A 115,343-nucleotide genomic window follows, 5' to 3' on the forward strand; every position below is an offset into this window, starting at 1 on the left:
GGATTCTCCCAAAACAGTTGATGCCATCCAGAAGCTAGCTGATCTCGTTAACAAAGACAAGGTTGCATCCGCTTTCAATTACACTTGGAATTCTGGAATTGGTTCTGCGGTAGACGCTTTGAGTGGTGGTTATGCCATGGCAATCAGCGGCTCTTGGGATCTAGCTAATATCAAAGGTAATGAAGATATCGGCGTTGGCGTTCTGCCTAAGATGGAAAAGGCAGTAACGATGAACTGTGGTGCTCCGCTTGTTGTGTACAATACATCGAAGCACATTGAGGAAGCCAAGAAATTCTATGCTTACATGGTCAACCCTGAGAACAGCCTGGAGCTGCTGAAGAGTGGTGCGTGGTTGCCGAACCAGGCAGATTGGTATACCGATCCTACCTTGGTTGAAAAGTGGACCTCCGATCTTCCTGAAAGCGCAAAAGAAACTATCCTTAGTTATTCCACAACGAAAGACTCTATCGCACAATGGCCTGCATATTACGTTCCTGCCTACCTCAAGATGAATACTGAATATGAGAAATCTATTGATCAGGCGTTGGCAGGTAAGAAAAGTGTTAAAGAAGTCTATGACGCGATCATGCCAGCGATCAAGCAGTTGTTCGAGAGCGGCAAGGTTTCCTAATTAGAGCTTATATTTGAAAAGAGGGCTATTGCTTATGAACCCAGAGAGCAAAACCGAAACGGCTGCGGTCTATGTTAAAAAGCATGCCAGAGGTGTCACCAAAGAGGCGGTGGCTGGATATTTGTTTGCAGCACCGGCCATTATTGGATTTTTGGTATTGACGCTTTATCCGATGTTGGCCAGTTTGTTTTACAGCTTTCATAAAATAACGATTATGAGCGGAAGCCAAGTTATGGAGTGGATTGGACTGGATAATTTCCGGTACATATTCACCAATACCAGCTCCGAATTCAAAAAATCCATAACGGTAACCTTGATTTATGCCTTCATTAACGTGGCGCTTGTAATCACCTTTTGTCTGATTGTTGCACTCTTATTGAACCGTAAATTTATCGGCAGAAACTTGATGCGGGCTATATTCTTTCTGCCGTCTGTAGTTCCGATGCTGGCGACAACAATTGTGTGGCAGATGCTTCTACAGAACCAAGCCAAGGGTGGATTGCTTAACTGGATTTTATTGCAGATAGGAATAGCCCCTGTTGATTTCCTGACAGATCCCATCCGTATTTTTGAGACATTGTTTATCATGAGCTTGTGGACCTGTGGTGGGACGATTGTTGTGTTCATCGCTACGCTGCAGGATGTTCCGGGAGAATTGCTGGAAGCTATCGAGATGGACGGGGGAAATGCTTGGCACAAGTTCCTCAAAGTAACCTATCCGACGATCAAGCCTGTCCTCTTTTTCCAATTGATTATGTGCATGATGACCTCTATCCAGATTTATACGCAAAGTGTGGTGTTGTCCAGAAATGGTGCACCCGATCGGATGACTTATTTTATCAACGTTATGATCTATGACCATTCATTTGTTCAGGTAGGGATGCGCGGTTTGGCGTCTGCTGAGGCATGGGTCGTCTTCCTAATCACTATGGCCATTACTGGTGTGCTGTTCTACTTCCAGGGCGCATTTAAAAGGGACGATTCGATGGGCAAAAGAAAGAAGGCGAGATAATGGCGGCTACCGCAATTATGAATTATACAAGTATCCAGAAAAAAAAGAAAAGAGCTAAAGCCATCAATACCGGGCTGATTCTGCTCTCCTGTATACTCGCAGTGGTGTTTGCTTTTCCGCTTTATTGGCTGCTGCGAGGTGCCTTCGTGAGCCATACAGAAATACTGGCGCGGCCGCCTGTGTTTTTCCCCGAGTCACTAAATGTCGATAATTTTCGGCTTGGATTGGAACGTATTCAGTTCCTGCGGCAGCTCTGGAATTCAGTTTCGATTGTAGTTCCTTATGTGATCGGGACGGTGCTGACGACAAGCTTTGCGGGGTATGCCTTTGCTAAGCTGAACTTTCCGCTGCGCGGGATGTGGTTCGTGCTGGTCATCAGTACGATGATGCTGCCTAGTGCCGTAACCCTGCTGCCACAATATTCTCTGTACACTTCTTTGGGACTGGCTGGCAAACCTGCTCTTATTATTCCGGCCTTTTTCTGTGCAGGCGGCAACGCGTATTTTGTCTTTTTGCTCCGGCAATTTTTCATGACGATTCCGCTAGAACTCAGTGAAGCTGCCAAGATTGACGGTGCGGGTTACTTCCGTATCTACTCCCGCATCATGCTGCCGCTTATACGTCCCGCAATGATTGTTGTGGCGTTGTTCAGCTTTATCAACTGTTGGAATGAATTTTTCTACACCATGATTTATTTAAAGACTGAAGCAGATTATACGCTGCCTATGGGCTTGTATATTGTGAACGGGATGCGCATTCCGAACTATGAACAGGTCATGGCACTGGCGCTCGTCGTTACAGCTCCTTGTCTAGTATTTTTCTTGATCGGCAACAAATATTTTGTTGAGGGCATTACATTAACAGGAATCAAGGGATAAAAAGGAGGAATTCATCCAAATGACAAGTCATAAATGGCCCAGAAGAGCTTCTGTAGCGGCATTATGCGCGGCTGTGGTATTAAATGCAGGGATTGTTCCCGTATCGGCTAACTACACGACTGATTTCTATCATGAAGGTGTAGGCACCGATTACGGGCAGGCGAAGTGGAAGGATAATTCTATTGTTAAGGAAGGCGTTAATTTCAGCGATGTCACCGTCGGAGAAATGATGCAAGCGATTGAAGCTTTTGATTTTGAGGCTTTTGCAAAAGATAATTCCGATTTGCCTTGGCTTGACGCCTTGCTAGTTAACGAAGGTGTCATTCCGGATGATGTCAACGACGAAGTTAGCGCCAATACATTGTTCAGCCGGGGAAGCGCTTTGTACATGAAGACTCAGGATAATACCAAGCTGGGTTTTGTGGGAACAGTGCATTACGCGGATACTTTGAACAAGGACACGATGTATAACATCACCCTTTCTACAGGAGACTTGGCGGAACAGAAAAATGTGCGGAAGAACTACCCGAGTCATGAGAATCAGACCTACACAAGCGGAGGCCTGGAGATTAACCAGCGGAAATTTATTTCCAGCTATAACAGTGCTGTAACGCTGCTTCAATTGAAGAATCCTACAGCCAGCGATATAACGTTGACGATAAAGGTTAAATCACCTTTTGTCTCAGCGGCTGAGGGTGATGAGCTGGTGGGTTACAGAGTGGCTGCTCCGCTAATGATAGGCAAAGCTGGGCAAAAGGTAGTTGAAGCAATGTCCTACGTGGATGTTCACCTGAGCGGAAACGGCATGAGTCCTTCCGGAAATGAACTGGTTAAAGAGATTACAGTGCCCGCCGGTGGCTCCGTTGACCAAAAGGTAGTCATGGGTTGGCTCGCGGATGAAATACCAGGCTCAAAGCTGCATTATGAGAGCTTTAAGGCTGCTGACAGCAATGATACAGCCTTCTCCGCACAGGTGCGGGAGTACAACGAGTGGTGGGCAGAGAACATTCCATATATCGATGTTCCCGATGAGAATGTGAAGAAGGTACTTTATTATCGTTGGTGGTGTAACCGCTTTAATTTGCTGGATGCCAACATTCCGGGCAATGACTGGCAGTTCCCGATGAACATGGAGGGCGTTCTTGGCTACAACAACGGGATTACGGTCAGTGTACCTTGGGCGATGCAGGATCTGAAATGGCTGCGTGATCCTTCCTACTTGTATGGAACCTGGCTGGCTCAAGGGGAATATTCCGAGAATAAGAACTATAAAAATAATCCCGGACGTCCTAACATCTGGACTTGGGATATGATGCAGAACACGTCGCAAGTAGGCTGGGATGCTTACAAGATTTACGGTGGTGGTCAGGAAATATTGAAGAAGTTCGCTGATTTTTCCGCCACTGATGTTACCGGCACACTTGAACATTTTAAAGGCACTAATCCAAATCTTGTTTATTATAACCATGGTCCGATTACAGGTAATGACGGAGATACCGTATCCATGCACTGGAATGGCAGTGGTAACTATGCTAGGCTGGATGGTTCTTCTACTACCTACGCCAATGCAGTGGCAACAGCGAAGATGTACGAGCAGCTTGGGGATACTGCGGGTGCAGCTAAAATGAACACTGTGGCGCAGAATATTAAGAATTCAATTCTGAATGAGATGTGGTACGACAAGGCTGACTTTGATGGTGACGGTGTGGCAGATACGAATGGTACAGGCAGCTTTTTGCACAAAAAAGTTGTGGGTGGTACCGATGTATTCAACCCTTGGCGGGATAATAACATGTTTGTCTTTAACTTTGGTGTAGTACCAACTGAAGGTGAAGAAGGATATGAGGCGAAATATTTATCCCAGTTGTCTGATTACGCAGATCCGAATTATTATCCGATCTTTCCTTTCTTTACAGCGGATCAGAACAGCATTATGAAGCGGGTGGAAGATTTCAAGAATGGCAAGACGGATGCCTTCGGTACAGACCAGTTCGCATGGTGTAACTTCGGCAACTATATTAATACCGTTCGTGCCTCTCTGCGCTATTATCCTATAGATAACATCAATAGTGACGTTTACAAAACACTGTTTGATTGGGGCGCTTGGTTGCATACAGTGGAGCCGGGCAATACGGACCACCTGGACTCTAATGAATTTTTCTGGCTGGAGGATTACTTCTTCGGCACGCCATGGACAAAAGACAATCCTCCTAACCCTAGTGGAGATATGGTACGGGCATGGATTCACCACGATACGCTTGGCATGATGAATTACACTGTGGTTGAAGATATGGCGGGTATTCAGCCACGGACAGATGACAAGATCGAGCTATGGCCGATTAATGTTGATTATGACTATTTTGCTGTAGATAACGTGCGTTATCATGATGCTAACTTATCTATCGTATGGCAGGATCCTGCTAAATACAGCGACAATCCTCATTATCAAGGTATTCCAGCAGGTTATTCGCTCTTCATTAATGATGAACTCGTAATGACAACTAACGAAATGTCCCATCTGATTTATGATACAGCTACTGGTAAGGTGGAAAAACCTTCAGGTGATGTAACTGGGGCTGTTGGCGATAACTCGAAGACACAGGTGTTATATGAAAAAGGCAGTGCTACGACACTTGCTGCGGCAGATCAAACATCCCTAGCTAGCAATGAGAAGACTGTCGATATGTTTAATAAAGCAGGCGTAGATATTGTTAATGACGGTACGAATCTGGCTGTTGCTTCAGGCACTACTGTTGAATCGACTTATATCAAGAGCGGTTCGAACATCCGCAACCTGGCGGACAATTCGACAATCGCATCGATTAATCATACGTCAAACACAGCTTTATTCGGAGGTTCGCCGAATTCCGTCGATACGGTTACGTTCAAATTTGATGGAGTCCAGGCTGTGGACAATGTAAAAGTCTATTTCTATAATGACCGGCTTCTGAACGGTTATGGTACACCACAGACATTCGGTGTCGAATATCAGGATGCTGATGGAAGCTGGAAACCAGTGGAGGGGCAATTCCGCTATCCGGAGTATATTGCTTCCAACTATAACAATGTAGAGTTCCAAAAGGTTAACACTGCAGCGATTCGCATTCATGTGACGCATTCGCTGGAACTTGCGACCGCCATAAAGGAGATTCAGATCTACAACAATAATCTGGAGGTTAAGGCGGCTGCCAATCAGGCACCAAAGGTTTATCTAGAAACACCATTGAAGGTTGAGCAAAATGTGCCTCTGACGATTATGCCACAAATCGTTGATGATGGATTGCCAAGTGGCAAGCTGACTTATACCTGGGAGAAGATTTCAGGTGAAGGAGAAGTAGAGGAGACAGGGCTTGATAAGGCCATGCTGCAAGCAACCTTTAAGGCGACTGGTGAATATGAATACCGCCTGACTGTCAGCGATGGGGAACTTGAAACTGTCGTGAAGGTTCCAGTCACCGTATTTGTAGCTACTGCAGAACTGACAGAGATGATCGCTAAGTTTGCGGATCGGGATTCCGGCAGACTTGTCCGGAACAAGGATGATTTTACTGCGGCAACATGGCAAGAGCTGCAAGCTACACTGACTGCTGCCAAGGCATTGCTGGCTCAGGGAGAATATACACTGGAAGAGATCAAAGTGGCAACGGATCAAATGCGGATGGCGGTGGAGAACCTTAGATACAGAAATGCTGCCCTTTTGGCTAACCCTAGTGCCTCTTACACTTCGGCATGGGAGTCTGTATATGGCATTAATGATGGTTATATCCCTTATACTTCAGCAAGTATTTACAATAGCGAAGCAGAAACTCAGTATGGGAACTGGGGCGGTCCCGGTGAAAGCCACTGGCTACAACTGACCTGGAAAGAGCCCGTGACTTTGTCAGGCAGCTCCGTGTACTTCTATGATGATGAAGGCGGTGTACAGGTACCGGGAGATTACAGCTTCGAATATTGGGATAAGGATGCCGGAAAATACTTACCGGTAACGGGCCTGAGCGAGAAAGGCAAAGCAAGAAATGCATTTAACGAGGTAACCTTTGACGAGGTGAAGACGGATAAACTCCGTTTGATTCTTAATAAGCAGTCCACTAGTATTTGGACAGGCGTTAAGGAATGGCGGGCAATTTCGTCTAAGCCAGAAGGAGAAGTTCCTGCTCCCGGCGACCATGGTGCGATTGTAAGCATTGAACAGATTGCGGTGAGTACGACAGTTAACGTCGTGCCTACTCTTCCAGCTAAGGTTACGGTAACTTACGCCGATAAAACGACAGGCTTGGCAAGTGTGGTATGGGAGGAAATTCCCCTTAACAAACTCACCATTGCTACAGACTTCACTATATTTGGTAAAGTGGCGGGCACCGATATTGCTGCCAGTTGCCGCATCAGTGTGAGGTACGATAAATCTAAACTTAAAGCAGCCATTGATACAGCGGAAGATCCTTCGGTAAATGAAGAGAATTATACCGGAACGCCTGAGCAATGGGATGCACTACGCATTGCACTAGAGGCTGCTAAAGCCACTTATGCAAATGACGGTGCTACCGATGGTGATATTAATGTGGCATATTCCAATTTGAAAAATGCCTTTGAAGCCTTACAGCCTGTCGAAGCTCATGATGCAACGATCAGCGGAATCACAATTCCGGGCGGATCTATTGATCAGGTAGCCAAAGAAATTATTTTACCGGATACGACTACACTTGATGAGCTGAAGGAAGGACTTACTGTGCCGGTAGGGGTTACCTTCGCTGTGTATGAACCCGATAGCATTACTATTGCGGGAGAAATTCAAACGGGTTACAAGGTCATTGTGACGGCACTGGATAAAACAACGACCAGAACGTATACCTTAACATTAGTTTCTGTAAATCCACCTCTCATAACGGCAGCCTTGGAGGAGAAGCTTAGAGCAATAGAGGCTCTGGATAAGAGCCTTTATGTAGAGGAGAGCTGGAATACTCTTGAGAAAGAGGTAGCACGTGCAGTGATGTTGCTGGAGAGTGGAACTGCTACTCAGGCAGACATTGATGAGGCATTAAGTCAGCTTACTGCGGCGGTTGCGGGCCTGAAGTTGCTTTCAGAAGCTACGCCAACACCTACGCCAACACCTACGCCAACACCTGCACCGACAACGACACCAACGCCAACGGCAACGCCGAAACCAACAGAGGCACCGGGTACTTATGTGCCGGTAGCCACGGCAAAACCTTCGCCTAGCGCGTCTGCGACAGCTGCCCCTGCTGTAAGCAATGGTAAAATCATTGTCCAGATGGTTATCGGAGCAGATGGAAAAGCATTGGCTGAACTGGCTGCCACAGATGTTGAAAAGGCAGCAAAGGATGCAAAGGATGGTATTCTGTCCATTGTCGTGAATCCTACCGGAAACGCGAAACAAATTGTAGTTGAGCTGCCACTGCAGTCACTGGCAGCAGCGGGGAATGTTAAATCCCTCAAGATTGATACAGGAACAGCAAGCATAATGCTGCCGGAAAATTTCCTTAAGACTTACAAAGATGCTAAGAACAGCAAACTTAAGCTTATTGTGGGCACTGGAGATATATCCGGATTGCCACTTTCGGTAAGCAGTCAGTTGAATGCAGGTACAATTAAAGACATCAGTCTTAGCGTAGATGGTGTGATTATTCCAGGCGATGTACTGAAGACATCGGGGATCAAGCTGGCACTTCCTTATACGCTGAAGTCTGGTGAGAAAGCACATAAAGTAGTGGTTTATTACTTGAACAGTAATCAGCAACTAGAGATCGTTAAGAACGGAAGATTTAATACAGGAACACAGATGCTTGAGTTAAATTTGCAACAGCTTGGCAGTTATGTAGTGGTTCACTCGAATGTTTCATTCAAAGATACCGCTACAGCTAATTGGGCGGTAAACAGTATTGAAGCACTCGCAGCACGAGGCGCAATCCAAGGGATGGATGCTGAACACTTTAATCCAAGTGGAAATGTGACCCGTGCAGAATTCATCAAAATATTGATGAACGCTTTTGATTTACTAGATGAGACGGCTGTAAGCACATTTACAGACGTTAAGGATGGGGCATGGTATGCCAGTCCGATTGCGAGCGCTCAAAAGCTCGGTATTGTTAAAGGCAAAGCGGATGGCAACTTTGGTGCAAGCGAGGAGATTACTCGTCAGGAAATGGCGGTCATGATTTATCGTTTGGCTCAGACGATTAATATCCCATTGACCGACGGAACAAAGGCTTCTGGTGAAGCATTCTCTGATGTGAACCAGTTGTCTGCGGATGCAGCCAAAGCTGTAGAAGCGATGCGTATTAGTGGAATTATTAACGGTATGACATCCAACCAATTTGGACCAAACGGCAAGGCTACAAGAGCGCAAGCAGCGACCGTGATCTTCCGCCTGTTTGAGCAGCTTCAATAATCGTGCAGCAATACAAGATATAAAAAAGACGCAGGTGTCCCGTAGTCATGATCATGACTGCTGGGCACCTGTGTTTTTTTGCTGCCAACCCCAAACGCCTAATCTCATGCTCGTATCCACCACGCTCTTAAAACAAACTTTGCTTCATGGTATGTAATTTGCACGCAAGAGATCGCTAACGGACCCAGTAGCCCCTAAACGTTGCATTTATCGACTTTTGGTGTGCTATCGGACCCAATAGTCGCTATTGGCATGAAAATCGCCCGATTAGAGCCACTTTTGATGAGATAGCTGCACTGGAGTCCGAAAATGTGCCCAAAAGGCGGTAATTGAGCCAATAACGCCTCCTGAGTCCGTAAGCGTCTGAGGATGCACTCGGTGTTATCGTACCTAGATCTGTAAGTACTTGAGAGTGTATTCGTGTTATCGTGCTAGGTGCGTAAGCCCAAAGGATGAGTGTGACTCGGCGGCAACGGACCCAGTAGTCCCTAAACGTTGCATTTATCGACTTTTGGCGTGCTATCGGACTCCATAGTCGCTATTGGCATAAAAATCGCCCGAACAGAGCCACTTTGAATGAAATAGCTGCACTGGAGTCCGAAACTGTGCCCAAAAGGCGGTAATTGAGCAAATAACGCCCTCTGAGTCCATAAGTGTCTGAGGATGTATGCGGTGTTGCGTGCCTGAGCCGAAAGTGTCTGAGGATGTATGCAGTGAGTCGCTATTGGCATGACCCCAAGGGCTGATTTAGTGACTTACCTGCGGAACCCAGCCTATGGAGCAGTCTCATTTTCTTTCTTGTTGATCCCTTTTCAGTATAATTTTGGCGGATAGGATTTGGAGAGACGGGGGATAATTTCTAGGAAACCTAATTCTGACAGGAGTGACTACTGTGGAGGAACGGCCAGCAGGTGGGAACAGCAATACGTCTCAAAAAAACACAAAATCTGAGCAGACTCTGAGTACGTCACTGGATGAAATGATGACTTTGTTTAGAGACATATTCAAGAACGATGGAACGCTTAGAATCAGAGTGTTTAGCAACATGTTTAGTGATAGTCTTCGCTTTGGATTAGTCTATGTTGACGGAATGGTTGACAAACATATGATCCAAGAGGGGATTATCAAGCCCGTCATGGCATTTGATTTTACCGAAAAGGATTGTGGCAATAAAGCCGAGCTGATGGAGAACATCCGGACGCAGGTCATTAGTATTAGCGATGTGGTTGCCTCTGAGAATTTTGATGAAATGATCTATGCGATTATAGCTGGCAAGACCTTACTGTTGATGGACGGTTATGCCGGTGTTCTGAACATTGGTGCACAGGGTTGGGAGACAAAAGCTCTTGCGGAACCGGTGACCGAAAAAAGTGTCAAAGGTCCAAGGGAGGGATTTACGGAATCACTGTTAGTAAATCTCACTCTTATTCGGCGCAGGGTACAAGATTCCGAGTTGAAATTTGTTTTTAGTTCACTGGGAACACGGTCCAAAACACCGATATGTATCTGTTACATGGAGGGGTTAGCATCACCGGCTATTCTCAAAGAATTACAGAATCGAATGGAACAGATTGACATAGATCTTATTCTAGATACGGCATCTCTGGCGGAATTAATTAGAGACGAGCCCTATTCGCCCTTTGAAATGACAGGAAGTACAGAGCGCCCGGATGCTGTAGTCAGTAACATGATGGAGGGCAGAGTTGCCGTGCTCATTGAAGGCAGCCCGTTTGCAATGACTGTCCCCTATGTATTTGTAGAGAATTTTCAAGCCAGCTCGGATTATTACATTAACTTTTATTTTGGTTCCTTCAATCGAATGTTGAGAGTTTTTGGAGCTTTTTTGTCGATCAGTATACCTGCTCTTTACGTAGCTTTAGTTACCTATAGCCAGGAAATGATCCCAACCATGTTGTTGCTCAGTATTTCTACAGCAAGAGTAGCAGTCCCTTTTCCTACAATAGTAGAAGCGTTATTCATGTTAACTATATTTGAAATATTAAGAGAGGCGGGTGAGCGGATACCTACCTATATAGGACAGGCTATCAGTATCGTAGGCGCTCTCGTGTTAGGACAAGCAGCAGTGGAGGCTAGAATAGTTAGTGCTCCAATGATTATTGTAGTCGGTTTAACAGGAATCATGACGCTACTTAACCCTAGGTTGACCGGTCCTTTAATTATCGTAAGAACATTGCTGCTGGGTGCGAGTTTTTTTCTAGGGATATACGGTTATTTTCTTGGAATGCTTGGTTTAGTAGTTCATTTGATGAGTCTGCGTAGTTTTGGGGTTCCATACATGCTTGGAGTAGGCTCAATCCGTCCTCAGGACATTAAAGATACAGCGATCAGGGCGCCGTGGTGGCATATGTATCTGCGTCCGGCGTTAATTGGGGCACGAAATATGAGGAGAAAAGGTTCCAATAAAATAAGGAGAAGACCATGAGCAAGCTGAAAAGGATACTTCTGATTGTTACATCCATGATGCTTCTGATCTGCAATACAGGCTGCTGGAACTACTTTGAAATTGACGATATGTCGATTGTTGCCGGGGTCGCGATTGATAAGGGGAAAAAAGACGGTCAGTTATTGGTGACAACAGAGATTGTAGATACGAAGGAAGGAATGAAATCAAGTCAGGCTGGCTTCAAAATGATCACGCTCGCGGGCGAGACCATGTTTGATATTGTGAGGGGAATGATCTCGATCACTGGAAAAAAGTTATTTTGGAGCCATTCTAAGGCGATTATCCTTAGTGAGGAGATTGCAAGGGAGGGAGTCACCAAAGTAATAGATTGGTACAACAGGGATACGGAAACCCGATCGGATGTGTATATTTTTGTCGCTAAAGAGAAGTCGGCTCAAGAAATCATAAGTCTCAGCAGTTCGACTGAGAGTATTATGTCCTATGCACTTGCACAGCAGATGAGGACTGAGAAAAATGTAAGTACAGCGCCGGTTGTGGAAATTTGGGACTTCATAGATAAGCTCGAGGCTTCTGGTGAATATGCCATCGCTCCATTAATTTATGTTCATGAACAAAATAAGACGAAGAATGCACGAGTTAGCGGAACAGCTATTTTCAGGATGGATAAAATGATCGGTATGATCAGTGGCGAAGAAACGAAATACATGTTGTTTGCCAACAATCAAATCGAGGGAGGTGTGTTAATCGTAAAGGATGAAAGTGGAGAACCTGCCTTTTCCCTCGAAATTTTATCCAATCGTACAAAAATAAAACCTGTATGGATAAACGGTAAGCTCCAAATAAAGCTTAATACACTGACACACGCAGGACTGGACGAGGTTAAATCTTCGGGGGAATTCAATAATCTGGACAGCAAGAAGACTATAGAAAGGTGGGCTGAAAAAGAACTGGAGGAGCAGATTCTCTCCGTTATTCATAAGGTTCAGAAGGATTACCATGCAGATATTTTTGGATTTGGAGAGCTTCTTCATGAGAAAATGCCACGGACCTGGGAGAAAATCGAGAAAAACTGGGGGAAGGAATTTTCCAACGTAGAGATAGTAGTGAATTCCAAGGTGATTATCGAGAGCAGTGCACAAACGTCAAGGTCTATCAAGATTCATCAAAAATAGGTGATAAAATTGGTTGTTGTGGTCATATTTATCTATGCGGTAATTGTTTTGAGTGATCTTTATGGTCTATGGAAACAGGGGATGAAGCGGGATTTTTATGTTTCTTCCGCACTATGTCTGGTATCATTCTGTATTGCTTTTGCATTGGCAATGAGATGGTCACTCCCTAGTCCTTCACCATACCTAGAACACTGGATTAAGATGCTATTTTAGGTGACAAGCCTAAAGGGAGAATAGAGTATGAACAAAGAGATCGTATCAACAGGGCATGCTATTAGTATTGCTGTCTTGTTTATTATGGGGACTTCAATATTTATGGGTGTGCCGGGAGAATCCGGTAACAGTAACTGGATCGCCGTATTATTAGCCATGGTACTGGTGGTCCCACTGCTGCTGATATATGCCAGACTACACATCTTATTACCAGGCAAGGATCTATTTGATATGTTGATTACCGTGTTTGGAGGCGTCTTGGGTCGAATCATTTCTTGTCTCTATATTTGGTATACCTTTCATCTAGGGACACTAATTCTTAGGGTTTTTGGAGAATTCAGTAGATCCGTTACTTTAACCGAAACACCAATGATAGCACCTATGGCATGTCTTGGACTGTTGTGTATATGGATAGTTAAGGCTGGGATTGAAGTGCTGGGGAGAAGTTCTAAGCTTCTATTACTGTTCGCAATATTTGTTAATCTAGTCATTGTCACCTTAGCTTTTTCCAAAATGGAATATCATCACCTACTTCCGCTGTTGGATAAAGGCTGGAAGCCATTATTTAACGATACGCTGGGCACATTTTCTTTTCCATTTGCAGAGGTTGTAGTCTTTCTGGGGGTATTCGGTAATTTATCGAAGAAGAGCTCAGCGAAGAAGGTATTATTTGGTGGCGTAGCGATTGCTGGGGCAATTATTATTATGGCTACACTACGGAACCTATTGATGCTGGGTCCTGAGGTCTTGTCTAGTTTATATTTTCCGGCTTATGTGTCTGCAGGGCGTATTAATGTAGGAGATTTTTTGACCCGAATTGAAGCGTCATCGGCAGTGGCTTTTGTAATCACAACATTTATAAAAGGAAGTTTATGCCTTTACGTATCTTGCATTGGAGTAGCTAAAGTATTCAAGCTCAAGAGTTACCGCTCCGTTGTGCTTCAGATGGGACTACTCATGATCTATTTTGCGGATTTTGTGTACAAGGATATTATGGAAATGTACTATTTCTCTTACCATATTTATAAAATATACGCCTTTCCTTTCCAGGTGATTATTCCGTTGATATTATGGATTTGCGCTGAAATTGTTGTGAGCCGAGGTAAAAATAAACAGATAGCGCCGCAGTCGCAGCAATAGCTCTAAATAGGAGGATACAGGTGTCTCGTGAGCCATAAAAGGTGGCTGTTGGGATGCTTGTGTCCTTTTTGTTACGAGTAATTAGGTGAAATCCCACATTCGGAATCTTAGCGGAGCGCATAGTTGTTATTGATTAGCGTCCTCTGAGTCCGTAAGTTTCAGGAGAGGGCGATGATGCTATAATGATAGATACATAGAATAGAGGTTACTTTTTTTGAGAACAGGGGAGCTGATCCATCATTGAATACATATATTCTTATATATGATAGCTTTGTGCAGTTTGAGGTTACATTGGCAGCTTATTTTATGAAAACAAAGGGTGAGGTTTATACCTTAGGTTTGGAAGATAAGGCGTTAATCTCCTGCGAGGGTTTTTCTGTTAATCCATCCGTATTGGTTGAAAATGTGGACGTTAGCACCATAGATTTATTGATTATCCCTGGTGGGGAAACAGATAATTTAATAGGGCAGGAGGCTCTATTAGATTTAATCAGAAGCCTGAATCGAGCAGGCAAAGTCATCGCGGGCATTTGCGGTGGGGTATCCATTCTTAAGGCAGCCGGAGTACTGGATGGTAAGGTTTATGTGGACAATGAATCCGGCGTATCTAACGTCGTTGTCGATGGAACAATCATTACCGCTAAGCCGAATGGATATGTAGATTTTGCGCTTGAAATTGGGCGAGTAATGAGTATCTATAAAGATGAGGCAGATTTGCAAGAAACGATAGATTTCTTTAAACATTTTAAATCCGTTTAAGGAGTAGAAGAGGGGAAACATGTATGAACGTTAGCAATATCATTATGTCCTCTTATTGGGGTAGAGAGGTTAAACATAAATATATCACCCAAGGGTCCAAAGCGCTGGCTGTTATTTTTCCGGGTAAAAATTATTCAGCTGATCGCTCTCTGCTGGATTATGCGGCTAAAGCTGCCCGGGAGCATAATTGTGATGTTCTGCTTTTAGAATATGGTTACCAGAGTGCTAGGGTGGATTTCAAGCGTGAAGAAATGAGTATTATCATTGAGGAATGTAAAGCCGTGATTGCTTCTCTGCCGGATTATAAGAGGTTTCTTTTTATAAGTAAAAGCATGGGAGCTGTTATTGCAGGTAGAATAGCTGAAGAGCTAGAAATACAGAAGAAGACGTCTCATCTATATATCACCCCGTTGCCTGAGGCGGTGCCGCTGATTCAGCGGAGTCGGGGGACTGTAATTTATGGTGGCAGTGACCCCTTATTTGGTGAAGAGCATTCGGGTGAAATTAGTGGGCTGAATCATTTGAAGGTGTATAGAATCGATGATGCCAATCATTCGCTGGAGGTAGGCAGTGTCAACGAGTCACTAGCAATACTGCTGGTCATCATTAATTTCTATCATGAATTTTTCCGGGATGCTTTAAATTAATAACTTTAGGAGATGATGAGTGTGATTTTGGAAGCTGCGATGCTGCAAGTGAAGCCTGGTTTGACTACTGAATTTGAGCAAAGCTTCAAGGAGGCATCAAGCTTAATCTCCTCGATAGAAGGTTATATGGGCCATGAATTACAACATTGCTTGGAGGATGATCATAAGTATCTGTTGCTGGTGAAGTGGAGAACGCTTGAAGACCACACTGTTGGATTTAGAGAATCCAGCCAATATCAGGAATGGAAAGCACTCCTTCACCATTACTACGACCCATTTCCGGTAGTTGAGCATTTTACCCGCATTAATCTGGACTAAATGGAGGATACCGAATGAAGGCCAAGCTTGTTGGGGAAGGCAGAACAGCGGAGATCTGGCAGCATGATGATCAGAGGATTCTTAAATTGTACCGGGAGGATATAGCAGAGCAACACGTCAGCCGGGAATATAAAATCAGCCGGTTTGTACATGCGCGGGGTGTTCGGACCCCCCAGCCTTTTGAGCTTATTTCTGAACAGAATCGACAAGGTATCGTTTTTCAACAAATTCAGGGTCCCTCTTTACTAAAGGTGATGGGTGAGAAGCCTTGGAAAGTTACCCAATATGCCAGGCTGATGGCGGGGCTTCATTGTGATTTACATAAGCTTGAAACTACAGAGGAAATCGGCCAGCAAAAGGATATGCTGAAAAGTCAGATCATGGTTGCCCCTATGCTGAGCGAAGAGGAAAAATCCGTCATTTTGAAGTATCTGGAGAAGCTGCCGGAAGGCACTCGTTTATGTCATGGGGATTTTCATCCCGACAATGTGCTTATGGATGAACAGCTCTGGGTGATCGACTGGATGACGGGTGTAGTGGGAGAACCTGCTGGAGATGCTGCGCGTTCCGTAGTGATGTTCAGTTTGGGAGCTATGCCTCCGGGAGCTTCGGCCTTCTCCAAATTAATGTTAGGTTTTATAAGAAAAAGATTAACTAAGGGATACATTCAAGAGTATCTCAGATTATCAGGACACACTTATGAGGACGTAGACCGCTGGATTTTGCCGATCGCTGCCGCACGTCTGGTGGAGGGGCTTTCGCCTCCAGAGAAGGAGCTGCTGGTAAAAGAAGTTCGTAAACGTCTACACACCTTAGCCGCAGAGGTAAGCTGATCATGGCACAAAAACGGAGGCGTATTCTATGACTACCTATATAGCGCTGCTGCGTGGAATTAACGTCGGCGGGAACAAAATTATTAAAATGTTGGACCTGAAGGCGATGTTTCAGTCTCTTGGATTTGCAAATGTACGAACGTATATTCAGAGTGGAAATGTCGTTTTTGAGAGTGATGAAGGTTCGGTAAGCCTGCTTAGAGGAGTCATTGAACGTCAGATTCATGAGGTTTTTGGATTCGAGGTCTCTGTTATTATCCGTACTTTAGCAGAAATGGAGAATGTGATCGCTAACGATCCCTTTCAGCTGTCCGAGCCAGAGGAATTCAAAAGATGGTATGTTACTTTTTTACCAGCCGAGCCTTCAGGGGAAGCATTGGATAAACTGTGCACTTATGAGAATGGACCGGATAAAGTGCGTTTTGTCGGCAGAGAGATGTATATATTATATGAGGTCAGTGTGAGCCAATCATCGCTTTTTAAAGTCCCTTTTGACAAAATACTCGGGATGCCCATTACCGCACGCAACTGGAACACGGTGAATAAGCTTGTTGCCATAGGCAAGATGGAATAACATAGTTTGGATTGAACAGGGTACCGAAAGGCTCCACATTGTGGGGTCTTTTTTGCGTGCCGGCAGCCTCATTTATTCAGCAAACATTCAGCTTGCACTCATTGAGAGTTAAGGTATGGATGAAATAATACACCTACGGAAAGCTTGGGCCGGAGTTACAGAACTGCCGGCATATAGAATGATCAAGGGATAGGAGTGAAATGGAGATGAGTTTTGCTAGAAAAATAAGCTCGGATCTTATACTGTGGCTCATTTTAATACTCGCTGCTTTTTTGTACGGTTATGGAGTTTGGAATGACCACTATGTGAATACATACTACACCACTGCCGTGGGAAGTATGCTGCAAAACTTTCATAATTTCTTCTTCGCTTCACTCGACTCTGCAGGTTCAGTCACGGTGGATAAACCACCAGTCACCTTTTGGATTCAGACTCTTAGCGCACTCATTTTCGGGCTGCATGGCTGGAGTGTGATTTTACCTCAGGCGCTTGGGGGCGTGGGCTCCGTGTTGCTCGTATACCTTCTGGTAAAACCTACCTTTGGTAAAGCAGCTGCACGTTTAGCAGCGCTGGCCATGGCAACAACTCCAGTAGCGGCGGCTGTTAGCCGGACGAATAACATTGATGCTCTGTTAGTATTCACGTTACTGTTGGCGGTTTGGTTTTTATTTAAAGGAACGAAGAGTAATAAGCTGGGCAGTCTCCTTGCCGCATTCGCTTTAATCGGTGTTGGGTTTAATGAGAAGATGTTGCAGGCTTATATGGTATTGCCGGCTTTTTATCTCTTTTATGTCTTGGCTGCGAAAGTGAACTGGAAGCGAAAAACTGGAGTATTAGCGGCCTCGACAGCTATATTACTCGTGGTCTCGTTATCCTGGGCAGTGATAGTGGATTCGATTCCCGCTAGTAAACGACCTTATATCGGCAGCAGCGGTACTAACTCCGTGCTCAATCTTGCCTTTGGTTATAATGGTGTCGCCCGATTGACGGGTGATCGGGGGACAGGTGGTGTCGGAGGTGGAATGCCTTCAATGAATGGTGGTGAGATGCCGAACATGAATGGCGAGATGCCAGCTATGAACGGTGAAAGACCCGCTATGAACGGGGCAGATGCTGAAAATGGTACGGATAGCGGACGTGGATCATTTTCGGGTCGGCAAGGTATGAATTCAACCTCAGACAGTCAAAATGGCGCCGATGATGGAGGTTCTCCAGGGCAACCACCCGGCGGTGGAACAGATAATCAAAACCGGCAATTTGGTGGTGAAGGTGGGGGTCAAGGACAACGCGGCGGCATGAATGGCGGCGGAGGTGGAATGTTCAATACTGGAACCGCAGGTCCACTGCGCCTGTTCCAATCAGAGCTGTCAGGTCAGGCAAGCTGGATGCTGCCTTTTGTATTGTTTGGTTGTATTGGATTATTCGCTAATCTGCGGAGAAGGAACTTTACGCAAGGGCATAAAGAAGCTCTATTCTGGTTAGCATGGCTGGTGCCGGTGATGGGATTCTTCAGTATTGCGGGATTCTTCCATCAATATTATCTGGTGATGATGGCTCCGCCGATAGCCGCGCTGGTCGGTGCAGGCTGGTCAAAGCTCTGGAGTCTGTATCGTGAGCACTCTGGTTGGCTGTCATGGCTATTGCCAGTTGCGACGCTGGTTACAGCAGTTTTTCAATGGTACATTATTCATCCTTATGACGATACGATTGGCAGGGGCTGGTCGATTGGCATTCTGGCTGCCGGTATAGTTGTTTCTTTGGTGCTGGTCGTTCTTAAAGGCAAGCAGAAGCCATTTGTTTTCTCGGCAAGTATTGTTGCTGTACTAGTATTGTTAATTGGCCCGCTCTACTGGGCAGCTACCCCAATTACTTATGGCCTGAACAGTCAAACCCCTGAAGCAGGACCAGGCAGCAGTGAGGGCAGAGGAGGAATGGGCGGCAATTCTAGCAACTTTGGACGTAATAGCGCCACAAGTGCGAATGAGAGTCTGTTGTCCTATCTGGAGGAAAATAATACTGGGGAGCCTTATCTGTTTGCCGTATTGGATTATGGCACAGCAGCTCCTTATATCGTCGATAAGGGGGCATCGGTTGTTATTCTGAACGGGTTTTCCAATTCGGACACAGTATATACCACAGATACCCTAGAGGCGTTAGTAAAGAGTGGAAAGGTGAAATACTTCCTGCTGAGCAGCGGCGGTATGGGGGGGGGACGTGGAGGGAACTCTACGCTATCTACCTGGATTACCGACAATGGTACAGAGGTTCCAGCAGCGGATTGGGCAGGAAACGATGCTGGTAACAGCGGAACGTTATACAAAGTTACAGTTAACTAGTTCAGTGTTTTAGAGTACGAAGCGTGCTAATACATTTGCAGGCACGCTTCAGCATTCAAATTAAAGGAGGAGCTGCTCATGAGTATCAACGTGCGCTATTCCATTATTATACCGATGTTTAATGAAGAGGCAGTCATTCAGGAAACGTATCGCCGTATTAAAAAAGTGATGGCAATGACGGAGGAAGTGTATGAGCTGATCTTCGTGAATGACGGCAGCACCGACAACTGTGCCCAGATGATCGAGGAATATAGCTATTGGGATGAGAGTGTGAAGCTGATCGATTTGTCACGTAACTTTGGACATCAGATCGCTATTACTGCCGGAATGGACTATGCCCTTGGGGATGCAGTTGTCATTATTGATGCTGATTTGCAAGACCCGCCTGAGCTGATCTTGGACATGATTGCGGAATGGAAGAAGGGGTATGAAGTTGTATATGCTAAACGGGTGAAGCGTAATGGTGAATCCTTATTCAAAAAGTGGACGGCCAGCCTCTTTTATAGAATTCTGCGTTATTCAACCGATATTTCTATCCCTGTGGATACGGGTGATTTTCGGCTCATAGATCGTAGGGTCTGCGAAGAGCTCAAACGTCTACCGGAGAAAAACCGTTTCGTGCGCGGACTGGTCAGCTGGGTTGGTTTCCGTCAGAAGGCGATTGAATATGAACGGGATGAACGTCTGGCGGGGGAAACTAAATATCCACTAAAACGTATGATCAAGCTCTCTTTGGACGGAATCACCTCCTTTTCCTATAAGCCGCTGAAGCTGGCAGGATATTTGGGCGCACTGCTGTCGGCTTCTGGTTTTCTGTACCTTATGTATGTTTTGTACCTGGTGATTTTTACAGACTCAGTTGTTAAGGGCTGGGCTTCGATGATTGGAATTACGCTGACCTTCAACGGATTTGTACTCATTATGCTAGGAATACTAGGTGAATATGTCGGCCGGATTTATGACGAAACTAAGGGACGTCCGCTTTATATTGTCCAAGAGTTCTATGAAGGTAAGGGGCAGCAAAAGAACATTCGTGAGCACCCTGTGACCCATCTCCGTAAATAAACTGCAAGGGAGGGATTCATGATGAAGATTAGAAAAGCTGTCATTCCCGCCGCGGGCTTAGGCACTCGTTTCCTGCCTGCCACTAAGGCTCAGCCAAAAGAAATGCTGCCCATTGTGGATAAACCAGCGATTCAATATATCGTAGAAGAAGCCGTCCGCTCTGGTATTGAAAGTATTATCATCGTGACCGGCCGCAATAAGAAGTCGATTGAAGATCATTTTGATAAATCGGTGGAGCTGGAGCAGACGCTTTTGGAAAAAGGGAAAGAGGATCTACTTCGTGAAGTCCAGCTAATCAGTGAGCTAGCGAGCATCCATTACATTAGGCAAAAAGAGCCGCTGGGACTAGGCCATGCCATCCTTTGTGCGGAACAATTTATCGGTGATGAACCTTTTGCTGTTTTGCTTGGTGACGATATTATGGTTTCGGAGGACCCGGCGCTGCTGCAGATGATGAGATTGTATGAGCAAGAGGAGCAGACTATCGTCGGTGTGCAGCAGGTGCCACGGCAGGAGGTTAACAAATATGGGATTATAGCCTCCAGCGGCTCACTAAATGGAGTTCATGAAGTAAAAGGACTGGTAGAGAAGCCCTCGCCTGAAACAGCTCCTTCAGAATACGCCATTATGGGGCGATACATTTTGAAGCCTACGATATTCTCAGTACTGGCTAACCTCGAACGTGGAGCGGGCGGGGAATATCAACTGACGGATGCTTTGCACGAGGTATGCCGGCAAGAAGGATTGCTGGCGCTGGATTTAATCGGCAAACGTTATGATATTGGTGATAAATTTGGTTACATTAAAGCCACGCTGGAGGTAGGTTTGATGCGGGAGGATTTGCTCCCATTATTGGTTCCGTATTTGCAGGAGCTGGCTGCTAGTCTTAAGGGAAGAGAAAAAGAAGTGGATTCCTTGCATTGGAGTATACACAGTTGAGGGAGAGGAACTGTTTCAAACGATCATAACATCGGCTTCGGTGGTGGGATGAGGTTTTGAAGCAGTTTTTTTGCGTGTGGTGTTCAAAGGGCGGTGAGGGACGAGCAAATAAGTGTACTTTATACAATTAAAAGTATGGGGGACAGCTGCAAATCGATTTAGTTGTACTTGATACATCTATATCTTTACATTTTAGCTAGAATGCTCAGTTAGCCTGTTTTTAGTTGCATAAAATACACTTAAAACAGCCGTGTGGGTGTTATTGTATGAAATAGCTGCATCAAGTGCAGTTATTTTTAAATTTCGTAACTTGCTTCTCCTGGGTGACGAAAAAATCCGAAAGACCGATTCCTAAGAATCATCCTCCGGATTTATGTTTTGAGTATAGATTAAGCTTTCAGCACATCATGATCAACGTAACGCGCACCATTTAACTCGCTAATTACATTAATAGCTACCTTCGCACCATCGCCTGCGGTAATAATGGCATGTACACTTACTCCAGCAACAGTACCAGCTGCCCAAATGCCTGCGATATTCGTTTTGCCTTCAGCATCAACGGCTACTACAGTTTTGATTCTTGGCTCTGTACCATCCTTAGTCTCTACGCCAGCTTTGGCAGCTAGATCTGTAAGGGCGCCTGTGGCAAGAATGACATGTTTTGCTTCATAGATAATTCCATCTTCAGTTTCAATGACAAAACCATTGCCGCTGGAGGTGAGGTTGATAGCCTGTTCGGAAACCAGCTCAGCGCCAAATTTAACAGCTTGCTTATGCCCGGTTTCGACCAGCTCAGGACCACCTACTTCGGAAATTCCATAAAAGTTCTCAAACCAACCTCTGCGGGTCATGCCCTTATCGTTGTCGATCAGCAGCGTTTTTTTGCCCGCCTTGGCGGCGAACAGGGCTGCGCTTGCACCGGCAGGACCGGCGCCAATTACGGCGATTTCGTACATGTATTTACCTCCTAAAAGTTTTGTGGAGCGATGCTCCTTAGAATGGACTACATAGCAAAACTGGCAACGAAAGCATACGCTTGGTTTTGTGAAGCAAAACTCACTTCGAAAGCATACGCTTAAGTTTGTGGAGCGATGCTCCAGTTCCTCTTAATTATAACGGTTGTTACTCTTCCTTGGCTAATCCTTCCTCGCAAGGCAGGCTAACCGTAAACGTTGTCCCCTCGCCAACGGTGCTATTTACACTAATCTTGCCGTGATGTGCCTCGACAATAGATTTTGTGATGGAGAGACCCAACCCTGATCCGCCGTATTTACGTGTGCGAGAGGAGTCACTGCGGTAGAATCGATCAAAGATATGTGGGATGTGCTCTCCGGGAATTCCGTAGCCATTATCCCGCACGCTTAATAGAGCTTGATTTCCTTCCGCTTGCAAAGAGAGATGAATGCTCCCTGTCGTGGCATTGGTATGCTGAACTGCATTGTGGAACAGATTCAGAATCACCTGCTTGAGCTTATAGGGATCATATTTACCACGGATGCCATAGGAAATATCAAATGTAACTTTCCGTTGATCTGCGAGCAAAAGCAGATGCGGCTTCATTTCGTGAATCACCTCGCTGAGAATCAGATCAGTCATCTGCAGTTGTGGAGCTCCGTCCATCCGAGCGAGCAGTAGCAGATCCTCGACCAGCTTATTGATTCGTTTCGATTCACCATGCATGCTCCGCAACGAGTTATATAACTGTTCTTTATTATCGGCGGCGCCCCGCAGTAAGACCTCAAGAAAACCGTGAATTGAGGTAAGCGGAGTTCTAAGCTCGTGGGAAGCATCGGCAGCGAACCTGCGCATCTGCTCCTTGGCCTCCCGTTCATTATGAAAGGATATTTCGAGACGTTCGAGCATACCATTGAATGAATGAGCAAGCTTGTCGATCTCGGCCTGTCCTTGGTCAACTGGAAACCGAATGTCCAAATTACCGGCATTAATGATCTCAGCCGATTCTCCCATATTAGATAGAGGAACTAACGTCTTTCGCAGGGCCGGTAAGTATAGGAATAATCCAGTCAATAAAGCAATCACTGACAAACCTGCGTAGATCAGCAGCTGCTGCATTATCACATCCGTCAATGGCCCCGTGCTCACACTCATTTGCAGCAGCAATCTAGTATTTCCAGGCCTATAAAGATTCATGAATATGGCTAGATGTTCAGTGCCGTCTTCAGCTTGGATGAGCTTGTAATTTCCTGTCGCCCTATCCGTGGTGTGAATCAGCAGCGCATCGTATTGCTCATTGGTCAGCCTGGGTGCTGCTATATCTGAGAGGGTTAATTGCTGTAAATCCCTGAAGGTGCCATCCGAGCTGTACATGGCGAGAGTTGTATGGGCATCAAGCAGAAGCGGGCGCCGGTTCTCGCCAGTTCGCAGCCCACTTGGCATTTTATTCATGTCTTCTCTTTCCAACGGGAAATTGCTGTTAAACTCGTTGTTCGTGTCATTTATGCCTGTGCTATCCTCGTCATAGGAATTAAAAAAGTTAAAAAACATCTCACGGGGGACAGAACGTATTTGCGCTTCCATAGACTCGGCTCTATTGCTGTATATAAAATCTCGCATAAGGATATATTGTAAGACTCCAATTAGCAGCAGCAATCCTGATAGAATAAGCAGCGATGTGGCAAGCAGCTGTTTACGCAGGGAACGTGGTGCAGGCAGTCTGCGAAGCCATCTGAAGATGGGAGTGCTCATAGATCGACCCGGTAGCCTGCGCCCCGCAGGGTACGGATAATACGGTGCTCCTTATCTCCGAGCTTCTCACGAAGCGAACGGATATAGACCTCAACAATATTTTCCTCACCGCCAAAATCATAGCCCCACACTTTATCAAGAATCATAGGCTTGCTGAGTACAAGGCCGTGATTGATAACGAGATACTGTAATAACTCGTATTCCGTAGGGGAGAGTTCAAGTACTTCCTCCCTGAAGCGAATTTCCTTTCGCCGACTGTCAATTCGGAAAGGACCGCAGCGGACCTCACCTAGCAGCCCCGGAAACTGATTCCGCAGCCGCGCTTGGATCCGCGCTAGTAATTCATCAAAGCTGAAGGGCTTGACCATATAGTCGTCAGCACCAATAGATAGTCCTTTTACGCGATCATCCACTTCGTCTTTTGCAGTAAGCATGATGACAGCTACCTCTGTCTCTTCTGAGCGCAGATAGTGACATACCTCGAATCCATCCATACCCGGCATCATAACATCCAGGATAGCTACATGGGGCTTGAATTCAGCTGCAATCGAAATGGCGCTTAGCCCGTCCGACGCGGTTCGTACTTCAAAACCTTCGTTAAGGAGACCCAGCTCCAGGAACTGTAATATATGAGGCTCATCATCTACGAGCAGAAGTCGAACTCCTTGTACTGCTTTCATCATAGGTTCCTCCAAATCGGTGATAGATAGCTTCATTATGCCATATCCGGTTGAATGTTTGCTGAAGACCGAATGATTCTTTTTCTAGAATAAATGAGTGAATTTCTTTCACATGGCTTTAAATTGGTTAATCTAGTTATAAGGAATATTAACGTGTTTAATGACAAACAGGGTTAAAAATTCCGGATTTTCGGAATTGCGATAAAGGGTTTTGACGAAGAATATAGAACACTTTACAATAAGGATAATCTCCTGATTCAGGCTCCTGATTTTGGAGAATGCTCTCCCTATTTTAGGTTAGATCATCCGAACGTGTAAAATTTCCTTCCTCGTTTTTTCAACTTTGTCATCTTCCTATCAAGGCTCATTTCTTTCTGGTGTATTTCTTTTCTAATTCACTTCTTTTTGGAATTCTGTTCATTCATCCTAGGTTTGCTGAACTTTATATTACCCATAAGTCAAGGGAGGCTTTTCCATGAAGAAAAAAGAAATGGTAGCCATGCTATTGGCTGGAGGCCAAGGCAAAAGATTGAAAGGTTTAACCAAATCGCTTGCCAAGCCCGCTGTCTATTTTGGGGGCACTTATCGGATCATCGACTTTCCTTTAAGTAACTGCTCCAACTCGGGTATTGATACTGTCGGTGTATTGACACAGTATGAGCCACTTATACTACATTCTTACATCGGAGTAGGCAGTGATTGGGATTTGAACCGTAAGAATGGTGGAGTATTCGTATTGCCACCGCATGAACGTGAGAATGGAAGCAGCTGGTATCGGGGAACAGCCGATGCGATTTATCGAAATCTTAAATTTGTAGATCAGTTCGACCCTGAGCATGTTCTTATTCTATCCGGTGATCACATTTATAAAATGGATTATCATGCTATGCTGCAATACCACAAGGAGAGAAATGCAGATTGCACAATTTCTGTGATTGACGTTCCGCTGGAGGAAGCAAGTCGATTTGGAATCTTAAATACGGAGGACGATCTGAAAATTTACGAATTTGAAGAGAAGCCTGCACAGCCAAAAAGCACGCTAGCTTCTATGGGTGTGTACATCTTTAAATGGGAAATTCTCCGCAAGCATTTACTGGAGGACGGAGAGAATATAGGGTCATCTCACGATTTTGGTAAGGATATCATCCCTTTGATGCTGGAAGACGGGAACTCTTTATTTGCGTACCCTTTTGAAGGGTATTGGAGAGACGTTGGTACGGTAGCAAGCCTGTGGGAAGCGAATATGGATTTACTGAGCGATAATCCACCGCTTAATCTAAATGATCCCAGCTGGCGCATATTTACACGTAATCCGAATCAACCTGCTCAATATGTCGCACCTGGGGCGAAAGTGTCAGGATGCATTATTAATGAAGGCTGCATTGTGCATGGTGAAGTGAAGCACTCGGTTCTTTTTTATGGCGTAGAGGTAGGTGAAGGCAGTGTGATTACGGACTCCGTAATTATGCCTAAGGTTAAGATTGGTAAGAACGTACGCATTCATAAAGCGATTATTAGTGAGAATACGGTAATCGACGATTATATGGAAATAGGCATCGAGCGGGAGAACGAGAACGAAATTCTGCTGATCGACAATAAAAGCAAGAAACGTAAATCAGCTGTGGCCAAAACCATATAATCAAGCTAAAACGCCTTCGGCGTCCTTCTAGGGACGGTAAGCGTTTATGCGAGATTTATAAGGATAAAGTATATAGTGAAACTTATACTTTCTTATAAATTATAAGAGGACGGTGGATTCCGATGAAGCAACTCATGGGTGTAATTAATCTGGATCATGAACTCGATAAACTAAATGAACTCACTTATTTCCGCTGTGGTGCAGCCGTACCTTTTGCCAGTCGTTATCGGTTGATAGATTTCGTGCTTTCCAATATGATGCGTGCGGATCTAGAGAGCGTGGGCCTGTTTGTTCGCCGTAAATATCGTTCTTTAATGGACCATTTGGGTGACGGGAAATCTTGGGATATGAATCGCAAGCATGGGGGACTATTTATTTTGCCTCCGGACTGGAATGATCCCACCGATACTTCTCTTGGCGACCTTCAGCATTATCATAATAATCTGGATCTTTTTAAACGGGGATCTGCTAAATATATTGTGTTTTCCGGCAGCCAGCATATTAATACTATCGATCTCCAGGACTTGTACAGCTACCATTTGGAGAAGGGTGCCGATGTTACAGTAGTATACAAAAAAATAGAGCAATTGCAGCCAGAGCATGAGTTATGCCAGCGTATTGAAGTGGACGAAGAGAATAATGTGACCAATATCCATCATGAGAAGGATCATCCCAATTTATATCTCGATATCTTCATTATGGAGAAAAAACTGTTCCTGGAGCAGGTGGAACATTGCATTGCACATGGGGAGAGCTACTTTTTCCGTGATGTCATTCAGAAAAACCGCCATAAATTCAAAATCGCTGCTTATGAGTATCATGGCTATCATGCCGTAATTAATTCATTGGAAAGCTATTATAAGAATAGTCTGGAGCTGCTTCAGCAGGAGAATTACTTTAGTCTGTTCAAAGAAAGTCCAGTACAGACGAAGATTAAATATGAGGCTCCTACCCGATATTTAGAGAGCGCAAATGTCAGCAATTCACTGGTGGCTAACGGCTGCATTATAGCGGGAACGGTGGAGAACAGCGTGATCTTTCGTGGGGTTCAGGTACGTAAAGGAGCGAAGATCATCAACTCTGTAATTATGCAGAAGTGCATTATAGAGGAAGATGCTGTTATTGAGAATGTGATCATGGATAAGGACGTACATTTAAGTAAGAATCGAATTCTCGTCGGGGATAGTAAACGTCCATTTGTCATCGCCAAGAGCAGCAAAATATAAACCAACTGGATTAGATGAAACGAAACAGTATAACCTATCTGATCTACAGGCATAGTCTAATGCATCCCTAAAAAAAGCTTTTGTCAGGAGGAACCTGCTGTTGTTTAACGATAAAGAAACTTTCAAACAGGTGTTTCGCGAGACGCTCATCAGTAAATTGGGCAAACCTTTGGAGGAAGCCTCGAATGCTGATGTCTATAAAATATTAGGCAACATGATTCGCGAGAATGCCGGGAAAAATTGGGCGGATACCAATCAAAAGTACAAGACGGATAAGGATAAGCAGGTATACTATTTTTCTATGGAGTTTCTGATCGGAAGACTTCTGGGGAACAATCTGCTGAATATGGGCGTGCTGGAGGTCGTGCGTGAGGGATTGGCCGATCTTGGTTTCTCGCTGCAGGATATTGAGGAGGTAGAAGCCGACGCTGGGCTTGGCAATGGAGGACTTGGACGTCTAGCTGCTTGTTTCTTGGATTCACTGGCCTCCCTGCAATATGCGGGGCATGGTTGCGGCATACGTTATAAATACGGCCTGTTCGAGCAGAAAATCGTTGACGGGTATCAGGTGGAACTGCCCGATTACTGGCTGCAAAATGATAATGTATGGGAAGTGCGTCGTGAAGACAAGCAGGTAGAAGTAAGGTTCTGGGGCGTGATTGAGACTCGGGAGGAGAACGGGCGGCTTATCTTTGAGCATAGTCAATATGAGGCCGTTCGTGCAGTTCCGTATGATGTGCCTATCATTGGTGCAGATCGGCGGCATGTGAATACACTGCGCAACTGGAGCGCGGAGTCCATCACCCAGCCTACCAGAACCTTTGGCTCTTTTGCCGGATCAGACTATCATAAATTCCTGGAATATAAGCGTTCCGTAGAATCCATCTCGGAGTTCCTGTATCCGGATGACTCTCAATACGAAGGCAAGCTGTTGCGGTTGAAGCAGCAATACTTCCTCTGCAGCGCTGGCCTGCAAAGTATTCTGCGAACCTTTGGAAAGCTTGGACTCCCTATACAATCGCTGCCCGACAAGGTTGCGCTTCATATCAATGATACACATCCGACGCTTGTAATTCCTGAATTGCTGCGGATTCTGATGGATGTACATGGATTAGGATGGGATGAGGCGTGGAGTATTACAACTCGTATGGTGTCCTATACAAATCATACGATCTTGAGCGAAGCCCTGGAGAAATGGCCTATTCAAATGGTCAGGGACTTGCTTCCACGTATTTTTCTTATCATTGAAGAGATTAATGCCCGCTTCTGCGGCGAGCTGATGAGTCGTTATCCCGGCGATCAGGACCGGATTTCACAGATGGCAATTATTCATGACGATCAGGTTCGCATGGCTCATCTGGCGATTGTGGCGAGCCATAGTGTCAATGGGGTAGCAGCGCTGCATACAGAAATATTGATGAAACGCGAAATGCGGCTCTTTAATGAAATGTACCCGCACCGCTTCAATAATAAGACGAATGGGATTACTCACCGGCGTTGGCTGATGCATGCCAATCCGGATCTGGCTAACCTTATCAATCAATCGATAGGAACCCGCTGGATGAGCCATCCGCAAGAGATGATTGGTTTGATTAAATATTGTGAGGATGCTTCCTTTCAGGAACAAGTAGCCAGCATTAAACGGCGGAATAAGCTCAAGTTGGCTGAATACATTTACAGCAAGCATTCAGTACATGTAGACCCCGACTCTATCTTTGATGTTCAGGTGAAGCGCCTGCATGCTTATAAGCGGCAGCTGCTAAATATTTTGCATATTCTGCATATGTACAACCAAATCAAAGATAATCCTTCGATGGATATGGTACCGCGCACGTTTATATTCGGAGCAAAGGCGGCACCAAGCTATCATTTGGCGAAGCGAATTATCAAGCTGATCAATACTGTGGCGGAGGCTGTCAACAAGGATCCGGATGTTAAAGGCAAGATCCGTATCTTTTTCCTTGAGAATTATTCGGTATCCTTGGCCGAGAAGATCATTCCTGCTGCGGATATTAGTGAACAGATTTCTACAGCGAGTAAAGAGGCTTCCGGTACGGGGAATATGAAGTTTATGATGAACGGTGCATTAACCGTAGGTACGATGGACGGTGCTAACGTGGAAATGCATGAGATGGTAGGGGACAACAATATGTTCCTGTTCGGTCTTCGTGCTGAGCAGGTAATGGATTATTATCAGCATGGCGGCTATCACGCACGTGATATCTACAATGGGGATAGCCGTGTGAAGGAAGTATTGGATCAGTTGGTTAATCCGGGACCTATATGCTGTCATGGTGCGGAGTTTGAGACCATTTTCCATTCTCTTTTGGATAATAACGATGAATTCTTTGTGCTTAAGGATTTCGCAAGTTATGTCGAGACTCATGTCGAGATTGACCGGGCATACCGCAACCGTCAGGAGTGGCTGAAAAAGTCTATTATAAATATTGGTCATTCCGGTAAATTCTCAAGTGATAACACGATTAGCCGCTACGCCGCGGAGATTTGGAATATCAGTCCGGTACGGCTATAGGCTCAACAAGAATAGGCTGTCTTATAAGTAGGAGATTCCTACAAATGAGACAGCCTATTTCTTATGCTCTATAGGGCAGAGCTGCTTTAGATAACTTCCGATACCAGGGCTGCGAACCGCTCCAGGAACCGGCGTTCCTCATCATCAAAACGATCTTTCAGCGGACTGTCGATATCGAGTACGCCAAGCAAACGATCATCCTTGATCAGCGGGACAACAATTTCGCTGTTTGAAGCGGCGTCACAGGCGATATGTCCCGGGAATGCATGCACATCTCCAACTACTAACGTGCGTCGTTCCGCAGCAGCCGTTCCGCAGACTCCACGAGACAACGGGATGCGGATGCAGGCAGGAAGACCTTGGAAAGGCCCGAGCACAAGCTCCTTGCCATCAAATAAATAAAAACCGGCCCAATTCGTATCCGGCATAGCGTGTTTAAGCAGTGCCGAAGCATTGGCCAGGTTGGCCGTAGCACTTGGTTCGTCCTTTACTAATGCTTCTAGTTGGATTAGAACCGCTTCAAACTGCTCGTTGCGTGTTCCATCGTAAGGCATAGCTTGAAACATGAAGCATCACCTTCCTGTACTTTAAATTCAAATATGAACTCATAACTGTAATTATCAACATAGTACAGCTAGACATAATACGTCAAGCGACAATACCAATCTGTAACAATATGGAATGTTCCTTGAAGTCCATGAAATGCGGAACAGCCACAATAATGTTTCCGGGGATCGGTCAGAGGGTAATGCTAGTATAAATACCGAAGGCTATATAGCCGGAAGAGGTGGAATATGCGCGCTGATGTACAGAACTTGTTCATAGGAATTCATATGCTTTATTGTGCACGGGATAAAGATGTGACGATCTCAGAGATGCTGCTCGGACTTGAAGATCTGGGGTATCGTGTAGGAGAACGCGAAGTGAAACAGGAATTGGAAAAGCTGACACTGGACAACTTTCTGACTGCCCATACCGAAGGGTACAGTATTACGGGGACTGGAATTGAAGAGTTCAAGGATATTCGAGCCAAACTTCAGGTGTTATGCAGTGAAGTTATTCATGAAGCGGAATGAAATCATTGTAGTTAAGTTTAATAAAAAGACGTCTGCATTTAGGGAGTGTTTGCTCCCTGCTGCAGACGTCTTTTTACGTTAACGCGTAGAATTTGTTCTTTTCAATGTTAAAGAATTTAGAACTTTTATCTTAAGGATATACTCTTGAATGATGTATAATTGATAAGTTGAAGGGGGGCAGAGACTTGTATATCTGCAATGGAGTGATACCCACACTGGTCGGCAGTAGAGTGAAGCTGTGTGCTATGACTACTGAACATGCTTCAGCATTGTATCAGATCTGGTCTCATCCAGAGGTCACCCGCTGGCTGGGGGCTCCAGCATTATCCTCTATCGAAGAGACTAAGCAACTGATTGCATTTTTATCACAGATGGCTCAGGAAGAGGACAGCTTACGCTGGAGTATTGTAGGACCCGGAGGTGAAGTTATAGGGAGCTGCGGGTATAACTATTGGCAGTTACAGGGAGCTTACCGCGGGGAAATTGGCTGCGATCTGGCGCCTGCCTTTTGGGGGCTTGGATATATGAAAGAAGCGCTTGGTTTAGTGCTCAACTTCGGCTTCAATAGGATGGGGCTGAATCGGATAGAAGCGCTGTGTCATCCTGATAATAATCGTGCGGAGAGGCTGGTTCAAACGCTCGGATTTCAGAAGGAAGGTATACTGCGTCAATATCGTCAGACCCCTTCCGGCTTTCAGGATGTGACTCTGCATGCGCTTCTGCGTGGGGAATGGCAATGATTTGATTACATAAAGAGAGGGTTTGGAACATTGAAGTCAACAGGGGATTTAGAACGTAAATTAATACTGATAGGGGTGCTGCTAGCTACCTTTTTGGCTGCGATTGAAGGAACGGTAACAGGACCAGCGGGTCCAGCTATCGTAGGTGAATTTCAGGGAATGCAGTGGCTTAGCTGGATATTCACTTCTTATTTGCTGGCAATGGCTATTACTACTCCTATTTTCGGCAAAATCAGTGACCTCTTTGGACGCAAGCCGGTGTTCATGTGGGGGGCAGCTGTTTTTTTATTAGGCTCATTATTATGCGGTATTTCGCAAAGTATGGAGCAGCTGATCCTGTTCCGGGCAATACAGGGGATTGGCGCGGGTGCGCTCATTCCAATGACCTTTACCATTATCGGGGATATTTACAGTATTGAAGAGAGAGCGAAGACACAAGGATTACTTAGCTCTGTATGGGGGATTTCCTCTTTGGTAGGCCCTCTTCTTGGAGGATATGTTGTAGATTACCTAAGCTGGCGCTGGGTATTTGTCTTTAATCTGCCATTTGGTTTACTAGCAATGGTATTTATTGCCCGTTATTTGAAGGAAGAAAAGGTACGCCGGAAAGCACAAATTGATGTGGCAGGGGTGCTGCTGTTCGCTGCTGGTATGGGCGCATTACTCTTCGGTCTCTCCACAGGAGGACAGAATCTGGAGTGGACATCCCCACTGCTAATTGCAACTCTAAGTGTGGCTGTTATCCTGCTAGTCTTATTTTTCTTTGTGGAGCGTCGTGCTCCTGAACCTATGTTGCCGCTGGGTCTATTCTCGAACCGCAATATCGCAGTATCTACAGGCGCTAACCTGCTGGTAAGCACATTAATTATTGGGCTTTCTACGTATGTGCCATTATGGGTGCAGGGTGTATCCGGAAAAAGCGCCGCCATCTCAGGTTTGCTACTGGCGCCGATGTCGGTAGGCTGGATGTTTGGTTCGATCGCCGGAGGGCGGATGATTCTAAAAGCGGGTTCGCGTCGAACCGCAATGCTTGGATTGATTATGATCGCTGCCGGGGCTATTGGTCTGGCTTTCTTAACAGGGGAGTCTTCACAGCTGCTGCTCTTATGCTTGATGCTGGTCTGTGGAGTTGGCTTTGGGTATTCTTCTACAGTCTTTACGATTATCGCGCAGTCCTCTGTTGCGTATGAGCAACGGGGAGCATCTACAGCGCTTAATGCGTTCACGCGTTCTTTAGGACAGACTGTTGGGGTGGCTATTTTTGGTTCCTGGCTGAACTTGAATATTGATAAGCTGTTAAGAAAACAACCAGATTCGAACATCTCAGGAGATGATATTAATAAGCTGCTTGGATCACATGCAGGAACCAACCTGTCTGGGGAAGTATCAAACAGTCTGCGTGATGCCCTTGAAGGTGGTCTTCATTCATTATTTATCGTAATGGCAGTTTTCGCTGTTTTGTCGCTGATAATTTCCTGGGGTTTGCGCAAGGGTGTGCCTTCAGTAGAGGATGCTTCATCGTCCTTGAAAAAGGCATAACTTATTAGGTAGATAGCGTGTTAAAGTGGTTGAACCATACGAATTAACTCCCTGGAGTGGAGTACGGAGTGACGCATGGAATGACCGACGGTGTGGCATATGGAATGACGCATGGAGTGACGTACGGAAAGACACATGGAATGACACACGGAAAGACGCATGGAATCACGCACGGAAAGACGCATGGACTAACGGAGAGTAGCACATGGAATGACGTATGGAGTGACACATGGAATGACACATGGAATAACGGATGGGTGGCACGCCAGATTGATGCAACCTCTAGAGTAGAGCGTCGATGGAAGCAGTGGAAGCAATCGTTAGGCAAATTTAGTTGTATTTTGTACAACTATAATCCTGCCGTTAACTCTTCAATGGATATAGCTGTATTTAGTACATCTATTTTCTTGATTTACTCGCCTAGGGGTACTTTTTCTGGTTTTTAATTGTACAGAATACACTTAAAGTTAGAATAATCCGATTTGCATACGAAATAGCTGTATAGAATGCAGTTATTCCTTTAGTTACTGCTCAGGTTCCCATCAAGATCGGGCGGCGAAAATATAGCGGGTTATATCAAAAGTGGATTTTACTGAGAGTTATAGTTACGGTTAGCTAGAAGGGACGTCCAATCGGAAGCGTGCACGCCAAGTCCAATCGGAGGTGTGCTACGCCAAATCCAGTCGGAAGTGTGCTCGCTAGTCCTGCCGAATAAGGATGACTATGATCCGAGGTTTGCCAAAAGCGGATCTCAAGGTCCGTCTTCGGCATCGACTTACTGCCCTAACTGATCAGTTCTCAACTAATGTTCGGCTAACGGAGGCTGTAAAAAGGCACTCAAATTTTGCTCAGAGGGGTCATAAGGACTTATATCATCTGCTCAAGTAAGCTGCCGCAGAACAAAGAAAACCAATGGGCGATTCTCAAATAAATCGGAGAATCGCCTATTGGTTTTCTTTTTACTATTAACAGAAATCAATAACAGCTTGTCTAAAACACATAAATAAGCGACTCTTACTTACGAGGAAGAGGGGATAGCTTCTCAGCTTGTAGACCCATCTTTTTGAGCAGAACAATCATTTGTTCCTTCTCATCATCATTCAGACCGCTGAAAGCAAGATGCAGGCGTTCTGAATATTTCGGATACATCTCATTCATGAGACGTTCACCTTCCGTAGTCAGCTCCGCAAAAATCACACGGCGGTCGCTCGGACAAGGCTTACGCTGCAAATAGCCGCGTTCCTCAAGCTTATCGATTACGTAAGTAACGTTGCCGCTTTGCAGCAGCAGCTTGGCGCCAATTTGTTGAATGGGTTGTGGTCCCTTATAGTACAACACTTCCATAACGGCAAAGGCAGTCGGATTAAAACCTTCAATTTTGCTGCCGGTAACAGCATGTTCATTAATGCTCTTAAAAGACTTGGCAAATACCCGGTACAAATGTAGTGTTAATTGCGTATCACGTTCGTAAGATTGTATCATGCTTCTCCACCCTCTATCGTTAATCATGTGTGAACTCATCGCACAGTTTGCAATCAATAGTCATTAGTGCACGGGTTACCTGTGCAACGAACCTTGAGATAACCTTAGAATACGTGAAAGAGCGAATGAAGAACATGTGATTTGTCACAATGAGCACACTTTTAATTATTAAAAATCAAACAATTTTTTAAATACGATAAAAACGAAGGTTTTTTTGATTTCAGTCTTTGAAAGGATAAGAATTTCAGCCTTAGGTTCAAGCGCTATTTACGCCTCCAGACGGATGATTGATGTTCTCCAATATTTTACTATTACTTCATCGAGAAATAGTAACGGGGAGTGAAGTAAGATGGAGGAACGGCTGGCTCATGATTCAAAAGAAGGAAAGCTAAAGGCGAATAAGCCCTTTATGCTGCTTATTGCCGCACAGCTTGTATCGAATGTGGGAGACTGGTTGCATATCCTAGCGCTACTGACAATGGTAGGTTTTAAATGGAATGCGACACCGTGGGAAATTACGGCTATATCTTTATGTATGGCTGTGCCGTTGCTCTTAGGAGGACCGTTCGCAGGTTATTTAAGTGATCGTTTTAACCGCAAGGCGCTGATGATTGGTTCGGATCTAGCTCGTGCCGGAATCGTTGTTTGTTTGGTATTTGCAGGTTCTCTCTGGCAGGTATATGTCCTGCTGGTGGCTAAAGGGATCATGGATGTACTCTTTTCACCAGCCAAAAGCGGAAAGCTCAAGGAGCTTGTCCCTGCGGCCCAGATGGATAAAGCCATGGCGCTTAGCTCATCTATTGAACAAATAACCAAAATTGTAGGTCCTGCTCTAGGTGGACTGCTGGTTGCCGCATTTGGTATTGCCGCTTGTTATGTGATTGACTCGGCTACCTTCATTTTATCGGCGGTCATCTTAATAGGACTGCCGCGTGCGGCTGCACTGAAGAAAGATGCAGCAGAGGATAGCACAGGGGAGAATGGTGCTCAGAAGTCTTTTCGCCAAGAAATGTCGGCGGGTCTGCAGGTGATCGCGGGAATGCCTGTAGTACTTTGCGGGATTGCTATGCTGGTGCTAGTGCTGCTAATGCTGCAAATTGGTGATTCGCAGATTGTAACGTTATTCCGGGAAATTCCGGGTGTGAACGGTGATCTGCTGGGTTGGTGTGTGGCAGCCAGTGGTCTTGGCACCTTACTGTCAGCCCTGCTTGTAAGCCGTATAGGCAGTGGTAAACATACGCTCGTCTTTATGGGATTGGGAGCTGTAATTATGGGGGTTGTTTTCTCAAGTGCAGGAATTGTAACTGCCCACGGTCAGGCTGGATTATGGATGAACATCGCTTTATTTGGTTCTTTTATGTTTGCTGGTGTGGGAGCAGGCCTTGCATTCATTCCCTTCAATTCTATGCTGCAACAGCGGACCCCTGCGGAATACACGGGCCGTGTATTTGGAACTATAGGCAGTCTAACAAGTGCGGCTGTTATCTTGGGACCTGTGGCCGGTGGGGCTTTAGTTACAGCGTCAGGACCTGTCCCGGCTTTCATTCTCTCTGGTTTGCTTACAGCCCTGCTCGGAGTGTTACTGTTAATGCTGCGTGGTAAAATCGAGCGTAGAGATGAAGCGGCAATTAAACGTGAAGAAGAAATTTCAGCAACAAATAACCTAGAGCTTCTCGGACAGACCTCTCTTTAATGGGAGGTTTCTTTTTTAAATAGGAGAGTAGTTCTCTGAGCTGTGAAAAAATCAGTTTGCTTCCTTGGAAAAAGTATATATAGTACGATTAGAGAAGCTATCTTTCTGGATTGGAATTTCGATAATAATATTCATTAGAAATATTTAGGAGTTGGCGAATATGGAGAATGTAGAAATAACAGGGGATACCGAGAGCGACGAAGAGATTGTACTCGATGTTGAGATCGATGAAGCAGGCTATGAAGCAGGTGCCCCGTGCATATTCGATATTTCATTTCAGGTGCGGCGTGGACAGCTGCTCGGACTGATCGGACCAAACGGTGCGGGAAAAAGTACTACAATCAAAACACTGCTCGGTTTGCTTAAGAATACCAAAGCTAAGGTCTCCTTTAATGGAGTTAATAAATCCTATGCTTATGTACCGGAGCAGCCGGTGTTTTATGAGGACTTGACCTTATGGGAGCACTTAGATTTGGCTGCTGCTGCTTATGGACTAAAATATGAGCAGTTTCAAGAAACGGCGGAGAGGTTACTGAAGCAGTTCGGCATGAATCATGTCCGTGATGATCTTCCAGCTGGTTTCTCTAAGGGTATGAAACAGAAAATGATGCTGATGCTTGGCTTTTTGGTACAGCCGGATGTTTATATTGTGGACGAGCCTTTTATCGGCTTGGATCCTCGGGCCACTAAAGATTTCCTGCGACTGCTGGAAGCGGAGCGGCAGCGCGGAGCTGGTGTATTAATGTCTACGCATGTATTGGATACTGCTGAGAAAATTTGCGATGATTTTGTGCTGATCTCGGGTGGCAGGGTTGCCGCTGCTGGAACGCTCGAAGATATACGTGATTATGCTGGGTTGCCGGAGGCGTCGTTGTTTGATTGCTTCGACGAACTGACATGAGTAAGCAGAAGCAGCGAGGGTTTGCTTTTCCTACCTCCAAAAAGCTATTCTGGCGGCGATTATTTTCTCATTGGCGTGAGCAATCTGCTATTATTCGTACGGCTGCCGATTGGACTGTGCTGTTATATATACTGATTCCCGGGGGATTTCTGGGAGGACGGTTATATTACGGGTTCTGGAACGAGGCATTGCCAGCTTGGAGTGCAGATTTGCCGTTTATGCTGATTCCTTCATTATTTGTGCTCCTGCTCTGTAGAGGGGGACTGGTGCTATTATTGCAGGAAGGCGATCTATTATTTCTAAGACAACGGCAGCGATGGATAAATACGATCATGTTCCGCGGGTTGCTGTACAGCCTGATCGTAACATCGTTGAAGTTCTGTGCAGCTTTTGTGCTGTTATTACCTTTTCTGGTTCGGGGGTATGGAATGCTGTCATCCGAGGTATGGGCGCTGTTCGCTCTGACTCTGGCATGTAGCTGGTGCATTAAATTACTGGGGCATATTGTAAAAGTACAAAAGCAAGGCTGGCGGCGCTGGCTGTGGCTGATTCTGGCCATCTCCGTTCCTTGTGGGATTTATTTCCGTGCAGCTACGTTTTGGAACAACAGTCCAGTTTTTATGCTGCTGATTGCAGCACTCTTTGCAGTCGTAGCGGTAATCGCTCTTCAGCGGCGTATAGTGATGCGTGGGACGTTCATGAACGATGTGCGTGAAGATTATAAGCAGCGGATGAAAATAGCGGCCCTATTACTCCGCGGCGTACTGGATAAGCCACGTCCGACCCGCCATAAGCCGTGGATTTTCCGGAAATCACAGCCTTTGCTAAAATCAAAAACTGCCGAGAGCCGTTTCTCTGCGGCAGCGATTAAGGCCCTTGTACGGAATCCTGCCCATTTAAAGCTCTACTTATCGTTTACTGCTGTGTCCCTTCTAGCGATATTTATCATTCCATCAGGGTTCAAATGGCTGGGCTTTATAGTTTTAGTTTCTCTCATGACCAATTGGCTGTTGTCGTTCTGGTCGTTATTCGTGGGAGATGATTACATCGGAATTCTGCCGTTTACAAAGGAACAAAAAGCCGAAGCGGGGCTGCGTGCGGTCCCTATCTTACTGCTTCCTTTTTCAATCATTTGTTCTGCGCTGATCTGTATTTCCTTATATGGATGGTTTGGGATTATCCTGTTCATCCCGCTAGGTTATATCGTTGCACTGTTTAGCTCTAGAATATTTGGAACATTTCGCTTAGCGAAATAAAGATATAAATAGAACGGAAGAGTGCCCCATAAGCCGTGAAAAGGCTGCTGGAGCACTCTTCTTTTGTTGTCTTGATTCGATCTATTGTGCGCACGTACGTACGAGGTACCTAGCTAGCCTATGGGACACAGCTGCCCCTAAACATACTATTTTTCCACTTTTGGGATGCTAACGGACTCCATAGTTGCTATTGCCATGAAAAACACCCTATATGAGCCTCGTTATAATGAATAGCGTCGTTGGAGTCCGAAACACTGCCCATAAGGTGATAAATTCGCCAATAACGTCATCTGGGTCCGAAGCCGCAGTAGCTGATTAGGACAGACGCTCCACATAGCAGCTGAGGAACCCAAAACAGAGGAGCGATTCTCCAATTAATGAGAGAATCGCGCAGACCGCCATTTTCAAAGTAGTAAGCTGCTTGGAGGATATTCACGTTGCATTAGAGATTATCCCAGTCGAATGTCAGCAGCGTGCTTGCCTGCTGTATATCCTGTTGAGAAGGCCGCTGTTATATTGTAGCCTCCTGTATAGCCATGGATATCGAGTACCTCGCCGCAGAAGAATAACCCCGGCATAAGCTTCGATTCCATTCTTTTGGGATCGATCTCCTTCAGGTTTACCCCGCCCCCGGTAACAAAGGCCTCGGATAGGGAACGGGTGCCATGCACATAAACCGGCATGCGTTTCAAAATCCCAGCTAATAGAAGCAATCCATTCTTGGAGACGTGATGACCGGTTATATCCCCATCTAAGTCAGCTTTAGTCAGCAAGAGGGGGATGAGACGCTCTGGCAACAGCCCTTTTAGCGAATTGCGGATTGCTTTCTTAGGTTCCTGATCCAGCTTATCCTGCAACATTGATTCTACTTCCTGTGTGTTCAGATCAGGGAAGAGATCAATGGACATCTCCACCGTATCTGTGCCGGATTTACGTTGGACTTGTCTCAGAAATTGGCTGCACCGCAGTGCAATGGGTCCTGATAATCCAAAATGGGTGAATATCATATCTCCTCGATGAGAGATGACCTTCTTTCCTTTAGGGTTCCACACAGTGAGGGCTACATCACGTAGCGACAGGCCTTGCAGCTCGCCGGACTTAATCCATTCTTCCCGTGAAAGAATCGGCACCTCTGTCGGAAACAGCTCGGTGATCGTGTGCCCTGCGGCTTCTGCCCAAGGGTAGCCATCTCCAGTGGAGCCGGTCTGTGGTACAGACTTGCCTCCGGTGGCGATGATAACAGCAGTGCAGGCGATCGTCTTGCCCGAGCTCAGCTGGACTCCCTTAACAGCCTCTTCGTTATAGATTATTCTTGAGACGGGACTGTCGGTCATAATCTGCACGCCTAGACTCCGTACTTTGCTGATTAGGGCAGAGACGACACTAGAGGCCTTATCGGAAACGGGAAACATCCGCCCGTTATCTTCTTCTTTTAATGCAATGCCTAAACCTTCAAAAAAGGCGATGATATCCTGGTTATTAAAATGGTCGAAGGCACTATACAAAAAACGCCCGTTTCCTGGAATATGGGCGATTAGCTCGTCTCTTTCCTTGACGTTGGTAACATTGCAGCGTCCGCCACCAGATATTCCGAGCTTTCGGCCTAGTTTTGCTCCCTTGTCGATTAGCAGAACGGATGCCCCGTGTTCTGCAGCGGCCACGCTTGCCATTAGACCCGAAGGGCCGCCCCCAATGACGATCACATCGTAATTGCTCATGAAATTTTACTCCTTTACATGTTAAGACACGGAAGCGATTTCCGCGGGTATTCCTAACGGAATCATACCATTCTGATTCACATGTAACCAGTCTTGTCCAATCATTAGGTGATTATCGTTGTCAGGAGAGTAATCCTGTGCTTTAATCTAAGCATGTAGGGTAATTTGTCCATTTTGGGGTGTGATTGTAATTATTGGTGCGGTTAAGGATATCTTATTGCAAATATCGGCAGCATGCTCCTTTCTTTTTCTTTTTCAATGGTGGGTGGACCGTAGATTTGTGACTCGGAAAAAGGGGAAGCTCCCAAATGATCAGACCTTTTTAATTTTGGCGTGTACGTTTAGTCTTATCCTGTGCTCTCTTCTTTCGACAACTCTGTTTGGTGTAGCCTATTTGAATTTAGGATTAATCCCTGCGTATATTGGTATTTTATATGGAACTACCCGTTCGGGCATTTTGCTGTCCATTTTCTTGCTTATCTGCAATGTAATCATTGCGGAGCCTACAGGAATCAGTAACGTGATATTGAATTCAGGGGTTTTATTATATCCGCTGCTGTTTGGACTGGCCAAACCTTTTAAGAAAGGTACAGTAGTTGAGAAGATCGGTATGTTATGGATGATTCTTTGTCCAAGCATGCTATTTATTGCGTTAGTCCCGATTATAGGCGGGGAAAATATATATGAATCAAATTCCGTGCAAGCATTTCTGATTACGGTATATCTGTTTTTCACCATCGCTTTAGGTGGTGTTTTTGTATATTTTGTTGAGATGGTTAGAAGTAGATTGCGGGATAAAGTACAAATGGAGAGTATCAGTGAAAGTTTCCAGTGGGAGTCCGAGAAGCTGCAGCAGATTACCAATGTAGTCCCTCTGAGTATTATGTCTCTGGATGAACACGGAGTTGTAACTGATCTTAATGATTGTATGTTAGGAATGATGAGGACTCATTATCCCAATTTGCGAAAAGAGGATATTATTGACGAACCGGTAAAAAAGTTTTTTCACAGCTCAGTGGATACACAGGCCTATATGCGGGTAAGTGATAATATCCGCTCTAAACGGCGTTCCAGTGAAAAAATGATTCATGAGTCGCGCATCTATCAGATTTATTCAGCGCCGTTAATGCATAAGAGCTCAGGGGTAACAAGTGGTGCTGTAATTATTGTGCAGGATATGACCAATGAGGAAAAACTACGTGTAGAGCTGGATCATGTGGAACGTTTGAGCTTGGTCGGGCAGATGGCTGCTGGAATTACCCATGAGATTCGTAATCCTATGGCGGTAGTTCGGGGTTTTTTGCAGCTGATGAGAGAAAAGAGTGCTCAAGAATTGGATTCTTATTATCAGATTGTGATGGAAGAGCTGGACCGCGCTAATAGTATTATTAATGATTTTTTATCCTTGGCACAGAGCCGGGTTTCTGATAAAGAGAAGGTGCTGCTGCACCATATTATAGAAGAAGTTAGTCCATTGCTGTGGGCTGATGCTAATCTTCGCGGTCAAAGTGTTGAACTGAAGCTGAGCCCATCACTGCATGAATTGGAACTAAATGTCCGGGAAATCAAGCAGCTTATTCTCAATTTAGGACGTAATGGTATGGAGGCTATGGGACCCAAGGGGGTGCTGACGCTGGAGACACGCAGTACTCATGATAAAGTGGAGTTGATTGTCACCGATAGCGGTGTTGGTATGTCAGAAAGTCAACGCGAGAAGCTGTTTTTACCCTTTTTTACGACGAAAATTCAGGGAACAGGTCTAGGCTTATCCTTGTGTCTTAGTATTGTGGAGCGGCATAACGGTAAAATAAATGTAGAGTCTGTAGAAGGAGAGGGCACGGTTTTTACGATCTCCTTCCCATTGGATAAGGAGGAACCCAGCGGGGTTCGCTCGTAGATTGAATCACCCTCTACAGCATCTCTTGCTTTCACAGAGTATGAATGTATAATAAAGTTAGTAAGTACTGCTGTAATATTATCTGACAAACAGTTGAAATGTGAAGGAGAGTGCAGAGAAATGTCCATGTCTTTTAATCAATATATGAGAGATTCAATTCAGCCTATGCGTGATGACCTGACAAGTATCGGGTTTCAGGAGCTTATGACTCCAGAAGAGGTGGAAGCAACTCTTCCAACCGCAAAAGGAACATCGCTTGTAGTCGTAAATTCGGTCTGTGGTTGTGCTGCTGGACAATGTCGTCCAGGTGTAGCTCAGGCTTTGCAAAATGAAATCACTCCGGATCACTTGTTCACAGTGTTTGCAGGTCAAGAGAAAGAAGCTACTGCTAAAGCACGTGAATATTTTGCTCCTTATCCGCCATCCTCACCTTCCATCGCACTGATGAAGGATGGAGAACTCGTTCACTTTATTGAACGTCATGGCGTAGAAGATCGTTCGGCTGCTGAAATTGCTGCTGAATTGAAAGAAGTCTTCAATCGTTTGTGCCAGTAAAAACAGTTATTCCATATAATCTCGCATCAGCCGGCAAATCGGCTGCATGCGGGATTTTTCAAAATATAAGAGCAATAATGGGATAGAATATGCTTAGAAGCATGAGCTTCGTTTGGGTGGATATTTTGATGGATATGGAACCATTTCTGATGGAACGAGGTGTGTTTGGTGAGTTTACAGAAAGAAATTATTGCGGATCTTGGCGTGAAGCCAACGATTGATGTAGAGGTTGAGGCACGAAAACGGGTTGATTTCTTAAAGTCGTACGTGCTGAACGCAGGGGCTAAAGGATTATTGATCGCCATTAGTGGTGGAGTGGACAGTGCGGTAGCCGCGGGTCTTTGTAAACAGGCTACGGACGAGCTGTCGGCAGAAAAAGGCACAGAGTATATGACACTTGGAGTATTCCAGCCTTATGGGGTTCAGGAAGATATTCAGCACAGCTATGATGTTGCCAAAGCTTTTAATCTGACTCATACTGTGGAGACCAACATTGAGGAAGCGGTAAATGAAATTGCCCTTGAAGTTGAGCATGGTCTGAAATCAATAGGCCAACACCGCCATATGACGCATCAAGGCAAAGGAAATGTTAAAGCCAGAACACGTATGGTTATGCAATATGCACTCGCTTTTGAGAACAATCTGATTGTAGTAGGAACGGATCATGCTTCTGAAGCGATTACCGGCTTCTACACGAAGTGGGGCGATGGCGCTGTAGATATTACACCACTATCCACACTTAATAAACGTCAGGTACGTCAATTGGCTGCACATATCGGTGTGCCTGCGGATATTGTCACAAAAGCACCTACGGCGGGCTTATGGCCGGGTCAGACGGATGAAACCGAGCTGGGCATTACTTATGACGATAACAGCGACTATCTGGAAGGTAAACAGGTTAACCCTGAAGTAGCTGAGAAGCTTGAGAACTATTACCGGAGAACGGCACATAAGCGTAATGTTATTCCGGGGATTTAGAATAGGTTGAACTAGAAATCGCCACGGGTCTGCGTAGCAGCAGAGCTCGTGGCGGTTTTGGTGAGTTGGATAGCTGGATAGACTAAGAAGAATAATTATTCTGTAAGCGTAAGTGTCTGATCGATAAAATTAGTTGTCGCAGCAATCGCGAACTCTAATTGCGGAGTCGTGCCAGCAAAAGGATGCACAGTGTTGAACGTATGATTACCCTCAGGAACCTGCACCCAGCTAATATCTGGCCGAAGTTTGATGAGATGCTCAGATCCTTGGCGGAGATGTACTCCATCTTGACTGCCTTGAATAAGGACAACTGGGAAGGACGCTTTCTGTATGCGTTCAAGGATGTTATAACGTTCTTTGTTGTTCTCCATGTCTTCTAAAATTACAGCATCCAGCGGCATTTGTTGGCCAGTACGTCCATTAAGGACATAGGTTCTTCCTGTTTCCTTCATCTGCTGCTTTTGTTCTTCCGTCAGCAAATCGAGTTTCGTAACCCCGTTCCAGGAGATTACTCCGCTGATCTCATTGGGATGATCAAGCGTGTAGACCAAACAAATTCCCCCTCCGAGACTGTGGCCGAGAAGGAATAACGGCAGGCTGCCGAATTTCGGGTGTTGACTAAGATAGGACAACAGGATTTCCATGTCCTTCAAGCTGCGGCGATAGGTGTTGCGGGCGAACTTCTCAAGTTCAGTGAAATGCAGCAGATCTTCCCCGATGCCAGCATGAGAGAAGTTAAAAGTAATTACTTCATGCTCTTGGCTGAGAGTTGTGGCTATGTAAGGAAACATTCCCCAATCTTTAAAACCTTTGTAGCCATGGGCTATAACTATAACGCTTTTGGCTTTGCCTTGGGCTGGGAAGTGTGAGCAGCGGAGAACAGCTCCGTCTCCGGCAGGTATTTCAAAATTACGATGATTCATAGGGTAATCCCCTCTCCATATATAAAAATGAAGTAAATCAGCTAGTCTATCGTGAAGTCGCTGGATAGTCTTATTAGACTTAGAGCGCATTTTCTTTTAAGATAGCAGAAAGAATCTTGCAGGACTATTACTTTTAATAATACTTCATATGATTGATCATACCATTATTGAAGCAAAATGGGATACACGTCCATAAGGAGCGTGAAGTGTTGATTTACGGAATCGGACATGATGTGTTAGAAATTGAACGAATCTCAGAGGTAATAAATAGAGGACTGGGTAAGAAATTTAACCAGCGGGTCTTAACAGAGCAAGAATATCAACTTGCTGAAGAGCGAAGCGGGAGGTTGGCTGAGTTCGTAGCCGGACGTTTTGCTGCCAAGGAAGCAGTTGTGAAGGCTTTAGGCTGTGGCATCGGCAATGTAGTTGGGTTTCAGGATATTGAGATATTGCCTGATGCTAAAGGAAAACCAGAGGTAACTTTATCGTGTGAGGCTTGGAGCAGACTAGATCTGCCAAATGGACAGAGGTACACCATTCATCTTACGATAACACATGGCCGTGATTTGGCTTCGGCTTTTGCTGTCGTGGAAGGGCCAGGTTCATAAATTGAACCCTGATTATAGAAGGGCAAGGAGCGTTATAATGACACAACAAGATCTACAAGTTCAAGACGAACAGGAGCTGCGGGAGGCTAAGCAATATTTCAGCTATCATTTGCTGGAGTGGTATCAAGGGCAGAAACGGGATTTGCCTTGGCGTCGGCACCGCAATCCTTATTATATTTGGATTTCTGAAATAATGCTGCAGCAGACAAGGGTGGATACGGTAATCCCGTATTTCAATCGGTTTATCGAAAGGTTTCCTACCGTGGAGTCGCTCGCCGATGCACCAGAAGAGGACGTGCTTAAGTGCTGGGAAGGCTTAGGTTATTATTCTCGTGCTCGCAATATACAGCATGCGGCCAAACAGGTCAAAGAGCTGTATGGCGGGCAGGTGCCGAATGATCGCGAGGCTGTGTTCAGTTTAAAGGGAGTGGGACCTTATACGGCAGGGGCTATCCTTAGCATTGCGTTCAATCGGCCGGAGCCAGCGGTCGACGGCAATGTGATGCGGGTGTTGTCCCGATACTTCCTGATAGAGGATGATATCGCCAAGGGACCCACCCGCGTAAAAATGGAGCGCCTGGCAGCTGAACTGATCCCGGAGGGGGAAGCGGCATCTTTTAATCAGGCGCTGATGGAGCTTGGGGCGCTCGTATGCACTCCTAAATCACCGCGCTGCTTAACCTGCCCGGTGATGGAGCATTGCGCCGCGCGCCTGGCGGGCTGCGAGACCTCGCTGCCCGTCAAGACCAAGGCCAAGCCGCCGCGCCCTGAGGAACGGCTGGCGGCTTTGATTGAGGGCCGCGGTGCCCACGCGGGCCAAGTGCTCATCCGGCAGCGGCCACAAAGCGGGCTGTTAGCCCGCATGTGGGAGCTGCCGCACTGGCCGGCGCCGCCTGTGGAAGGCGGCGCCAAAGGCGCGCGGCTGCCGGAAGCGGCGGCGCTGGACCGGCTGCGCCGGTCACTGCGGGAGGCCGGGATCTCTGCCCGGCCTGAGAAGCACTGGATGGCTGCTGAGCATATCTTCAGCCATATCGTGTGGACGCTGCAGGTGTACCGCTGCAGCGAAGAGGACGCCCTTCCGCTGCCGATAGCGGCAGAAGGACGGGCAGTGTACAACGCGGAAGCGGACTTGTTCTCGGGGATCGACAGCAGCATGCCTATCGAGAGATTTGAGGACGGGACCGCTAGTCCAGAGGACGGCGGAGCAGTGCGCTGGATCAGCCGCGAAGACATGGCTAACTATGCGTTCCCTAACGTTTTTCTGAAGCTACTGAACCTTTATTTTGATGAGCAGGAAGAGCGGGCGAAGCTAGAGAAGTAGAAGATTCGCCGTGTTGCGTTGCTAAAGTGCTAAATGTACAAAACCTGAGTTTGATGTATGCACCTAAGTAGGGTCGTATGCACCTAAGTAGGGTCGTATGCGCCTAAGTAGGGTCGTATGCGCCTAAGTAGGGTCGTATGCACCTAGGTAGGGTCGTATGCGCCTAAGTAGGGTCGTATGCGCCCAAGCATGGTCGTATGCTTCAGTCTCTTCGTAGCAAATATTTGTTTATTTGGTTCAGATTAGTTCAGTCTTGTTCCAACTAAATTCTTCTGGTGTTCTATGGCTACGAGAGTGAATGAAATTTAATTAGGGAATTCTTCCCTAAAAATAGGTCGAATTGGCTTGTAATTGATCATTTTAGGGAAAACCTCCCTAATAATTGGGGAAATATCAGTTTTATGCCCAAAAAGGATGATTTTTAGGGAGTATTTCCCTAATTACTCGTGTTTATGGAGTATATCGCAGAATTTTAGGGAGTTATTCCCTAATCTATTGCTCAGCGACTCCAAACGCAGATTCTCGTAAGCCGAGTATAGATTTATTGCGATTTATTCCGATTTATTCTCATCTATACCGATCTATTCTGATCTATACCGATCCAGTTGCATCCATTTAAGCGACGCAAGCGGCGTGAAATGCGGTGTCTGGGAGGATCTCAATCAATCAGTCAGTCAATCAGTCAGTCAATCTCTGTCTTTATCTTTATCCCTCTATATCTCCAACCTAAACAAAGAAGGTATCCCTTAGCCTATTCGGCTCTGAGATACCTTCTTTTTTAGTTAAATGGCATAAGCCAAATGGAATTTCTTATTTTGCGCTTTCGTAACGTTTGCCAACTTCTTCCCAGTTTACTACGTTCCAGAACGCTTTGATGTAATCAGGGCGTTTGTTTTGGTAGTTCAGGTAGTAAGCGTGCTCCCATACATCCAGTCCGAGGATTGGAGTAGCGCCTTCGCTGATTGGGTTGTCTTGGTTAGGTGTGCTTGTTACTGCCAGTTTGCCATCTTTAACAACTAGCCAAGCCCAGCCGCTGCCGAAACGAGTAGTTGCTGCTGCTGCGAAATCTTCTTTGAATTTTTCGAATCCGCCCAGTTCTTTATCGATAGCTTCAGCCAATGCGCCAGTTGGTGCGCCGCCGCCGTTTGGTCCGATAACTTCCCAGAACAAAGTGTGGTTAGCGTGTCCGCCACCATTGTTGCGAACAGCAGTACGGATAGCTTCAGGTACAGCGTTCAGATCTGTAAGAAGCTCTTCAATGCTTTTGCTTTGCAATTCAGGTGCTTTTTCCAAAGCTGCATTCAGATTAGTTACATATGTGTTATGGTGTCTGTCATGGTGAATTTCCATCGTCAATGCGTCGATGTGTGGTTCGAGTGCGTTGTTCGGATAAGGAAGTGCCGGTAATTGAAATGCCATGGAAAAATCCCTCCTGAGTTATATTAGAATTTTGTTATAGATAAAGAATTCTGGCGAACTAACGTCAAAATCCTTTATTGTAAATATGTACTATAGGGTTTCGCCCAATAGGATACTTTAATTAAACCGTATCTAGACCAATAATGCAACACTAAACAAACATAAATGTTTATAAAGTATAATTGGAGAGGGAAAGGGTTTTACAATTGTATTTAGAATGTTAAAATAAATAGTCCCTAACCTATAGACATATATCCTTATTAATACCCTTTTAATGAAGAAATGAACCCCATCCGAAATGTAAACGCTTGATATTAAGCGCTTTCAAAAGAAAAATGATGATATCACGAGAAAAGTGTGCTTTAATAGATTTAAAAGCAGGTATTCCTCGATATTTGATGCTTTTTTTTATTTTCTCTATGTTAAGGGAACCCCTTCTTTTTGTTAAATTCATAAGCCATAGACAAGGGAGATTTTAAAGAATGCACGTTCGTTCCTTTCAATTAAGCGACGTTAGCCCTGTGACTGATTTGCTGCAAACCGCATTATCGGAAGAGTGTTTCGAGAACACTATCGAGCCTTTCTCCAGGCAGCTTTCTTGGGATTCAGATCTCATTGTAGTTGCGGAAGATGAAGAAGAAATTGTTGGAGCACTGATTGGTACAATTGAGAAAAACCACGGTTGTTATTTCCGGATTGCTGTACATCCTGATTATCGCCGCAGAGGAGTCGGTAGAAGTCTGGTATCAGCTATGGAATCCAGGTTTCAAGCTCGTAAAGTCAGTGGTATCTATGTAGCCGTCGATGAGCATAATTCTTTTGCTTTGCCATTGTATGAAGCTATGGGATATAGCGAGAATCAAATCTTCAAATCTGTCCGGAAGCTGAGCATTGTTGGGTAATTTTGATCACTCATCTGCGAAAGCGGAAACATTTTCTAGAAAAAAGAACTATAGCTGACGATATAGTCTGTTTCATTCATACTCGAGCGTATTTTCCAGAAGTCCATTGCTAATGGCTGGGAGATATGCTTTTTTATTGTTATAATATCTGCAAGTATAGACTTCAATTATTGAGAACAGAGGTGACATATTGAATCAGGAGCCCCAAGTAGATTACACGAGAAATAGGAAACAAAGACATAGATCCTCCAGATCCAAGACTACCCTGGGCGGTCGTTTGGTCTCGGAAATGAAGGATTGGCTGCTTACAGCTGTGATTGTTTTTGCTGTGATGTCTGTTCTTAATGTTTTTGTGTTCAATATATCAACGGTTAAAGGTCAGTCTATGCAGCCAACGCTCTGGGAGGGTGAGAGGCTCTTCATTAATAAAATTTCATTGCTCTTCGTAAATCCAAAACATGGTGATGTTGTCATTCTTCATGATCCAAGTACTGGACCTAGTCATAAGGAGTATTTAGTGAAGCGAGTGATTGGCATACCTGGAGATATCATAGAGGTACGGAATCATCAGTTATACGTGAATGGAAAAATAGTGAATGAGCCCTATATCGATACTGAGATTGAAGATCCGGATTTTGCAGCGTTAACCGTGGAAAGTGGCAATTATTTTGTAATGGGCGATAACCGTCATGCTTCAGCCAGCAAGGACAGCCGTTACTTCGGCTCTATTTCACAGGATATGATTGTCGGCAGGGCTGATTATATATGGTGGCCTCTGTCAAAACTGAATAGATTATAAGAAAGTCAGCGAAGATATGAAAGGAGAAGGCGGAAATGACCAATACATTTCAGTCATCGTATGCTCCCCCGCCTTCCAAGTGGGCACAGCTTAAAGCAGAGATTCAGGAGGCTGCGACATCACTCGGTATTGATGATATCGGGTTTACAACAGCAGAACCTTTTTTATATTTAAAAAATATACTGCAAGACCACCGGGACAAAGGATATGAATCTGGCTTCGAGGAACCCGATCTGGATAAAAGGACAGTTCCAGCATTGTCTTCTGGAGACAAACCGTTATCTATTATTTCGATTGCAGTGGCTTACCCTTCTAAAATGGAGAACCCTCCTAAATCTGAGCCGGGTGCACGTAGAGGCATCCTCGCCCGGGCATCTTGGGGCAGGGATTATCACCATGTGCTGAGGGAAGCCTTAAGTAAGCTAGAGGAATTTATTCACGAGCGTGTACCAGAGGCTGTGCTGGAAAGTATGGTGGACACTGGTGTTCTAGTAGATAGAGCGGTAGCGGAAAGAGCGGGAATAGGCTTCAGCGGCAAAAACTGTTCTATCATCTCGCCCAAATGGGGATCTTGGATTTATCTTGGGGAAATGGTTACGAACATTCCTTTTGCTCCGGATGAACCTGTTGAAGAAGGCTGCGGGGACTGTACCAAGTGTATTGATGCTTGTCCGACCGGAGCGCTGGTGGGTCCGGGTCAGCTTAACGCACAGGCTTGTATTTCTTTTTTGACGCAGACTAAAGGGTTCCTCAGCGAGGAGTATATGACCAAGATCGGCAATCGTCTATACGGCTGTGATACTTGCCAGATTGTATGTCCCAAGAATAGAGGTAAGAACTGGAATCATCGCCCTCAGATGCAACCTGATCCTGAAATTGTGAAGCCGCTGCTGCTGCCGATCCTTGATCTTAGCAATCGTGAGTTCAAAGAGAAATTCGGCAATAGCTCAGCAGCCTGGAGAGGCAAAAAGCCGATGCAGCGAAATGCGATCATTGCCCTAGGCAATTTTAAGGAAGCCGGGGCTGTGCCAAAGCTATCAGAGATTGTTCTGAAAGAGCCGCGGCCAGAGATGCGGGGCACTGCTGCTTGGGCGCTTGGACGTATTGGCGGTGATGAGGCTCTAGCGGCTGTAGAAGCGGGTTTAGAGCGCGAGGAGGATAGCACGGTGAGGGAAATGCTAAGCCGGGCGCAGGATGTGCTCCTTACTGGGAAGAAGGCACGGGAGGACAGCGATATTAATGGAGGAAAAAGTTCATAGACAGGTTGCATATTGCCAATTGCTGTCCAGTTCCCGAAATGCTATGATAGATTCGCGTGCCATATGGCGATGCAGACAATAGAGTGTAGAGGTGGGCTTTAGATGAGTATCGCATTACCTATTATTACATTGGTCGTAGGTCTCATCGGTGGTTTTTTCATCGGTGTATATTATCTGCGCAAACAAATGACAAACATGCAGAATGATCCTGAAATGCTGCAAAAGGTTGCAAAGCAAATGGGTTATAACCTGAACGGGAAGCAAATGCAGCGTGCCCAGCAAATGATGAAGACTCAGGGACAGCCAGGTGCGCGCCCAGGAGCAGCTAAAGGGAATAAACGTAGAAGTAAGTAACCGGGTCCGGATAACATGTATACGGGTGCGGAAGGGGGAGACATCATGGGGAACATCAAGGAATATGTGAACGGTAAAGTTGCAGAGAACCGTGAGCAAATCGAGTATCACGTTGAGAAAATATTAGAATTAATCGGTGAAGATACCGGCCGCGAGGGACTGCTGGAAACACCGGCACGTGTTACGCGGATGTACGAGGAGATATTCGGCGGTTATTCGATAGATCCCCGCGAGGCGCTCGGCGTTACTTTTGATGAGTCTCATGAAGAGCTAGTGATTGTTAAGGATATCGTCTATTACAGCCAATGTGAACACCACATGGCTCCTTTCTTTGGTAAAGTGCATATAGGATACATTCCGAGCGGACGTATTGCTGGACTCAGCAAATTAGCTCGGCTTGTTGAAGCAGTAAGCCGGCGTCTACAGGTTCAAGAACGCATTACGGCGCAAATTGCTGATATTATGACGGAGGTGCTAGGCCCCCACGGTGTTATGGTTGTTGTGGAGGGAGAACATCTGTGTATGTGTGCACGCGGAGTGAAGAAGCCAGGCAGCAAAACGGTAACTATGGCTACTAGAGGGGTCTTCCGTGAGGATGCCGCCGCTCGTGCGGAGTTTCTAAGCTTGATTAAGGAATAAATATCGGGGTGCATACCTCGAAATTGGAAGGACCCATCGTTCACGTAATGTGAATGATGGGTCCTTTTTGGTCAGGGTGTGGGAATAAGAGTGATGTTCACTGTGAATTGAAATAATATCAAAAAGGCTTCCAGGCCAGTTTACTGGCAGCAGCATAACGTTCTGAGACGTAAGGCCAGTTAACGACCTTCCACCAATCCTCAATATAATCGGCCCGATTATTCTGATGTTTAAGGTAATAGGCATGCTCCCATACATCCAGAGCCAGTAACGGAACCACGTCCCATTGTGACAGGTTCTGATGTTTCTCCGCAGTCAAAATCTCCAGTCTATGACTGCGTGGACTCCAGACGAGAATAGCCCAGCCGCCACCTTCAACCTTATTCGCAGCTTCTGTGAACTGTTTCTTGAAGCTGTCATAGCTGCCAAAGCTTTGTTCAATGGCTTCCAGTAAGGCTCCAGTTGGACGCCCGCCACCTTGTGGAGACATTACGTTCCAGAAGATTGTATGGAGATAGTGGCCTGCCCCATTAAAGGCTAGCTCCCGCTCCCAATGCTTAACGAGATCGAAATCTCCTTTCTTGCGAGCCTCAGCTAGCTTGTTCTCCGCTTTATTTAGTCCATCTACATAACTTTGATGGTGTTTATCGTGATGAATCCGCATGGTTTTCTCATCGATGTATGGTTCCAGCGCATTATAAGCATAAGGCAATGGAGGCAGCGTATGTCCGCCAATTGGCACAGCACTCATTTCACGAATATCAAGGATAGTATCTGTAGAAGGAATAAGTCCCTCATTCCGAGTGACATTGTCCTCTTCTGTTCTTACGACATAGTCGGCTGCTGTATAATCTCTCATAATTTGCGTGAGCTGTCCGGGTGAGCTCAGAGTGTGCAGTACGGCAAGGAAATACTCTGATTCGCGAATAATATGCAGGATCACAGTGGTAGCAAGGGGGACGGCTTTGACGGCTGCGCTACTTTCCATAATGGCAAAAAGCTGCCGAACAAATTCTTGGGATTGGGTACAGGAGATATGCAGCAGCTTTTCTGTTTCCGCAGTGAGTTCAGCCTGACTTGGTGGAGAAGCAGAGAGGGCAGAATTCAATAACTGCTGAGCGGCCATCTCTGTGGCACCGAAGACCACTGCCCATTCATCCAGCAGTTTAACATAGGGTTCCTCCAGGTTAGGTACGATTGCTTTGATAACCTCGGTATGCTCTTTCTCTTGTGTTTTCCAGAATACGATTTCTTCTAAAATACGTACTGGCAGCATCGGCCCGTATACATATAACATTCCAAGAAAACCTCCCGTGATATGTCTTCATCAGTCCATTATATGTGTGCTCATGATAGCTTATGAAGAGCATAAGAACGCGATAATAATATCGTTGACAACCGTTTGATATGGTGAAATAATACAGGAAAATAAAGGCAATGATACCGAAAGGTACAACCTCGCGAAATGGAGGGTGTACCTTTTTTTGTCGTGTGGCCGATTAATGAAATCCTATGGGGTAGTAGAAAAACTTTGAGAAATGAGATGAGGGTATGAACAAGCTTGAGAAGAAGCAATTTTATAATCAGCTGTTAAAATTAGCGGTACCGATATCCCTCCAAAGTCTAGTCATGGCGGTGCTGTATTTAGTAGATCAATTGATGGTAGGGCAGCTTGGGGGTGTAGCAATCGCTTCGGTTGGGATGGCTAGTAAAATCTATAGCGTGATTTCAGTGGTACTGGCGGGTCTTGCTACGGGTCTTGCTATATACGCGGCTCAATATTGGGGGAGTAAAGACCGAAAGAGCATCACACCACTACTGGGATTAAGTCTTGGAATTGGCCTGATCTTGTCGGGTTCATTTACGATATTTGTTTTTTTCAACCCTCGGCTATGTCTGTCTATTTTTACAACGGATAAAGAAGTGTTGGAGAATGGGTACATTTTTCTGAAAATCGTTGCCCTCAGTTATATTCCAACGATGTTGACGATGCTCTATTCGGCGGTTCTACGAAGTTCAGGACATGTAAAGTATCCAATGATTGTTAGCATAGCTGCTGTAGGAATGAATATTATTTTAAACTATGCGCTTATTTTTGGGCATTGGGGATTTCCAGAGCTTGGACTTGCAGGTGCGGCATATGCAACGTTAATCTCACGTATAGTCGAAAGTGCTTTGATTGTCGGAGCCGTATATCGTGGAAAGCTGCCGGGTGCCGGAGGTATTAAGGAACTCAGTTCGTTTTCGAAAGCGCTGTGCATACCTTTTTTAAGAACGATAGCACCTATTGTTTTAACGGAATTGGTTTGGGTCTTAGGGGAGGCTTGTTATTCCGTAATATATAGCCGTATGGGCACAGCAGAGATGACCGCTATGACAGTGACCTTTCCGCTGCAGGGGTTGACGATTGGGCTTCTGGCAGGGCTTTCTGGTGCAGCTGGCATTATGGTCGGACATAAGCTGGGAGAGAATAATAATGCAGGTGCTTTTCAGTATGCTCGTTTTTTTGTTCGAATAGGAGTAGGGATTTCATTGCTGCTTGGTGTTCTTATTGCTGTTCTTGCCCCGCTCTACGTCTCAGCCTTTAACTTAACAGTGGAAGAGCGCCGAATGGCCACTTCCGTTATCTGCTTTTTTGCTCTTTTTTTATGGATAAAGGTGGGCAATATGATGATTGCGGGAGGGATCCTGCAGAGTGGTGGCGATAGTAAATTCGTCTTTATTATGGAAGGCTCGACAACTTGGTTGCTTGGGGTGCCTCTAGGGCTACTGTTGTCATGGGGATGGAAACAGCCTCTTCCCTGGGTATACTTCTTTCTGTCCCTGGAAGAGGCTGTTCGATTGGTTATAGGTTACGTGCGTTTTCGCCGTGGTAAATGGTTGAAGCAGCTGACCCATCAGGGGACAGAGGCGGATTGTAGTGCTTAACTAGTTACTTGCCATCGCCGGCTGGTTGCCATTGTAGGTTTTGGCTAGTTGAACATTTCCTAAGAAAGCAGAGACTCGCCGCAAATACTCACGCGGGTGCTCACGGAATAGCAATTCATGATGGCTGCCCTCTACGACCCAGGAATCTGAGAACGGATTGCTTTGGTTCGCGGCCAGCTTTTCGGCAATAGGATAAGGAGCTTTATCATCTTCGGTTCCATGCATGAGTAGAATAGGGAAAGGATAATCTTCGGATTTGACCTTCGCATAAGGAATTTGATTCAGCCCCGTACCGTTTAGAACTGGGAACAGCATTTCCATAATCGCCAGGGAAGGCTGGCGGGGCAGATCAATATTTTGCTTAATATTATGATACAGCGTATCTGGCTCTAACAAAAAGGTGCTGTCCAGAATCATCGCGTCAATGTCCTCTGATACTAATCCTGTTTGCAGTGCTGTGCCTGCTCCCATGGAGAAGCCCCATACCACTAACTCCTCAGCTCCACGTTCCTTAGCAAAATCAATAGCGCCTAGAAGCTGCTGGGATTCTTTTTTACCTCCGGTTGCAATATCCTTGTTGCCTTGGGCAGCAAAGCCGTAATCAAACATCACGACATTGAAATTCAGACTGTGTGCATAGTGAGCGAGATCGTACATAGGTACCCAAGATTCTTCCCGGTTGGCGCCATAGCCATGGCTGAACACGATAGTTTTGGTAGCCCCTTCGGAGGGAATATACCAGCCGCTCATCATCCGACTTCCATCTTTAGCTGGAAACGTCACATCCTCGTATGCGAGACCTTTGGCCTGCATGGGATTGGAATACAGAGGTGCGACCGTTGGATTAGATAATACCCAGGCGATATAGCCATGAAGTGAGACAAAGCAGAAGGCTAAGAAGAAAAAAATAGATAATAGCAGTGCAACGATAATATGCTTCACACGAATCATCCGCAGCGATAGCCGGGATGAACTGCCTTGTTTAGGTAGTTTAGGTCGACGGGAGACGATTGTGCCGGTTTGGCGAGTTGCCAGATCCATATGGTCCCCTCCTAAGAATGATGTGAGTACTAGTGCCTAGAAGAATTTGTAAAAATGATTCTAAAGCATCAGTAGATAATTTAATATGTTAATCGTATGAAAAAGCCCTTACAAAGTCAATGAATTAGATGCTTTTGTAATGTAACTGTAAAGTGCGGCCCAACCTTTTCCGGCACATTTTTGGCACAACTCCGGCGGAGTGAATATACTGGACTTTCCATAGAGTTTTGCACTAAGATAGAGTTAGTTATAATGTAACCGAGTTTCATTTGATGAAACACGAGGGGGAGATTGTCATGGAGGACCGAAAGCTTACAGTGCGTGCGGTAGAACGTGCGCTTGATATATTGCTTTGTTTTACGCAGGACAGAGATTTAGGGTTGACGGAGATCGCTTCAAAGATTGATTTACATAAAAGTACCGTCCATCGGCTGCTGGCAACCTTGGAGGAAAAGGGCTTCCTCATTCGTAATCCGGCCACTGAGAAATACAGTTTGGGTATACGAATTTGGGAATTGTCTACGCATTTGCCTGCTTTTGATGAGTCGGCCGCGGTATTATTGCCGTCAATGGAACGGCTGCGGGATCGGCTAGGGGAGACTGTTAGTTTATATTTACGCGACGGCATAGAACGTGTGCGGATTCAGGCGGTTCAGAGCCAGCAGGCCATCCGGCGAGTGGCGCAGATCGGTGCGAGATTGCCTTTATCTGTGGGGGCATCAAGCAAAGTGCTGGCAGCCTATGCTCCTCCAGAGGTGCTGAAAGAATTGCTGGAGAGTTCGGGATGGCCGGACTACGTTGAGAAGGATGTCTATCAAGAGCAGCTTAATGATATTATCCGGCTCGGATATGCCACCAGTTTCGAGGAACGCGAGCCCGGCGCGGCCGCGGTGGCGGTGCCTGTTACGGGCCGCAGTGGAAATGTGATCGCGGCGTTATCACTGTCCGGCCCAGTTAGTCGCTTATCCCGAGATACGCTAGTGGAATATGCCGCGGTACTGAAGGAAGCGGCTAGTGAAATGGGCATGATGATTCCTTAATTCGCTGGCTGAGACATACCTTGTTAAACAGCAAAGCAGCGATCTCTCCGTTACTGGAGGATCGCTGCTTTGCTGTTTTGGGGAGGGCTTAGTCGATTGTGGGTAAGTGGCTGAAAACTGATGGCTGATGGGTGAATGATGGGGGACTGACGGGTAACTGATGAGTAATTGAGAGTAATTGATGGCCTGATGAATGACTGACGAGTGAATGATGAGTGAATGATGAGTGACTGACGAGTGGCTGATGAGTGAATGATGGGTAACTGACGGCTGACTGATGGGTAATCAACAGCTAACTGACGGCTAGCTAATGGCTAACGGCTCCCCTACCTTGCGTTGGTTTGGTGAGCTTCAGTGAATATACGTTTCTTTGGAATCCTCAGTAACTCGTAATGCTGAGGCTCGAGCGTTTGAACCCCGGGTCTAGATAGGCGGAGGGACGGAGGGGCGGGAGGATGGAAGGACGGGAAGGTAGAGAACCCACCATGAACCTACGAGCCAACGATCCTACGAGCCAACGAACCCACGAACCTACGAACCCACGAACCCACGAACCCACGAACCCACGAACCCACGTATCTCATAACTCGTACACAAGTAATCTCGGGTTGTTATTTAGATATTCCCTGAGGCTTCCGGACTCAGAAGACGCTATTTGCCCATTTAAAGCCTTTTTGGCAGAGTTTCGGACCCCAGTGCAGCTATTCGGCAAAAATGGGCTCCTGTAGCGTGTTTTTCATGCCAATAGGGTCTATGGAGTCCGATCGCACGCTAAAAGTCGGATAATCGAGCGTATAGAGTCATCTGAGTCCGATAGCGCGGAATCCTAAGCGTCCCCTGGGGCGTGCGGACTCAGGGGACGCTATTTGCGAATTGACAGCCAGTTTGGCGTAGTTTCGGACCCCAGTGCAGCTATTCGGCAAAAATGGGCTCCTGTAGCGTGTTTTTCATGCCAATAGGGTCTATGGAGTCCGATCGCACGCCAAAAGTCGGATAATCGAGCGTATAGGGTCATCTGGGTCCGATAGCGCCGAATTCTAAGCGTCCCCTGAGACGTGCGGACTCAGGGGACGCTATTTGCGAATTGACAGCCAGTTTGGCGTAGTTTCGGACCCCAGTGCAGCTATTCGACAAAAACGGGCTCCTGTAGCGTGTTTTTCATGCTAATAGCGACTATGGAGTCCGATCGCGCGCCAAAAGTCGGATAATCGAGCGAATAGAGTCATCTGAGTCCGATAGCATGGAATCCTAGGCGTTCCCTGAGGCTTCCGGACTCAGAAGACGCTATTTGCCCATTTAAAGCCTTTTTGGCAGAGTTTCGGACCCCAGTGCAGCTATTCGGCAAAAATGGGCTCCTGTAGCGTGTTTTTCATGCCAATAGGGTCTATGGAGTCCGATCGCACGCTAAAAGTCGGATAATCGAGCGTATAGAGTCATCTGAGTCCGATAGCGCGGAATCCTAAGCGTCCCCTGGGGCGTGCGGACTCAGGGGACGCTATTTGCGAATTGACAGCCAGTTTGGCGTAGTTTCGGACCCCAGTGCAGCTATTCGGCAAAAATGGGCTCCTGTAGCGTGTTTTTCATGCCAATAGGGTCTATGGAGTCCGATCGCACGCCAAAAGTCGGATAATCGAGCGTATAGGGTCATCTGGGTTCGATAGCGCCGAATTCTAAGCGTCCCCTGAGGCTTTCGGACTCAGGGGACGCTATTTGCGAATTGACAGCCAGTTTGGCATAGTTTCGGACCCCAGTGCAGCTATTCGGCAGAAATGGGCTCATTCAGCGTGTTTTTTATGCCAATAGCGACTATGGAGTCCGATCGCACGCCAAAATTCGTAAATTTGTTCATTTAGAGTCATCTGAGTCCGATCGCGCGCCAAAAGTCGGATAATCGAGCGAATAGAGTCATCTGAGTCCGATAGCATGGAATCCTAGGCGTCCCCTGAGGCGCGCGGAATCCTAAATGTCCCCTGAGCCTCACGCAGCAATGGTGAAGATCCCAAAGACAACAGACAGAGGCACCCTACCCGCCGCAAATTGGCTACTGAAACCACCCCATAAAAAAGGGACTGCTCACAGCCACTCATGGCCGTGAAACAGTCCCTTTTTAAGTTACTTTAAATCTATTCTACCGACACCGCGGAAGAGTCTGTAGCATCTGCCAGCATCTGGCGAAGAACAGTCTGCAGGATACCGCCGTTGCGATAGTAATCAATATCGACTGTGCTGTCGAGTCTTGCAATGACAGGGAAATCGAATTGTGTGCCGTCTTCACGGGTAGCCGTGACAGTTAGCTCTTGACTTGGTGCCACGTTGTTATCGAGACCAGTAATGTTGAAGGTCTCGCGTCCGGTCAGTCCCAAGCTGCTCCAGCCGTGGCCTTCTTGGAATTGAAGTGGGAGTACACCCATACCGACCAGATTGCTGCGGTGAATCCGCTCAAAGCTCTCAGCGATAACTGCTTTAACGCCAAGTAGAAGCGTACCCTTAGCCGCCCAGTCACGTGAGCTTCCTGTACCGTACTCCTTACCAGCGATGACGATCAGATTTTGTCCAGCATCCTGATAGAGCATGGAAGCATCATAGATGGACATAACCTCGTCGCTTGGCAAGAAGGTAGTAACGCCGCCTTCTGTACCAGGAGCTACTGCGTTACGAATCCGAATGTTAGCGAACGTACCGCGCATCATGACTTCGTGATTTCCGCGGCGTGAGCCGTAGGAGTTGAAGTCTGCACGTTCTACACCATGATCGCGCAAATATTCGCCAGCAGGACCAGAGGTAGAGATATTACCCGCTGGTGAGATATGGTCGGTTGTTACGGAATCAGCAAGCAGCGCTAGAACGCGTGCATCTTTGATATCCTTAATGTCTCCCAGACCGTCTGCCAGATGTTCAAAGAATGGCGGATTCTGGATGTACGTGGAATTATCATCCCACTCATACAGCTCGCCTTGCGGAACAGGAATCGAATTCCAACGTTCGTTAGCGGTGAATACATTTTCGTATTTGCTACGGAACATCTCCGGACTAAGGGAGAGACCAATGGCTTCGCGAATTTCAGCAGTGGTTGGCCAGATATCTTTCAGGAATACTGGCTCACCTTGCGGATCAAATCCAAGTGGCTCAGTTTGCAAATCGATATTTACTGTACCAGCCAGTGCGTAAGCAACTACGAGCGGCGGTGAAGCCAAGTAGTTTGCTTTTACCTGAGCATGTACGCGGCCTTCAAAGTTCCGGTTACCGGAGATGACTGCGGCTACGGTCATGTCATTGTCAGTAATGGCTTGACTAACTTCTTCAGGCAATGGACCGGAGTTACCGATACAAGTGGCACAGCCATAACCAGCCAAGTAGAAGCCCAATGCTTCGAGTGGTTTCAGCAAGTCTGCTTTTTGCAGGTATTCAGTAACCACCAAGGATCCTGGAGTCAAGCTGCTCTTAACGTAAGCTGGTTTGGTCAGACCACGTTCCACAGCTTTTTTCGCCAAAAGACCTGCTCCAAGCATAACGCTAGGGTTGGAAGTATTCGTACAGCTAGTAATAGCTGCGATTACGACTGCGCCTGTGCTGAGCTTGCTGGTAGTATCATTTTTATGCTGTACTTCTACGACTTGAGCGATTTTCTCATCGCTGAGACCATAACCGCCTTTGTCTACAGGTGTACGGATAATACCTTCGAAATTTTCCTTCATATGCGTAAGTTCGATCCGGTCTTGTGGACGTTTTGGTCCAGCCAAGCTAGGAACGACAGAAGCTAAGTCAAGCTCAATCACATCGCTGAACTCAGGGTCTGGCGTATCGGAGGTACGGAACATCCCTTGTGCTTTGTAATAAGATTCAACCAACGCCACCAGATCATCCGGACGGCCCGTGCTGCGAAGATAAGCGAGTGTCTCGTCATCTACAGGGAAGAAACCGATAGTTGCTCCGTATTCTGGCGCCATGTTGGCAACAGTTGCCCGGTCAGCCAGACTGATGTTAGCAAGGCCAGGTCCGTAGAATTCGACGAATTTGCCGACTACACCCTTTTTACGCAACATTTCAGTTACTGTCAGTGCCAAATCCGTTGCTGTAGCTCCTTCGATAAGGCTGCCTGTAAGCTTGAATCCCACTACATCAGGTGTAACAAAATAGAGCGGTTGTCCAAGCATTCCTGCTTCAGCCTCAATACCGCCTACACCCCAGCCCACAACACCCAGACCATTGATCATCGTGGTATGGGAATCCGTTCCTACAAGGGAATCTGGATAAACGACAGTTTCACCATCGATAGTTTTAGTAGTGGCAACGGAAGCTAAATACTCTAGATTTACCTGGTGCACGATACCTGTTGCTGGTGGAACTGCACGGAAGTTGTTAAAAGCTGTCTGTGCCCAACGAAGGAAACGGTAACGCTCCTCGTTGCGTTCGAACTCAACGTTCATATTGTATTCCAAGGCGTCTGCTGTACCGAAAGCATCAACCATGACAGAGTGGTCAATTACAAGGTCAACCGGGACAAGCGGATTGATCTGTTTAGGATCTCCTCCGGCTTTTTTTACAGTATCACGCATAGCTGCGAGATCCACGACTACCGGAACTCCGGTGAAATCCTGAAGCACGATACGAGCAGGGATAAATGGAATTTCTTTATTACGGTCAATGTCACCTGACCAATCGGCCAGTTGTTTCACATGTTCTTCAGTAATTGCCCGTCCGTCAAACTGACGTACAGCAGCCTCTAGTAGGACTTTGATCGAAAAAGGCAGGGAAGAAATAGAGCCCAATCCTTGTTCCTCAAGGGACTTCAGATCATAATAGCGATAAGATTTGCCGCCTGATTCCAGGGTCCGAGCCAATGAAAAATGATCCTTGCTTGGCATATATGCGCCTCCTTGTTTCGTCTAATGAAACCCAATTTCAAATTGCTTCTAGCTTAATTATAACGGTTACAAAGTGGGGAGTAAAGTTTTTTTTCCTACATCTAAAGCCCGAATTATGCCTGAGAAATTGCCAAGCTACCCTTCCATTGTTACATTGTATCGTTTCGGGATATTCTTTTTACCTCAAAAAGAGCCATTTAAAGGAGATAATACGAAAGAATTCACCGGAATCCTTGGTTTTACTTAATTATTAGGCGAAATACACACTGAATTTCTCTTCCTCAGTTATTAGGTGATAGGGTCCTCGTTGTCGATGTTGGATTGAGATGTCGGACTTGGGGTTAGAGTTTTTGCCTGAAACATCCTTAACTATTCAACCGATCTGTATAGCGGCCTGTTTCCTTTCATATACATAGAACAGCAGTTAAAAGGGAAAGAAGGGGCGCGAGTATAATGGAACAACAGTGGAAGCAAAGTCTTTATGTATATGTTGATCAAGTGAATAAGGCCAGGGTGGAGCCTAAGTCATCATCGCATACCGTTTCCGTATCCGTTAAAGATCCGCGTTTTCTGGTAGAACAAGGGGAGCGTTCAAGACGTCTTGCGGAGTGGTATAAAGAACGTGGGATAACTCCTTTGCGCGGAGAGACAGGGGTTAAGACTTTGCGGACCGTCCGGCAGACTCCGACCGAGGTAGTAGCAGAGGTTACACTGCATAGTGCGCTTTATTATGAAAAAGGCGGCGTTAACCACCGCGAGGATATTATCGAGCTGGAGCGGCTGACCTTTGTACGGGACGGTGGGGGCTGGGAGATTGCTGGTGTGGAACGAAGTGTCCCTGAAAGAAATACGGTTCATCGGGCAGAGGTAGAGCTATCGGGCAGACTATCCAAATGGGGAGAGGCTTTGCCGGCACCGCTGCCATCACAGCCCCTGCTTAACCGGAATGTTCTCGGAGAAATTGCGGGTTCAAGAGAGGTTCGTTATAACCGTGAAGAAGCTGTGGCGTATGCCGACCGCTGGTGGAAAGACGGCAATCCGGAGTTCGAAACCTTCGAGGTGGATTGCACAAATTATGTCTCCCAATGTCTCTTTGCAGGGGGAGCACCTATCAACTATACTGGTAAAAGAGAAACGGGCTGGTGGTACAAAGGTTACCAAGGCAAACAAGAATGGTGGAGCTATAGCTGGGCTGTATCAGACAGTCTGCAACGCTATTTGAGCGGAAGTCGGAGCAGTGGCTTGCGTGCGGAAGTCATGGAGCGGCCGGAGCAATTGATGCTGGGCGATATCATTCAATATGACTGGGATGGCAACGGGCAGTATCAGCACAGCACAATCGTCACAGCCTTTGATGCAGGAGGCATGCCGCTTGTGAATGCACGTACCGTTAGCAGCCGTCATCGGTATTGGGATTATCGTGATTCCTACGCATGGACTGATCAAACGAAATACCGTTTTTTTCATATTGACGACTACTTATAGTACAGAAAGAGGTTAAGGGAATGGGGAACGCAAAACTAACCGTAGGGCTGGTGTACGGGGGCAAATCAGGAGAACATGAGGTATCGCTACAGACGGCTTTTGCCGTGATGAACTCATTTGATTATGATAAATATGAGATTATACCTTTTTACATTTCAAAACAGGGATTGTGGAAGGTTGGAGAGAAGTTATCAGCGCCTTACAGCCAAGTGGAGCAGCTCAAGCTTGCAGAAGCGACCGAAGATATGGGCACAGCCCTGAACGTGGTATTTAGTGGATTATCGGGTGCTGACCAAACAGTGGACGTAATGTTCCCGCTGTTGCACGGCACGTATGGTGAGGACGGAACGATTCAAGGGTTGTTCGAAATGGCGAATATTCCTTACATCGGTGCTGGTGTTCTTGCCTCTTCGGCAGGTATGGATAAGGTGGTCATGAAGAAGCTGTTCGCTGATGCCGGTCTGGATCAATGCGAGTTTTGTTATTTCAACATCAGCGCTTGGAAAAGAAAACGTCATGAGTTGATTGTTGGTGTAGAGGATAAACTGGGATATCCGGTATTCGTGAAGCCTGCCAATCTAGGCTCAAGTGTAGGTATTTCTAAGGCTGCCGATAAGGATAGTCTTGTAAAAGCCATTGATTTTGCTTTCCGCTATGATACCAAAGTTATTATTGAGGAGTTTGTGGATGCGCGTGAGGTAGAGGTTGGCGTGCTTGGAAATGATGAACCAGAAGCCTCTGTTCCGGGTGAAATCGTTTCTTCTGGTGAATATTATGATTACGCAGCCAAATATACGGACGGCAAATCGCAAATGATGATTCCTGCACCAGTGGATTCTGAAGTGGCCGATCGTTTGCGGGAGTCCGCGATAGTTGCTTTTCGAGCGATTGAGGGCAGTGGAATTACCCGGGCAGACTTCTTCTTGCGAAAATCGGATGGTAAAATTCTAATTAACGAAGTGAACACGATGCCTGGTTTCACTCCTTACAGCATGTATCCGCTATTGTGGCGTGAGACGGGTGTATCTTATAGAGCTCTGTTAGACCGAATGATTGAGTTAGCCTTGGAGCGCTATAATTTTAAACAAGGCCTTAAGTACGACAACGAGTAATAGAAGCTATAGCGGGAATATCCCGACTGGAAGGAGAGAAGAAACATGGGTTTTCAAACAGAATTCAACTCCGTCTGCAAATTCAAGAGTGAACAAGAGCTGTACGAGCTGCTGGAATATGGGCGCACCAAAATGGTGAAGCAAGGCTTTCGTGTGTATCCAACGGGCCAAAAGGTTATTGCTTACACCCCTGAGAACGTAGCTGTAGCCATTGTCAAAATTTCAGCCTCGATTGCAGAGATTAATTTTCAAGGGCATGAGGTTACCGCGGTCGAGATGGAGCTTGTGCGTAAGCTGAAAGAAGAAGAGTCCAGAGTGCAGACGGCTTTGGCTGAGGAAATGTTTTTTGGAGCACAGGGATGATTGTCCGCTTCGGATATGTAGCGATGTCCACCGTTATCAAAGACTGCTCCCCATCTAAGACAATGACGATGGCCTCTTTTAAGAAGCTGGATGACCGTGAAGCGGCACTTCGGCGTTTGGAGAACATCGCTAGAATGAATCTGCATAATACGCTGCGGTTGATGAAGCATAATGTGGCTTCGGACATCATGGTGTACCGCCTCACTTCCAAAATCATTCCTCTGGCGACGCATCCGGATTTGCAGGACTGGAATCCGTTTGCGGCGCTCGCCGAGGAATTTGCGGAAGTGGGCCAATATGTGAAAAAGCACGGGCTGCGCGTTTCTTTTCATCCAGATCACTTTACAGTACTTAGTACACCCCGTCCGGAGGTGCTGATAAACTCCGTACGGGATTTGCAGTACCATGTGGACATGCTGGTTGCTATGGGGCTTCCTGCCATGGCGAAGAACAATATCCATATTGGCGGAGCTTATGGGGACAAGCCTGTAGCGGCGAAGCGATTCGAGGAGCATTTCCGCGCGCTGCCGGCAGCGCTGCAGGAGCGTATAACGCTGGAGAATGACGATAAGACATTTACAGCTCCGGAGACACTGGCAGTCAGTCAGAGCGTAGGATTACCGATGGTGCTGGATATTCACCACCAATGGGTGAATAATGAAGGAGAGCTCCCTTGGGAGCTGTGGCCTGACATTTTGCAGACATGGCGAAGTGAGCTAGCACAGAAGGACGTTCCTTCTGGAGAGCTTTTGCCGCCTAAGATTCATGTATCCAGTCCGCGCAGCCCGTCTGATCCGCGCAGCCATGCGGATGGCGTGGAACCTGCGCCTTTGCTGGCTTTTCTGAAACGTATTGCCGCAGATACGCCTGCTGTCGATGTTATGATTGAGGCGAAACTAAAAGATGGCGCGTTATTTGGATTGATGGAGGCTATGAAGGAGCTGGCTGAAGCTGGTAACGGAATTTCCTTATTAAATGGGGCAAGCGTGAATATTGAACCTTAAACAATGAAAATAAGGAGATAGGTCCCGAATACGGGTCCTATCATGACTTGATATGTAACTTGAAATAGGGTACGTTGAATGAAACTTTAATCGCTTATCGTCTTTATATGGACCTAGGGCATTTATGCTCGCAGGTGAGAATTGGGTCCTCTTTTGGCGGAACTTTGGGAACTTGGGGAACGTTTTGACGTATTGCACGGTATTGTGAATAGGATTGCTTTAGAATTAAAGCCATTGGCGATTATGTTCAAGAAAGTGGAGTGAAGATATGAGTCCTTTAAATCCAGAGGGTAAGAATGAACGTGAACCCTATGTAGTAACAAGCAAGGGACATACGGCGGTGGCCATTAATGCGGCTGCCAAAGCAGGAGAATGGATAAAGAGCAGACAGGGTCTCGTGAAGGAGCTGAATACAAAAACTTCAGCACAAGATCTGGTTACGGAAGTTGATAAAGGCGTTGAGCAAATGATTCGCAGGCTGATCCTGACACATTTTCCCGACCATGCCATTCTCGGGGAAGAGGGGGTTTCGCCGGGAGCAGCAGCGGCTACCGCTGCATTGGAAGAAGCTCGTGAGCATGAATATTTGTGGATTGTAGATCCTGTAGATGGTACGACTAATTTCGTACACGGATTTCCTTTTTACTGTGTCTCCATAGCATTGGTGATTCGCGGTGAACTAACTGTAGGCGTTATTTATGATCCGACTCGTGATGAAATGTTCGTCGCTGAAAAAGGAAAGGGAGCTTACATGCACGGTGTTCCTACCTCGGTCTCTACGGAGACTGATTTTGGGGACAGCCTGATTGCTATGGGCTTTCCGCCGGATCGTGAGTTTGCACAACCTGTGAATATGGCCGGACTGCAAAGTATTCTTCCGCAGATTCGTGGTATTCGTGCCGGAGGCGCGGCTGCTCTACATTTAGCTTATGTGGCGGCAGGCCGTGTAGATGGCTATTGGGAAGTGGGCTTAAGCCCTTGGGACTGTGCAGCAGGAGTACTGCTTGTACTTGAATCAGGAGGCAAGATTACGGATACCCTAGGACGTTCATATGATATTGGTACACGCCATGTAGTAGCAAGTAATGGCCACATTCACGAATATTTGGTTTCGTCACTGAAGAATGCTGAAGCAACAGGATATAAGCTTTAGGGAGGACGATACAGCATGAGTGAGAAGGATGATTTGGAACGCAAGCTGAGCGAAATGTTGGTAGATGGTGAGATGGAACAAGGCGATCGTACGGCTAAGGAAATCCGGGAAATCTCACCTAAATATGAAATTCGTATTCAGACTACGCTCGATCCTATTGTGGAAGAAACATTACGTTATCGTAAGATTGGATATGAGCTGGATGACCGTTATGATAAATATCTGGAGCGTGCAGGGCAGAAGTTAGAGTCAGATGAAGATTCAGACAATAATAGCCAGTGATTTGCGAGGGGCGGTTTCCTGAATATAGGAGGCCGCTCTTTTGCGTTGCTATCCTGGATGGTAGAATGGAATTAGAACAATTTGGGAGGGATACGATGCTAGGCAATTGGAAAAAAATTTGGGCAGCTGGCATAAGCAGCCTGCTTTTGTTATCTGCGCTGATTAGCGTAGGAGCAGGCACGGCAAATGCGGCTGACACGACTGCGATACAAGACTCTGGGCAAGATGTCTTTCGCATCGTAGCTCTAGGTGATTCCATTACTGCTGGCTACGAGCCAGGAATGACGGACGTGAATACTAAGCCATACGGCTATGCGGAGAGATTGCTTGAGCAGGGCTGGTATCATGGCAGAAGTGCACTTACTAATTATGGTATTCTAGGGCTGACTACAGCCGGATTACGTAATTACACAGGAGCGATCAAGGATGGTTCAGTGATTACTGCTGAAGGAGTTCAGGCAGGTCTCCCAGATCCACGAATAGAGCAGTTCGTGAAGCTAACTCCGCAGATCGCAGCAGAGCTTAAGGAAGCTGATCTGATTACCATTACGATTGGTGGGAATGATGTAAGCAGTCTGTTCTTGCAGTTCAAGGAGCTGACGGATGCGGATTTCCAAACACAGCTGGACCAGCGGCTAGCGGATTATCAAACAAATGTGAAGGCAGTGCTGGAGAATATTCGTGCGGTAAGTCCGCAAACGACGATTATACTGGCTGATCAATATCAGCCTGCCCCTAAGGTTGCGCTTGGTCAAATGTACAACAGATTAATGACGGCAGCGGGCAAATTTACGGAAGCAGCGGATAGTGTAGCTGCAAGCGTGAACCAAGAGGGAGCGAAGGTGCTTGTAGCTCATGTTGCGGCTAAGTTTGCCGGGGTAGAAGGCTCGCTGACTCATATTATTGGAGCAGGGCAAACTGATTTTCACCCGACGCAGCTTGGATACGAGACTATTGCTAAGGTCTTTGCGGAGTTACAATGGGGAGAGTATCGCGTTCCTACTGTAGCTACAATGGCTACTGCATCGGTACCGATGTCGATTGTAGTGAAGGGCGTGGAGTTGAATACACCCAATAAGCCTATCCTTAAAAATGGCCAGAACTTTTTGGCGCTAAAAGATATTCTAAATGCCGTGGGCGCAAGCGGGAAGTGGGATAACAAAACCTCCAGCGCTACCATCGTGTATGGTGGAAGAACCGTTGTGATCACCATTGGCTCGAAATTTATTAAGGTGAATGGAGAGAACGTGGCTATTGATACTCCAGCTTTTCTGCAAAAGGTAGGCAAGGAGGACAAAACCTACTTACCCCTTGCCGCTTTGGCGACAGGACTTGGATTCGATGTTAATTACAGCAGCCAACTGCGAACTGCTTTCATAAATCCATAAAGCTGCATACTATACATCATAAGAAATTAAATTAAGCCCGTAAGGAAAAGGTGGATGGAATATTGTCTAGTTCAAAATATAATGCTGAATATATCATCACCATGGATGATATAGTGCGGGAGGGTCATCCCGTACTTCGTACCGTAGCACAACCAGTGGAGCTTCCATTACAGGCGGAAGATCGTGAGGCTTTGCAATGTATGCTTCAATTTCTGAAGAACAGTCAGGACCCGGAGATTTCCGAAGAATATAAGCTGCGCTCTGGCGTAGGTCTGTCGGCGAATCAAATCGGACTGGAGAAGCGTATGTTCGCGATGTATCTTACAGACGAGAGAGGGCGGGCTGTAGAGCATGCTTGGGTTAACCCTAAGATCATAAGCCACTCCTTGTCTATGGTGTACTTACCAGAAAGCGAGGGCTGTCTGTCCGTTGATCGTCCCGTGCATGGCTTTGTACCTCGGTATGAAACCGTGAAGGTGAAGGGTTATGATCTGGAGGGCAAGGAGGTTGTCCTTAAATTTAAGGGCTACCAAGCTATCATCATCCAGCATGAAATAGACCATCTCGATGGGATTATGTTCTATGACCGAATTAACAAGGAGAACCCGTTTAAGCTGCCTCAGGGCGTGGAGATCCGGAACTTATATGAGTAGGAGAGTAACTCTGAATTAAAAAGCGGGCGACCTTACAGCGTAAAGCTAATGGTCGCTTTTTTTTACCTATCGGCAAGATTATGATATTTCAAATATTTTACAAATCAATCGAAAGGATGTACCCTTACAATTAATGGATTTAAATTAGTAATAAGAGGAGGCGTTAAATGAACTGGAGCAGAATGCCAATTAGAGGATTCGCCAACGAATACAATGATGAGGTTAAAAAGATTGATGAGCAGATTTTGAGTCTGATTCAGGAACGTAAAGCTATAACAGGCAAGAAACGATTATCCCCTGATAGTAAGCTACTTGAGGAATGGGTAACTAGATTTGAGATGAACACTACTCAGATTGTGCAGCATTTGCATCTTATGAATGAAACTGTACCCAGAAGACAATATTGGGAGGAGCCTGGTTTATTGCTGGGAGTGCTTCCGATTGTGAAGCGGACGGTCGTTGAAGAATGTGAATATATACTTACGCATGCTATGCAGTATGAAGCCTTCAGCATAGTTACTGTGGAAATCAAATATTTAAAAGAAGCTGTAGGACATATCCATCTTCGAACGGCTTTAACGCTTGAAGTGGTGGGTGAGAATGAATATGAAGTGCAGCCGCATGGTGGTCATGGAGGTGGAGCGCATACACAAATGCAATTCTTGGTCGCCCCAACGCTGCCGGAGCATCTGGAGGGTGTAGAGTTTTCACTAGTACCTGGGAGCGAGCAAATGTTAAGACCGTTAATGACTGAGATTACGTTGGACAAGCAGGTGGATTTTACATGAGAGCAGTAGAATATTTGGACTTCCAAACGCTGTTAGCGGATGAAATCCGTAGATAAAGGTGGTCACTATCGCTCACACTCTTACAAAACGCTTCTTTGTTTAACCCCTAGACTATATACGGTGTGTTTCTGCTTTTTGCGGTGTGAGCTACAGAGTTATTAGGGAAAACTCCCTGAAAATAACCTATATTCTCTGTAAATGAACAGAATTAGGGATTTCCTCCCTAAAAAATGGGGTAAGTTCTTTGTTTTCCGCTAAATCAGCTAAATTATAGGGAGGGTTTCCCTAATTATCTATTCAAGCTCCCTAACCCTTGTACTAAACTCCGGGAAGGTCTGGCGATACCTGTTACGTAGCCTAGAGAAATTGACGCTTGAGATCGGCTGGCTTAAGCTTGCCACAAGCTACAGATGCAGACCGTGGATGAGTAAAAATGTAGAGCAGCGATCCTCCAATATAGGAGAATCGCTGCTCTTTTAACATTTGCGGTTTATGGGACTGGGACAGCTCCTTAATCTATTCAGCTTTTTTTAGCTTATGAAGCACTGCCGTTTCAAAACAATCTTATTTCTCAGCCGCCATAGCGCGGAAGGATTCTTCAGCTGCGACAAGTGTAGCATCAATATCTGCATCAGTATGTGCTGTGGTCAGGAACCAAGCTTCGTATTTCGAAGGGGCAAGGTTAATGCCACGGTTCAGCATATGCCGGAAGAAGCTGGCGAACAATTCGCCGTCTGTATCCTGAGCCTCGTCATAATTCGTAACCGGATGATTACAGAAATGAGTGGAAAACGAACCACGGATGCGGTTGATTGTCAGTGGAATGCCATGACGGTCTGCAGATGCTTGAAGTCCATCGGCGAGGCGGATTGCAAGCCGATCCATTTCTTCGTATACACCCTCTGCACTCAGAACCTCTAAACAAGCAATCCCTGCAGAGATAGACGCAGGATTGCCCGCCATTGTGCCGGCTTGATATGCCGGTCCAAGTGGAGCTACCTGTTCCATAACATGCTTGCGGCCGCCGTAAGCGCCGATAGGCAGGCCGCCACCGATGATTTTGCCAAGTGCAGTAAGGTCAGGAGTAATGTCCTCATGATTCTCTAGCCCTGCATAGGTTTGTGTAGAACCATAATGGAAGCGGAAGGCAGTAATGACTTCGTCATAAATAACAAGGGAGCCATTATCGTGAGCCAGCTTGCAAAGTCCTTCGAGGAAACCAGGCTTAGGCATCACCATGCCGAAATTCCCCACAATCGGTTCAACCATAACAGCAGCGACATCTTCGCCCCATTTCTCCAGCGCCTCTTTTAGGCTATCCAGATCATTAAAAGGAACGGTGATTACTTCCTGGGCGATACTGCTTGGAACACCGGCACTGTCTGGAATGCCAAGTGTAGAAGGTCCGGATCCTGCTGCTACGAGCACCAGATCGGAGTGGCCGTGGTAACAGCCGGCGAATTTTACGATTTTACTGCGTTTTGTATAGGCACGGGCTACACGAATCGTTGTCATAACCGCTTCGGTTCCGGAATTGACGAAACGTACTTTATCCATAGATGGAATGGCTTCTTTTAGCATTTTAGCAAGTTTAATTTCGAGCTGGGTTGGGGTTCCGTAAAGAACACCATTTTCTGCTGCTGTAGTAATTGCTTTGGTAATATGAGGGTGGGCATGGCCGGTAATGATCGGTCCATAGGCTTGGAGATAATCGATATATTCATTGCCGTCTTCATCCCAGAAGTGAGATCCACTGGCGCGTTTCATAAATACAGGTGCTCCGCCGCCAACGGCTTTGAAGGAGCGGGAAGGGCTATTTACACCTCCAACGATATGCTGGAGGGCTTCGTGATAAAGTTGTTCAGATGTGGAACGATTCATAATGTGATCATCCTTTCGATTGTTGGTGCTCAAGGGAACGGGCGAACAACGGTGTTTTCCGTTGTCCGCCCGTATTATACCAAGTCACAGCTTTGTGTACATGTGAACTTTGCTTGTCAGGCCCTTAATGGGTCCCGGCAGAACTGCTATTGGAGGTGTTCTCCGATGTAGGGGTTGGTGTTGGCTCAGGACCGTTTATGGTATCTTGTATAAATTCTTTTAGCTTCTTTTCGCTACGAATTCCGATAACCTGTGATCCGTCACTTGTAGTCTCCTCAGTGAGCAGATCCATTGGCGGAATTTGCTCACTGCCACCCATACTGCTATTATACCCTACGCTTGCCAGCTTCCACATATCATTAACTGACATATTGGTTTCAATATAAGGCGTAACCTGCGACAGGATATTTGGCAGCTTGACAATGGAGGTGGTGCTGATCAGCTTATCAGCCACAGCCTTGAGAAAACCGCGTTGGCGCTCGGTTCGAGTGAAATCGGAGGTAGCGTCATGCCGAAAGCGAACATATTGTAACGCCATGTTGCCGTCAAGATGCTGATATCCTTTTTTTAGATCAATATCATATTCCGGACCGTCTGCAACGGTTTTGTAGACCATATCTTTTTCGACTTCATAATCCACACCCCCAACGGCATCAACCAGCTTGATGAATCCTTGGAAGTCCGTGTAGACATAATATTGAATTGGGATACCGAGCAGATCGCTGACGGTCTGCATCGCAGTATTAGGTCCATAAATAATCGCTGTATTAATACGTTTCTCGCCATGATCTGGAATCGGAACGTACGTATCTCTCAGTATTGAAAATACACTGATTTTCTTCTTCACAGGGTCAAGAGAAGCGACGAGCATTGTATCTGAACGGGGGATTTCCCCTTTCTTCACACCTCGGGCATCTACACCCATTAATAGGATATTAACAGGCTCTGTACCTTCCCACTTAGGAGGCTCAGGGGTATCGACATCAACGGTCTCTGCATTTTGAAAAGGGGAATCTTCAGTATTCGACATGCTACCAAGCTCATTGTAAATGGTTGTAATGTAGAAAATGGCCCCACCGATAATAAGGAGGAGTATAATGGCCAGCGTCCAAAGCAGCGGTTTCTTTTTTGACTTACCAGTCTTTGCGTGCCTTTTCTTTCTAGGTGGCATTTCTCGTTCTTCCTTTCGCATTCACGTTGACTACATTATAATTTCTTTTGGGGATACGTGCAATTTAGGAATAATTCCCCAATCTTAAGAAGGAGTGGATATATCTTGATCGAAGTAGCTATTGGACAAAAAGTACCCAATTTCACCCTTCCCTCTTCCAATGGGCATGAGGTTAGTTTGAGTGATTTCTTGGGCCGAAAGGTCATCTTATATTTTTACCCTAAAAATATGACACCAGCCTGCACGCAGGAGGCCTGCGAATTTCGTGATGCTTTTGATCAAATCACGGCGGTGGGTGCGGTTGTTCTGGGCATTAGTCCGGACTCTTTGGCATCACACGCTAAATTTACAGAGAAGCATAGTTTGCCCTTTCCACTGCTGTCTGATGAGGATCATAAGGTAAGTGAAATGTTCGGCGTATGGCAGCTCAAGAAACTTTACGGCAAAGAATTTATGGGAATTGTGCGATCTACTTTTCTGATTGATGAGCAGGGGATATTAGTGGAAGAATGGCGGAAGGTACGGGTAAAAGGGCATGTCGCAAACACGATAGCAGGGATAAGCGAATCATAAATTTTACTAATTACTTTTTATAGATGTCTATTACATTTTTAACAGCTTATATAAGGTGTTGTCATGATATAGTTTCCTCATAATTGCTTCAAATTTGGAGCAAGAAGAGGTGGTGGAGTGATAATGCTGCATATTGGGCTTGATATCGGATCAACTACTGCTAAATTAGTTGTCATAGAGCGGGACATCATTGTTTATCAAGACTATGTAAGACATTATAGCGATATTAAAAAAGCGGCCCTCTCTCTTCTGTCTGATGTACGCGACAGATTCCCAGAGAGGGGAGCTAGGCTTACTGTAAGCGGTTCCTCGGGGTTGTCTTTATCCAAATTAGGTGGAGTTCCCTTTATTCAGGAGGTGATTGCCTGTACGAAGGCGATCAGTGCGCTGATCCCGGAATGTGACACGGCGATTGAACTGGGTGGAGAGGACGCTAAGATAATATATCTTCGGGGCGGCATTGAGCAGCGTATGAATACAGCCTGCGCGGGCGGAACAGGAGCGTTCATCGATCAGATGGCAGCGCTGCTGCAGACCGATCCGGCAGGCTTAAATGTTTTGGCGGAGAAGCATGAGCGAATCTATCCCATAGCTTCACGCTGTGGTGTATTTGCCAAAAGCGATGTACAGCCGCTGCTTAATGAAGGAGCGCGCCGGGAGGATGTGGCGGCTTCGATCTTTCAGAGTATCGTTAATCAGACGATTAGCGGTCTTGCTTGTGGACGTCCGATTCGAGGACGGGTGGCTTTTCTTGGCGGCCCGCTGACCTTCCTGCCTGCCTTGCGGCAGCGTTTTGCGGAAACGCTGGAGCTGGCGGAGGAGGATATCCTGTTCCCGGAACGCTCACAGTATTTCGTGGCGATTGGAGCTGCGCTCTCCGAAGCTGATCCAGTCGTATTGCCACTTTCAAGCTGGATCACGCGAATTGCGGCGGTTGATTTTACTGCGGATCGAGCTGCGGATGCTGAATTGCCTCCGCTTTTTGAGAATGCCGCTGAGCTTGCAGAATTTCGGCTTCGTCACGGCAAAGCCTCTGCAGCGAGATCAGATTTAGCCTTATATCGTGGACCTTGTTATCTAGGAATTGATGCCGGCTCAACCACAACTAAACTCGTGTTAACCGGTTCGGCTGACGAAATTCTCTATACCTTTTATGGCAGCAACAAAGGCAACCCGCTGCATTCGGTCAGCGATGCACTGAAGGAGATCTACCGGGTTCTGCCTGAAGGCTGCCATATCGCAGGATCATATGTGACAGGGTACGGTGAGGGGTTAATCAAGGCCGCTCTGCGGACAGATGGCGGAGAAGTAGAGACTGTTGCACACTACAAGGCAGCTTCCAAGTTCATGCCAGAAGTAGATTTCATACTGGATATCGGTGGTCAGGACATGAAGTGCATCAAAATCCGTGGCGGTGCTATCGACAGCCTTATGCTCAATGAAGCTTGTTCAGCCGGTTGTGGCTCTTTTCTGGAGAGCTTTGCCTCTGCCCTCGGACTTGGGATCGAGGAATTTGCCAAAACTGCACTCGAAGCGACTCAGCCTGTTAATTTGGGCTCGCGCTGCACGGTGTTCATGAACTCTAAGGTCAAGCAGGTTCAGAAGGAGGGCGCATCATTAGCGGATTTATCGGCGGGTCTTGCCTACTCTGTGATCAAGAATGCTCTGCAAAAGGTAATTAAAATCCGCAATCCGGAGGACTTAGGGCGAAATATCATCGTTCAGGGCGGTACCTTCTATAATGAAGCTGTATTGCGCGCCTTTGAGTCCTTGACGGGGCGGACGGTGGTTAGACCGGATATAGCTGGCGTAATGGGAGCTTACGGCTGTGCACTGATTGCGCGTGAGCAAGCAGGGGTTAACGGATCCAGTACGCTGCTTGGAGCAGAGGAGCTTGCCAGCTTTAAATATGAGGTCTCCTCAGGCCGCTGTGGCCGCTGTGGGAATAACTGTGCGCTGACGATCAGTCGTTTTCCGGATAAGAGCTTTTATGTGACCGGCAATCGCTGCGAACGCGGCGCAGGAGTCAAAAAAGAGAAAAATGTCCTGCCGAATCTGATGCAGTATAAATATGAACGGTTTTTTGAGTACGAGAGTTTACCGGAAACAGGGGCATGGCGGGGGACCGTCGGGATTCCGCGTACCATGAATATGTTTGAGAATTACCCGTTCTGGCACACTTTTTTCACCAAACTGGGCTATCGGGTGATTCTCTCCCCTAAATCAAGCAAGAAGCTTTTCGAAAGCGGAATGGATACGATTCCTTCAGAATCGATATGTTATCCTGCGAAGATGGCGCATGGACATGTGCAAAGCCTGATCGGTAAAGGTGTCGATTTTATTTTTTATCCAGCGGTGGTGTATGAGAAAAAAGAAGATGAAGCTGCGGATAATCACTTCAATTGTCCAGTGGTCGCCTCTTATCCCGAAGTCATTCGCAACAATATGGATGGGTTAAAGGACAATGGAATCAAGCTTGTCAGTCCATTCCTGACCTTCGATGATATTTCTGCGCTGACCAAAGGGCTGGTGAAGACATTTACCAGCATTCCGCGAGAAGAGATTGCGTCCGCGGTGCAGGCGGGACTTACAGAGGCTGATAACGCCAAAGGTGATGTGCGTACCAAAGGGGAAGAGACCCTTGTGTACCTAGCTGATACTGGAACCAAAGGAATCCTGCTCTGTGGACACCCTTATCATGCCGATCCTGAGATTAATCACGGGATAGCGGATATGATAACCGGGATGGGACTCGTCGTGCTGACAGAAGATTCTGTCTGCCATCTGGACCACAGCGAAGGGGATGTGGCTGTTGTTAATCAGTGGACCTACCATGCCCGGATGTACCGTGCAGCCCGCCTTGCTGCAGTCCGCTCGGATCTGGAGCTTGTTCAATTGACTTCCTTCGGCTGTGGGATCGATGCGATCACTTGTGATGCCGTACAGGATATTATGGAAAGACATAACAAGGTATATACATTGATCAAAATCGATGAGATCAGCAATCTTGGTGCAGCGCGCATTCGGCTTCGTTCATTGCTGGCGGCAATGCGTGAGCGTGAAAAAGGTAAGGTAGTGCCGCAAAAGCCGCCAAAAGTGCAGGCTAATGTGTTATTTACAAAGGAAATGAAAGAGACCTATACCATTCTTGCGCCACAGATGTCGCCTATTCATTTTGAATTGTTTGAGCAGGTGTTTCGCGATGCCGGATACCGCCTGAAGATACTTGAGACGACCGGACCCGAAGAGACAGAAGAAGGTCTGAGATACGTTAATAATGATGCGTGTTATCCGGCAATTGTGACGATTGGCCAGATTCTGTCGGCGCTGAAAAGTGGGGAATACGATCCGGATCGTACTGCTGTGATTATGTCACAGACGGGTGGCGGCTGCCGGGCTACGAATTATATTTCTTTGCTGCGCAAAGCCTTAAAGGATTCAGACCTTGAACAAATTCCGGTGATTTCACTCAACGCTTCAGGGATGGAGAATCAGCCGGGTTTCCGTATCAGTCTTAAGCTGGCGAATCGGTTGATAGCTGCCGCTTGTTATGGTGATCTTATGATGCGGATGTTAAATCACTTTAGGCCGCATGAGGTTGTTTCAGGAAGTGCGGAAGTTCTATTCCGCAAAGGGATGGAGCGTTGCAAGGCAATCTTATCCAACTTTTCATTCCGAGAATACAAACGCCTGATTCGTGAGATTGTTGCAGAGTTCTGCAAGCTGCCCGTTACAGGTATTACTAAACCAAGAGTAGGCATTGTCGGTGAGATCCTGATCAAATTCCATCCGGATGCCAATAACCGCATTATAGAGATGATCGAGGCAGAGGGCGGGGAAGCGGTAATGCCGGACTTCCTGGATTTCATTTTCTATTGTGTATATAATCCGATCTACAAAGCTGAGCAATTCGGCAAAAGCAAACGGCTCGGCTATATCAATCCCATGCTGATCTCTTATCTGGAAATTTACCGTAAGCCGATTAAGGTTGCCTTTGAGGATGCGGGGCTGGCTAAAGGACGGGAGAATATTTATGGTCTTGCCGAGAAGGCCAGCCGACTGGTGTCCGTAGGGAATCAGATGGGTGAGGGCTGGTTTTTAACCGCAGAAATGATGGATTTGTTGGATAATGGTGTGAACAACATCGCCTGTATTCAACCGTTCGCGTGCCTGCCCAACCATATCACCGGGCGTGGGATGATTAAAGGTCTTAAGGAATTATATCCGGGTGCAAATATCGTGGCGATTGACTATGATGCTGGAGTTAGCGTAGTCAACCAAGCGAATCGGATTAAGCTGATGATGTCAATTGCCAGCAGCCAGGAAGAGACTAAGCCATCTAATTTAAAACTGCAGGATAAGCCTCAGCAGCAGACTTTACCTGAAAGTTCATACAGCTTAACCTGAGCATTGTTCAGACGAAAAAGCGGGCCAAGGATCTACCTTGGTTCGCTTTTTTTATGCTTTGTGCACTTATGTATGATTTTCATGTTTTTCCTGCAATATAAAATTAACTTTCAGAAAGTTACAGCAAAATATTGACCGAAATTTAGTTAAGGTGTAAAATAGTACGCATGCGAACTATTAGATGGTCTAACTAATTAATTCTTTGGAGGTGAAGATTTGGAAGATAAGGAGCAGCAATTAGATGATATATTCTCCTCTTTTCGCCGGATTAGCCATGCATTTCAGCAGTTGCTGTGGAAGGATGCTGAAGAGCTGGACATCACACCAACACAGTTGATGGTTCTCCGCAAAATATCTGCAAATCCCGATATTGGCATTACAGATCTTGCCGAGCTATTACATTTGGGGAACAGTGCAGCGAGCGGAGTAGTGGACCGGATGGTGAAAGCCGATTTGATCACAAGACAGCGCTCTGAGGTAGATCGGCGTATATACAACTTGGCGATTACTGAAAAGGGCAGAGAGATCAGGGAAAGAAGTAAGCAATCGCTCAGAAGACACTTACTTCCACTATCCAATATACCTGCCGAGGATGCAGGCGAATTACTTAGGATTCATACCGAAATCATTCAGATCTTAGAGCAGGGGAGAGACAAACAGAATTTATGAGTACAATTACAGGTAACGCTGCAGCGGCAACTAAGGGAATACGTAGAGGACCGATTATTGCAGCGCTCTTAATAGGTGCATTTGTCGCACTTTTGAACCAAACACTTCTTAATGTGGCATTGCCGAGCATAATGGACGATCTAAAAATCGCAACGAATACGGCACAGTGGCTAACAACGGGATTTATGCTCGTGAACGGTGTGCTGATACCGATTAGTGCGTTTCTGGTGGAAAAGTTTACGACCCGCCAGCTATTCATCACCGCGATGTCACTTTTTTCGTTAGGTACACTTGTCTGTGGAATCGGAACAGGCTTTGAAATGATCATGGTCGGCAGAGTCATTCAGGCGGTTGGCGCAGGGATTTTGATGCCGTTAATGAATATTGTGTTTCTTCGCATCTTCCCAATTGAAGAGCGGGGAAAAGCGATGGGGCTAATGGCGGTAGCCATGATTTTTGCTCCAGCTGTAGGTCCAACGTTGTCAGGGTGGGTAGTTCAGAACTATTCTTGGCGCGTATTGTTCTTTATCGTTCTTCCGCTGGCTATTCTTTCTACCTTGCTAGGTATGAAAACAATGCAAAATGTAGGGCAAACAACTTCTCCGAAGCTGGATAAAACGGGTGTTATCCTGTCTACCATTGGTTTTGGGGGATTGTTGTACGGCTTCAGTGATGCTGGAACCGATGGTTGGGGAAGTGCAACAGTCATTACCTGCCTCATTGTGGGTGTGATTGCACTGGCTTTATTCGTATGGAGAGAGCTTAAGGCTGAGACACCACTGCTTGAGTTCCGGATTTTCAGATACAATATGTATTCACTCACGACATTAATCAATATCATCATTACGATGGCTTTATATTCGGGTATGATTTTGCTGCCGATTTATTTGCAGACGATCCGTGGCTTTACGCCAATGGAGTCCGGTCTTATGCTGTTGCCGGGAGCCATTCTAATGGGAATTATGTCTCCAATCACGGGGATTATATTTGATAAAATCGGGGCAAGATGGCTGTCTGTGGTAGGCCTGATTATTACAGTAATTACGACCTGGCAATTCAGCCAGCTTACAGACAGTACGACGTATACTCATATGATTATTACTTACACGGTTCGGATGTTAGGCATGTCGATGTTATCGATGCCGATTGTAACGGCTGGACTTAACCAGCTTCCACAGCGTTTAAGCTCGCATGGTACAGCAATGTCGAATACGTTGCGGACGGTCGGAGGCGCGCTGGGAATGGCGTTGTTCGTCAGTCTAATGACCAATAAGACGAAGAGCACAATCACTGATACGCTTATGAGCGGAACGGTTTCGTTAAACGATAAAGCAGCGATGCTTAAGCTTACGCAAGAGGCTACAATTAGCGGGGTTACGCATGCCTTTAACATTGCTACCTGGATCACTGTAGTTGCTTTGGTATTGGCTTTCTTTATTAAAAAGACTTCACCGCAGCCAGACTTCCTGAAGACGGAAGAAGTGCAGCCACAGCAGGACAATCAATAAAAAACTGGGTTAACAAAGAATGGAAAAAGGAGCGTCCTACGAACTGTTATGGTTCCGTAGGGCGCTTCTTTTGTTGTGATGCTATTAGTTAGCTGGAGACACAGCTGCAGGATCGCTCCAACGTTTCAGATGTGGCAGCTGCTCCGCGAGAAGTTTACGGGCAACATTCTCATCCATTCCTTCTTCGACCATATAGCCTGTACAAATGTCAGCCATTTCTTGCAACGTGATGTTAGGCTGTTTGAATGCGCCATTCTCATAGCAGTACACGCAGTAATCTTCGATCTTGTTGCCATTCTGGTCCGTTCCAAGCAATTCCGCCGTAGGCATTGGCATCCCACAGCTTTGACAAATTTTAAGATCTCCTTGCTCTACATGTTCATGTCCCATATTTAACACTCCTTTAAAGGTATGCAAGCTCTCGAGCGCCCGCTTTAAGTTCAGTATAGAACAATAAACCTGACGACATTCCGTCAGGTTTATTGTTAGGTTGTATATTTTGCTGCTATGCCTGCTGCAAGCTGCCCCAGCTTTTGCCGAATATGCGGTGGCTCTAAGATTTCTACATGCATCCCGAAGCTTAGCAGGAAACCATACAGCCATCCATCCTCAGGATAGTTGATGGTAACCTTGTAACCTCCATTACCGTCGGGCAGTAGCTCGGTAGAATCAAACCGCTCTTCCGCTAGATGTTTGCTTTCAGCCCTAAACTGCAAAACGATGGGTGTTGCTGTTGTTACGGTTGATCTCTGATACTCGTTGCTCCAAGGCAGCTCGCTTGCATCCACATCTTTTGCAATAAAAACTTGGGTATTCTTAACGAGCTCTTTCATGCGCAACAGCTTAAATAGACGGAAATCCTGACGATTGAGACAAAATCCATATAAGTACCATGCTTGCCCCTTTAGCACTAAAGTATAGGGCTCTACCGAACGCTGGCTTGTCTGACCCGCAGCATCCACATAATCAAAGTTTACGGTCACGCTTTCCTCAAGTGCTTCTTTTAGAGTGGCAAGCTTTTCTTCCAGAATACGTTGAAGACCCCATGGGGAGAAGTCGATGATGAGCTGAGTCGTTTTGCTGCGGAAGGCGGCGGATTGGGAGGGCGGGATTACGCTGCTGATTTTTTCCATGAGCAGAGTATGTTCATTTCCTCCATAAGACGAGACGCTCTGCAGAGCCGTGAAAATATCCGCCAGCTCACGATCCGTCAAAACATTGCGGTCCAGCCGGTATCCTTCCATAAGCCCGATCCCACCGTTCGCTCCCTGATAGGTAACGATAGGAATTCCGGCCCCATTAATGCTTTCAATATCACGATAAATCGTGCGCACAGATACCTCGAACATATCGGCTAGCTCCTTCGCCTGAATTAGGCGGCGGTTCATTAGCAGGATAACGATAGAGAGCAATCGATCTATTTTCAAAAGACAATTCCTTCTTTCCCGGAGATTTCCGTGAAGTAATGCTGTATTTCATCTTAGCAAATCCTTGAAAATAAAGCATTGTCATAAATTAATGATTCGATTAATATCTAATTAGATATATGTATAAATAGATGAAATGAGGTTTATTTTATGAATAATCACTCAGCTGTTGCGATGTTTAGGAGTCATAAGGGATATTCACGATTGTTCACAGCCGGCTTGATCAATGGAATTGGTGATCGTTTTACTAGCGTTGCAGTACTAGCGCTGGTTCTGCAGTTGACGGGATCAGGTATGGCGGTAGGGATTTCGTTAGGTGTGAGACTGCTTCCTTATTTATTTCTGGCCCCGCTTGGAGGCATACTTAGCAACAAAATTCCACGCAAATATATCATGATAGCTACAGATATGCTGAGGGTCCCAGTAGCCTTAGCCTTTTTATGGGTGGATGGGGAGGAGAAGCTGTGGTTGTTATATATGGCAAGTTTTTTACTGGCAGCGGGCGAAGCCATTTACAGCCCTGTTCGTAAGTCCACTATCCCCTTGCTCGTCACCAAAGATTCTCTGCTGACCGTCAACGGACTAGAGCAGTTAATGAGCGGCTGCGTGCTGATCCTTGGAGCGTTCAGTGGAGGGGTGGTGTCGATGTGGTTTGGTCCGGAGGCAGCATTCATTATGAATGCAGTGTCTTTTTTAATCGCAGCGATGTTAATTTACGGTATCGATTTTCCACAACATTCGGAAATGGTGACGGTGGCTAAGAAGGCTACATATTTTCCTGAGGGGGACTTAGAAAAATCCGATAAAGAAGCACAATACGGTCGGCTGCGTGCTCTGGGAATGGTAATTGGCGGAAGCTTAACGTTGCAGGTCATTTTCGGTTATGAGCTGTTGGTGCCGTTGCTAAATGGTCTGGATAATGTACTGATCAGTGTCTATGCGATACAGGTATTTCACGCGGGGGATATTGGAGTGGGGGCATTTTATGCGGCGCTTGGCATCGGTCTTAGCCTTAGTTTTTTTACCTCGCGTTATTTAAAAAAAGGGCTGCTGATTGTAGCCATCGGAGGGCTTTTACTAGAAGGTGTATTACTGATGGGCATCAGTGTCAGCAATCATTTTGCGGTAGCATTTATGTTATACATCCTGCTGTCATTTGCCGGGGGGACGGGGAATGCCTGTCTGGATACGCTCGTTATGCAGGAAACCCCATCTGCTATGCAGCCCTTTGTGTTTGGACTCCTGTCTGCAGTAGGAAATACGCTGCTGGGATTATCTATGCTGTTCGCCGGGTGGCTATTAGAAGGGGTAGAACCAAGAATGGTAGGGTTTGCTGGGGGAGCGGGATTTGCCATAGTTGCGCTTTTACTCGCAGGATACGCGGGGGTACGCAGCAAGAAAAAACGTACTTAAAAAGGGCGGTGGCTTCACCGTCCCTTGGAAGTTTTTTTAACCTGAGTCTGTAGCTTTATGGCAGCTTTGCGCGGGAACAGGCGGATGCTTATCTTTTTGCGATAGCGATACAGGATTACAAGGGCAGCTATAGCTACACCGCCAGAGATAATCCATAGTGCATATAACTCGAATAAATGGAAAATACCCATCCACTGCGGACCAAATACCCGTCCTATACCAAGAAACAGCACTACCCAGAATAACGCTCCACTATAAGCGTAGAGGGCGAATTTACGGAAGGGCAGCGCAACTATACCAGCAAAATAGCCGGTAAAGTGACGAACGCCTGGAATAAAATATCCGATGGAAATAAGGATACTGCCGTATTTCTCGAACCATTTTTGCGTTTTATTCAGCTTGGCAGGGGAGAACAGCAACCACTTTCCGTATCGCTGGATGAAGGGCATTCCGGCTTTTAAGCCGACAAAATAGGTGAGGGTCATCCCGGCTGTGGTCCCAGCAAACGCCACTAGAATCAACGTTATGAAATCAAGTCTTCCCGTATAGGAAAGAAAACCTGCAAAAGCCATGGTAGTTTCTCCGGGAAACGGCAAGGCAACGAATTCGAGCAGCAATCCAAAAAACAATACGCTATATCCATATTTGCTGAATAATTCTTGTATAAAGTTCAGCATTTCCATAAGATTCTCACTCTCCAAGGGGCAGTTGCCTTATTCTATTTTGAAGCTTGTCTTCATACAATCTACCAAATGGCTTTTGAGCCAATAGAATGCTGGAGGTAGAGAAGATGAAAGGTAACAAAAACACTCACGGCCGCCGAAACTTGATAAGCGGATTGCTTGTTATGGTTGTAATCGTCATCGTAATGCTGGGATGGAACGCAGGGGAGAGTGTAGATTCTTGGATGAATCGTTCATTACAGTCCGCAAGTGCGGAGTCTGTCTCTGTTAAGAATAATCTCCCGTTAGTGGCGATGCAAGAATTGCCTCCTAAAGCAGAGTCCATTGTGACTGCTTCTCCAGAAGTTAAATTGAATTCCAGTACGGCACAAGTATCCAAGGTGTCGACAACATATTCAGCAATTGCGGCCGCAAAGAAAGCTTCAAAAACGGTCTATATTACATTTGACGACGGACCGAGTGACAATACCTTCAACGTTCTAAAAATTTTACAGCAGCAAGGTGTGAAGGCGACCTTTTTTGTCCTTGGTAATCAAGCGAAAAGCCATCCAGAGCTAATTAATGCCATATGGGAACAAGGACATGCTATTGGCAATCATACCTATAATCATAATTACCATGATTTATATAGTGGATTCACTGAATTTTGGAGCCAGATTAAAAAGACCGAAGAAATTGTTCGGGGCATTACAGGGGTTCGCCCACAACTTATCCGCGCCCCGGGCGGAACCTTTGATCACTTTGATAATACCTACTTCAATTTGTTGAAGCAAGCCGGTTATATCGTTACGGATTGGACGGTGGACAGCGGGGATTCCAAACGCAAAGGGGTACCGGCGTCAGAAATCTTAAAAGAGTCAACTGCAGATCTGAAGTCCTCTCGGGTTATTCTGCTGCTGCATGATGGCGGCGGCCATCAGGAGAGTGTTAAAGCACTGCCTGATATTATTGCGCGTTATAAGGCTGCTGGGTACAGCTTTGGCCTTTTAGATGAGACGGTGGAGCCTGTACAATTCAGAGTCTCCTCAAAAGCAAATAGCTTGGGCAGAGTGAAACCTTCGGAAGCTTGGATCACCTCGAATATCATACCGAATGCAGAGCTGTTTGCGCCCGGCAAACCTTTAGTGCTGGAGGTTGGAAAGCTGGAGACGAAGCTGGCGCCAGGTGAATATGCTCTGCAAAAAGGGAAATATATGGTGCCACTTCGCGCTGTGATCGAACGGCTGGGAGGGCAGATTAGTTGGGATGCGGGCAGTCGCAGTGGGAAGATTGCCTGGAACGGCAAAGATATCATCGCGGATGTGGCGAACAAGGAACTCCTGTTAAATCTTCCTGATCATGTTCAAAAGATAAACGGTGCCAGTGTGGAGATGATTGGCGGTTCTATCTGGGTATCGCTGCGTGAGCTGCTGGAGACAGCCGATCATCCTCCTTTAAATATAAGCGTGACGGAAGGTGAGCGCCGGGTAATAGCCTTCTGAGATTTAGCGCTCAAGCAGTTTTTTTAAAAGAAAAAAACAATGTCTGGGCACCCTTTTTCATGGGAAGAATAGATAGTAATAAGTTCCTCAGCTGGGAACAAGTCTAGACCCAAAGGAAGGGTGTTCGTTCCATTGTCCTCTTCAAAAAAAGTAGAACACAAATTAAATAACAAGACTGAAAGAGTTAGAAGCTATCCGCGTAGCCGTAGTGCGTTGGCTGAATGGCTGCGGATGCTGACTGTGGCTGGAATTATAGGTGTTTTATATGCATGGCGCGGAGGCGCATCACTCTTATTTCTGCTGATCGCTGTAGGCGTTATCATGGTTGGCGGACTGATTGTTCAACTTTCAGGTCCACGGGCGATAAAGATTGAACGGACAATCACTCCAGTAAGACCGATAGCTGGAAGTACACTGCTTGTGAAGGTGCGGGTGAATTTCTCTGCCCGGCTTCCACTGCCATGGCTGACTATCGCTGATTTTTGGGGGGACAGAGGACATCACAAGCTACTGTTTCCGGGATTCAGACGCTCTTTTGAATACACCTACCTTCTTGAGAACATGCCGCGGGGACATCATCATTTGCAGGGCTGTAGAGTAACCTGGGGAGATTTGCCCGGCTGGTTCACAGGCCGATCTGAGCCTGCTGAAGAGCATAGCGTTAAAGTGCTGCCAGCCCCCCTATATTATGGCGGAGCAGTCCCGGACAGCGGCTTTATTAGCGGTAATTCGCTCTATTCCAGAAGGGGAAGAAGCAGCAATGATGAGACCATGGAATCGCGGGAATATGAGCCCGGTGATCCGCTTAGCCGAATTCATTGGAAGAACAGCGCCCGGCTAGGAAATCTGCAGAGCAAAGTTCCAGAGCGTGAAAAGGCAAGAATGAGCTGTATCGTGTTGGCTAATGATCCCAAAAGCTATGAGATTCCAGCCAATGCACTTACACCTCGTGGCAGTCGGGAGGAGCAGCCTCCGGTATTTGAGAAGGCGGTGTCAACGGCGATGGGGCTGATGCTCTTTGCTGAGCAGTCAGGTGCTTATGTCCAGTTATTTAGCGGAGGCTGGCCGGAAGGAATGGCTAGGCATGAAGGACTGGGTAAAATCCCAGGGAGAGTGCTGGATATTCTAACTGATATTTCTCCGAATGGAACAAGAACCCTGTCCGAGCTGTTGGAGGATGCTTCTAGAGGCTGGATTCCGGGAATGACCGTTGCTATAGTGACCGGAAGATTAGAGGAACAATCCGCTAAGGTTATCGCTAAATTCTTAGTGCAAGGTGTAAAAGTTGAGCTCTATTATGCTTGGGATCAGCCAGCTCCGCTGCCTGCTGAGGTAATGCTGCAGGAGATCCGCCAGCCTGTGCGGGGAACGGTCGGGGATAGTCTGGGTCGTCTGGGAGCACGGATGTTTTGTCTGGATGATGCATTGCCAGCTTACAGGCTCAGGGAGGTAGAGTACCATGAATCATCCGGAAAACCAACGCTACGGTAAGCGGATACCGGGTGACACAAGCTTCTCTATGAATGAGCACAGTGGGAAGGAACCAAAGCAGCTCCATTTGGAAAAACTGGAGAACAGTCATGCCGGTAAACAGAGAAAGATACCTCTGTATTATCGCATGCTGTTCTCTTTGGCTATTTTGGGGCTGTTTTTAGAATGGCTGCTCCCTTTATATAGAACGACTTCATTGGAAGATACTGCTAGATTGCTGCAGATTCTGATGATTTCTGCTGCCGTGCTGTTGATGTGGGGAATCCTTCAGATTCCCGGGTGGCTATTGCTAAGTATCCAATGTTTGATGATCGGCACAGCTTGGCTATATCTATGCAGCGAGGGCGTAGGGACAGGATGGCTGGGCATTTATGCAGTAGAAATTCCAAATGATCTGATTTTGCTCTTTTCCGGGCATGTCTCTCAGCTAAGCGAGATCAGCAGACTTTTGATTTTGATTGTTGGCTGGGGGCTGCTGGTATCTTCGGTGCAGCAGCTTGCACTTTTCAGAGGAAGCACGCTGCTGTTTACGGCGGTGACCCTCATTTATCTATTAGTTCTGGATATTGGCTTTGGCGTTAATACGACAACGGATGTTGTAATATCAGTCGGGCTTATTGTATGGATGCAAGCAATGAGTGGTTTGCTCCGTCTGCGGGAACGGGTGGGCAGCATTCACCTGCCGTATGCCCGATGGGGAGTTTTGGCATTAGCAGCTGCTATATTCGTCATGATGACAGCATGGTTTGGTGGGCAGGTATATGAAGTACGACCGCCTAACCAAACTACACTCCAGTCAACCTTTGAAAAGCTGCAGGAATGGGCTTCGGGCCATATGCCGGAAGATAATGAGGCTATACCTGCAGGAACAACAGGGTATAGTACAAATGATGGAGAACTGGGTGCTCCATTATCACGCAATACCGAGCCAGTCTTCACAGCGTTGACCAGTCAGCGTACCTATTGGCGCGGGGAGAGCATTGCCTATTATGACGGTCGCCGTTGGATCAGAGGTGGTGAGGAGTTTACTCCGCTTAACTTGTCCAGCCTGCCTCAGATTCCGGCGACGGTAACCACTACTAATGGGGGGCGGACTTTGCAACAGCGGATACAATTTGCTATTCCCTCTTCCGGTGGAATTCCTGTATTCAATGCGGGTACCATAACGGATGTTGAGACAGTTCAACTATCCAATGGCAGCCAGCTTGGTTATGTTCTGGCGAATAAGGACAGGGATACCTTTCGTCTGCCAGATTCGGTGGGGTCAACTCGGATCACTGAGTATATAGTTGATTCTATACTTCCCGAGAGTAATCCAGTACTGCTGCGCGGTTTGGGTGACGCTGATCCACAAGAAATAAAGAATAAATACTTGCAGCTGCCTGATTTATTACCTGAGCGAGTGAAAGCTCTGGCAGAGAAGCTCACAGCTTCCTCGGGCAACCGATATGATTCCGCAACCGCCATTCGGGATTATTTGCAAAACGGGTATTCTTACACGCTGGATACCATGGTTCCGCCAGCTGGGGCTGATTTTGTGGATCATTTCCTGTTTGAGACCAAACAGGGTTACTGTGTGCATTTTGCCACAGCGATGACCGTATTGCTGCGAAGCACAGGTATTCCAGCGCGGTATGTTCAAGGCTACGGACCTGGAACCCAGCAGGAGGAAGCCATGCCGGCGAAGTATTTAGTCACCCAAGGGGATGCGCATGCTTGGGTAGAGGTTTATTTTGCCGGCGCAGGTTGGGTTCCTTTCGATCCGACGCCGGGTCCTGCGCTTGCGGCTGGCTTCCCTGCGCCGGCACGGCCTGCTGCGGCAGCAGTCGCACCGCAAGCAACGCGCAGCGCGGAACTGCCCGCCCTGCCGCTGGCGGGCGGGCCCTTTTCAGCGCCGCTCGCTGCCGCGGCGCTGCTTCCCGCCGCCGCTTGGCGCTGGCGGCGCAGCCTGGCTCTGCTGCTGGCCGCGCGTCGCGGCAGCAGCTTGAGCCGGGAGAGGCAGCTGCGCGCGGCCTCTCTGGCTTGGCACGGGCTGGCGGAGCGGTTTGGACCGCCGCCGCCCGGCGTTACTGGCAGGGAGTATGTGGACTCCCTGCGGATTTACGATGCCGGACTAGATGTAGCCGTCCGGCAGTTTGTCCGCCACTGGGAGACCCTGGCGTACGCGCCAGCTTCGGCCTCCACAGCCGTGATCTCTACCCGCGACAATCCCGTAGACTCCGCTCCCGCCCTTGGCGGCGAACCTGCGGCTTCTGATGCGGCCGCGTTTATTCGCGAATGTCTGCTCATTACCTTCCGTTTAACATAAACGGCTAATAACGCTTAGATCCGCTATCTAATTTATGCCATAGCAAGGAAGGTTCTGCATGAAGTTTTATCACTCTCTGATTATGAGAGGCGTGTCCTCCTTTCCTTGACGATGAGAATTAACCATGAGTATAATGAATCCAATAATCAAGGGAGGCACGTAATGAACAAGCCAAATGAAATTATCGTCGTTCTCGATTTTGGGGGACAATACAACCAACTTATCGCGCGCAGAATTCGGGACCTGGGAGTATACAGCGAACTTTTGCCGTACAATACGCCAGTTGACAAGATTAAAGCACTTTCGCCTAAAGGAATTGTCTTCTCCGGCGGACCTAGCAGTGTATACGCTGAAGATGCACCACACGTAGATCCGGCTATTTATGATCTAGGAGTGCCGATCTTCGGTATTTGTTATGGGATGCAGCTGATGGCTCATCAGCTTGATGGTAAAGTAGAACGTTCGGCTAAACGGGAATATGGTAAAGCTGATGTTGACTTTGCAGAAGGAACTGCTTTAGTTGCAGGATTGGAGAACCGCCAGACTGTATGGATGAGCCACGGTGACCATGTAGTTGAGCTTCCAACAGGCTTCAAGCTGGATGCAGGTACAGAAAGTGCTCCAATTGCAGCAATGAGCAACGCGGAGCGCAAACTGTTCGCTGTGCAATTCCACCCAGAAGTACGTCACTCCGTTCAAGGTAACGAGATGATCTCGAACTTCTTATACCAAGTTTGTGGTTGCGACGGCAAATGGACAATGGAATCGTTTATCGATGAAGCCGTTCAAGATATTCGCAATCAAGTCGGAGATAAAAAAGTACTCTGCGCTCTTAGTGGCGGAGTGGATTCTTCCGTTGTGGCTATGCTTATCCACCGTGCAATCGGAGATCAATTGACCTGTATGTTTATTGACCACGGCCTTCTGCGTAAAGGTGAAGCAGAAAGCGTTATGGAGACTTTCGTAGGCAAATTCGATATTCATGTAGTGAAAATCGATGCACGCGATCGCTTCATGAGCAAACTTGCAGGTGTTGAAGACCCTGAGCAAAAACGTAAAATCATTGGTAACGAGTTTATCTACTGCTTCGACGAAGAGTCAGCTAAGCTCGGAGATTTTTCATTCCTTGCACAAGGTACGCTTTATACGGATATCGTTGAGAGTGGAACAGCTACAGCGCAAACCATTAAATCCCACCACAATGTGGGCGGCCTGCCAGAAGATATGAAATTCAGCTTGATCGAGCCGCTAAACACCTTGTTTAAGGACGAAGTTCGTAAACTCGGTGAAGAGCTTGGCATGCCACGTGCGATCGTATGGCGTCAGCCTTTCCCAGGTCCAGGTCTTGCTATTCGTGTCTTGGGTGAAGTAACAGAGGACAAGCTTACCATCGTTCGTGATTCTGACTACATTCTGCAAGAAGAAATTGCTAAAGCGGGATTAGACCGTGAAATTTGGCAATACTTCACTGCCCTGCCTAACATGAAGAGTGTCGGAGTTATGGGTGATGCTCGTACGTATTCCTACACAGTAGGTGTTCGTGCAGTAACTTCCATCGATGGCATGACCGCTGACTGGGCACGTATCCCATGGGATGTTCTTGAGAAAATCTCTGTACGTATTGTCAACGAAGTTGAGAATGTAAACCGGGTAGTGTATGACATTACTTCGAAACCACCTGCAACGATTGAGTGGGAATAGCATATAGCAATAACAAACCTGCAGCTCCTTATTTATTAAGGGACTGCAGGTTTTTTTTATTAACCGTGAAGCTTGTGACGGACCCTATATAGCAACTTTAGAGAATGTGATAAACTGGGAAAAATAAACTTACAGGAGCCATTAGAATGGGATTCTCACTTATTGGAACACTAATAGCTATGGTTATTCTTGCCCCAAGTTTACTGATGATTAAGTTTCCGCCCGATCATGTTCCCAGCGGTTTAAAAGATGCCGGTATCTTTTACACTCTTTTGGAGAGAGTAGGGCAGTTGGGGTGTATAGCCATTCTTGCGATTTCAAAGGATGACTTTGAAAATGTAGAATTCGGGATCTGGGCTGCACTTATCTTTGTGTTTATCACGATTTATTACGGTTTATGGATTCGTTATATGGTTAAGGGACAGCAATTCAGATTATTATGGGCTCCATTATTGTTTCTTCCGATTCCCATGGCAGTTCTCCCTGTTTGTGCATTTGGATTTGCGGCTATATGGGGCAGATCTTTCTGGTTGGGTATTGCAGTGATTTGTTTAGCTATAGGGCATTTTGCTAATTCTTGGCATAGCTATCAGTATTCCAAAGGGCAATAAGCCAGGGAACATCGAAATTGTTTTATAGGGAAAAATACCCATTTGATAAGGCTTTTGATAGTTAATAAGCTGCATGATTTAAAGGATTTTGGGGTTGAAGTTAAAGATAAAAATGTATGAATTACGAACAATAGAAAAAATAAAGTCGAAAATGTTCGCTTTTTTCATTGACAACTTATGTGATGTCCACCTAAAATGATAAAGCACAACAACATAATTCTTTCGTATATTTCCGGGAATAGGCCTGGAAGTTTCTACGAGGTCACCGTAATGACCTGGCTACGATTAAGAAGAGCTGAGCAACCCGTATTGTCCTGAATCTAGGGCTATAGTCATGGGTGCTACTCTTTTTTTCGAGCCGGTGTCGATCAGATACCGGCTTTTTGTTGCTGTCAGCCACAACATACCTTAGGGGGAGAACAATTTGAATCGGTTTTTCAAGTTGAAAGAGAACGGCACTACAGTACGTACAGAGATAATGGCCGGCTTGACTACGTTCATGGCTATGGCTTACATCCTGTCGGTTAATCCGAGCACATTAACAGCATTTGGCCGCATCGATATGGGCTGGTACTCTGTATTTCTAGCGACTGCGCTGGCAGCAGGTATTTTCACCATTGCAATGGGCGTGTTTATAAACTTTCCAGTAGCATTGGCACCAGGTATGGGACTTAATGCATACTTTGCTTCCGTAATTTTGTCTTCTGCAACCTCAGAACATCCATTCACTTGGCAAATGGGTCTGACCGCAGTATTTATTTCCGGTTTGATCTTCATCCTGCTCACGGTTACCCGAGTGCGGCAGATCTTACTGACAGCCATTCCTGACAGCTTGAAGCATGCCATTACCGTAGGTATCGGGATGTTCATTACAATCCTTGGGCTTAAGAACAGTGGTTTGATGACGATTGGTGTCGAAGCTGGTAAAGATATTTCCGCCAATACATTCACAGATGTCCTATCCTTTGAAACAATTATTCATATGGGTAGCCTAGAGAACACTGATGTACAATTGGTAATTATCGGATTGCTTCTTATTTCCATCCTGATGGTACTGCAAGTTAAAGGTGCGATTTTATTCGGTATCTTGGGTACAACCCTCGCGGGTATACTGATGGGTGTAGTTGATTTTGGCTCATTGTCCAGTCCGACAACCCCTTGGGTGCCTGACCTGACGCAATTGAACTTTTTCGAGTTTGACTGGGATGGTATCCTGCACACCGGTATTGTTTCAGCAATCGCAACATTCACTTTTGTAGAATTGTTCGATACATTTGGTACACTTGTAGGTACTGCTCAACGCGCTGGTATTATGGACAACCCTGAAGAAGGTAACAAACGTGTAGGTAATGCAATGTTTGTCGATGCCATTGCTGTTGCTGGTGGTGCGGCATTGGGTACTTCCACTACTACTGCTTTTGTAGAAAGCGCGGCAGGTGTTGCTGAAGGTGGACGTACAGGTCTTACAGCTGTAACAACGGGTGTGTGCTTCTTGCTTGCGTTGTTCCTTGCACCAATAGTAGCTCTGATCCCTGGATCTGCTACAGCCGCAGCATTGATTGTCGTAGGCGTGCTCATGGCACAATCGATTCGCGAAATTGATTTTCAAGATATGGTTGTTGCGATTCCAGCGTTCCTTACTCTAGTAATCATGCCTTTCACTTATAATATTGCTAATGGTATTTCCTTTGGTATCGTAACTTATGTAATCCTTGCTTGTGTAGCTAACCTTGCTGGCAAGAAAAAATACGATATTCACTGGATGATGTGGGTACTTGCTATTCTGATTATTCTCCGTTATGTATTTCTTGGTAGTGCGGGCTAACTCATATATAGCATACAGATGTGCATTCAACGGCTCCTTCATAACTGAGGGGGCCCTTTTTTTATATTTTTGTTGGCACTTAACCATTCAGGCTAGTCTATGTTTCTAGCTTTTCATCATCTATGATTTAGATTATATTGTTGAAGAGGTGATGTTCAGGACGAGGCAACCTTGGCGTTAGAGTCCAATTTGTTCCCTCCTTGATCCTGATCTCTGTTTATTTTGTACTGAAAATACTTCAAACCCTAGGTGGTCCTATGGTCTTACCATTTTGTTAGTTCTCTCGCTTTATGCTGATAGAATGGCCTGTTTTTTTGCTCCGGTATTTGCTTTAGCCACTGCGATTCTTCTATTCTATATAAGAGCCTTGAAGCTTAGGGCGATCCTATGGAATGGAATATTGTGGATGGAAGGGTCTGCGATCCAGATAAGGTTAACATACCCTATATTTATATGCTCTTTTATGAGAAAATCAATCCAAATGATTTCTTAGCAACGGTGAAATACACTAATTCGGGAGTTGTTTTTCAGAAGGGATATGCTTTTGGCTGGACTAAGATGAATATAGGACGAGGTGAGGTTGGGACGATGATCAAGAGTACACGTGCGGCCGTAATGACTGTATTGATGCTGTTATTGTTTGTGCTTCCTGTAACAAGCATTTATGCAGAGGGGAATCTATTGCAGAACCCTGGCTTTGAGGAGGGGGGAGATGATGCGCCTTCTAACTGGACTAAGGATATGTGGATTTCAGGAGATAATTCAGGCCTACTTTCAATCCAATCGGAGGAAGTTCATTCCGGCAGCAAGGCGGCAGTCATTGAGAATATCGAGCCCAATCATTCGAAATGGGTGCAGACGATTGAGGCTACGCCGAATAGTTATTATAAAATCTCTGGATGGATCAAAGTAGTAAGTACAGCAGGGGAGGGAATGGGCGCCAACATTCTTGCCGTTGGAGTAGGCGGGGGGTATCCCAGCGTAACTGATACGGCAGGTGAATGGCAGTATCTTGAATATATCGGCCAGACAGGACCGGAGCAGAAGTCATTTGGCATAGGCGCAAGTCTGGGAGGCTACTCTAGCTTGATTCAAGGTAAGGCTTATTTTGATGATTTTGCTGTAGAAAAATTAGACGCGGCTCCCGAAGGGGCTAACGTTATTTCGCTGGATAGTTCAGCGGTTAGTCCAGATGCCGGCGACAAAAAGGCAGACACTCCACATAAAGTATCTCCAACTAAGATGTTGCTGATCTCAGCGCTGTTTAGCGTGTTTTTTGCAGTGCTTTATACTAAGGCATTCCGTAGTGAGAAGCTTATGAAGCAGCCTGAGAATATTTATTCCAAATGGCTGAGCATTGCCATCGGAATTGCTTTTATCCTGAGGGTGTGGATTGGTCTTACCGCGCAAGGTTATCAGAATGATATGAATACCTTTATTTCTTGGGGACAGCGTATGGTGGATTTAGGTCCTGGCAAATTTTATGAAGAAGGTTATTTTGCCGATTATCCTCCTGGATATTTGTACATATTGTACGTGCTTAGCGCCATTCGTGGCGTTTTAGGATTCACTCAGGGCTCAGGTGGAGAGAATTTGCTCTTCAAGCTCCCTGCGATCCTTTCTGATTTGGTGCTCGGCTACTTCATTTATCAAATGTCACGCAAAAAACTCGGCACAGGAATAGCTTTCGGCTTAATGTTGTTGTTTCTGTTTAACCCAGCGGTACTTATTAATTCAGCGGCTTGGGGACAAGCAGATTCATTCTTTTTGATCTTCCTGCTGCTCAGTATTCATGGCGCTGCGAACAAAAAGTTTGTCCGCTCCGCAATTTTGTTTGCCTTAGCGACGCTAATTAAACCGCAAGCGTTGATATTCACGCCGGTATTGTTGTTTGCTTTTTATCATCACCGCGCTTGGAAGCAGCTTGGATTCGGAGCTTTGTATGGATTAGGGATCTTCGGATTGCTTGCGGCACCGTTTTTCTGGAATAACGGAGGATTGGTAGGGGTTATTGATCTTTACAAGAGTACGTTATCTTCCTATCCGTATTCTTCAGTGAATGCATTTAATCTGTATGCACTGACTGATCCGATGTGGTCATCCCTTGATCTAACCTGGCTTGGCATTCCATACCGTGTATGGGGCTTCATATTTATTTTAGTGGCTGTAGCTGTTGCGGCATTTTATTCCTTTAAAAAGGATCGCTTGGACCTGACCAAATCCTATTTTATCGGGATGGTGCTTATAGTAGTGGTCTTTGTGCTTGGCACCAAAATGCATGAACGTTATATGTTCCCTGCTCTTATTCTTTGTTTGTTTACTTATATAGAAAGTCGGGACCGCCGCTTTTTATCGCTATTTCTCGGATTCAGCTTAACGCAATACATCAATGTGGCGTACACCTTATCCCACCTGAATGCAGATGTTAGCCCGGGTGCAGACGGAATCGTATTAGTGACTGCTATAGCTAATCTAGCATTACTGCTTTATATGCTGAATATCGGATACGATGTGTATGTCCGCAAGGGAATAAAACCTCTTCCAGCACCAATTACACCGGAAGAACAATATGAAGAAGATTTGAGAGTTGTCGGGCAAATTAAACCGCATCAGAAGGGAGGGCGATTTAACGATGAAGTTTAAGCGTATAGATTGGATATGCATAATAGCTATTACGGCCGTTTACGCAGCGCTTGCTTTATATAATCTTGGCTCTACTAAATCTCCAGAGACCTTATGGGAGCCTGCTGCCAGTGGTGAAAGCTTCTATGTAGATTTGGGGCAGAGTAAACCATTGGAACGGGTCAATATCTTTGGAGGCGTGGGCACGGGGAAGTTCAAGCTGGAATTCAGCGACAATCCTGAGGTCTGGAGCAGTCCGATGGATGTCAGTGAGGATGTCGGGAATGTCTTCATCTGGAAAAGCCAACCCCTGAACGTTACTGCGAGATATGTGAAGTTTACAGTTACCTCTCCAGGGTTCACTTTGAACGAAATGGCCTTTTATGAGCAGGGGGGAGAAAGAATCCCCCTTCCTATTGCTGGTGTGACACCGGATGCTAACGCTGTACCTAAAAGAGGAGCAGCGGCCAATCTTTTTGACGAGCAGGCGCTCATTCCGGAATATTCTAACTTTATGAATAGTACTTATTTTGACGAGATCTATCATGCGCGAACAGCTTATGAATATACACACGGGATAGTGCCTTACGAGAATACGCATCCACCGCTTGGCAAGCTTTTGATTGCCATAGGTATGGAGCTGTTCGGAGTCAATCCATTCGGCTGGCGTATTATCGGAACCTTGTTCGGAGTTGCCATGTTACCTCTTATATATGTAATGGCGCTGCGTTTGTTTAAGAAAAGCAAATACGCCGCCCTCGCGGCAGGATTGTTTGCGCTGGATTTCATGCATTTCACACAGACAAGAATCTCCACGATTGACGTATACGGAGTATTCTTCATTATGTTGATGTTCTATTTTATGCAGCGGTATTACACAATGAATTTCTACAAGCAGCCTTTAAGAAAAACATTAATTCCGTTATTCTGGTCTGGCTTATTCTTCGGAATCGGCGTAGCTTCGAAATGGATTGTGCTCTATGGAGGAGCAGGGCTGGCCATTATGCTGGCTATCTCCCTTTTTGAACGCTACAGAGAATACCAAGCCTCCGGACGCCTGCTGGCAGAGGGGAAGATTAAAGACAAGGAATTGCTGGGCACCTGTCGTGAAGCAGTAGATTCTTTTTGGAAAAAGACTATTATTACGTTGGCTAGTTGTATCGGGTTCTTTGTAATTATTCCAGTAATTATTTATAGCTTATCTTTTGTGCCGGGGTTATCTGCATCAGCAGAGGGCTTCACTATAAAAGGTTTGATTGATTCCCAAAAGAATATGTACAACTACCACAGCCAGCTTGTAGCTACACATCCTTTTGCTTCCTCATGGTGGCAATGGCCGTTTATGAAGAGACCGGTCTGGTTCTTTAGCGGCGGTGAAGGTTTGCCGGAAGGTCAGGTCAGCAGTATAGTGACTATGGGGAATCCTCTTATCTGGTGGACGGGTATTTTTGCGATGCTGGCAACGCTGTGGATTACGCTGAAACGTAAAGATAAGAACCTCTACATGATCTGGATCGCCTTCTTCTCGCAATATGTTCCGTGGATGCTTGTCCCAAGAGAAACATTTATTTACCATTATTTTGCTATGGTGCCATTTATGATTCTTGGTATTGTATATATAATGAAGTTGCTGGATAGTAAATTCCCTGAGGCCCGTTACGTACAGTATGTCTATGTAGCTGTTGCTTTGCTGCTCTTTATTGCTTTCTACCCGGTACTGTCAGGGATGCAGGTCAGTGGAGATTACGTGAAAGATATGCTGCGTTGGTTCCCTACTTGGGTTTTCTAGGATTTAATAAAAATCTATAAAATAAGTTTATGCATGCAGCGTTATTATGAAGTGTAGATGGATGTAACGCTCCAAAAAGCTTGTAGGAGGAATAAAGGTGAAAGCCAGATATAGTGTGATTGTACCCATGTTCAATGAGGAGCAAGTAATTAGCCATACTTATGAACGTTTGAAAAAAGTAATGGACGAGTGCGGCGATACTTATGAGCTGGTCTTCGTCAATGACGGCAGTCGTGATCGTTCCGCCCAAATGATTCGGGAGATCTGTGAACGAGACGAGCATGTCAAGCTGATTGACTTCTCGCGTAATTTCGGACATCAGGTAGCGATTACAGCTGGCATGGACTATGCCGAAGGTCAAGCGGTTGTTGTTATTGACGCTGATCTTCAGGATCCTCCGGAGGTCATTCTGCAAATGATCGAGAAGTGGAAAGAGGGCTACGACGTTGTATATGCGAAACGCCTGAAGCGCCACGGAGAAACGATGTTCAAAAAGGTCACCGCGAAGCTTTTTTACCGCCTGCTCAGCAGTATGACAAGTGTAGATATTCCTACGGATACAGGCGATTTCCGTCTTATTGACCGTAAGGTATGTGATGTCCTGCGGGGACTTAAAGAAAAGAACCGCTATGTCAGAGGTTTGGTGAGCTGGGTTGGCTTCAAGCAGACTATGGTGGAATATGAACGGGAAGAACGTTTTGCCGGAGAAACCAAATATCCGCTGAAGAAAATGATTCGTTTTGCGTTAGATGGCATCACCTCTTTTTCACATAAGCCGCTTAAGATTGCTACGTATATTGGATTCTTTCTTTCATTTTCTAGCTTTCTCTATTTATTTTTCGTCTTGTTCCAAAGGATATTTTTCACCTCCTGGACGGTTCCGGGCTGGGCTTCCATTGTAGGTGTCAATCTGCTCTTTAACGGTATTGTTCTGATGCTGTTGGGTGTGATTGGGGAGTATATCGGACGGATTTATGACGAGTCTAAAGATAGACCGCTATATATTGTTAGTGAGACTAAAGGCTACCAGAACGAAGAACAACTGGACCGCCGGAAGGACCACAATGATGTCAGATAAGAACTTGCGCGCTGCATTCATACAGTTCCTCAAATTTAATGCCGTAGGTTTGCTCAATACGCTTATTGATTTTGTGATTTTCACATTGTTGAATTCACTAGGGATGGTATACGCATTGGCGCAGGTGATCTCCTATAGTGCAGGCACGGCGAATAGCTTTATTTTGAATAAAAAAGTTACCTTTCGTGATCGCAACCGGGGGAATAAAGAAGGCTTCGACCGCGTACAGCTGGTCAAGTTTATCGTGCTGAATTTGGTAGTGCTCGGAATATCACTGCTGTTAATGCATCTGTTGACAGACAAACTAGGTATTCAAGTCTTGATCTCCAAGGTGATGGTTACCTTTATCACGGTGATCATCAATTTCTTTGGAAGTCGTAAATGGGTATTTTAAACATTAATTTCAGGCAGAAGGAGTTGCTATGCTTAAAGGCAAGTAGCTGTTTCTGCTTGATTTGTATATAACCATAGAAACAATATACGGAGGTGAATAACATTGCGTAAATTCTCCTATCTACTCATACTGGCTGGGATACTTATCATGTTATATCCGACAGCTAACGAATGGTACAACGACAGGCAGCAGGAGAAGTTATTAGAAACGGCTGAACTAAGCACTGCCGATAGTACTCCCCAGCCAGATCTGAAGAGCAGGTATGCTGAAGTTACTCAGCTGTTAGCAGAGGAATCGGTTCTGGATGCTCAGGCACAGCCCCAACCCCAAGAGACAGAAAAGCCTGAACCGGAGATTGCAGTCGGTGGCAAAGTAATCGCACTAATTGAAATCGATAAGATTGATTTGAAGCTGCCTGTATTAGAAGGGGCTACAAAAGCTAATATGAAACATGCTGCAGCCCATATGAAAGAAACGGCACCCCTTGGAGAGATCGGGAATGCTGCAATCGCGGCGCATCGGGCTAGAACTACGGGTCGTTTGTTTAACAGATTGAATGAGGTTGTTGTGGGGGATGTTATCACGATAAAGACTAGTGATCAGGTGTTTAACTATGAGGTGTATGATATTTCTGTAGTAGATCCGAGTGACGTCTCCGTTCTTGACGGGAATGACAAGGATAAGATTCTTACTCTGATTACATGTGATCCGCTAGTGAATCCAACGCATCGGCTGATTGTTCATGCCAAATTAACAAAATGAGAATAGTGAATGACAAGAAAACACAAATACCGGGAGATATTTATAAAATAATGGGTAATCTAGTAAATTAGGTCTTGTTCACAACTATAAATATGATAGTATTATACTATGAAAGCTAAACACGATAACGGCAAACCTTCCGAAAGGTAGGGACGCAAAGCTAAAGGGCCTTTTCCCAAAAGGATGGCAGCCAGCTACCGAATGAAGAGGCTTTTTTTGTTTGTTTCAAATGGATTCTATCAATTATATCTAGTAAAGCTAGAACAGATAGAACTTATACGATAACGGCAAACCTATCGAAAGGTAGGGACGCAAAGCTAAAGGGCCTTCCCGAAAGGATGGCAGCCAGCTACCGAAAGGAGTTTTATCCGTGAAAAAGGTTTATTTTATGCTGGTGGCGTTGTTCGTCCTAATGACTTCAGTTCCAGTAAGTACAGCTCAAGCTGCAAGTGCAGATGCCAGCTGGTTGATTACATCCAAAGTGGCTCAAGGTGTGATTGGTATTAACTATGATATTCCGAAAGATAAAAGAATCAAACTCATGATCACCAAAGATAACAGCAGCTATACATATAACTTGTATGCTTCTGGACAAGCTGAGGACTTCCCTTTGCAACAAGGAAATGGGACTTATAAGGTTTCTGTTCTGGAGAACACAACCGGCAATAAATACAAAGCATTATATTCCGAAGTAGTAGACGTAACCATGAGTGACTCGAATTCCGTATATTTGGGCTCCGTACAGAATGTGAAATGGAGTTCTTCTGATAAAGCGATTGTCAAAGCTAAACAATTAGTACAAGGCAAAACAACAGACGAAGAGAAAGTTAAAGCGATCTATAACTATGTAGTTGCGAATGTACAATATGATTACTCTCTTGCTAATAGTGTAACTACTGATTATATTCCAAGCATCGATAAGACATTGACTACTAAAAAAGGGATTTGCTATGATTACGCTTCTCTTTTTGCCGCAATGCTGCGGAGTGTAGATGTTCCTGCTAAGTTGGTAATGGGGAATACAAGCTACGTTACGCAATATCATGCATGGAACGAAGTGTTGCTTAATGGGAAGTGGGTTACCATTGATACTACAGTGGATGCAGGACTTGCAAAGAGTGATAAGAAAACCGATTTAATTAAAGCCTCAAGCAAATATACTGCGGCAAAATACTATTAAGTTCGTCGCTAGAAACATAACTCTATTAAATAAACAACTGGCTTAATTATTAAGCTAGTTGTTTATTTTTATATTAGGGGTTGCTTTTCTATTAATAGTTGGGGTATTATAGGTAAGCGTTGTTAGACAGCGTACAGGCGATATAGACGAGGCTGATAAAAAGCTTCGAAAAATAAAGCTTGCATTTCTGAAAACAACATGATATATTATAAGAGTTGCTGCTGAGACATTAAACGGCGCCAACGAGAACTTGATCTTTGAAAACTGAACAACGAGTGAGTAGGAAATCACGTAAGTGAAATCCAAAATTAGAGAATTAATTTTCTCGTCAGATGTTTCAAAATGAGCATATCGCTCTTTTCAATACTAATTGGAGAGTTTGATCCTGGCTCAGGACGAACGCTGGCGGCGTGCCTAATACATGCAAGTCGAGCGGAGTTACTTTGAAAGCTTGCTTTCAAAGTAACTTAGCGGCGGACGGGTGAGTAACACGTAGGCAACCTGCCCTTCAGACTGGGATAACTACCGGAAACGGTAGCTAATACCGGATAATTTCTTTTTTCTCCTGAGAGAAGAATGAAAGACGGAGCAATCTGTCACTGAGGGATGGGCCTGCGGCGCATTAGCTAGTTGGTGGGGTAACGGCCCACCAAGGCGACGATGCGTAGCCGACCTGAGAGGGTGAACGGCCACACTGGGACTGAGACACGGCCCAGACTCCTACGGGAGGCAGCAGTAGGGAATCTTCCGCAATGGGCGAAAGCCTGACGGAGCAACGCCGCGTGAGTGATGAAGGTTTTCGGATCGTAAAGCTCTGTTGCCAGGGAAGAACGTCCGGTAGAGTAACTGCTACCGGAGTGACGGTACCTGAGAAGAAAGCCCCGGCTAACTACGTGCCAGCAGCCGCGGTAATACGTAGGGGGCAAGCGTTGTCCGGAATTATTGGGCGTAAAGCGCGCGCAGGCGGCTATTTAAGTCTGGTGTTTAAACCTTGGGCTCAACCTGAGGTCGCACTGGAAACTGGGTGGCTTGAGTACAGAAGAGGAAAGTGGAATTCCACGTGTAGCGGTGAAATGCGTAGATATGTGGAGGAACACCAGTGGCGAAGGCGACTTTCTGGGCTGTAACTGACGCTGAGGCGCGAAAGCGTGGGGAGCAAACAGGATTAGATACCCTGGTAGTCCACGCCGTAAACGATGAGTGCTAGGTGTTAGGGGTTTCGATACCCTTGGTGCCGAAGTTAACACAGTAAGCACTCCGCCTGGGGAGTACGGTCGCAAGACTGAAACTCAAAGGAATTGACGGGGACCCGCACAAGCAGTGGAGTATGTGGTTTAATTCGAAGCAACGCGAAGAACCTTACCAGGTCTTGACATCCCTCTGAATCCACTAGAGATAGTGGCGGCCTTCGGGACAGAGGAGACAGGTGGTGCATGGTTGTCGTCAGCTCGTGTCGTGAGATGTTGGGTTAAGTCCCGCAACGAGCGCAACCCTTAACTTTAGTTGCCAGCAGGTAATGCTGGGCACTCTAGAGTGACTGCCGGTGACAAACCGGAGGAAGGTGGGGATGACGTCAAATCATCATGCCCCTTATGACCTGGGCTACACACGTACTACAATGGCCGGTACAACGGGAAGCGAAGCCGCGAGGTGGAGCCAATCCCATCAAAGCCGGTCTCAGTTCGGATTGCAGGCTGCAACTCGCCTGCATGAAGTCGGAATTGCTAGTAATCGCGGATCAGCATGCCGCGGTGAATACGTTCCCGGGTCTTGTACACACCGCCCGTCACACCACGAGAGTTTACAACACCCGAAGTCGGTGGGGTAACCCGCAAGGGAGCCAGCCGCCGAAGGTGGGGTAGATGATTGGGGTGAAGTCGTAACAAGGTAGCCGTATCGGAAGGTGCGGCTGGATCACCTCCTTTCTATGGAGAATCGTTCTCTGCAATGAGGACATTCAAATCGGAAGCTCAGCTTCCAAAACTCAGGTTTAGGCCTGTTACTCACTCGTTGCTCAGTTTTGAGAGTTTAAGCTCTCAGTAAGACTTGATCCTTGAAAACTGGATACCGAAACGAATTTGCGTTTTAGAACATCTTTTAGCAACTTGTGCAAACAAGTAAATGTTATTAGTGAGATGATTCCAAAGAGAATGTCATCGTATGATATTTTCCTGCGGAAAAATCAAGGTTAAGCTAATAAGAGCACACGGAGGATGCCTAGGCGCCAGGAGCCGACGAAGGACGTGGCGAACAACGAAACTGCCTCGGGGAGCTGTAAGCAAGCTTTGATCCGGGGGTGTCCGAATGGGGAAACCCAGCTGTGGTAATTCGCAGTTACTCATACCTGAATACATAGGGTGTGTAGAGGCAGACCAGGGGAACTGAAACATCTAAGTACCCTGAGGAAGAGAAAACAATAGTGATTCCGTCAGTAGCGGCGAGCGAACGCGGAACAGCCTAAACCTAAGAGCTTGCTCTTAGGGGTTGTGGGACGTCTCACATGGAGTTACAAAGGAATATGGTAGGTGAAGAGGTCTGGAAAGGCCCGCGATAGAGGTAAAAGCCCTGTAACCTAAACTGTATTCTCTCCGAGACGGATCCCGAGTAGTGCGGGGCACGTGAAACCCCGTATGAATCCAGCAGGACCATCTGCTAAGGCTAAATACTACCTGGCGACCGATAGTGAAACAGTACCGTGAGGGAAAGGTGAAAAGCACCCCGGAAGGGGAGTGAAATAGAACCTGAAACCGTGTGCTTACAAAAAGTCAGAGCCCTATTAATGGGTGATGGCGTGCCTTTTGTAGAATGAACCGGCGAGTTACGTTTAACATGCAAGGTTAAGCCGAGAAGGTGGAGCCGCAGCGAAAGCGAGTCTGAATAGGGCGACTTAGTATGTGGACGTAGACCCGAAACCGTGTGATCTACCCCTGTCCAGGGTGAAGGTGCGGTAACACGCACTGGAGGCCCGAACCCACGTACGTTGAAAAGTGCGGGGATGAGGTGGGGGTAGCGGAGAAATTCCAATCGAACTCGGAGATAGCTGGTTCTCCCCGAAATAGCTTTAGGGCTAGCCTCGGTATAAGAGTAGTGGAGGTAGAGCACTGATTGGGTGCGGGGTCCGCAAGGATTACCAAGCTCAGTCAAACTCCGAATGCCATATACTTATTGCCGGGAGTCAGACAGTGAGTGCTAAGATCCATTGTCAAAAGGGAAACAGCCCAGACCATCAGCTAAGGTCCCCAAGTGTGTGTTAAGTGGGAAAGGATGTGGAGTTGCACAGACAACCAGGATGTTGGCTTAGAAGCAGCCACCATTGAAAGAGTGCGTAATAGCTCACTGGTCGAGTGACTCTGCGCCGAAAATGTAACGGGGCTAAACACACCACCGAAGCTATGGCTAGATACGTATGTATCTGGGGTAGGGGAGCGTTGTGTAGGGGTTGAAGGTGTACTGAAAAGAGCGCTGGACACTACACAAGTGAGAATGCCGGTATGAGTAACGAAAAGATCAGTGAGAATCTGATCCGCCGAAAGCCCAAGGTTTCCTGAGGAAGGCTCGTCCGCTCAGGGTAAGTCGGGACCTAAGGCGAGGCCGAAAGGCGTAGTCGAAGGACAACAGTTTGAAATTACTGTACCACCGTAATCCGCTATGAGCGATGGGGTGACGCAGGAGGGTAGTGACGCGGACTGATGGATGTCCGTCTAAGCAGTGAGGCTGATGTGTAGGCAAATCCGCACATCGTTAAGGCTGGGCTGTGATGGGGAGCGAAAATTATAGTAGCGAAGGTCATGATCTCACACTGCCAAGAAAAGCCTCTAGCCAGGAGAAGGTGCCCGTACCGCAAACCGACACAGGTAGGCGAGAAGAGAATTCTAAGGCGCGCGGAAGAACTCTCGTTAAGGAACTCGGCAAAATGACCCCGTAACTTCGGGAGAAGGGGTGCCCCGGTAGTGTGAATAGCACGAGGGGGCCGCAGTGAAAAGGCCCAAGCGACTGTTTAGCAAAAACACAGGTCTGTGCGAAGCCGCAAGGCGAAGTATACGGGCTGACGCCTGCCCGGTGCTGGAAGGTTAAGGGGAGTGGTTAGGGGTAACCCGAAGCTATGAACCGAAGCCCCAGTAAACGGCGGCCGTAACTATAACGGTCCTAAGGTAGCGAAATTCCTTGTCAGGTAAATTCTGACCCGCACGAATGGCGTAACGACTTGGGCGCTGTCTCAACGAGAGATCCGGTGAAATTTTAATACCTGTGAAGATGCAGGTTACCCGCGACAAGACGGAAAGACCCCATGGAGCTTTACTGCAGCTTGATATTGAATTTGGGTACGATCTGTACAGGATAGGTGGGAGCCGTAGAAATCGGAGCGCAAGCTTCGGTGGAGGCGCCGTTGGGATACCACCCTGATCGTATCTAGGTTCTAACCTAGTACCCTTATCGGGTACGGGGACCGTGTCAGGCGGGCAGTTTGACTGGGGCGGTCGCCTCCTAAAGAGTAACGGAGGCGTTCCAAGGTTCCCTCAGAATGGTTGGAAATCATTCGCAGAGTGCAAAGGCATAAGGGAGCTTGACTGCGAGACCTACAAGTCGAGCAGGGACGAAAGTCGGACTTAGTGATCCGGTGGTACCGCATGGAAGGGCCATCGCTCAACGGATAAAAGCTACCCTGGGGATAACAGGCTTATCTCCCCCAAGAGTCCACATCGACGGGGAGGTTTGGCACCTCGATGTCGGCTCATCGCATCCTGGGGCTGAAGTAGGTCCCAAGGGTTGGGCTGTTCGCCCATTAAAGCGGTACGCGAGCTGGGTTCAGAACGTCGTGAGACAGTTCGGTCCCTATCTGTCGTGGGCGCAGGAAATTTGAGAGGAGCTGTCCTTAGTACGAGAGGACCGGGATGGACGTACCGCTGGTGCACCAGTTGTTCCGCCAGGAGCATGGCTGGGTAGCTACGTACGGACGGGATAAGCGCTGAAAGCATCTAAGCGTGAAGCCCCCCTCAAGATGAGATTTCCCAATTAGTAAGACCCCTTGAAGACGACGAGGTAGATAGGTTGGAGGTGGAAGTGCAGCAATGCATGGAGCTGACCAATACTAATCGGTCGAGGGCTTATCCTATACGTAGAATGCAGATTTGTTTCGGATTCAGTTTTCAGGCATCAAGCCTGTAACACGCTTAGAAATTCATTCTCACTTCTGGTGATGAACCGAATTTCACGCGGCAGCGTCTGTTTCACAGATGCATGTTTGGTGGCGATAGCGGAGGGGTTCCACGCGTACCCATCCCGAACACGACCGTTAAGCCCTCCAGCGCCGATGGTACTTGGACCGAAGGGTCCTGGGAGAGTAGGACGTTGCCAAGCACACGAAGCCATTGTTGATTTATCAACAATGGCTTTTTTGTTCCCTTTATCGCTTAATTTAAATAATGTGGATAAGTTATGGGGAATTAACGAAATTATAAAAGTTACTAACATGTGGATGAAATAATAAAATATATTCAAAAATGAAAGTAGTCCCCAATTTATGTGGATAGAGCAGTGGTATATGTGGATACTTCAAGTAAATGCAAGGATATTTTGCATGGCAGGAGGATAAACAATGGACAACAGTAGCAATCTTGTGTGGATAGAAGATTTTTCTGTACATGCGAGCGACACGGATTATCGTTCGCAGGGTAAGTTATCCTTTATTCTGGATATCATGCAATGTGCGGCAGACTTCGCAGTGGGTAATTTGGGGATAAGTGTGGAAGAAATTCTGAATGCAGGAATGGGCTGGATGATGATTACGTTAGATCTTGATTTTAAGCGTATTCCCCGCCCGAATGATGTGCTTAGCGTACATACCTGGAGTAAAGGAACTAAAGGGGCACTGTGGCAACGGGATTATCGTATTTTCGATGCAGATCATATAGAAATCGCCACAGCACGATCCATATGGGCTTTAGTAGATATTGAGAAGAGAAGGATACTTAGACCGAATGCCCTTCCGGTTCAGGTTAAGCACTATAATGGCGATTCAGTAGGCGATATGCCTGTTAAGGTAACGATCCCTTCTGATATTACTATGGAAGAAGCTTATCGGTATCAGGTAAGATATAGTGGGCTTGACAGCAACGGACATTTGAATAATGCCCGATACGGGGATTTATGTTGTGATGCGCTCACTTTAGCGGAATGGGATAATGCAGAGTTCACACGCTTCCGGATTACTTATCTACAAGAAGCTAAGTTTGGGGATGAACTGACTATTTTACGTTCAGCTGTAACGGATGATGGTATATATGTACGCGGTCAGAATAGTGATACTGTATATTATGAAGCATGTATAGCGTTAAAAAGTGTCCAATAGTACGAATAAGTAAGTAATTTATAAATATGGAATATTATTATAAAAGCGATTTCTCCGAACATCAATCGGGGCAATCGCTTTTTTTATTGAAAACGGATGATGTTTCTAACATATTTGGAAAATTTTTTTGAGCCTGTCACAATTAAAGGGATCACATTCGTTATATAGTTGTAGTCAATAACAAGGAGGTGATTCTTTGGAACGTCGCAGCCCCGGGGTCCAAGTGAATCAAACAATAATTGAAGAGGCTATCGATCAGGTACTTGCGGGTAACCGCGAAGCCTATAGAACTATAATACAAGCCTATGAAAGAAAGATTTATACGTATTGCTATTATATTTTGAGAAGTCATGAAGAAGCAGAGGATGCTGTGCAAGATATATTTGTAAAAGTGTATCAGGAACTCAGACGTTATGAGAAACGAGTCTCTTTTAGTGCATGGCTGTATAAAGTGGCCTATCATCATTGTCTGGATCAGGTTCGCAAACGCAAGCGAAGAAACCGTCTGTTGTCGCTATATAAAGAGCAGCAGCCCAAAGCCTATTATAATCCTAACGATGAGGAGCCATTGCAGAAGTTATTTATGGATGACCTGACAGCCGAAGAGAGCAATCTCCTGATTCTTAAGGTGGTTGAGCAGTACAGCTTTGAAGAAATGGGTCAGATTATGGATTGTAATTCAGCTACTTTACGCAAGAAATTTGAACGTCTACGCAAAAAGTTAGTCCGGCAAAGAATGAATGAAGGAGGCAGCCCTCATGGAGAAATGGCAAGATCGAACTGAAAGTCAGAAGATGGAGCACATTCGTCAAACATTCCAAAATCATGAAATGCCGGTAGACAGTTTCAGCGATTCAATTATGAAGCGAATAGGAGACGAGGGAATGGAAAAACGAGCGTCAAGAAAGAATGGAAATAAGTTTCTGAAAAAATCATTGGTGGCTGCCTCGGCAGCAGCAGTGTTGGGTGCGGGGATAATCGGTAGCGGATTTGTATCCCCGGTCATGGCTGAAACATTGAAGCAGATTCCTGTTGTAGGAAGTATTTTTAAGGGGATTGACGATAAAGGTCTAAATGCTGCTGAGGAAAAAGGATTATCTACTGCCCCTAACCAAAGCGTTACCCATGATGGAGTGACCTTAAAGGTTACCGATGCCTATTATGACGGCTCGCGGTTGGCTTTTGCGATTGAACGGGAAGGCATTGATAATGATAAGATGATGGCTGAGATGATTATTGAACCGATTGAGTTCGATCCATCGCTAACAGAACAACATGCGAAAGTGACAATGAACCAGTCCGAAAAAGGGTTGTTGGGTTCAGCAGAAGTGAAATTGCCGAATGGGAAAAAACTGGAGAGCCAAATGTCATCTTTTGGTGATGTTGAGGGAAAAAAGAATGCTATTTTATACGATTACAGAAATCTAAATAATATAGAGGCTTTGGGGGATGAATTTGAATTAAGCATCAGTGTGCCGGTTACACAAATTGCAGAGCCTTTTGTAATCAAGGTGCCGGTGAAAAAAGTAACGGAAGGAATTATCAAGCTTGATCTGAACCAAACAAAAGAGGCAGAAGAATTCAGTTATACGATTACCAAGCTGGAATTAACTCCAGCCACAAGCAGATTACAGCTCAGCGAAGAAGGTAAAGCGCCAACTGTGAAAGAAAAGGATGGATACACAACCTCTGAAATGTTCTATGAAATTGTTGATGAACTAGGTAATGCGTTCTCATCGGGTGGGTCATTTAACTTGCCAGCTATAGTCTATCCTTTGGTAGACAAAGATTTCATACCGTTCGCGCAAACACCAAAGACAATTACAGTTAAGCCGTTTACTTACTCCATTGATGAAAATCATAAAGCATTAAGGGATGAAGAAGGAAAACAAGTTAAACATTATTATCCGGAGCTTGAACAAACGATTCAGGTGGAGCAAAAGTAACTATTAATCCCATAAGCAAAAAAGCCCGTGTCTGCATAGCAGATACGGGCTTTTTGTTAAAAAATGAGAATTTATAAGCTGAAAAACTATAATATCTTTATATTTCTAAGAGTAACGGTTGTCATCTATAAAAGACGACAACGTAGTCTCTTCTTGTAAAAATTCTAATGGAATGTAGATTTCACTCACCGAGTTTTCGTTATCTGGTCCAAGGTACAATTCACCATAATATTCCAATTCAAATGGAATGGACATCCTGTATTCTGTTTTCGGCAGCCAGATTCCGTAGATATATTTATAGGTAGAAGGGATATCACAAGAGCGGCCTTTATGGATGAATTTCAGATAACGTATGGGTGGTAAGATCTGAAGGGGGAAAGTCTGATTGTGGTCTGCTTTTATAGGACTAAGTTCGCAGGCACACATGATCGAAAACCCATTACTCTCATAGTCATCTGGCCAGAAGCCAAGCTGATAATATTTTTCAGGCTGTATTCTATCCGATATAGTGGCTACCTTATTGAAAAGCAAAGGCCAAGTATCAGAAATGACGGAGAAGTCTAGGTCTACTTTAACTACGGGTCCTTGAAGTATAATTTCTCCGAAATCAACGAGCTGAAGGGAGAGATCACTATCAGAAAGGACTTGAAGTAGATCCTGTTCATATAGTCTAGGGAGCAAAGGGAGTTTCGTTTCAGTAAGTCTTTTTCGAACAAGAGAGGGAGTCGTGTGCAGCATTCTTTTGAAGGCACGCGTAAAGGTCTCATAGTTACTAAAGTTATAGTCTAAGGAGATGTCTTGGAGTGAACGTTCTGGCATTCGATGAATGTCTAAGGCTGCTTCAGTGATTTTGCGTCTGGCTATATAGTCGCCGGGTGCTATCCCAGTGACTGCTTGAAATAGACGGGTGAAATGATAAAGGGAGTATCCCATTTCTTTGGAGAGGACAGCTACAGGAAGAAACGTGGTTAAGCGATCCTCAATGAGATCTAAGGCTTGAATGATTAGTTGGCGATTGTTCAAGAGATGTCCTCCCATAACAGTTAATAGAAATGGTGTCTAGCACGATTACTTCAATGATTTGCTGTCCAGTCGCCCCAAGCAGCAGCCCAATCGGGAACAGTCACTTCCATTACGCGATCTGCACTAGGAAAATAGGCTTTGATGTCGAGAACCGGTGTGCCCGGATAGGCATCAAGCCCGGCCACCTCTACTATTCCAGAGTCTACATCGACAGACAGGATTGCTGCTACACTTAGCCCAATCGGATTAGGGCGAATAGGGGAACGGGAAGCGAATACTCCAGTTAAGGTCGCATCATAAGGAGGCTGAATCTGTGTAGTCTGCCGGAAATGATCCTCTGCAAACTCATGCAGCCACCAAAGTACTTGGCAATGACTAAACTGAGATAAACCTTTAAGCGCTGGTCTGAATTCCGGGTTGATTTCAAGCCGCAAATTATGTGCTGTACCTCTAACCGATCCTATAGATAATATATTATAGCTTTCTTGTTCATTCATTGACTATGACTCCTTTCGGGTATCAGATATGATCTAGTGTATAACAGAGGCATACGGTAAAGCCTGACGATATTTGCTAACATTCATTTAATGCTATAATGAAATTTGATGTGGAAAGGGGAGCATTATGAAGACACTAGTATTGGCGGAGAAGCCGTCTGTTGCACGCGAGATTGCACGGGTCATGGGATGCAATAATAAACAGAAGAGTTATATTGAAGGTCCAAAATATGTGGTTACCTGGGCGCTGGGTCATTTGGTCGGCCTGGCAGAGCCAGAGGATTATAATAAAAAGTTTGCAACTTGGGCCTTGGAGGATCTGCCGATTTTGCCGGAGAAGACCAAGCTGAAGGTGCTGCGGGAGACCAACCAGCAATATAAAGCTGTCCAGCACCTAATGAAGCGTCAGGACATTGAGGAGCTTATTGTTGCTACAGATGCTGCCCGTGAAGGGGAGCTGCTGGCTCGTTGGATTATGAATATGGCAGGGTGGAAAAAGCCATTCCGGCGGTTATGGATATCCTCGCAGACTGATAAGGCAATTAAAGAGGGATTTGCAAAACTCCGTCCGGGCCGGGAATTTGATCGGTTGTATGAATCTGCACGTTGCCGCGCAGAGGCGGATTGGATGATTGGACTGAATGTCACAAGAGCTTTGACCTGTAAGTTCGGTTCGCCGCTCTCAGCAGGACGGGTACAAACGCCGACATTAGGGATGATCATGGATCGTGAACAGGAGATTACGGGTTTCCGTTCCGTCGATTTTGAGACGCTGACTGCTGATTTTGGGGATTTCCAAGCGGCATGGCGGGCCAGTAACGGTGATGGTCGAATATTCGAAAAGGATAAGACAGCCAGCTTAAAGGATAAGCTTACAGGACGCAGCGGCCGTATTATTAAGGTACAGAAGAGTGAGAAAAGTGAACCTCATCCACTGGCTTATGATCTGACTGAACTGCAGCGTGATGCGAACCGGAAGTTCGGCTTCTCCGCGAAGCAGACCTCCAGTGTGCTGCAGCGGTTATATGAGCAGCATAAACTTGTCACATACCCGCGTACGGACAGTCGTTACTTAACTTCAGATATGACGGGCACACTCAAGGAAAGACTGGATAGTGTTGCGGTCGGTCCATATGCAGCGTTAGCACGTCCATTGCTGCGCAAGCAGCTGCCGATTACGAAGCGAATCGTGGATGACAGTAAAGTCAGTGATCACCACGCTATTATTCCTACAGAACAGACCGTATTGTTAAATGGTCTGAGTACTGAAGAACGTAAGTTGTATGATCTGATTGTGCGGCGTTTTATAAGCTTGTTCTATCCGCCAGCTCGTTATGATGCGGTAGCTGTAACCGTCAATGTGGAAGGCGAAAGCTTCCATGTCAAAGGGACGACAGTAAAAGATGCCGGCTGGCGCGAAGTATACGGCGGGGATATGAGTAGTGATGACGAGGAGGAATCTGCGGACGAGCCGGCAGCGGGCAGTGTAAAGCTGCCTGAGCTGCGCGAAGGGGCTACTGTCACGATTGGCCGCTGTATGGTGCGTGCTGGCCGAACACAGGCACCGAAGCGTTATAATGAAGCTTCGCTGTTGACGCAAATGGAGAAGCACGGCCTCGGAACCCCGGCTACACGCGCGGATATTATTGAGAAGCTGGTAAGCTCCGATACGATTGAGCGGCAAGGTAATCTCCTGCATCCGACAGGAAAAGGTAAGCAGTTAATCGAGCTGGTATCCACTCAGCTACGAACCCCGGATCTAACCGCACGTTGGGAAGCTGAGCTGGAGAAAATAGCGCGTGGTCAAGGCAAACCGGAGCTCTTTTTACAAGGTATCCGCAGTATGGCACAGGAATTGGTAACAGGTGTGAAAACTAGCGGAGCAGAATATAAGCCGCATAATGTCTCTAACAGTCATTGTCCGGAATGCGGTACAAGACTGCTCGAGAAGAAGGGCAAACGAGGGAAGCTGCTGGTGTGTCCTGCAGATAATTGTGGTTACACCCGTGCAGGTGAGAAAAGACTATCGAATCGCCGCTGCCCACAGTGCCATAAGAAAATGGAGCTTAAAGAGGGTAAAGCAGGCATGTTCGTACAATGTCTAGGCTGTGGAATCACAGAGACCTTAGATAAGGATCACAAGCATGTTAATAAACGTGAACAGCAAAAGCTGGTGCAGCAATACAGCAAGCAGGAAAGCATTGGTTCTAACCTTGGGGAACTGCTGAAAGCAGCGCTTGAAGGACAAAAGAAGGATAAGTAGTAGGAATCATCGGATGGTTAGCTTCAATTAAAACGAATGATTAGAATAATGAAGGCTGCTGAGTGTGCTCAGCAGTCTTTTTTCTATCCTAGTAAGTTTATGTGGTCTACGGATAGGCTTTGAATTAGAATGGTAAGCAAATGAGTGGAGCAGGTGATTAGGTGGCAGCTGAGCAGCAGGCGAATCCGTTGAAAGCGGCAGATCGCCCACAGGGGCAAGGAAGCAGCAGGTTTTTCTTTTTGGTTATTGTATTTATGTTTTGGTTCTCTTCTTATATTTATGTGCCGGTGCTTTCACCATATGTTGAGCATTTGGGAGCATCGTATTTTATGGTGGGCATGGTGCTTGGGATATATGGGTTAATGCAGATCCTATTCCGTATACCCATTGGCATCGGTTCAGATTATTTAAATAGGCGGCGGCCGTTTATCTATCTGGGATTGATTGCGAGTGGAGTCAGCTGTTTTCTTTTTATGTGGGGAGCACAGCCGGGTTGGGCGTTGGCAGCACGTGCGGTATCCGGGATAGCAGCATCGGCATGGGTTGTGTACTCTGTGATGTTCGCAGGTTATTTTCCAAAAGAGGAAGCTGGAAAAGCGATGGGCATGCTGCAATTCACTACAGTAATCGCCCAATTGACCAGCATGATGATCAGCGGCTATATGGTAGAGCATTGGGGCTGGAATGCCCCCTTCCTGATTGGTGGAATTGTAGCTATTGCGGCACTAATACTTGCGCTTCGGTTACCGGAACAAAAGCAGGAAAAACGGCAAAATGCCATACAGATCAAGGAACTGGCTGGTGTCGTAAAGGAACCTCTGCTGGTAAGAGTATCACTGTTGTCTGTGCTGGCGCACTGTGTGCTATTTATAACGATGTTCGGATATACTCCGAACCAGGCGCTGAATATCGGAGCAAGCAAAGAAAGCTTGGGCTGGCTAACACTCGCTTTTATGATTCCGCATGCCATCGCAACGCTCTACGGCTCACGTCTGTTTGGAGGGCTGCTGGGTGATAGAGGGAAGCTTATGCTAGGCTTTGCGGGAAGCGCACTGTTTACGCTGCTCATTCCTTCTATGCCGACGTTAGCGGCGCTTTGTCTGACTCAGGTGGGGAATGGTTTTATGCAGGGACTTATTTTTCCGCTGCTGTTGAGTAAATCCGTATCAGAAATAGATCCTTTTAAACGGGCTACAGCTATGGGCTTCTATCAGGCCGTTTATGCGATAGGGATGTCAGCAGGGCCATTCGTAGCAGGTTGGATGAGCTCTGTATATGGCTTGACCGGAGGATTCTGGTTAGGTGGAATTGCGGCGGTGTTGGCTACAATTTTATCCTGGGTATGGATGAAGGATACGAAGCAGAAGCAGCTAAAAGAAACTTAACAGACTTGGCAGAGCGTGTAAGGATGATTGGTTTTTTGTGCAAAAGGGGAATATAATAGAGATAGGAAGCAAGGAGGAGGAGCCCGGGAGAATGGTCAAGGTTGTAATGTTGTGGTTTGTGGTAATTAATATTATCGGGTATGTAGTGATGTCCGAGGACAAGAACAAAGCCCGCAAAAGGCGGGAACGTGTACCTGAGAAAACACTTTTTCTGCTGGCAGCCATGGGCGGTGCACTAGGTGTGCTGATTGCCATGTACCGTAAGCGCCACAAGACGCGTCATACATCCTTCAGGATCGGAATTCCGCTTCTGCTGCTGCTGAATATTTTTTTGTACAGCTATTTTTTAAGATAATAGTCTTTAGGATTACAAACTAGAAAAAGAGGTGGCGTACATGTTATTCTCTAAAATTTTGCTAGCCTATGACGGTTCAAAGGCTTCTAATCAAGCATTGGAGCGCGCAATTGAACTCGCTAAAGTCACACCAGGTTCTATATTGCATGTCGTACACGCATTTGAATTCCCAAGATTTTTTATCGGAGAAGCTCTTGCACCACTACCAGCTTCAGTAAATAAAGAATATTATGATTTGGCAGTGCAGACAACCGAGGA

At 46.2% G+C, this 115,343-nt stretch carries 87 protein-coding genes, 3 rRNA genes, 1 pseudogene and 3 riboswitches (2 of these 94 only partly in view); of the genes and pseudogenes, 73 read left to right on the top strand and 18 right to left on the bottom strand.

Going from position 1 to position 115,343, the window contains the following annotated elements; all coding sequences use genetic code 11:
* The 15 genes from MKY54_RS02815 to galU form a co-directional block, all read left to right on the top strand.
* Window positions 1–631, top strand: the 3' end of a protein-coding gene (locus MKY54_RS02815) for an extracellular solute-binding protein (RefSeq protein WP_076193728.1). Its footprint begins 770 nt before the window's first position; 631 of the gene's 1,401 nt are visible here — the last part of the coding sequence; its start codon lies off the left edge, out of view; it ends in the stop codon at window positions 629–631.
* Window positions 632–665: 34 nt separating this feature from the next.
* Complete coding sequence (locus MKY54_RS02820; protein WP_081383334.1) at window positions 666–1,643, top strand: sugar ABC transporter permease; 978 nt, start codon at window positions 666–668, stop codon at window positions 1,641–1,643.
* Complete coding sequence (locus tag MKY54_RS02825) at window positions 1,643–2,521, top strand: carbohydrate ABC transporter permease (protein WP_081386388.1); 879 nt, start codon at window positions 1,643–1,645, stop codon at window positions 2,519–2,521. The genes MKY54_RS02820 and MKY54_RS02825 overlap by 1 nt, the downstream gene beginning before the upstream one ends.
* A 19-nt stretch (window positions 2,522–2,540) precedes the next feature.
* Window positions 2,541–8,927 carry an S-layer homology domain-containing protein gene (locus MKY54_RS02830; protein ID WP_339189389.1) on the top strand — a complete coding sequence of 2,129 codons (6,387 nt, stop codon included), beginning with the start codon at window positions 2,541–2,543 and terminating at the stop codon, window positions 8,925–8,927.
* 892 nt (window positions 8,928–9,819) lie between these two features.
* Complete coding sequence (locus tag MKY54_RS02835) at window positions 9,820–11,370, top strand: spore germination protein (RefSeq protein ID WP_139330151.1); 1,551 nt, start codon at window positions 9,820–9,822, stop codon at window positions 11,368–11,370.
* The gene (locus MKY54_RS02840; RefSeq protein ID WP_076193734.1) at window positions 11,367–12,524 is read left to right on the top strand and encodes a Ger(x)C family spore germination protein; all 1,158 of its coding nucleotides are present in this window, start codon (window positions 11,367–11,369) and stop codon (window positions 12,522–12,524) included. Before MKY54_RS02835 ends, MKY54_RS02840 begins: the two co-directional genes overlap by 4 nt.
* Before the next feature lie 240 nt (window positions 12,525–12,764).
* On the top strand, window positions 12,765–13,877 hold the full coding sequence (locus MKY54_RS02845; RefSeq protein ID WP_076303404.1) for an endospore germination permease: 1,113 nt from the start codon (window positions 12,765–12,767) through the stop codon (window positions 13,875–13,877).
* Window positions 13,878–14,117: 240 nt separating this feature from the next.
* Entirely contained in the window at window positions 14,118–14,636 is a 519-nt protein-coding gene (locus tag MKY54_RS02850) for a DJ-1/PfpI family protein (RefSeq protein WP_076124426.1), read from the top strand.
* A gap of 23 nt (window positions 14,637–14,659) precedes the next feature.
* The gene (locus MKY54_RS02855; RefSeq protein ID WP_076138393.1) at window positions 14,660–15,283 is read left to right on the top strand and encodes a hypothetical protein; all 624 of its coding nucleotides are present in this window, start codon (window positions 14,660–14,662) and stop codon (window positions 15,281–15,283) included.
* 21 nt (window positions 15,284–15,304) lie between these two features.
* The gene (locus MKY54_RS02860; RefSeq protein ID WP_036676767.1) at window positions 15,305–15,601 is read left to right on the top strand and encodes an antibiotic biosynthesis monooxygenase; all 297 of its coding nucleotides are present in this window, start codon (window positions 15,305–15,307) and stop codon (window positions 15,599–15,601) included.
* A gap of 14 nt (window positions 15,602–15,615) precedes the next feature.
* Window positions 15,616–16,434, top strand: a complete 819-nt coding sequence (locus MKY54_RS02865; RefSeq protein ID WP_339189395.1) for an aminoglycoside phosphotransferase family protein — start codon at window positions 15,616–15,618, stop codon at window positions 16,432–16,434.
* Between the two features lie 28 nt (window positions 16,435–16,462).
* Complete coding sequence (locus MKY54_RS02870; protein WP_076186269.1) at window positions 16,463–17,008, top strand: DUF1697 domain-containing protein; 546 nt, start codon at window positions 16,463–16,465, stop codon at window positions 17,006–17,008.
* Window positions 17,009–17,214: 206 nt separating this feature from the next.
* Window positions 17,215–19,344: a glycosyltransferase family 39 protein gene (locus tag MKY54_RS02875; RefSeq protein WP_339189397.1), complete on the top strand. Its 2,130-nt coding sequence runs from the start codon at window positions 17,215–17,217 to the stop codon at window positions 19,342–19,344.
* A 78-nt stretch (window positions 19,345–19,422) separates the two neighbouring features.
* Complete coding sequence (locus MKY54_RS02880; RefSeq protein WP_076138397.1) at window positions 19,423–20,409, top strand: glycosyltransferase family 2 protein; 987 nt, start codon at window positions 19,423–19,425, stop codon at window positions 20,407–20,409.
* 18 nt (window positions 20,410–20,427) lie between these two features.
* Window positions 20,428–21,348, top strand: a complete 921-nt coding sequence (gene galU / locus MKY54_RS02885; protein WP_339189400.1) for a UTP--glucose-1-phosphate uridylyltransferase GalU — start codon at window positions 20,428–20,430, stop codon at window positions 21,346–21,348.
* A 389-nt stretch (window positions 21,349–21,737) separates the two neighbouring features.
* Here galU and MKY54_RS02890 read toward each other — a convergent pair whose 3' ends face one another.
* The 3 genes from MKY54_RS02890 to MKY54_RS02900 all read right to left on the bottom strand — a co-directional run bounded on the left by MKY54_RS02890 (window position 21,738) and on the right by MKY54_RS02900 (window position 24,734).
* Window positions 21,738–22,304 carry an FAD-dependent oxidoreductase gene (locus MKY54_RS02890; protein ID WP_036676776.1) on the bottom strand — a complete coding sequence of 189 codons (567 nt, stop codon included), beginning with the start codon at window positions 22,302–22,304 and terminating at the stop codon, window positions 21,738–21,740.
* 166 nt (window positions 22,305–22,470) lie between these two features.
* Window positions 22,471–24,054, bottom strand: a complete 1,584-nt coding sequence (locus MKY54_RS02895) for a HAMP domain-containing sensor histidine kinase (RefSeq protein WP_076186276.1) — start codon at window positions 24,052–24,054, stop codon at window positions 22,471–22,473.
* Complete coding sequence (locus tag MKY54_RS02900) at window positions 24,051–24,734, bottom strand: response regulator transcription factor (RefSeq protein WP_038568592.1); 684 nt, start codon at window positions 24,732–24,734, stop codon at window positions 24,051–24,053. The genes MKY54_RS02895 and MKY54_RS02900 overlap by 4 nt, the downstream gene beginning before the upstream one ends.
* 475 nt (window positions 24,735–25,209) lie before the next feature.
* Here MKY54_RS02900 and MKY54_RS02905 point away from each other — a divergent pair, with 475 nt between their 5' ends.
* From MKY54_RS02905 to MKY54_RS02915, 3 genes are all read left to right on the top strand, one after another.
* A complete protein-coding gene (locus MKY54_RS02905) occupies window positions 25,210–26,373 on the top strand; it encodes a glucose-1-phosphate adenylyltransferase (protein WP_038568594.1) in 1,164 nt (387 codons plus the stop codon).
* A 122-nt stretch (window positions 26,374–26,495) separates the two neighbouring features.
* Window positions 26,496–27,599, top strand: coding sequence for a glucose-1-phosphate adenylyltransferase subunit GlgD (glgD, locus tag MKY54_RS02910; protein ID WP_036676786.1), 1,104 nt, complete (start codon window positions 26,496–26,498; stop codon window positions 27,597–27,599).
* Window positions 27,600–27,699: 100 nt separating this feature from the next.
* A complete protein-coding gene (locus tag MKY54_RS02915) occupies window positions 27,700–30,132 on the top strand; it encodes a glycogen/starch/alpha-glucan phosphorylase (protein ID WP_036676789.1) in 2,433 nt (810 codons plus the stop codon).
* An 86-nt stretch (window positions 30,133–30,218) separates the two neighbouring features.
* Here the strand turns inward: MKY54_RS02915 and MKY54_RS02920 are convergent, their stop codons facing one another.
* Window positions 30,219–30,698, bottom strand: coding sequence for a GAF domain-containing protein (locus tag MKY54_RS02920; protein WP_036676791.1), 480 nt, complete (start codon window positions 30,696–30,698; stop codon window positions 30,219–30,221).
* Between the two features lie 228 nt (window positions 30,699–30,926).
* On the opposite strand from MKY54_RS02920, the gene MKY54_RS02925 reads away from it, so the two are divergent.
* From MKY54_RS02925 to MKY54_RS02940, 4 genes are all read left to right on the top strand, one after another.
* A complete protein-coding gene (locus MKY54_RS02925; protein WP_036676794.1) occupies window positions 30,927–31,208 on the top strand; it encodes a hypothetical protein in 282 nt (93 codons plus the stop codon).
* A gap of 185 nt (window positions 31,209–31,393) precedes the next feature.
* Complete coding sequence (locus MKY54_RS02930; protein WP_076279657.1) at window positions 31,394–31,948, top strand: GNAT family protein; 555 nt, start codon at window positions 31,394–31,396, stop codon at window positions 31,946–31,948.
* A gap of 30 nt (window positions 31,949–31,978) precedes the next feature.
* Window positions 31,979–33,487 carry an MDR family MFS transporter gene (locus MKY54_RS02935; protein ID WP_076124409.1) on the top strand — a complete coding sequence of 503 codons (1,509 nt, stop codon included), beginning with the start codon at window positions 31,979–31,981 and terminating at the stop codon, window positions 33,485–33,487.
* A 68-nt stretch (window positions 33,488–33,555) separates the two neighbouring features.
* A complete protein-coding gene (locus MKY54_RS02940) occupies window positions 33,556–33,933 on the top strand; it encodes a hypothetical protein (RefSeq protein WP_339189404.1) in 378 nt (125 codons plus the stop codon).
* A 568-nt stretch (window positions 33,934–34,501) separates the two neighbouring features.
* On the opposite strand, the gene MKY54_RS02945 is transcribed toward MKY54_RS02940, so the two are convergent.
* Window positions 34,502–34,969, bottom strand: a complete 468-nt coding sequence (locus MKY54_RS02945) for a MarR family transcriptional regulator (protein WP_036676802.1) — start codon at window positions 34,967–34,969, stop codon at window positions 34,502–34,504.
* A 349-nt stretch (window positions 34,970–35,318) separates the two neighbouring features.
* Between MKY54_RS02945 and MKY54_RS02950 the strand changes: the two genes are divergently transcribed.
* The 3 genes from MKY54_RS02950 (at window position 35,319) to MKY54_RS02960 (ending at window position 38,819) form a co-directional block, all read left to right on the top strand.
* Window positions 35,319–36,662 (top strand): MFS transporter, encoded by a 1,344-nt coding sequence (locus tag MKY54_RS02950; RefSeq protein WP_339189407.1) that lies wholly within the window; start codon window positions 35,319–35,321, stop codon window positions 36,660–36,662.
* A 160-nt stretch (window positions 36,663–36,822) separates the two neighbouring features.
* The gene (locus tag MKY54_RS02955; RefSeq protein WP_036676805.1) at window positions 36,823–37,563 is read left to right on the top strand and encodes an ABC transporter ATP-binding protein; all 741 of its coding nucleotides are present in this window, start codon (window positions 36,823–36,825) and stop codon (window positions 37,561–37,563) included.
* Window positions 37,560–38,819 carry an ABC transporter permease gene (locus MKY54_RS02960; RefSeq protein ID WP_339189409.1) on the top strand — a complete coding sequence of 420 codons (1,260 nt, stop codon included), beginning with the start codon at window positions 37,560–37,562 and terminating at the stop codon, window positions 38,817–38,819. The genes MKY54_RS02955 and MKY54_RS02960 overlap by 4 nt, the downstream gene beginning before the upstream one ends.
* Before the next feature lie 449 nt (window positions 38,820–39,268).
* Here MKY54_RS02960 and MKY54_RS02965 read toward each other — a convergent pair whose 3' ends face one another.
* On the bottom strand, window positions 39,269–40,537 hold the full coding sequence (locus tag MKY54_RS02965) for an NAD(P)/FAD-dependent oxidoreductase (RefSeq protein ID WP_339189410.1): 1,269 nt from the start codon (window positions 40,535–40,537) through the stop codon (window positions 39,269–39,271).
* Between the two features lie 394 nt (window positions 40,538–40,931).
* On the opposite strand from MKY54_RS02965, the gene MKY54_RS02970 reads away from it, so the two are divergent.
* The 3 genes from MKY54_RS02970 to nadE all read left to right on the top strand — a co-directional run bounded on the left by MKY54_RS02970 (window position 40,932) and on the right by nadE (window position 43,967).
* Window positions 40,932–42,434: an ATP-binding protein gene (locus MKY54_RS02970; protein ID WP_081393520.1), complete on the top strand. Its 1,503-nt coding sequence runs from the start codon at window positions 40,932–40,934 to the stop codon at window positions 42,432–42,434.
* A 120-nt stretch (window positions 42,435–42,554) separates the two neighbouring features.
* Window positions 42,555–42,989 (top strand): BrxA/BrxB family bacilliredoxin, encoded by a 435-nt coding sequence (locus MKY54_RS02975; protein WP_036676813.1) that lies wholly within the window; start codon window positions 42,555–42,557, stop codon window positions 42,987–42,989.
* 168 nt (window positions 42,990–43,157) lie between these two features.
* Window positions 43,158–43,967: an ammonia-dependent NAD(+) synthetase gene (gene nadE, locus MKY54_RS02980; RefSeq protein ID WP_076124401.1), complete on the top strand. Its 810-nt coding sequence runs from the start codon at window positions 43,158–43,160 to the stop codon at window positions 43,965–43,967.
* A 95-nt stretch (window positions 43,968–44,062) separates the two neighbouring features.
* Here nadE and MKY54_RS02985 read toward each other — a convergent pair whose 3' ends face one another.
* Window positions 44,063–44,890: an alpha/beta fold hydrolase gene (locus MKY54_RS02985; protein WP_076124399.1), complete on the bottom strand. Its 828-nt coding sequence runs from the start codon at window positions 44,888–44,890 to the stop codon at window positions 44,063–44,065.
* A 209-nt stretch (window positions 44,891–45,099) separates the two neighbouring features.
* On the opposite strand from MKY54_RS02985, the gene acpS reads away from it, so the two are divergent.
* Together acpS and mutY are read left to right on the top strand one after the other, a co-directional pair.
* A complete protein-coding gene (gene acpS / locus MKY54_RS02990; protein WP_076124398.1) occupies window positions 45,100–45,498 on the top strand; it encodes a holo-ACP synthase in 399 nt (132 codons plus the stop codon).
* A gap of 37 nt (window positions 45,499–45,535) precedes the next feature.
* Window positions 45,536–46,819: an A/G-specific adenine glycosylase gene (gene mutY / locus MKY54_RS02995; RefSeq protein WP_339189413.1), complete on the top strand. Its 1,284-nt coding sequence runs from the start codon at window positions 45,536–45,538 to the stop codon at window positions 46,817–46,819.
* An 810-nt stretch (window positions 46,820–47,629) separates the two neighbouring features.
* On the opposite strand, the gene MKY54_RS03000 is transcribed toward mutY, so the two are convergent.
* Window positions 47,630–48,238 carry a superoxide dismutase gene (locus tag MKY54_RS03000; RefSeq protein WP_036676820.1) on the bottom strand — a complete coding sequence of 203 codons (609 nt, stop codon included), beginning with the start codon at window positions 48,236–48,238 and terminating at the stop codon, window positions 47,630–47,632.
* A gap of 482 nt (window positions 48,239–48,720) precedes the next feature.
* On the opposite strand from MKY54_RS03000, the gene MKY54_RS03005 reads away from it, so the two are divergent.
* The 5 genes and pseudogenes from MKY54_RS03005 (at window position 48,721) to folE (ending at window position 52,191) form a co-directional block, all read left to right on the top strand.
* Window positions 48,721–49,140: a GNAT family N-acetyltransferase gene (locus MKY54_RS03005; protein ID WP_036676822.1), complete on the top strand. Its 420-nt coding sequence runs from the start codon at window positions 48,721–48,723 to the stop codon at window positions 49,138–49,140.
* Window positions 49,141–49,330: 190 nt separating this feature from the next.
* Window positions 49,331–49,939 (top strand): signal peptidase I, encoded by a 609-nt coding sequence (gene lepB, locus MKY54_RS03010; RefSeq protein WP_076101394.1) that lies wholly within the window; start codon window positions 49,331–49,333, stop codon window positions 49,937–49,939.
* A gap of 35 nt (window positions 49,940–49,974) precedes the next feature.
* A pseudogene (queG, locus tag MKY54_RS03015) lies at window positions 49,975–51,129 on the top strand (tRNA epoxyqueuosine(34) reductase QueG); the annotation flags it as partial.
* A gap of 171 nt (window positions 51,130–51,300) precedes the next feature.
* Window positions 51,301–51,552: a YneF family protein gene (locus MKY54_RS03020; protein WP_036676828.1), complete on the top strand. Its 252-nt coding sequence runs from the start codon at window positions 51,301–51,303 to the stop codon at window positions 51,550–51,552.
* Between the two features lie 45 nt (window positions 51,553–51,597).
* Window positions 51,598–52,191, top strand: a complete 594-nt coding sequence (folE, locus tag MKY54_RS03025; RefSeq protein ID WP_036676830.1) for a GTP cyclohydrolase I FolE — start codon at window positions 51,598–51,600, stop codon at window positions 52,189–52,191.
* A 118-nt stretch (window positions 52,192–52,309) separates the two neighbouring features.
* On the opposite strand, the gene MKY54_RS03030 is transcribed toward folE, so the two are convergent.
* Window positions 52,310–53,488: a Fe-Mn family superoxide dismutase gene (locus MKY54_RS03030; protein ID WP_076138416.1), complete on the bottom strand. Its 1,179-nt coding sequence runs from the start codon at window positions 53,486–53,488 to the stop codon at window positions 52,310–52,312.
* A 254-nt stretch (window positions 53,489–53,742) separates the two neighbouring features.
* Here MKY54_RS03030 and MKY54_RS03035 point away from each other — a divergent pair, with 254 nt between their 5' ends.
* Window positions 53,743–55,119 carry an MATE family efflux transporter gene (locus tag MKY54_RS03035; protein WP_339189416.1) on the top strand — a complete coding sequence of 459 codons (1,377 nt, stop codon included), beginning with the start codon at window positions 53,743–53,745 and terminating at the stop codon, window positions 55,117–55,119.
* On the opposite strand, the gene MKY54_RS03040 is transcribed toward MKY54_RS03035, so the two are convergent.
* A complete protein-coding gene (locus MKY54_RS03040; RefSeq protein WP_339189418.1) occupies window positions 55,120–56,160 on the bottom strand; it encodes an alpha/beta hydrolase in 1,041 nt (346 codons plus the stop codon).
* 296 nt (window positions 56,161–56,456) lie between these two features.
* Between MKY54_RS03040 and MKY54_RS03045 the strand changes: the two genes are divergently transcribed.
* Window positions 56,457–57,200, top strand: coding sequence for an IclR family transcriptional regulator (locus MKY54_RS03045; RefSeq protein WP_036676839.1), 744 nt, complete (start codon window positions 56,457–56,459; stop codon window positions 57,198–57,200).
* A 2,123-nt stretch (window positions 57,201–59,323) separates the two neighbouring features.
* Here MKY54_RS03045 and acnA read toward each other — a convergent pair.
* Window positions 59,324–62,065 carry an aconitate hydratase AcnA gene (acnA, locus tag MKY54_RS03050; protein ID WP_038568617.1) on the bottom strand — a complete coding sequence of 914 codons (2,742 nt, stop codon included), beginning with the start codon at window positions 62,063–62,065 and terminating at the stop codon, window positions 59,324–59,326.
* Between the two features lie 450 nt (window positions 62,066–62,515).
* On the opposite strand from acnA, the gene MKY54_RS03055 reads away from it, so the two are divergent.
* The 9 genes from MKY54_RS03055 (at window position 62,516) to MKY54_RS03095 (ending at window position 70,293) form a co-directional block, all read left to right on the top strand.
* Complete coding sequence (locus tag MKY54_RS03055) at window positions 62,516–63,550, top strand: amidase domain-containing protein (RefSeq protein ID WP_076130521.1); 1,035 nt, start codon at window positions 62,516–62,518, stop codon at window positions 63,548–63,550.
* A gap of 20 nt (window positions 63,551–63,570) precedes the next feature.
* Window positions 63,571–64,662 (top strand): D-alanine--D-alanine ligase, encoded by a 1,092-nt coding sequence (locus tag MKY54_RS03060; RefSeq protein ID WP_076130522.1) that lies wholly within the window; start codon window positions 63,571–63,573, stop codon window positions 64,660–64,662.
* Between the two features lie 45 nt (window positions 64,663–64,707).
* Complete coding sequence (locus tag MKY54_RS03065) at window positions 64,708–65,025, top strand: hypothetical protein (RefSeq protein ID WP_076130523.1); 318 nt, start codon at window positions 64,708–64,710, stop codon at window positions 65,023–65,025.
* Window positions 65,022–66,029, top strand: coding sequence for a UV DNA damage repair endonuclease UvsE (uvsE, locus tag MKY54_RS03070; protein ID WP_036679855.1), 1,008 nt, complete (start codon window positions 65,022–65,024; stop codon window positions 66,027–66,029). Before MKY54_RS03065 ends, uvsE begins: the two co-directional genes overlap by 4 nt.
* Before the next feature lie 268 nt (window positions 66,030–66,297).
* Window positions 66,298–67,182 carry an inositol monophosphatase family protein gene (locus tag MKY54_RS03075; protein WP_036679857.1) on the top strand — a complete coding sequence of 295 codons (885 nt, stop codon included), beginning with the start codon at window positions 66,298–66,300 and terminating at the stop codon, window positions 67,180–67,182.
* A 15-nt stretch (window positions 67,183–67,197) separates the two neighbouring features.
* Window positions 67,198–67,464 (top strand): hypothetical protein, encoded by a 267-nt coding sequence (locus MKY54_RS03080; protein WP_076130524.1) that lies wholly within the window; start codon window positions 67,198–67,200, stop codon window positions 67,462–67,464.
* Window positions 67,465–67,559: 95 nt separating this feature from the next.
* A complete protein-coding gene (locus MKY54_RS03085) occupies window positions 67,560–68,852 on the top strand; it encodes a stalk domain-containing protein (RefSeq protein ID WP_076130539.1) in 1,293 nt (430 codons plus the stop codon).
* 101 nt (window positions 68,853–68,953) lie between these two features.
* Window positions 68,954–69,505 (top strand): peptide deformylase, encoded by a 552-nt coding sequence (gene def, locus MKY54_RS03090; RefSeq protein WP_036679906.1) that lies wholly within the window; start codon window positions 68,954–68,956, stop codon window positions 69,503–69,505.
* A gap of 167 nt (window positions 69,506–69,672) precedes the next feature.
* Window positions 69,673–70,293, top strand: coding sequence for a hypothetical protein (locus tag MKY54_RS03095; RefSeq protein ID WP_076130525.1), 621 nt, complete (start codon window positions 69,673–69,675; stop codon window positions 70,291–70,293).
* 564 nt (window positions 70,294–70,857) lie between these two features.
* Here the strand turns inward: MKY54_RS03095 and MKY54_RS03100 are convergent.
* Both MKY54_RS03100 and MKY54_RS03105 read right to left on the bottom strand, forming a co-directional pair.
* Entirely contained in the window at window positions 70,858–72,174 is a 1,317-nt protein-coding gene (locus tag MKY54_RS03100; RefSeq protein WP_339189422.1) for a glutamate-1-semialdehyde 2,1-aminomutase, read from the bottom strand.
* Window positions 72,175–72,298: 124 nt separating this feature from the next.
* Window positions 72,299–73,345, bottom strand: a complete 1,047-nt coding sequence (locus MKY54_RS03105) for an LCP family protein (RefSeq protein ID WP_076282484.1) — start codon at window positions 73,343–73,345, stop codon at window positions 72,299–72,301.
* A gap of 105 nt (window positions 73,346–73,450) precedes the next feature.
* On the opposite strand from MKY54_RS03105, the gene bcp reads away from it, so the two are divergent.
* From bcp to MKY54_RS03125, 4 genes are all read left to right on the top strand, one after another.
* The gene (gene bcp / locus MKY54_RS03110; protein ID WP_076186308.1) at window positions 73,451–73,918 is read left to right on the top strand and encodes a thioredoxin-dependent thiol peroxidase; all 468 of its coding nucleotides are present in this window, start codon (window positions 73,451–73,453) and stop codon (window positions 73,916–73,918) included.
* 123 nt (window positions 73,919–74,041) lie between these two features.
* Complete coding sequence (locus tag MKY54_RS03115) at window positions 74,042–78,325, top strand: acyl-CoA dehydratase activase-related protein (protein ID WP_339189424.1); 4,284 nt, start codon at window positions 74,042–74,044, stop codon at window positions 78,323–78,325.
* 216 nt (window positions 78,326–78,541) lie between these two features.
* Window positions 78,542–78,994, top strand: coding sequence for a MarR family transcriptional regulator (locus MKY54_RS03120; protein ID WP_076130529.1), 453 nt, complete (start codon window positions 78,542–78,544; stop codon window positions 78,992–78,994).
* Entirely contained in the window at window positions 78,991–80,502 is a 1,512-nt protein-coding gene (locus tag MKY54_RS03125; RefSeq protein WP_076106051.1) for a DHA2 family efflux MFS transporter permease subunit, read from the top strand. Before MKY54_RS03120 ends, MKY54_RS03125 begins: the two co-directional genes overlap by 4 nt.
* Window positions 80,503–80,586: 84 nt before the next feature.
* On the opposite strand, the gene MKY54_RS03130 is transcribed toward MKY54_RS03125, so the two are convergent.
* Window positions 80,587–80,892, bottom strand: a complete 306-nt coding sequence (locus MKY54_RS03130) for a zinc ribbon domain-containing protein (RefSeq protein WP_052096752.1) — start codon at window positions 80,890–80,892, stop codon at window positions 80,587–80,589.
* 95 nt (window positions 80,893–80,987) lie between these two features.
* Window positions 80,988–81,929: a YafY family protein gene (locus tag MKY54_RS03135; RefSeq protein WP_339189427.1), complete on the bottom strand. Its 942-nt coding sequence runs from the start codon at window positions 81,927–81,929 to the stop codon at window positions 80,988–80,990.
* A 150-nt stretch (window positions 81,930–82,079) separates the two neighbouring features.
* Here MKY54_RS03135 and MKY54_RS03140 point away from each other — a divergent pair, with 150 nt between their 5' ends.
* The gene (locus MKY54_RS03140) at window positions 82,080–83,342 is read left to right on the top strand and encodes an MFS transporter (protein WP_339189429.1); all 1,263 of its coding nucleotides are present in this window, start codon (window positions 82,080–82,082) and stop codon (window positions 83,340–83,342) included.
* Between the two features lie 14 nt (window positions 83,343–83,356).
* On the opposite strand, the gene MKY54_RS03145 is transcribed toward MKY54_RS03140, so the two are convergent.
* Entirely contained in the window at window positions 83,357–84,025 is a 669-nt protein-coding gene (locus MKY54_RS03145; RefSeq protein ID WP_339189430.1) for a DedA family protein, read from the bottom strand.
* Between the two features lie 107 nt (window positions 84,026–84,132).
* On the opposite strand from MKY54_RS03145, the gene MKY54_RS03150 reads away from it, so the two are divergent.
* The 18 genes from MKY54_RS03150 (at window position 84,133) to MKY54_RS03235 (ending at window position 109,562) form a co-directional block, all read left to right on the top strand.
* On the top strand, window positions 84,133–85,506 hold the full coding sequence (locus MKY54_RS03150; protein WP_280753248.1) for a polysaccharide deacetylase: 1,374 nt from the start codon (window positions 84,133–84,135) through the stop codon (window positions 85,504–85,506).
* A gap of 132 nt (window positions 85,507–85,638) precedes the next feature.
* Window positions 85,639–86,997 carry a DUF58 domain-containing protein gene (locus tag MKY54_RS03155; RefSeq protein WP_076186321.1) on the top strand — a complete coding sequence of 453 codons (1,359 nt, stop codon included), beginning with the start codon at window positions 85,639–85,641 and terminating at the stop codon, window positions 86,995–86,997.
* Entirely contained in the window at window positions 86,966–89,305 is a 2,340-nt protein-coding gene (locus MKY54_RS03160; RefSeq protein WP_339189434.1) for a transglutaminase domain-containing protein, read from the top strand. The genes MKY54_RS03155 and MKY54_RS03160 overlap by 32 nt, the downstream gene beginning before the upstream one ends.
* 162 nt (window positions 89,306–89,467) lie before the next feature.
* Entirely contained in the window at window positions 89,468–91,006 is a 1,539-nt protein-coding gene (gene guaA / locus MKY54_RS03165) for a glutamine-hydrolyzing GMP synthase (protein WP_036679874.1), read from the top strand.
* A gap of 146 nt (window positions 91,007–91,152) precedes the next feature.
* Window positions 91,153–91,617 carry a hypothetical protein gene (locus tag MKY54_RS03170; RefSeq protein ID WP_076130535.1) on the top strand — a complete coding sequence of 155 codons (465 nt, stop codon included), beginning with the start codon at window positions 91,153–91,155 and terminating at the stop codon, window positions 91,615–91,617.
* Window positions 91,618–91,819: 202 nt separating this feature from the next.
* A riboswitch (purine riboswitch) is annotated at window positions 91,820–91,919 on the top strand.
* Between the two features lie 122 nt (window positions 91,920–92,041).
* Entirely contained in the window at window positions 92,042–93,442 is a 1,401-nt protein-coding gene (locus tag MKY54_RS03175) for an NCS2 family permease (protein ID WP_036679893.1), read from the top strand.
* Between the two features lie 387 nt (window positions 93,443–93,829).
* Window positions 93,830–96,085, top strand: a complete 2,256-nt coding sequence (locus tag MKY54_RS03180) for a glycosyltransferase 87 family protein (protein WP_076303422.1) — start codon at window positions 93,830–93,832, stop codon at window positions 96,083–96,085.
* The gene (locus tag MKY54_RS03185; protein ID WP_076130537.1) at window positions 96,075–97,853 is read left to right on the top strand and encodes a phospholipid carrier-dependent glycosyltransferase; all 1,779 of its coding nucleotides are present in this window, start codon (window positions 96,075–96,077) and stop codon (window positions 97,851–97,853) included. The genes MKY54_RS03180 and MKY54_RS03185 overlap by 11 nt, the downstream gene beginning before the upstream one ends.
* 97 nt (window positions 97,854–97,950) lie before the next feature.
* Complete coding sequence (locus MKY54_RS03190; RefSeq protein ID WP_036679898.1) at window positions 97,951–98,931, top strand: glycosyltransferase family 2 protein; 981 nt, start codon at window positions 97,951–97,953, stop codon at window positions 98,929–98,931.
* Window positions 98,918–99,325, top strand: coding sequence for a GtrA family protein (locus MKY54_RS03195; protein ID WP_339189438.1), 408 nt, complete (start codon window positions 98,918–98,920; stop codon window positions 99,323–99,325). Before MKY54_RS03190 ends, MKY54_RS03195 begins: the two co-directional genes overlap by 14 nt.
* A gap of 102 nt (window positions 99,326–99,427) precedes the next feature.
* On the top strand, window positions 99,428–100,087 hold the full coding sequence (locus MKY54_RS03200; RefSeq protein WP_256716649.1) for a class D sortase: 660 nt from the start codon (window positions 99,428–99,430) through the stop codon (window positions 100,085–100,087).
* A 119-nt stretch (window positions 100,088–100,206) separates the two neighbouring features.
* A riboswitch (cyclic di-GMP riboswitch) is annotated at window positions 100,207–100,289 on the top strand.
* 74 nt (window positions 100,290–100,363) lie between these two features.
* Window positions 100,364–100,444, top strand: a riboswitch (cyclic di-GMP riboswitch).
* A gap of 13 nt (window positions 100,445–100,457) precedes the next feature.
* A complete protein-coding gene (locus MKY54_RS03205; protein ID WP_038568647.1) occupies window positions 100,458–101,267 on the top strand; it encodes a transglutaminase-like domain-containing protein in 810 nt (269 codons plus the stop codon).
* 367 nt (window positions 101,268–101,634) lie between these two features.
* Window positions 101,635–103,192 (top strand): 16S ribosomal RNA (locus tag MKY54_RS03210).
* 261 nt (window positions 103,193–103,453) lie between these two features.
* Window positions 103,454–106,380 (top strand): 23S ribosomal RNA (locus MKY54_RS03215).
* Window positions 106,381–106,508: 128 nt separating this feature from the next.
* A 5S ribosomal RNA gene (gene rrf / locus MKY54_RS03220) occupies window positions 106,509–106,625 on the top strand.
* The 16S, 23S and 5S rRNA genes sit together here, the layout of an rRNA operon.
* A gap of 238 nt (window positions 106,626–106,863) precedes the next feature.
* Complete coding sequence (locus tag MKY54_RS03225; RefSeq protein WP_076187248.1) at window positions 106,864–107,616, top strand: acyl-ACP thioesterase domain-containing protein; 753 nt, start codon at window positions 106,864–106,866, stop codon at window positions 107,614–107,616.
* A gap of 196 nt (window positions 107,617–107,812) precedes the next feature.
* Complete coding sequence (locus tag MKY54_RS03230) at window positions 107,813–108,400, top strand: RNA polymerase sigma factor (RefSeq protein WP_076128449.1); 588 nt, start codon at window positions 107,813–107,815, stop codon at window positions 108,398–108,400.
* Window positions 108,375–109,562 (top strand): DUF4179 domain-containing protein, encoded by a 1,188-nt coding sequence (locus tag MKY54_RS03235; protein ID WP_076128451.1) that lies wholly within the window; start codon window positions 108,375–108,377, stop codon window positions 109,560–109,562. The genes MKY54_RS03230 and MKY54_RS03235 overlap by 26 nt, the downstream gene beginning before the upstream one ends.
* A gap of 105 nt (window positions 109,563–109,667) precedes the next feature.
* Here the strand turns inward: MKY54_RS03235 and MKY54_RS03240 are convergent, their stop codons facing one another.
* A complete protein-coding gene (locus tag MKY54_RS03240; protein ID WP_339189441.1) occupies window positions 109,668–110,585 on the bottom strand; it encodes an AraC family transcriptional regulator in 918 nt (305 codons plus the stop codon).
* Window positions 110,586–110,635: 50 nt separating this feature from the next.
* The gene (gene tsaA, locus MKY54_RS03245) at window positions 110,636–111,082 is read right to left on the bottom strand and encodes a tRNA (N6-threonylcarbamoyladenosine(37)-N6)-methyltransferase TrmO (RefSeq protein WP_076128454.1); all 447 of its coding nucleotides are present in this window, start codon (window positions 111,080–111,082) and stop codon (window positions 110,636–110,638) included.
* Window positions 111,083–111,209: 127 nt separating this feature from the next.
* Between tsaA and MKY54_RS03250 the strand changes: the two genes are divergently transcribed.
* The 4 genes from MKY54_RS03250 to MKY54_RS03265 all read left to right on the top strand — a co-directional run.
* Entirely contained in the window at window positions 111,210–113,345 is a 2,136-nt protein-coding gene (locus MKY54_RS03250) for a DNA topoisomerase III (RefSeq protein WP_076128456.1), read from the top strand.
* Between the two features lie 161 nt (window positions 113,346–113,506).
* Window positions 113,507–114,730, top strand: coding sequence for an MFS transporter (locus MKY54_RS03255; protein ID WP_081393633.1), 1,224 nt, complete (start codon window positions 113,507–113,509; stop codon window positions 114,728–114,730).
* Window positions 114,731–114,821: 91 nt separating this feature from the next.
* On the top strand, window positions 114,822–115,085 hold the full coding sequence (locus MKY54_RS03260) for a DUF1294 domain-containing protein (RefSeq protein WP_036680925.1): 264 nt from the start codon (window positions 114,822–114,824) through the stop codon (window positions 115,083–115,085).
* Between the two features lie 40 nt (window positions 115,086–115,125).
* Window positions 115,126–115,343: the 5' portion of a universal stress protein gene (locus MKY54_RS03265; RefSeq protein WP_036680923.1), read on the top strand. Its footprint extends 217 nt past the window's final position; 218 of the gene's 435 nt are visible here — the first part of the coding sequence; the start codon lies at window positions 115,126–115,128; its stop codon lies off the right edge, out of view.

This window comes from Paenibacillus sp. FSL P2-0121 (assembly GCF_037975345.1).
Taxonomy (GTDB): Bacteria; Bacillota; Bacilli; order Paenibacillales; family Paenibacillaceae; genus Paenibacillus_AQ; species Paenibacillus_AQ odorifer.

Bases quoted from the DNA above. Each gene is read 5' to 3' on its own strand.
- MKY54_RS02820 (WP_081383334.1), top strand. From the start codon at position 666: ATGAACCCAGAGAGCAAAACCGAAACGGCTGCGGTCTATGTTAAAAAG.
- MKY54_RS02825 (WP_081386388.1), top strand. From the start codon at position 1,643: ATGGCGGCTACCGCAATTATGAATTATACAAGTATCCAGAAAAAAAAG.
- MKY54_RS02830 (WP_339189389.1), top strand. From the start codon at position 2,541: ATGACAAGTCATAAATGGCCCAGAAGAGCTTCTGTAGCGGCATTATGC.
- MKY54_RS02840 (WP_076193734.1), top strand. From the start codon at position 11,367: ATGAGCAAGCTGAAAAGGATACTTCTGATTGTTACATCCATGATGCTT.
- MKY54_RS02845 (WP_076303404.1), top strand. From the start codon at position 12,765: ATGAACAAAGAGATCGTATCAACAGGGCATGCTATTAGTATTGCTGTC.
- MKY54_RS02855 (WP_076138393.1), top strand. From the start codon at position 14,660: ATGAACGTTAGCAATATCATTATGTCCTCTTATTGGGGTAGAGAGGTT.
- MKY54_RS02865 (WP_339189395.1), top strand. From the start codon at position 15,616: ATGAAGGCCAAGCTTGTTGGGGAAGGCAGAACAGCGGAGATCTGGCAG.
- MKY54_RS02870 (WP_076186269.1), top strand. From the start codon at position 16,463: ATGACTACCTATATAGCGCTGCTGCGTGGAATTAACGTCGGCGGGAAC.
- MKY54_RS02875 (WP_339189397.1), top strand. From the start codon at position 17,215: ATGAGTTTTGCTAGAAAAATAAGCTCGGATCTTATACTGTGGCTCATT.
- MKY54_RS02880 (WP_076138397.1), top strand. From the start codon at position 19,423: ATGAGTATCAACGTGCGCTATTCCATTATTATACCGATGTTTAATGAA.
- galU (WP_339189400.1), top strand. From the start codon at position 20,428: ATGATGAAGATTAGAAAAGCTGTCATTCCCGCCGCGGGCTTAGGCACT.
- MKY54_RS02890 (WP_036676776.1), bottom strand. From the start codon at position 22,304: ATGTACGAAATCGCCGTAATTGGCGCCGGTCCTGCCGGTGCAAGCGCA.
- MKY54_RS02895 (WP_076186276.1), bottom strand. From the start codon at position 24,054: ATGAGCACTCCCATCTTCAGATGGCTTCGCAGACTGCCTGCACCACGT.
- MKY54_RS02900 (WP_038568592.1), bottom strand. From the start codon at position 24,734: ATGAAAGCAGTACAAGGAGTTCGACTTCTGCTCGTAGATGATGAGCCT.
- MKY54_RS02905 (WP_038568594.1), top strand. From the start codon at position 25,210: ATGAAGAAAAAAGAAATGGTAGCCATGCTATTGGCTGGAGGCCAAGGC.
- glgD (WP_036676786.1), top strand. From the start codon at position 26,496: ATGAAGCAACTCATGGGTGTAATTAATCTGGATCATGAACTCGATAAA.
- MKY54_RS02920 (WP_036676791.1), bottom strand. From the start codon at position 30,698: ATGTTTCAAGCTATGCCTTACGATGGAACACGCAACGAGCAGTTTGAA.
- MKY54_RS02925 (WP_036676794.1), top strand. From the start codon at position 30,927: ATGCGCGCTGATGTACAGAACTTGTTCATAGGAATTCATATGCTTTAT.
- MKY54_RS02945 (WP_036676802.1), bottom strand. From the start codon at position 34,969: ATGATACAATCTTACGAACGTGATACGCAATTAACACTACATTTGTAC.
- MKY54_RS02950 (WP_339189407.1), top strand. From the start codon at position 35,319: ATGGAGGAACGGCTGGCTCATGATTCAAAAGAAGGAAAGCTAAAGGCG.
- MKY54_RS02955 (WP_036676805.1), top strand. From the start codon at position 36,823: ATGGAGAATGTAGAAATAACAGGGGATACCGAGAGCGACGAAGAGATT.
- MKY54_RS02960 (WP_339189409.1), top strand. From the start codon at position 37,560: ATGAGTAAGCAGAAGCAGCGAGGGTTTGCTTTTCCTACCTCCAAAAAG.
- MKY54_RS02965 (WP_339189410.1), bottom strand. From the start codon at position 40,537: ATGAGCAATTACGATGTGATCGTCATTGGGGGCGGCCCTTCGGGTCTA.
- MKY54_RS02975 (WP_036676813.1), top strand. From the start codon at position 42,555: ATGTCCATGTCTTTTAATCAATATATGAGAGATTCAATTCAGCCTATG.
- MKY54_RS02985 (WP_076124399.1), bottom strand. From the start codon at position 44,890: ATGAATCATCGTAATTTTGAAATACCTGCCGGAGACGGAGCTGTTCTC.
- mutY (WP_339189413.1), top strand. From the start codon at position 45,536: ATGACACAACAAGATCTACAAGTTCAAGACGAACAGGAGCTGCGGGAG.
- MKY54_RS03000 (WP_036676820.1), bottom strand. From the start codon at position 48,238: ATGGCATTTCAATTACCGGCACTTCCTTATCCGAACAACGCACTCGAA.
- MKY54_RS03005 (WP_036676822.1), top strand. From the start codon at position 48,721: ATGCACGTTCGTTCCTTTCAATTAAGCGACGTTAGCCCTGTGACTGAT.
- MKY54_RS03020 (WP_036676828.1), top strand. From the start codon at position 51,301: ATGAGTATCGCATTACCTATTATTACATTGGTCGTAGGTCTCATCGGT.
- folE (WP_036676830.1), top strand. From the start codon at position 51,598: ATGGGGAACATCAAGGAATATGTGAACGGTAAAGTTGCAGAGAACCGT.
- MKY54_RS03030 (WP_076138416.1), bottom strand. From the start codon at position 53,488: ATGTTATATGTATACGGGCCGATGCTGCCAGTACGTATTTTAGAAGAA.
- MKY54_RS03035 (WP_339189416.1), top strand. From the start codon at position 53,743: ATGAACAAGCTTGAGAAGAAGCAATTTTATAATCAGCTGTTAAAATTA.
- MKY54_RS03040 (WP_339189418.1), bottom strand. From the start codon at position 56,160: ATGGATCTGGCAACTCGCCAAACCGGCACAATCGTCTCCCGTCGACCT.
- MKY54_RS03045 (WP_036676839.1), top strand. From the start codon at position 56,457: ATGGAGGACCGAAAGCTTACAGTGCGTGCGGTAGAACGTGCGCTTGAT.
- acnA (WP_038568617.1), bottom strand. From the start codon at position 62,065: ATGCCAAGCAAGGATCATTTTTCATTGGCTCGGACCCTGGAATCAGGC.
- MKY54_RS03060 (WP_076130522.1), top strand. From the start codon at position 63,571: ATGGGGAACGCAAAACTAACCGTAGGGCTGGTGTACGGGGGCAAATCA.
- MKY54_RS03065 (WP_076130523.1), top strand. From the start codon at position 64,708: ATGGGTTTTCAAACAGAATTCAACTCCGTCTGCAAATTCAAGAGTGAA.
- uvsE (WP_036679855.1), top strand. From the start codon at position 65,022: ATGATTGTCCGCTTCGGATATGTAGCGATGTCCACCGTTATCAAAGAC.
- MKY54_RS03075 (WP_036679857.1), top strand. From the start codon at position 66,298: ATGAGTCCTTTAAATCCAGAGGGTAAGAATGAACGTGAACCCTATGTA.
- MKY54_RS03080 (WP_076130524.1), top strand. From the start codon at position 67,198: ATGAGTGAGAAGGATGATTTGGAACGCAAGCTGAGCGAAATGTTGGTA.
- MKY54_RS03085 (WP_076130539.1), top strand. From the start codon at position 67,560: ATGCTAGGCAATTGGAAAAAAATTTGGGCAGCTGGCATAAGCAGCCTG.
- def (WP_036679906.1), top strand. From the start codon at position 68,954: ATGGATGATATAGTGCGGGAGGGTCATCCCGTACTTCGTACCGTAGCA.
- MKY54_RS03095 (WP_076130525.1), top strand. From the start codon at position 69,673: ATGAACTGGAGCAGAATGCCAATTAGAGGATTCGCCAACGAATACAAT.
- MKY54_RS03100 (WP_339189422.1), bottom strand. From the start codon at position 72,174: ATGAATCGTTCCACATCTGAACAACTTTATCACGAAGCCCTCCAGCAT.
- MKY54_RS03105 (WP_076282484.1), bottom strand. From the start codon at position 73,345: ATGCCACCTAGAAAGAAAAGGCACGCAAAGACTGGTAAGTCAAAAAAG.
- MKY54_RS03115 (WP_339189424.1), top strand. From the start codon at position 74,042: ATGCTGCATATTGGGCTTGATATCGGATCAACTACTGCTAAATTAGTT.
- MKY54_RS03125 (WP_076106051.1), top strand. From the start codon at position 78,991: ATGAGTACAATTACAGGTAACGCTGCAGCGGCAACTAAGGGAATACGT.
- MKY54_RS03130 (WP_052096752.1), bottom strand. From the start codon at position 80,892: ATGGGACATGAACATGTAGAGCAAGGAGATCTTAAAATTTGTCAAAGC.
- MKY54_RS03140 (WP_339189429.1), top strand. From the start codon at position 82,080: ATGAATAATCACTCAGCTGTTGCGATGTTTAGGAGTCATAAGGGATAT.
- MKY54_RS03145 (WP_339189430.1), bottom strand. From the start codon at position 84,025: ATGGAAATGCTGAACTTTATACAAGAATTATTCAGCAAATATGGATAT.
- MKY54_RS03150 (WP_280753248.1), top strand. From the start codon at position 84,133: ATGAAAGGTAACAAAAACACTCACGGCCGCCGAAACTTGATAAGCGGA.
- MKY54_RS03160 (WP_339189434.1), top strand. From the start codon at position 86,966: ATGAATCATCCGGAAAACCAACGCTACGGTAAGCGGATACCGGGTGAC.
- guaA (WP_036679874.1), top strand. From the start codon at position 89,468: ATGAACAAGCCAAATGAAATTATCGTCGTTCTCGATTTTGGGGGACAA.
- MKY54_RS03170 (WP_076130535.1), top strand. From the start codon at position 91,153: ATGGGATTCTCACTTATTGGAACACTAATAGCTATGGTTATTCTTGCC.
- MKY54_RS03180 (WP_076303422.1), top strand. From the start codon at position 93,830: ATGGAATGGAATATTGTGGATGGAAGGGTCTGCGATCCAGATAAGGTT.
- MKY54_RS03185 (WP_076130537.1), top strand. From the start codon at position 96,075: ATGAAGTTTAAGCGTATAGATTGGATATGCATAATAGCTATTACGGCC.
- MKY54_RS03195 (WP_339189438.1), top strand. From the start codon at position 98,918: ATGATGTCAGATAAGAACTTGCGCGCTGCATTCATACAGTTCCTCAAA.
- MKY54_RS03225 (WP_076187248.1), top strand. From the start codon at position 106,864: ATGGACAACAGTAGCAATCTTGTGTGGATAGAAGATTTTTCTGTACAT.
- MKY54_RS03235 (WP_076128451.1), top strand. From the start codon at position 108,375: ATGGAGAAATGGCAAGATCGAACTGAAAGTCAGAAGATGGAGCACATT.
- tsaA (WP_076128454.1), bottom strand. From the start codon at position 111,082: ATGAATGAACAAGAAAGCTATAATATATTATCTATAGGATCGGTTAGA.
- MKY54_RS03250 (WP_076128456.1), top strand. From the start codon at position 111,210: ATGAAGACACTAGTATTGGCGGAGAAGCCGTCTGTTGCACGCGAGATT.
- MKY54_RS03260 (WP_036680925.1), top strand. From the start codon at position 114,822: ATGGTCAAGGTTGTAATGTTGTGGTTTGTGGTAATTAATATTATCGGG.